Genomic DNA, 81,108 nt, shown 5'->3' with positions numbered 1-81,108 from the left:
ATAGCTTTGACTAAAGTCTTTACATATCTAAATTGGTTTCCCCGACTTAAAAGTCGGGGCTAGTGAAAACTTTGGCTCCACAACTTTTCGGGGTGATCCAAAGCAAGACTTATGAGAGAAATACTCTTTGCTGTAAGCAAAGGAAGATTTCTCGGAAGAACTGTTAGGCTATGGTCTTGATGGTTTATTCTTGATTATATCCTTGTATGGAAGATGAAAAGGATCTCAGTCATCTACCTTTTTTGGCTTTGTTTTAGTGCTTGGAGTTACCGAAGTTTTTGTTCTCAAGCTATCATTTTCAATCTGTAGATTTTGAGTAGTTATGATTTCTCTATAATACTTATTCTGGTAAATAAGAGAATCACTATATAGTTTCATAGAGAATACTGTAAGAATAAAAATTAGTATTCCGAATATAGTTATAATGAATGATGTTTTCCTGAATTTAATAATACCAAAACGAAATATATCTTTCTTACCCAACAAAGCCTTTATCTCATTCATGTTTATATTTTCAGGTGCGGATAGATTATTTACTGCTTTCTTTATAGATAATACATTATTATTCAGCGTTGTAATATTCTTTAGATTTGCTTCAAAATGAGAATCATTCGATTTCCCCAATATAAAAGCATATTCTTTGATGGATGCCAATACCTCATCATTAGATAAGGGTTGAATATTTACTGGAACATTATCTTGCTGTTGTTTATCGAGTACATTATTTAATTTTTCGTCTATTTCGGATAACTTTTCCCAAATAGCATCATTGGATATCGTTTTAGCCATAATGAGTTTTATTTTAATTTGTTATAAGCCAAAGCCTCTGCGTTTCTTCTTTCTCTTCCGCTTATCCTCTTCATTTTCCATACGATTTTTGAAAGCCTCTTCTTCGTAATCATCGTCATGTGGTTGGATATTGGTTAATCCACCAACAGCATCCAACACAGAGCCGACAATAGAAGTAGAGTCAGAAGAGTTAGCTTGTTGAGTAATTTTGTTTGACTGTATATTAGTATACTGTAATTGTTCTGTATTGTTTAACAGACTGTTGAGTTTGGAATAACTGAAAGCTCTATCTACATCCGAGCCTTTGAATGAGCAATCCCCTTTCTTAAAAGATATACCTTGTATTTCATTGGTCTGTCCTTTGTATTTATAAGCTATGGTTATCCCCTGTTGTTTGAGTTGCGATTGGAATTGTTGCCAGTCTTTGTATTGTTTTAAGGTAGCTTTGATAGTATGATAGATTTCATACTTCGTTTTCTCTGCACCTTTCAGCTTTTGAACATTGGTATGGTCTTTTCCTTTGCCGTATGTCAGATTATATTTATCCTTTAGTTGTTTGCAGACTTTCTTATTACGGTATCGGTCGTTTTTGTCTGATATGGTTTTTCCTTCATTATCTACTCGGTTAAATACGATATGACAATGAGGGTTATCCGTATTGTTATGACGTACTATGATAAATTGTGTATTCACTATTTTCATAGCCTGCATATATTCTCTTGCCAGCTTTAGCATAAAAGCATCGGTTAGTCTATGCTCGTCTTCTTTGGAATAGCTAAGAGGAATATGTCCCACACTTTTTGCTAGATTCGGATTCATCAGGCTTTGCATATAAAAGCTGTTGATGATGGCTTTTACATCCGTGCTCAATACTCCTTCACTATCTAAAAGCTTAGCATCTTCTTTGCCTAATACATAAGAAACACAGCCTTTAAAGCTTTTTCCTTTTACTATTTTTCCAATCATCGGACAGGTTATTTATAATTACCATTATATTTTCAAATAGATTTTGAGCCTGATTTTCGAGGTTTTTTGTTCCCATAAAGCGTGCATTTTTGACAAGTTGATTGAGATTATTACCCATATTGGATAGTTTTTTTAAGATTTCCATATTTTCTTTTTTGATGGGTTCTTTTATCTCTCCGTTCATAATTGCATCATGACAATAGATACTAATAGGAAGATTTGCCCGTTTTGCTTTGTGCCTTATTTCATAGAGTTCAGGCTCGGAAAAACAAACTCCGATAGTCTTGCTTTTCCGAGTGATAGAACTCTTTTTAGGGCGTCCTCCTTTCTTTTTATTATCTGAATTGTCAGGATTCAATTGAAATAATCTAATACTTTATTATTCATCCAACTCCACAAAATTGCCGACCAACGGGAGCAATTTTTCCTTTGGCGGTCAGCCAAAGCGAGGGTTTTCATGTAATGAAAACATAACCTCGCTCCGCTAACATCGCATGGGGTTGCTATTATCACGAAAGGTCTACTTACTCGGCTAAGTTTGCTTACAACTTTTTCCAGCTTTCGATATCTTCTTTGTATTCCTCCAGATGGTGAATAACCAAATTTTCGATAAAGCCCGAAACACTTGATTTTTCTGTGCCGAGTCGGAGATATATACTCACTATCTTCTTCCGAAGTTCGTTGCTGATGAAAACGGTTTTCCTGTCGGTTATCTTGGGGACGGACAGAAAGGTTTGCCGATATTCCTGTAAACTGGCTTTGCGTTGTTTACTAGATGAAGTTTTCATCATTGGCTGACTCGGCTCTGTTCCGTGTATGGATGCTAATATAGCTTTTTCATCAATCTCATCTGGAGCGAGAATAGTCTTCTTACTTATCTTAGGCTCTTCAACTGATTGTGTAGAGTTGGCAGACTGTTCGTCCATTGCTGAATATGTTTCACTTCCGATAAATTTATTTATATCGAAATCATCAGGTAGTTGATTTTTCTTGGACATATGTTTTAAATGATTAATAATTTATTTATGGGACTTTCTTCTGGCACTTTTAGCAATAGCCAAAAGTGTTTCATTATTGCCTGAAGAGGGAATGGTTTGTTTTTCAACCCATTTCAAGAGTTCATCGCGAGAAAAGATTATCCTGCGCCCGAAAAAACGAAACGGCAGGATTTTATTCGCAGTCATTTTGTAGAGTTTGGACTTACTTAATTTATATCCATTCTCTAATAAAAAGGAAAGGGCTTGTTCTACTGAACATGTGTCCGGTATCTTCTGCGGTTTTTCATCCCTGTTGTCGGGAAGCACTTTTTTGATAGCCTTTTGAACAATCTCCTCCAATTGTTCAGGAGTAGTAAGAATAATTTCATTCATATAAATAACCAATTAAGATATTTGTACCTGCGGGCGTCCCCACTTAACTCACCCGAGTGTGATGACAAATTTAAATCGGCTTTATATGATAAGTTTTATGAACTTTTTGAGTTTACAGAGTTTTTTCAGATAACTGAGTTCACAAAACAAGCGTTTATTTATCAGCAATGTACAAGAAGAATAATAGCCGAAAAATAACTTTCGGCTATATGAATTTATGTGAACTGTTTACTGTTCTTATTAATCAATTTCGTCTTTAAGAAGTATTTTATCTACGGATTTCATAAAATTCCGATGCTTCATTCCCCCTTCATTTCTGATAAATTGGTTAGTATAGGCAGAATAAGATAGCCGATAGTTCTGAAGAAATGGAATTATCCACTCCTTTTCGGTATTAAATAAGGCTTTGTTATTTGAATTTATCCATATCTTTTTTAGCAGATAGTAAAAACGTACTGTTTGTTTGGGTTTGAGTTTGAATTTTTCCTGCTTATGAATATTTGTTGTAAACATATCTAAGAATTCCACCAGTGTAATATCGTTCCACAATTCATCGTTAAACTCTTTATAGATAAGGTCGAGGATAGGAATTGATAATATGTATTCAGCAGAAATATTTACTGGTTTATCTTGGGAGTGTGTAATAACTTCTTTCGATATTGGGGATTTCTCATTTCCTGCTTTAATATGATATTTCAGCAAAGTATTGTAGGCGACTAAATGGCTTAATGTTTGTAAATATGTCCTCATTACTCTTAATCATAAATTAATCACAATAAAATTAATACAATAATTTAACTTTCAATATAAAAAATATTAATAACTTTGCACCCAGATTTTGGTGTCATGATTCTGCATCTTCGGAAAAGTGATGAAAAGGGAATCAGGTGTAAATCCTGAACAGACCCGCTGCTGTAAGCTCCACCAAAGTCTTTGAACAATACTCGGAACCACTGTTCAGTAATGAATGGGAAGGGCGTTCAAAGATGGAGTAAGTCAGAAGACCTGCCAAGATTGATAAGTTTAAAGCTTTCGGGAAATAAAGCTGAAGAACACTGAAAAGAAATCAATCTTTATTATTTTGTCAGGTTTTCTGATTTCTTATTCACTCAATCTTCATTCATTTTTTTCTGTAAGCTAATTTGATAATATTCAAATGGCTAAGATATGTATTATTCCAACTTTACTTTCAAGGGCTTATTATTGTTCCTTGTAGTAATTATTGCACAAATTGTAAATGCCCAGAACAAACTCGACAGCATACAAACACTTAAGGAAGTTGTCATTACAAAACGACCTATATCGAAAGATATTATTCCGGCTCAAACATTAGGAGGTCAAGAACTTAAACGGCTGAGTGTTGTCTCTGTTGCTGATGCGATAAGATATTTCGCAGGGGTACAAATTAAAGATTATGGAGGTATTGGAGGGTTAAAGACTGTCAACATCAGAGGAATGGGCACTCAGCATGTAGGCGTATTCTATGATGGCATCCAATTGGGAAATGCCCAAAACGGACAAATAGATCTGGGACGATTCTCGATGGATAATATGGAGATGCTATCGGTCTATAATGGACAAAAAAGTAATATTTTTCAACCAGCAAAAGATTTTGCATCTGCCGGATCGGTGTACATGACTACACGCCGTCCGCAATTTGAAGAAGGGAAAAAGAATAACTTAAAACTTTCTCTGAAAGGAGGTTCGTTCGAAACAATCAATCCATCAGCTTTATGGGAACACAGCTTCACTAACGATATTGCCATTTCTCTCAATGCCGAATATATGTACACTTCCGGAAAATACAAGTTTTCATATGAGAAGAAAAACGGTTACGATACTACCGAAGTAAGACAAAACGGAGATGTGCGCGCGCTACGCATAGAAGGAGGACTGTACGGAAAAATCAAGAATGGAAAGTGGCAAGGCAAATTATATTATTATGATTCTGAAAGAGGTTATCCGGGAGCATCGGTCAGAGAAGAACCCGGTAAGTTCAAACACGAAGACCGGCAATGGGACAGAAACTTTTTTGCACAAACTTCTTTTCAAAAGTCTTTCGGGAGGCATTACGAATTACTATTAAATGGAAAATATGCTTACGATTATCTTCATTATTTATCCGACCCAAGACTGGATGTTACCACAATGTATGTTGACAACCATTATCGCCAGCAAGAAGCATATTTTTCCGTTGCCAATAAAATAAATATATCTGACTGGTGGAGGTTCAACATAGTAACTGACATTCAATACAACACGCTCAATGCAGACTTGACTAATTTTGTTTATCCGTCTCGTTATACATCCCTGACAGCATTTGCAACAGACTTCGATTTCGACAAACTGAAAATTCAGGGAAGCCTGCTTTATACTTATGTCCATGATGAAACAAAAGAAGCCGGATCTTCTGCCGGCGATAAGAATGAATGGACGCCAACTATTGTTGCCATGTATAAGCCATTCGACAAGACCGATTTAAGCATAAGAGGCTTTTACAAGAAAATTTTCCGAATGCCTACATTCAATGACCTTTACTACACATTTATCGGGAATAAACAGTTGAAGCCCGAATATACAACACAATACAATCTGGGCATAATCTATTCAAGAAATTTTACAGGAAAAATATTCAATCGATTCGAAGTACAAGTCGATGGTTACTTCAATAAGGTGGATGACAAGATTATTGCCATGCCTACATCCAACCAGTTTCAATGGACAATGATCAATCTCGGACATGTTGAGATAAAAGGCATCGATATAGCACTGCAAAGTGGTTGGCAATTCGGTAAAGTGGCAATTAATTCCCGTTTAACATATACTTATCAGAAAGCACAGGATTTTACCGATCCGTCTGACAACTACTACGGAGGGCAAATACCCTATATACCATGGCATAGCGGATCGGCAATTATAGGGACTATATACAAAGATTGGGATTTGAATTATAGTTTTATCTACACCGGAAAGCGTTATGAGTCCAGTGCAAATATTCCTGAAAATTATGCTCAACCTTGGTATACTCACGACTTATCTCTATCGAAAGTAATTCCCTTAAGAAATTCTGATTTGCGCATTACTGCGGAAGTAAATAATATTTTCAATCAGCAATACGAGGTAGTGCAATGCTACCCCATGCCCGGAACAAATTTTAAACTTAAAATAAATTGGACTCTATGAGACGCTTATTATCAACTATTTTATTCATACTGTTCGTAATGGTATGTATAACTGCTTGTCGGGATGACGACGATATTATCCCCTCGACCTCTACTCAAGTAATATATCCGGATGCAGATCCGGGAGAGATTATGGGTTTTTTTCTACTAAATGAAGGAAACATGGGAAGCAATAAAGCAACCCTCGACTACTTTGATTATGAAACGGGAGTTTATACTAAAAACATATTTGCCGAACGTAATCCGGGAGTTGTAAAAGAATTGGGAGACGTAGGGAATGACATTCAGATATATGGGAACAAGTTATATGCTGTAATCAATTGCTCCCATTTTGTAGAAGTAATGGATATAAATACAGCGAAGCATATAGATGTTGTATCAATCCCCAATTGCCGATATATAGTCTTTAAAGATAAATACGCTTATGTCAGTTCCTACGCCGGACCTGTAGAAATTAATCCTAATGCCCGATTAGGATATGTAGCAAAGGTAGATACAGCATCGTTGAAAGTAGTAAGTGAGTGTGTTGTAGGTTATCAACCCGACGAAATGGTAATTGCAGGTAACAAACTATATGTGGCTAATTCCGGAGGTTATCGTGTACCCAATTATGACAAAACAGTTTCTGTTATTGATCTGAATACATTCGAGGAAATAAAAAAAATAAATGTGGCGATAAATCTTCACAGGCTCGAACTAGACCGCTATGGCAACATATGGGTATCGTCTCGGGGCGATTACTATAATATTCCATCTAAGACATATGTTATAAACAGTCTGACAGATGAAGTAACAGACGAGTTTGATTTGCCTTGTAGTAATATGACCCGATCCGGAGACTCTATCTATGTATACAGTACAGAATGGAGTTATATCAGCAATAAAAATACAATTAGCTATGCCATTATCAATACTGAGACAAAAAAGATTGTAGACCGAAACTTCATCAAAGATGGAACTAAGGAAAACATAACCATCCCATATGGTGTAGCAGTAAATCCCGAATCAAAAGAAATATTCGTAACAGATGCAAAGAATTATGTTACTCCCGGAAGGCTACACTGCTATGCCCCTAACGGAATACTCAAGTGGTCTGTTACGACAGGCGATATACCGGCTCATATAGTGTTCACAAATAAAAAACTACAATCAATTAACTAATTGTTATGAAGAAAAATTCATTCAAATCAACATTGTTCATTATCATCTCATTTTTGATGTTTAGTAGTGTCTTTACATCCTGTAAAGATGACGATGAAATATATATCCTAAAGAGGGAGGATATAAAAGTAAATGAACCCGAAGGAGGTTTTATAACTAAAGTCAATCAACTACTTAAAATAGAAGCCGAAAGCTCTTCAGATGAAGGAGTAACGTATGAGTGGTTTTTAGATGATGAAAGTATAGCAACGACTAAGAACATGGAGTATATGTTTGAGATTGTCGGAGAATACGATTTAAGGCTAGTCGTAACGCAGTCGGAAATTAAATATGAATATCCTTTTTCGGTTACAGTAACCTTTTCTGAAATAAAGTCCCCGACAGATGGTGCTACAGCTTATATAACCAAAATACTCGACTTTATGCCCGCAATCGGACAATTCACAAACGTATTGCCAAAATATGAAGAGGGTGACACCCAAGCAACAATGAATACGAAAGTGTTGGAAGCAATAGGTAACAATAAAAAAGGTATGATATCGCTCGGCGGATTTGGAGGATATGTAGTTGTAGGCTTTGACCATACAATACAAAATGTGAAGGGGAAACGTGACTTTCGGGTATTAGCCAATGCTTTTTATGCCAACACTAACCCCGACCCAAGTGCTCCTGAAGGTGGCAGTTGCGAACCAGGAGTTATAATGGTTGCGTACGATAGCAACGGCAATGGCGTTCCGGACGATAACGAATGGTATGAGATAGCAGGAAGTGCACACGAAGACCATACCCAAGAACTTTGGTACGAAAAGGCAAAAGATAATGGCAATGATGTTAATCTTTATCGCAATTACGAAATCACTTATTATAAACCGGAAAACGAACCGACAACTGCCGAAGGTAAAAAACAATATATACGTTGGGAAGATAACAAGGGTAATTCGGGCTATAAGGTAAAAAACGCTTTTCACAATCAGCCCTATTATCCGCAATGGGCTAGCGGAGACAAGATTACGTTCAAAGGCACATGTCTCCCTCAAAATGGAGTAGATGAAAGCGGGCAGGGAAACTACTTTGTTTTATATAAATTCCGCTATGGGTATGCGGACAATGAAACGAATACAAAAGACGAATCTGCTATCGATATCGACTGGGCTGTAAACTCAAAAGGCCAAAAAGTACACTTGCCGGGAGTAGACTTTATTAAAATTTATACCGGAGTCAATCAGGAAAATGGATGGCTCGGAGAATGTTCGACAGAAATTACAAGTGTAGAGGATTTACATATACTTGGAGTTTCGATAGATACAAGGGAAGAATAATCTAATTATTAGATATTTAACAATCATACAGAATGAAAAAATTATTTTATCTATTTACGTTCGCAGTTTTATTAGTATCTACTTCATGTTCGGATGACGACGATATTTATACTCCGACCCTGCCTGGAGTTACAATAATAAATCTTTCGGAGAATGCATCTGTCGCACAAGAAGATACAATCTATTTGAAAGCGAATATACAAAGTGAACAAAGGAGTAAGTTTATCTGGACTGTAAATAATACTAAGTCTGCGAATATAACATATACTGATTCAGTTTTCAAATTTGTTCAACGAGAAATAGGAAATTACAGAGTAACTCTAACTTGCATAAATCCGGATGGAGAGACTAGTGTAAATATAAACTTAAGCGTTTATGGAAAATTCAAATATGGAACTTTCGTCTTGAACGAAGGTAATATGACTACCGAAAACGGCTCTCTAACCTTTATTAGTCCTAAAGGAGTGATAACGGATAGTGCTTATTTCAAGGTGAATGGCACAGAGTTGGGAAGTGTATGTCAAGACCTGTTTATTGCCGACAATAAAATATATATTGTTGCGCAAAACAGCCAAAAACTTGTTGTCGCAAATGCTGAGACATTGGTAAAAGAAGCCGTCTATAATGATGAACTCTCTACTTTATCGTGGCCTACACATGTAGCTGTTTTAGACGATGAGGCTTTTATCCGCGACAATAGAGGCGTGTACTCGTTCAATACATCGACCAAAGAGTTGAAACTGTTGAAAGGTACAAGCGGAGCATTAAAAAACAGAATGGCTAAAGTGGGAAATAAAGTATTTGTTCCTGCAAATAAGTCAGTATTAGTACTAGAAGCCGGAAAAGACTCTATCTCTCATAAAATAGAATTTGACGCAAATGTTTCGGGTGTAATTAAAACCTCCGACAATAATATTTATGTATCTACAACAGGGACTCCTCATAAAATAACAAAAATAAATGCCCAAAATTATTCAGTTATCAAAGAAAATGAAATAACCGAAGGGAAGGTCGGTGCAGGATGGGGCGCTACTCCGGGCATCAGTGCCAAAGGCGATACTATCTATTACAGCAATGCTTCGACAACAATCTATCGTCACATTTTCTCAAGCGGAACATCCGAATCTGTTGTAAATGTGAAAGACTATGTAGAAAATGCGAATATCGTCTATAATAATCTGGGCGTTCATCCTATTACAGGTGAGGTATATTTTAATACTATAAAAGCTTATGGCTGGGATTTCTTGATTAATAATATAAGCGTTTTCAATTTGGGACAATCCGATCCTAAACTAACAATTAATTATAAAGATCATACTCATTTCCCGGCAGGAATATTTTTCACATACAATTTTGAATAAATCAACAAAAACTCTAATTATCATATCACTACAGATAATTAGCTAACCGTGGGAAGTTAGCTAATCTTTGAAGCTAATTGAAATGAAACGGGAGAGTCGGGATGACTCTCCTATTTTTGTTTTTAGGGGAAAATATAAATAAATTCTCTTTTATAGATAAACGGAAGAATAACGATTAGAAGCATATAATATATAAGAGAGGGATATATGCCACTTCATAAATAATAAATCGGAAATATATTAACAGAAGACAAAAGATAATTATTTTGTTTTTCTTCGTTTCCCCCACCATATATAGAATCCTGTAACAGGTAAACTTAAATAAAACATTTATATTTGTATCCGGAATTGAATAAATCTCCATATAAGTATGCCAAAGGATAAAATAAAAATAATACTAAGGATAGCATTACTAGCTATCTTTATGACTTATGCATGCTGTATAACTCTTTTTACCCATACACACATTGTAAATGGAGTTACAATTGTCCATTCACATCCATATTCGACAGATGCTGAAGGAAATCGCACACACGAACATTCCGGTGTAGAAATACAATTAATACAGGCTTTATCTACATTTTATATCACAGGTTCTATTGTATTAACGATATTATTAGGCTTATTTCAGAGAAAGCGAATAATATTGTATGTGAAGTCTTTCCTGGATATTCCTTCTTTGAGGTTAGAAGGACTTTCGAGATTGCGCCCTCCTCCGGTTTTATAGTTTTTAGGCTTTATTAATTCTCCATGTTTAGTTTCGTCTTTGAATGAAACTAAACTATCTGTCTATATAAAACTATAAAGTAAATTACCCAAATGAAGCATTATATAATAATATTTCTTTGCCATTTAATCATATTAAATATGATGGCGAACTCAACCATGTCAGCAAAAACAGACGCTAATATCATTGGACATGTTATAGATAAAAAAACAAAAGAACATCTTCCTTTTATAACAATCTCATTGAAAGGAACAACGATTGGAACAGTAACAGACGCAACCGGTCATTATTTCCTGAAAAACCTGCCAGAAGGAGCATTTACAATAGAAGCAAAATTTGTAGGCTATCAGACACAATCTTTTGAAGTGGAATTAAAAAGTGGTAAAACACTAGAGATAGACTTCGAACTTGAAGAAAGCAATATCTCACTGAATGAAGTTGTAGTTTCTGCCAACAGAAATGAGACATCACGTCGTTTAGCTCCTACACTAGTCAGCATACTCGATGTGAAAACTTTTGATAGGACCAACTCTTGTACTATTGCAGATGGGTTGGGTTTTCAACCCGGCCTCAGGGTTGAGAATAATTGTCAAAATTGTGGTTTCACTCAGGTACGAATGAATGGATTGGAAGGTGCTTATTCACAGATACTAATAGATTCCCGTCCTGTCTTTAGCGCTTTAGCAGGAGTTTACGGATTGGAACAAATTCCGGCAACAATGGTCGAGCGCGTAGAAGTTGTTAGAGGTGGAGGTTCAGCGTTATTTGGTTCATCAGCTATTGCGGGTACTATTAATATCATTACAAAGGAACCTACCCGAAACACAGCACAATTATCTCATACAATAACTTCTATAGGAGGTAAAAGCGATTTTGACAACAATACAAGTTTTAATGCATCTCTTATATCTGACGATCATCGGATGGGAGTAATGGCATTCGGACAAAAGCGCAACCGTTCGGCATACGACGACAACGATGACGGTTTCTCGGAAGTACCCCATATTGATAGCCGGACATTAGGATTCCGTTCATTTATCAAGACCGGCACATATTCGAAATTTACCTTCGAATATCACAATATGAACGAATTCAGAAGAGGTGGAGACAGACTTCATGATGAACCTCACAATGCATACATAGCAGAACAGGTCGAGTCGAATATAGATGGAGGCAATCTGAAATATGATATGTTTTCTCCTGATAGTAAACATAGATTTAGTATCTATACAGCAGCCCAATCGACAAAACGTAAAAGCTATTATGGTGGAGGGATACCTGTGTTTGAAATTACTTCTGATGAAAATCTGACAGAAACGGAAAAGTTAGACCAAATAGAAAAACGCATGAATTCGTATGGTCAAACTAAAGATATTACTTATTCGATAGGAGGACAGTACTCGTACGATTTCGACAATTTATTATTCATGCCTTCATCTTTAACCGCGGGAATCGAATACACATCGGACGACCTGACCGATAAAAGCGGCTATAGAGATACCCCGATAGAACAGAAAGTAAATACTAAAAGTCTGTTTGCCCAAAATGAGTGGAAAAGCAACCAATGGAGTTTTCTTATTGGAGGACGTATTGATAAGCATAAACTGCTGAAAAATGCCATACTTAGTCCTCGGGCTAATGTACGCTACAATCCTACAAAGGATATAAATATACGGCTCAGCTACGGACAGGGTTTTCGGGCTCCACAATTATTCGATGAAGACTTGCATGTAGATCTGGCAGGCGGAGATGTTATTGTGAGACAACTAGATTCTAATTTAAAAGAAGAAAAATCACACAGCATCAGTGGCTCTATTGATTGGTACCACCAGATAGGAAGTGCAGAACTAAACTTATTAATTGAAGGTTTCTTTACCAAATTGAATAATCCTTTTACATCCGTTTCTCAAGAACAGGCGGATGGTTCGACAATCAAAACCATAGTGAATGCATCAGGCGCTAAAGTGTACGGAATCAATCTGGAAGTCCGAGCGGCATATAGCACATTACTACAACTTCAACTTGGTGGCACAGTACAAAAAAGTCGTTACGATGAGGCACGTAAATGGTCCGGAGAAGAGGATGATAACATAAAGCCTGAAAAAAGGATGATGCGTACGCCTGATGTTTATGGTTACTTCGTGGCTACAGTAACACCTTTCAACAGGTTTAGTTCAAATCTATCGGGGAAATATACGGGTAATATGTTAGTGCCTTATGAAGGAGGCGGTAATAACAACAGAACGGTCAAGACATCTACGTTTTTCGAATTGGGATGGAAGGTTGTTTACGAAATACCATTCTATAAAGGAACTATATTTGAAATAAATGCAGGAATTCAAAACATTTTCAACTCCTATCAGGATGATTTGGATACAGGTCCCGATAGAGTTTCAAGCTACATATACGGACCGGCTATACCCCGAAGTTATTTTGCGGGAGTAAAACTAAGTTTTTAATGAAATAATAAGCATAGGCAAAGGATTGTGTAGAAGAGCAATCCTTTTGTTTTTGGCATAAAATTGAAAATTATTTTACAGAAATATAAACATTCATATAAAAGAGAGTAAGCCTATATAGGCTATCTATCACAAAAAGACATTATCTATCACAACAAGTAGGTATCATTGACATTTCTTTTCATTATTTTTTGTGATTGTACATTCTTTGCCATCACTATACTTTTGTACCCATAAAATAGCATATCACTCTGATTACAGAGTAATATGTCAAAAAAAATAAAACTCATATACAATCTGAATAATATAGCAATAGCATGAAAGCTATAGCATGCGGAGCTTTGCCTATATTTTTCAACAATATTAATAATTTAATACAATAACACTAATATGAAATTAAAACTTAGCATGATTATGATGGCTGTCATCTTATTTATGGCAGCATGTAGCAGTGATGATGATGATCTGGCAACTAATATTGCACAAGATGTTGCAGGCACATATAAAGGTTATACTGTCGCCGACTTTCAATATACTTCAATACCGATGACTACACCTGATCAAAGTATTTCTATAACAGCAAACGAAGATGGTACAAGCAACATTTTTTATGAATCAGACACATGGGGTAAATTCACAATATTGAATGCAACCGTGTCACTTAAAAACAATGTTTATACAATATCGGGTAGTGGAAAAACCGTAATGGCTATGGGTTCTGCTGACCCAAAAGAATATGATTGTAGCATAGAAGGGACTATCAGCAAAGATAAACAAACCGTGTCTTTCTTCTTTGATATTCCTGTGCCAATGGGAGGTATTGAAATAACCTTTACTCAGGGTGATGCTCCAGCAAATATGGTTATAGCCAAAGTTTATACCGGAAGCCTGAATATGACAGTGATGGGATCCGATCAGGGAACCACAGACGATGTTAAAGTTACAATTAAGGCTCAGGATAATGGGAAATCAGAAGTTACGTTAGGCAAATTTGGCGAAGGAGCGATGGGCTTCACCGAGGACATTGTAATAACAGATGTGGAAATTTCTCTCGAAAATGGGGTATATACCATCAAGAAAGAAGGAATAAGCGCACCTAGTAGTACAGCCAACGGGCCAATAACCGTTACCGGAAGCATGGAGGGCACAATAGAAGATAATAATGCAAATATTGTATTCACTCTGAGACCGGGTTCTATGCCTATGGATCTTGTTTGTACTTTCATCGGAAGCAGTAACTAAGAAGAATGAAATATACTCTTTTTTTCAGATTAATAATATTGGGAATGACCTTTACGTCATTCCCTGCCTGCAATGGTATATTAAGCGATATCTATGATGATGCTCCGGAAGACGAAGTTAAAGAATTCGGATTTATAGAAATAGATGAAGCTAATAATTCAGGGACAATCTATATTGATGCCCAAAGTTATACCAAATGGACTTATATAAATTTTCGGGCTCTTTCTGCAGATAGTTTGCATATTGAGAATGGTATGGTTGAACCCGAAGCATGGGACATTGCTATTCATCGGTACGATGCAAAAACAAATGGAGCATCTGTAATAGAAACCGGATTTACAGAATTATCAGCCCTCAAAACCAGCGAAAAAATCCCTGAAGGTACTTATGTCGAAGACATATGGGCAACAAATAAAATAGCTGTTGATATGTCGGGTATGTTGGAAGGAAATATAAAATATGCAGAATCTTTCTACAATACAGAACTCTCAAAATGGTTATTTGTAGACACAAGCACGATGCCTCCGGCATACAATCCGTCAAACAAAGTTTATGTTATAAAACTGAAAGATAATACCATTGTAGCCTTACGTCTCAAGAACTTTATGAATGCGTCTGCTGTAAAGGGGTATATGACCATAGAATACATTTATCCACTCAAATTTTAAATAACCTGAATATGCAAAAAATGCCAGCAGTAATATATCTAATATTTTGCTGTTTCTTAACCTTTCCGGTTTTTGCGCAACGGACTGTTACAGGGACTGTTTTTGATAGTAATAATGAGGTATTACCCGGAGTTTCTGTCGTGTTGAAAGGAAATAATAATATAGCAACTTCATCTGATGTTGATGGGCATTACACATTGTCTTTACCAAATGAAAGCAAAGAATATATTATACAAGTTTCTTTTATAGGATACATACCTCAAGAACAAAAATTAGACTTAAACAGGTCGGATAAAGTAGACTTCTTTCTGAAAGAGCAAAACGTTGATCTGGATATGGTTGTTATTACCGGTACACGCACCCCAAAACTGTTAAAGAACACTCCGATCATAACCAAAGTAATTACCAAAAGTGATATAAAGAAAGTAGATGCCACACATATTGGCGAGCTTCTGCAATCGGAACTTCCCGGAATAGAATTTTCTTATTCGATGAACCAGCAAGTATCGCTCAATATGCAAGGGTTTGGTGGAAATTCAGTTCTTTTTCTTGTTGATGGGGAACGTATTGCCGGCGAAACATTGGATAATATAGATTACAGCCGTCTCAACCTTGATAATGTAGAGCGTGTGGAAATAATAAAAGGAGCTGCCTCAACTCTTTACGGTTCAAGTGCTGTAGGTGGTGTTGTAAATATTATAAGTAAGCCCCTCACTGAAGCGTGGACAGCCAATATCAACAGTCGTTTTTCCGCACATAATGGGCAAAGACATGGTGGGAGTGTAGGTTTCAAGGCAGGACAATTGAGTAGTACTACTAATATACAGCATACAACCGAAGACGGTTATAAAATGAAAAATGATGGTGCTTACAAAGAAGTATTAGGAGGTCGTACATGGAGTTTCAAAGAAAACCTTCAATATACTGTAAACGACCGGATAAAACTGACCGGACGTGCAGGATACTTCTTCAGGGAGAGAGACCCGTATCTGGATAATATGAAGGATAAAGATTCTCCTAATAATAAGAGGGATAGATACCGGGATTTTAGCGGAGGACTAAAAGGAGACTATACTATCAATAAGAAAAATAGTTTGGAACTGGCCTACTCTTTTGACCAATATGATAAGAGTGTATATCTTGTGCCAACAAGTAAAGATACACTGAACTATAGAAATGTGCAGCATACTGTCAGAGGATTGTACAGTCATTCGTTCGATAATAAAAACAACCTGATAATCGGAGGAGATTATATGCGCGATTATCTGATGACTTACCAATTCGAGAATAACGGAAGCCATCGGCAATATGTAGCAGATATCTTTGCTCAGCTCGACCTGAATCCATTGGATAAGCTCAGCCTGATAACCGGATTACGTTATGATTATTTCTCCGAGAATAGCCTTAAGAATTTCTCGACATCAATAGCAGTAATGTACAGAATCGGAAATTGTTCATTACGGGGCTCATATGCCGGAGGGTTTCGTGCACCCAGCCTCAAGGAGATGTATATGAACTTCTTTATGGGGAATCTTTTCAATATCTATGGTAATCCCGAGCTGAAACCCGAACGGAGCCAGAACCTTTCTCTTTCAACCGAATACACCAACAGTTATTATAATTTATCCGTGACCGGGTATTACAATCAGTTCGAAAATCGGATAACAACTGTAACCGATCAGGGTTTGAAAGGAATGGTATATACCAATATTGAGAATGTAGATATTTCAGGATTGGATATTAATGCTTCGGTGAAGTATCCTTGTGGTATCGGTGCCCGTCTGTCTTACAATTACACCCACGAAGATTTCAAAAAAGGACAACCCCGGATAACAGTGACACGCCCTCATACGGCTACAGCACGTATAGAATATGGCAAATCGTGGAAAAATTACGGGTTCAACATTATGCTAAACGGACGTTTTCTCTCGAAAGTCACTTCCGATGAATATGATAGTGGCGACTTGTCGTCGGAAACAGCAAGTGTTTCTTATCCTGCATATACCGTTTGGAAACTCAGCCTCTTACAGAATATCTGGAAAGGAATAGACCTGACACTGGCTGTAGATAACCTGTTCAATTATGTGCCTTCATACTATTACAGCAATTCGCTTTATACAAACGGAACAACATTTTCAGCAGGTGTTTCGATTGATATCGACAAGCTGTTTAAATAACATTTTAATCAAAAAAATATAAATCATATAATAAAAAAGTAACAATGAAAAAAAGTAAATTATTTCTGGCCGTATTATTAGGTATTTTGTGCTTGTCGTCTTGTAGTGATGACGATGACAATGAACAACTTCCGGGAAATGTAAATAAATACGAATTTTTAAATGCGACATCGTATACTGACTGGGTATATTTTTCTTTCGAAAAAGGAAAAATAGTTGACATTACAGATCCTGAAAATGATCTTTCTTGGGACATAGCCTTTCATCGTGGAGATATGCGACTGAATGGAGGTGAGTCCGGAAAAGGTAAAGGTGCTGCTGTCAACACCAACAAAACCGATTGGAATACAGTAACTGAAGCTCCAGCATCAGGTTATATCACAGATAAAATAGGTACAATAACTACTGCATTTACCGGAGACGGAATAGAAGAAGCCGAACAATCGTTCTCACAAACACTTGCAACATGGTTGACAATTGATACTAGCAATCCTCCTCCCGTATATACATATCACAACTGGGTATATGTTATAAAAACAGCTGATGGAAAATATGTAAAACTACAAGTCTATGATTATAAAGATGAGAAAAATAGTCTAGGAGCTTATATTAGTTTTAAATATCAATATAACGAAAGCGGTTCTACTAAATTCGAATAAATCAGATAAGATAAAATTTCATTAAAAGATTACTTCTAAGACTGATTTTTAGGAGTAATCTTTTGCTCGTGATAAAAATTGTATAATGAGAACTATATTTTTATTAACCTTTTTACTTACTTGTTTATGTATCAAGGCGCAAAACTATACTATTTCCGGGAAAATTGTAAATAATAAAAACAAACAGGAATTATCAAATGTAAATATCGGATTGCAAGGTACATTTTACGGTTCCATAACTGATCAGAATGGGAACTTCCGGATACCGGAAATACCGAAAGGAGATTATATCCTTTGTATTTCCGCCGTAGGATACGAATCGCAACGTCAAACACTTTCTATACAGGATAATATTAATGAACTGTTAATAGAAATAACTGAAAAACCGATAGAATTGGATCAGGTTGTAGTTACGGCTAGCCGTACAGAGCGGGATTTGAAAAACATACCCATTGCCGTTCAGGTTATCAGTAGAAAGGCTATCGAGAAAATGCAGGTTTCGAATATGAGGGACTTACTCGAATATGAGTTGCCGGGAATAGACTTTACAAATAACGGAGGATATACCAAAATAAATATGTTGGGCTTTGGTAGCAAATATGTCTTATTCTTAGTCGATGGAGAGCGTATGGCCGGGGAGTCTTTTGATAATATAGATTACAATCGTATAAATACAGAAAATATTGAACGGATAGAAATAGTAAAGGGAGCTTCATCGTCTCTCTACGGTTCGAATGCTGTGGGAGGAGTTATCAATATCATAACAAAGAAGCCATCCTACCTTTTCAATACTCAGGCATCAATACGTTATGGAAGCAATAAAGAACAGAATTACAACCTTTCGGTAAGTTCAAAGCAAAAATGGGGATGGGCAAGCCTTACCGGAGCCTATAAAACACGTGATGTATACCAGTTGGCTGGTTCGAATGTTGCAGGCTATGAAGACTATAGCATAAACCCAAAAGTCTCTTTCAATCTGGGACAAAAACTTGATATAGAAGCCAATGGAGGATATTTCTTCAAGGAAAGAAATCCAGGAGGGATTGATGGTACAAAACTACGTGATCGTTTCTATGATTATACCGGAGGATTGAAAGGTACTTATTCCATATCCAATAAACAGCATATATCCGTTTCCGGAAATTATGATAAATACGATAAATATGACTACTACAAGCGTCTGAAAGAGGAAGAGAAAAAATATGAAAACGAGCAGATGCGTTTTAGTGCATTGTATGATATAATGATAGCCGATAAGCATTCTCTGGTTGCCGGTGTCGAATATTTTACGGAAGACCTGATGACATATATGTTTGAAAGTGAAGGGACAAATGAAAACAGGGATGCACAGACTTATTCCGCATTTGCACAACAAGACTGGGTTTTGAATGATAAAGTAACATTGGTCGGAGGGCTTCGCTACGATTACCATTCACAATTTAAGGGACATCTTACACCCCGTCTTTCTACAATGTATAAACCAAGCGATAAAATTACTTTGCGAGGAGGCTATTCCGGAGGTTTCCGCTCACCTACACTCAAAGAGTTATATACAGACTGGTATCATCCTTATGGAGGAGGTTTTCAGATAAAGGGTAATAAAGACTTAAAAGCTGAGATTAGCAATAATTTCAACTTATCAGCAGAAGGTATTTTCGGAAGGACGTCGGTTACGGCAATGGGACAATATTCGATTATAGACGACCAGATAGACAATGTGTGGTTACATGAGGATACTATTCAGTATTTCAATATGGGGAAAACAAAGATTTTCAGTACCGAGTTATCCGTCTCTCATCGCTTCACTGATAATATACTAGTGAAAGGGTCTTATACCTATGTACATAACGATTTGAAGAAACGCTCGACTACCCGCCCTCATACAGCTACATTACGACTCGATTATACTTCTTCCTTCCTTAAGAAGTATAATCCGACCATATCTTTTAGTGGTAAATATCTCAGTGGCGTAGATATATACCAACTTGGAAATACAGATGAGATTGATGACGAAGCCGGGATCATTACTGAAGAGGAAGATATTAAAACTCATTATGAAGGTTATTCAATATGGAGGCTGACACTTGCACAACCATTACCATTTAATTTCTCATTAAGTGCCGGGATAAATAATTTATTTGACTATAAAGCCAAATCTTACAGCTTTTACTCAAGCGTATCTCCGGGAAGGACTTTTTATATCGGATTGAAATGGAGCCTCAAATAAAAAAGAAGAAATCGAAACGTATGAAGAAATGGCATAAATGGCTCGGACTATTTTTTGCCATATTCATGTTTATGTTTGCATTGTCGGGGATATTCCTCAATCATCGAAGAGCTATTTCATCAGTTGATGTACCACGGTCTGCGCTGGGAAGTACATATAGTTATGATAATTGGAACAAGGGATCGGTAAAAGGAAGTTTTAAATTGTCTGGAGATTCTATACTGCTTTATGGAGGAAACGGTATCTGGTTGACAGACTCTTTACATTCATCTTTTATACCCTTTACTAAAGGTATAAAAAGCGGTGCGGATAACAATATCATCAATAACATAGTAAAAACATCTTCCGGAGAGATATTCAGCGTATCCACTTTTGATATTTACAGGCTTAACCCGGCTTCCGGGGAATGGATAAGCCTTTCCGGCCTGATCGATAGCAGAGAGCGTTTTTCCGATATATGCGTACAGGGAGACTCTCTTGTACTGATGACCCGTTCACACTTCTATGTTTCCACATCTCCATACACTGCTTTCAGCATGATAGAACTTCCGACACCCGAAGGCTATAAAAAAGAAGCTTCGTGGTTTCGCACTTTGTGGACACTGCACAGTGGAGAACTGTTTGGTATGCCTGGTAAAATAATCGTCGACATAATGGGCGTTTTCACTATTATTCTGTGTGTAACAGGTGTTATCCTTACTTTCTGTCCGAAACTGATTAGAAGGATGAAGAAAAAAGGAAAAGAGGCTAAGAAGAACAAAGCTCTATTTAAAACCTCGTTAAAATGGCATAATAAATTAGGCTCATGGTTCTTTGCTATTTTCCTGATTGTTGTAATCTCAGGTATGTTCCTTCGTCCACCACTTCTGATATCTATTATCAGGGGAAAGTCGAAGCCTATACCCGGTACAATGCTGGATAGTGATAATCCTTGGCATGACAAGCTACGCTGCATAAGATACGATACTTTTGAAAATGAATGGATATTCTATTCATCCGATGGTTTTTTCCAAACAAAATCTCTTGATATCGAACCTCGTAAAATGAAAAAATCGCCTCCTGTAAGCATTATGGGAGTAAATGTGCTTAACCAACAGGATAGTATCAATTGGGTTGTAGGTTCTTTTAGCGGAATCTATAGATGGAATAAGCAAACAGGCGAAAGTTTCGATTACTATACGGACAAACCATATCAATCTAAACGGGGAGGGATGCCGACTTTTACAAATTCCGTAGGAGGATATAGTGACGATTTTGCAGATAAAACTATCGTATTCGAATACGGAACAGGAGCAAAAGTTATAGAATCCGGAAAGCAATTTACATCGATGCCTGATTCTTTCCGCAATGCCCGTATGTCTCTCTGGCATTTGTCTCTCGAAGTACATGTAGGACGTATCTACACTTTCCTTCCGGGTATCATAGCTGATCTGTTCGTATTTATATCCGGTATCTTATCATTAATTATATTGATTACAGGATACATAATTTACCGGAAGTATCATAAGAGGAAAAAGAAGAAGAAGAAAAATAAAATATATCATAATGAATAAAAAGAAATTTATATTAATCGCTGTTATTGCCCTTCTTGTAATCGGAGGACTAATAGCATGGAATAAACTAGCCTCCGCAACTAAAATCGCATTGGTTAATTTTCAACAATTCCAGGTTACAAGTATCATCAAAGCAAATAATGACAACTTTGTAAAATATGACATTATATCGTTAGAAGACTTGGACAAACTGAAAAACTATGATTGTGTACTTGCTTTTGGTATGGGACTGGGAATATCGACCGAACAGCGAGAGATTATACAATCTACCTCGGATAAAGGTACTCCGGTGCTAATATATGCAGCAACAAATCCAGATAACAATATCTGTAATATGGATAGTGTGCAGAGAGAAGATATTTCAGCTTACCTTAAGAATGGGAATAAAAAGAATTACCGGAACCTTGCACGATATATCCGTCAGCATATTGACAAGAAATCTTTCTTTGTTACCCCTGCCGATTCCGTATCGGAAAGTGCATCCGACGTGTTTTATCATTTAGATGAAGAGCTTTCTTTCAATACCGTCACTGAATACGAAGAATATCTGAAAAAGAATAATTTTTATAGAGAAGGTGCAGCTAAAATAGCAATTGTCGGAGGAATGAATGATCCGTTCAGCGGGAACAGGGATAATATAGACAGTATGATCGTTTCTTTCCAAAATGCCGGACTAAATGTTTACCCGGTTTCTTCGATGATGAAACGCTTGGATTTCCTGAAGCAAATACAGCCTGATGCCGTTGTTTATTATGCTCATGGTCGTATGGCAATGGGACAAGCCGATGCTGCTGTGGAATGGCTTAAGGAAAGAAATATTCCAATATTCTCTCCCCTGACAATCCTGCAGACAAAAGAAGAATGGATGAAAGATCCTATGGGAATGTTCGGAGGATTCATGTCGCAAAGTATCATTATGCCTGAACTTGACGGAGCAATTTATCCGTATGTGGTAAATGCACAGGAAGTAGATAAAGATGGATTGTATCTCTTTAAGGCAATTCCCGACAGATTAAAAAGTTTTACACAGATCGTTAATAATTTCATTTCCCTGCAAAAGAAAAGTAATGTGGAGAAGAAAATTTCTATTTACTATTTCAAAGGAGCAGGACAAGAAACATTAACAGCACAAGGACTTGAAACAGTACCATCTTTATACAATCTTTTAAAACGACTAAAAGCAGAGGGTTATAAAGTAGAAAATCTGCCTGCAACTGAACAAGAATTTGAAAAACTGTTGATGACGCAAGGTGCCGTATTAAGTACTTATGCAGAAGGGGCTTTCGATGATTACCTGAAAAACGGCAAACCTGCTTTGATTGAGAAGTCGGAATACGAATCGTGGATAAGTCAGTCTATACCTAAAGATCTTTATGCAGACGTTACCAATACTTATGGCGAAGCACCCGGAGCATATATGAGTGTGCACAAAGAGGGAAAAGATTATCTTGCTGTTGCCCGTATCGAACTGGGAAATATCGTCTTGTTACCTCAACCGATGGCTGCACTTGGCGGCGATGCTTTTGCCATTGTTCACGGAGCCAAGTCAGCTCCTCCACATACATATATAGGAGCTTACCTTTGGTCGCAATACGCTTTCAAAGCAGATGCTATGCTACATTTCGGAACACATGGCAGTCTTGAGTTTACTCCACAGAAACAAGTGGCTCTGAACAGTAACGACTGGCCCGACCGATTGGTGGGAACGGTTCCGCATTTCTATTACTATACCATTGGTAATATTGGAGAGAGTATGATGGCTAAACGCCGTTCGTATGCCACCACTATATCCTACCTCACCCCTCCATTTATGGAAAGTGAGACCAGAACGCAATTCAGGGCATTGCAGAATAAAATACAGGATTACTATAAAACGGATGAGGCTGCACAACCTAAAGCATCGCTAGCTGTAAAGAAACTGGCTATCGAAATAGGATTACACCGAGAATTACGACTCGATAGCGTCCTTACTAATCCATATACAACTGCGGATATAGAGCGCATCGAGAACTTTGCCGAAGAAATTGCCAACGAGAAAATGACAGGACAAATGTATACCACAGGAGTCCCTTACGAAATGGCAAAAATACAATCCTCCGTACAAGCAATGAGTGTTGATCCTATAGCTTATAGTTTGGCTGCATTGGATAAACAGCGCGGAAAGATAACAGAGCAACAATTAAAGAGTAAAACATTCTTCACCCAACGTTATCTGGAGCCTGCAAAAGCATTGGTTAATCAGGTATTGAATGGTAAAACTGTTGATAGTCTATTGATCTGTAATGTAGCTGGGATAACTATTAAGGACTTGTCGGAAGCGAAAAAGATACTCACACCTCCTCGCAGAGGGATGGCTGCAATGATGCAATCGTCCGGTTCAGCGAAAGGTGGTAAATCATCAGGTAGTTCGGGTGGAGGTCATCCGTCATGGATTCCTAAGATAGGTAAAAAACCGGACAATGTAGATACCCAAAAGTCGGAAGTTCCTAAACAAATGGAAAAGCCTAAGCAACCGGAATATACTAAGGAACAGAAAGAACGAGCAAGAGCTATTGTGGAGGTAGAACGTACTATTAATAATATAGTAAATTATAAGAATGCTTTGCAACAAAGTCCCGAAATGGAAATAAAATCTATATTAAATGCCTTGTCGGGGGGCTATATAGCTCCATCCTCGGGTGGTGATGCCGTTGCAAATCCGAATGCAGTTCCTACAGGACGCAATCTATATGCTGTTAATGCCGAAGCAACTCCATCGGAAGTAGCATGGGATAAAGGTATGTCACTTGTGAATGCGACGTTGGAGCAATACAAAAAACAACATGGCGATTATCCGAAGAAAGTAAGTTATACCTTCTGGAGTAGTGAGTTTATCGAAAGCGAAGGAGCTACTATCGCACAAGTGCTTTATATGCTCGGTGTAGAACCAGTGCGCGATGCTTTCGGACGTGTATCTGATATCCAATTGATTCCATCCGAAACATTGGGACGTCCTCGCATTGATGTCGTAGTGCAAACGTCGGGACAATTCCGAGACCTTGCGGCATCCCGCCTATCATTAATTACCCGAGCGGTAGAAATGGCTGCATCATCCAAAGATGATAAGTACGAAAATTATGTATCTGCAAGCACAACAGAAGTAGAACGCCAGCTTGTAGAAAAAGGTATTCCTCCTAAGGATGCACGGGAGATGTCGACCCAACGTGTTTTTGGCGGTGTAAACGGCATGTATGGAACGGGCATTCAGGAGATGGTAAAAAGCGGCGACAAGTGGGAAGACGAAAAGGAAATCGCTGAGACCTATATCAATAACATGGGTGCGGTTTATGGAAGTGATAAAGGTTGGGGTGAATATAAAGCCGGATTACTTCGTGCCGTGCTTCACAATACCGATGTAGTGGTACAGCCACGGCAAAGTAATACGTGGGGAGCATTGAGCCTTGACCACGTATTCGAATTTATGGGAGGTATCAATCTTGCTGTACGCGATGTTACAGACAAAGACCCGGACGCATATTTTGCCGATTACCGAAACCGAAACAATGTGAAGATGCAGGATTTGAAAGAAGCGATTGGAGTAGAATCCCGCTCAACAGTATTTAACCCTGCATATATCAAAGAGGTAATGAAGGGTAAAGCATCGAGCGCCGCGCAGGTAACGGAAGTTGTTACAAATACATATGCGTGGAACGTGATGAAACCCGATGTAATTGATAAGGAAATGTGGGATCAGATATACGATGTGTATGTGAAAGACTCCCATAACTTAGGAGTGCAAAAATTCTTTAAAGAACAAAATCCTCAGGCAATGCAGGAAATCACTGCCGTGATGATGGAAACTGCCCGCAAGGGTATGTGGAAAGCTTCGGATCAGCAATTGGCGGATATTGCAAAACTTCATACTGATCTTGTAAAGGAATTTGGTGCCAGCGGTTCCGGATTTGCAGGTTCGAACGCTAAGTTGCAGGATTTCATTGCACAAAAATCGACACCGGAAAATGCAACCGAGTACAAGCAACAAATCCAAAATATGAAAACTGCGGATGCTTCTTCCGAAATTGGCAAAAACGGAACAGTACTAAAGAAAGAAGGTGTTTCACAAGCCGAAAACGGAGAAGAGAGCTCTCTTAATGGGATCATTGTAGTTTCGGTTGTGCTTGTTGCATTCGTTATTCTGCTCGTTATATTGCGTAAGAAAAGAAAGAAATAACTCGAATGTGCCAATATGTCAATCCATTATTCAATTGGCATATTATCAAATTAGCTAAATATATTGATGGAACTTATTATACAAATACTGATGTTGTTTATCTTGATTAACTGTATCCTGAAACTTAGTTTTTGGAAACTGTGGCAGGCGGCAATATTCAGTCTGATATGTGCTGTTTTTATAATTTGGGCATGCCAGTTTGCAATCCTACAATCGAAGACGCAAATTGTAGATTATCTGAAAAACACTAAGATAATGCAGGATGCGGCGGTACTCATTACTATAGAGTCGGCTATCTGCTTTGCATTCTGTTTTGCGGCCCTGCGCGAGATGTTTGGCAAAAAGACAAAAAGATGGATTCAGCCACTGTATTGGTATCCAAGCTTGCTAATCTTTCCCGTCATGTTTTATCTGCTTACACAGATAATATTCGCAATGCCGGGAACTGATTTCACTACTATATCATACCTTCTGGCAGGAGGTGTGCTCGTAGGATTACCGGCATTAAGTTATCTGGTTAGATATCTGTACCCCGAAAAGGAATTGCGGCTGGAAGTTTATTTTCTGGTCAGCCTATTTGTCTGTATTATAGGACTTATCACCACCGTAAATGGCAATGTGACATATGCGGCGGTTGAAGAACCAGTAAATATTAAAGCTCTTGTCTTGTCCTTTATTCTTTTCGCAGGTGCTTTTCTAATAGGCTTTTTATGGAATAAAGTAAAATGGATATTCAGACAGAAAAAAGAACTAAAAAATAAAAATCAACTAAAATAAAATTATAAAATGGAAGTTATTTCGAAAGTATTATTCTGGGTGGCCAATAGCCTGCTTATCCCCGATATTATTATCCTGCTGTTTCTCTTTGCACGTTCGCTTTTACTGATCGGCAGTTTCTATAATCAGTTTATGGTAAAAAGAAAGAATGATAAGGAGTTGAATGATAAGATTAAAGACTTAAGTTCATCATCTATCGAATCATTAAAGGCCGCTTTACCCGAAAAAGATAATTCACTCTTTATAAGATATCTTCGTGATTTGTTAGCTACATCTCCAAGTGAAGCATATTCTGATTTTCTAATTTCCAATTTTGAAAATGAAGCAGAGAAGGATACATCTTTGTCTAAGCTATTAGCCAAGATGGGACCTGTACTCGGGCTGATAGGAACTCTAATTGCTATGAGCCCAGCATTGGTAGGTCTATCCACTGGGGATATTTCGGGGATGGCGTATAATATGCAGGTTGTATTTGCAACTACTGTTGTGGGGCTTGTGGTTAGTGCTGTCGGATTGGTTACGCTTCAGTTTAAACAACGTTGGTACGCACGCGACGTGAACAATCTAGACTATATATCAAGAATATTAATCGAAAAACAGGAGAAACAATGAGACGCAGACAAAGAAGAATAAGCAAATTCTCGAAAGAGGAGGATACCGATCCGCTAAGCGTTATTGTCAACTTGTTCGATGTAGCAATGGTATTTGCCGTAGCGTTAATGGTGGCTATGGTAATACACATGAATATGACTGAAGTTTTTACTCAGGAAGACTACACCATTGTGAAGAACCCGGGAAAAGATAATATGGAGATTATAACAAAAGAAGGAAATAAGATAAATAAATATACTCCCTCGCAGGATCAGTCTTCAACCCAAACGAAAGGGAAGAAAGTTGGTATTGCCTACGAACTGGAGAATGGGGAGATTATATATGTGCCGGAATAGATAAAAAATAATTTCAATAAACTTAAAACCTATAGAAAACTTTGATATCCATTTCGATAATGTATTTTTCCAATATCCATCTACTACACAAAATGCAGTAGATGGTGTGAGTTTTTCAATTCCACAAAGGAAAACTGTCGCATTGGTTGGAGCTTCGGGAAGCGGAAAAACAACTATTGCACGGCTTGTACCTCGATTTTGGGAAGCAAGCCAAGGGCAAGTACTTATCGCGGGAATAAACATGAAGGATATAGACCAAAAGGAGTTGATGAAACATATTTCTTTTGTATTCCAGAATACCAAACTATTTAAGACTACTTTGCTTGAGAATATTAAATATGGCAATCCTGATGCAACTATGGAAGAAGTTGAAAAGGCAATAGATATGGCACAGTGCCGTGAAATAATAGATAAGCAGCCACTTGGATTGAATACAAAAATAGGTACGGAAGGAACCTATCTTTCGGGCGGAGAGCAGCAACGTATCGTACTGGCGCGTGCTATCTTGAAAAATGCGCCCATTGTGGTACTGGATGAAGCAACCGCTTTTGCCGATCCAGAAAATGAACATCTGATACATAAAGCTCTGAGTGAGCTAACAAAGGGAAAAACGGTATTGATGATTGCCCATCGCCTGACAAGCATAACAGATGCCGACAATATTCTGGTGATAGATAAAGTGTAATTTGACATTTGTGATATTGGAGGATGATTGGAAATAACAATAAAGAAAATCTATCTGTCAATCTCCTGTTTTTTTTACTTAGTTGATTATCAAAAAAATATAAACATCTCTGCAAATTGAGAGAATTAGAAAAATTTAAAAAAATACTATAAGTAGCAACTCGAATTAATTGCTAAGAGAAATTCTTTTCTCGGAAATTATGCTGATTAAAAAACTATTTTTATCTTCGTAAAATAGTAATTTGAATCAATGGTAAAATAAAGCAGAGCAAAGAGTTTCGCTCATTTCTAAATCGTTACCCATTGTTTACTTTCTTCTCTTTAATTGCCTGTTATTCAGCGGATAAATTTCAAATCTTCTACTGCTATACCGGACTCAGCTATATCGATGTTTCCAATTTAACTGAAGATAATATACAGGAAGCTTTTGATGGAAACCTATGGGTAATGACAAAACGGAGTAAGACCAATGTAAATGCTAATATCCGTTTACTTGATATACCTAAAGAGATACTAGCTAAATATAAAGGAAGTCAAAAGGATGGAAAATGTCTGCCTACAATTTCTAGCCAAAAGACAAATGAATACCTAAGATATATCCGACTATAAATTATCAGTAATCATCTGAATATCAACTACCCATACATACCAAAGATTGTTGTTCAGGCTCGGGTATGCCGACCCAAATAGCTTATAGAAGTGGCATGTCTAGCCGTAAAACACACAATGAATGTTTAGGTCTATGCCCAGTATCATACTATCCGGCATTATAACTGTATTATGCGGCAAACCTAATGTGACAATCAGATGATGGTTGAGTATATCACAGTTATTATCTATTTCGATTAAGGAAAGCTCGTAGTTTTGCAAAGTCAGTTCATGGCGGGTAATATCATTATTTAATGCCATCCCTTCTTTGTGTTTTGCCTTTATTTGTTTGATTAGCAGATTAGTTTGTTCTATATTTTTCACATATACTTCTCTCTGGTTCATTAGTTTATACAAATCCAGATAATAGCCGGTAAGTAAAAAACGGATATCCATCAAGTCTTTTTCATAACTAAGTTGAGCTACTTGCTCTTGTAATTCTGCCTTTGCTATAGAATTAGATATGGCTCCTCCTGAGAATACAACTTGTGAGGCTTCCAACGCAAAATTATTTCCAAAATGGGGCATTGGCGCACGGGTTATATTGGTTAACTCACGATCCATTATCGTGCCATCGCCCAGATAAGAAAAGGATAAAGAGGCATCGATAGATGGCAACCGCGATGTTTTAGCTACATCGGTAGCCTTTTTCGCAATGTCTATTCCTTTTTGCGAAAGTTTAAGTTGTTTACTGTTTTCCGTAACCAGATGAAATATCTCATCGAGAGTTAGTACCCTATTCATTTTCTCTTGGGCTGATAGGTTGGTAATTGGCAGTAACAGGAATAACGCCAAAACAATCTTTTTGATAGAACTTCTTATTAAAATCATATTATTTATAAATTTTCCTGCTGCAAAGGTCTTTAATTTTTCATGCCAATTTGAGCTCCATTTTTCGCCAAAAGTTGCCATTATTTCCAATAATTGTAGAAATATTGAAAATTATAGGTAGTTTTATGGTTAAAATCAGAACAATAGAAATATGGGATTGGATGATATAATTGAAAGTGCGGTTTTGAGTGATGATGAATTTTTGATAAAACCATTTTTCCTCGAAGCTGATAAGTTAGATTCTCCGTTAAGACTCAGGCACGGTTATGTTTGTATTTGTCGTGAAGGTCGGGCTGAGTTCGTTTTAAATATGAACCATCAATCTGTAATAAAGAATAAACTCTTCATTTTATTCCCTAATGAGATTGTTACTCTTCATAATATCAGTAGTGATTTTTCTTTTCTATTCATAAGGTTGTCTTCTGAATTTATGAGCGAAATACTTTTTCGTTTTCCGCCTTCTTTTGTCGGATTTATAAAAGAAAATTTTTACTTCCAAATGCCAGAGGAAGAGTTTGATTTATTTTATAATGAATTTTTCAGGGTATTAGAATATCGTTATAACGATACATCAAACTTATGTAGAAGGGAGATTATTGCAAACCTGCTAAGGAACTTCTTTCTTGATATTTACAATAAAATTAAAAGGAATGAGCAACTGTCACATTTGGCCCGAAGCCGGAAAAACCTGATTATGGAACAGTTTTGTGAACTTGTGATGAAAAATTTCAAAACGAGCAGGGAAGTGGCATTTTATGCCGACAAATTGTTTATTACGCCCAAATACTTGTCTATGATTTTAAAGGAATTGGATGTTCATAGCCGTACAGCAAAAGAGTGGATAGATAATTATACCATTACCGAAATAAAATTAATGCTTAAATCTTCATCCCTTTCTATTCTGGAAATTTCTAATGAATTAAACTTCCCTAATCTTTCTTTTCTATGTAAGTATTTTAAGAGCCGTACAGGTTTAACCCCTAAAGAATATAGAAGACAAATGAAATGATGGATTTTCCTTGTATAGTTGTTTGTCGCAGGCATTTTAATAACCTAAGACTAAAGATACTCGAAAAACAGCATCAACAGATTACACTATTTAACCTTAAATGGCGACATCTTAACATATACTCTAAAATCTTTAATCATACCCGATTTATTTGCTTCTGCCCGTGGAAGGTATGAAAAGCCTGTGATTTTCCTGTCTTCGCCCAAATCGATTACCAATTGATGAGGATGTTTAGGTTTATCTTTAGAATAATTGGTATGCCAGAAAGTAGATTCCTGTAAGTCGAATACATTGGTCGCTACATTATTGGCATCATCTAGTTCTTCACTATCGGCATAAACTACTTTCCAGTGCTGACGCGATACAGGTTTACCATCTTCTCCTAACAGTTCCAGTTCAGCCATCGATGCGTAATCATCTCCTCCGTGCGAGTTCAATGCTTCGATACAGAAGAAACGGGTATCTATTGTCTTACCAAACTTGATATGCTGCCAACCATTACCCGGTTTGAAAGCCCCTTTGTACACAGGAGTTTCTTCTGTCAGATTCAAATTTTCACCCAGCTTACGGTGTGCGTATGCACCATTGTCTCTCAAAACATCCAATATTGGCATTCTGAGTCCTTCTGTTTCCGGTTTTTCCGGAGAAGCCATATCAAGTACGATAATCTCATTCTCTCCTTTCTTAAGCCAGCATCCCGGCATATATAGTGTTTGCTGGGGGCCTATCTCCCAGAAACGTCCGATGGCATAACCATTTACCCAAACCAGACCTTTACTCCAGTTCATCATGTTGAAAAATGTATCTCCAACCATGTCTAGCGTAAACGTACCCCTGTAATATGCCGGAGACTTCGCGATATTTGGTTCTCGCTTGTATTGCTTATTCTTGGCAAATTCATAATCCACAGGGATATTATATACCTGCCAGTTCTTTAATTCTTTTGTCTCGTTTCTTGTTTGTATCTCCACTTTTTCTGTAATCCCTTTCCAGTCATAGATGCCTTTACCGAAATTCATACGCCCCATAGCTTCTACAAGAATGTCGAGTTGTGCTCCTTCTTTTACAGGAGGAAGTTTTACAGTACTTTCACCTTTCATTCGACTAAGGGTAGCTATTCTTTCTCCATTCAGGAATACCTGTGTCCAGTCGTGGGCTTCGGTTATTATCAAGGTTTGTTCCTCATCAGAAGCTTCGAGCTTTGTCCGGTAAAGGATGCTTCCCCAGCCCTGATCGAAAAACTCCATCGATTGGATTGTTTCACTTTCTTTGGCATCAGGTAAATTGTCAAACAATGGAGCTATTTCGGTCAGTTCAAATGCTGGTATTGCTATTGTCGGTATTGAATCCGGAATTTCAGGCAATGTCTGTCCTTCTGGCAGGTAATTCTTTAACAGATTGCGTACTTCATAATATTTGGGCGTAATGTTCCCCGATTCGCCGATTGGAGCATCATAATCGTAAGATGTACAGGTGGGAGAAAAGTTGGGGAAATTAGCTCCTCCCCAATGCCCGAAGCTGGTTCCACCGTGTGTCATATACAGGCTGAAAGAGATATTGCGGTCGAGCATTTCTTTCATGCCGTTTACCAACGCTTCGGCGCTGCGCGTTTCGTGTTTTGCTCCCCAATGGTCGAACCATCCCGACCAAAATTCGCTACACATGAGCGGAGTATTGGGGCGGAGTTCTTGCAACCGACTGAACTGGTCGTCGATATTGGCTCCTGTGCCGAAATTGATAGTCCACACAAGGTCTTCCAGCGCATTATTTTCAAAGTTGGAGTTCCAGTCGCATTGGAATAAAGGTACATCGGTAAAACCTGCCTCTTTTACTATATCGCGAATGGCTGCAACATATGGCTTGTCTGTACCAAAAGCCCCATATTCGTTTTCGACCTGTACCATGATGATATTGCCACCTTTGGTTATCTGCAAATCGGACAACTGCTTACCGACTTCATTCATAAACAACTTGGTGCGTTCCATATAATACGGGTCTTGCTCACGAAGTTTTATATCTTTCTTTTTCAACAGCCACCAAGGCAACCCTCCCATTTCCCATTCGGCGCAAACATACGGACCCGGGCGGACAATCACATACATATCGTGTTTTTGTGCCAGTTTACAGAAAGCGGAAATGTCTTTTTGTCCCGAGAAGTCATACTTGCCTTCTTCGGGTTCGTGGTAGTTCCAGAAGACATATAGACAGATGGTATTCATACCTAATGCCTTAGCTGCCTGAATACGGTGCTCCCAGTATTCTTTAGGGATACGGGGGTAATGGAGTTCGGCGGCTTTAACGACAAAGGATTCACCGTTCAACAAGAAGGTCTTGTCTCCTACCTCGAAAGTACCTTTAGTTGTGCAACTGTTAAATAAAATAGCAAGAATACCTGCCAGCAAGATAAATTTCTTCATACAACAATCTCATTATTTCACATCTATTTCAATTACTCCAGCTTTAAGTCCTTTGGCCTTTGCCTCAAAAATAATTTTGCCTCCATTCTCTCCCGCTTGTACTATCGATGTCAGCTGTCCGTAAAAAGCCGGCATTTGCGGTAAATGGAATAAATCGAGGCTTGTAGGATCTCCATTTGCTGAAGCTCTGTATCTACCGTTACCTTTTACCGTAAAGGTAATCATTCTTTGATATTCGGGGCAAAGATTTCCATCTTTATCTACAACACGTACATTAATATATGCCAAACCCTTTCCATCAGCCGACAACTGCGTACGATCCGGCACTAATTCTATATGATGAGGTTTGCCAGCTGTACGAACTGTTTTTTCCATTACAGCCACTCCCTGCTCATTATATGCGACTACCTTTACCTCACCCGGCTCATATATTGCATCCATCCACATCAAGCGATAGCGATTGAGCAATGTAGAACTATTCTTAACTTGCTTTCCATAGCTTTTTCCATTGATAAATAATTCTGCCGAAGGATAATTGGTATAAACAAAGACAGGCGTTGTTTGCCCTTCACGACCTTTCCAGTTCCAGTGAGGAAGGATATGTAATGTATTTTCTTTTTTATTCCAAACGCTTCTATACAAGTAATAACGATCTTTAGGAATACTGGCCAGATCGATAATACCAAACATAGAGCTATGGTTTGGCCATGAATCGGTATCGTAAGGAGACGGTTCTCCCAGATAATCAAATCCCGTCCATACAAATTGCCCCATCGTCCAGTCGTGATCGTCAGCTAGGGCAAAATCTTCATCAGGTATATTAGACCATGAGCAATACTCTAGGTCGTACGACGACGATTGATGGTCATCATATACAGCATCGGCTTTCTTCTCTACCGGAAATTTATATACACCGCGGGAACTAACGGTAGATGAAGTTTCAGACCCTAATACAAGATTCTGTGGTAATTTCTCATAAGTTTCCTGATAACGGTGTGCCCGGTAATTTAAGCCCGGCACATCAATCATTGCAGCAAAGCCGTTATTCAACACACATGTAACCTGATCCATACCACAGGTCACAGGACGGGTAGGATCTTCTCGATGACAAATATCTTGTAGAAATGAAGCTACCTTATACCCCTCATCGCTACATTGAGTAGGAACTTCGTTACCGATGCTCCACATCACTACACAGGCATTGTTACGGTAATTGCGAAGCATATTTACCATATCCTTCTCTGCCCATTCGTTAAAAAAGCGATGGTAACCGTTCTTACATTTAGCTATATCCCACTCGTCGAAAGGTTCTATCATCATCATAAAGCCCATTTCGTCACATAGCTCCACCAGTTCGGGAGCAGGCATATTATGTGCCGTACGGATAGCATCACATCCCATATCTTTAAGCATGGTAAGCTGACGGCGTAATGCTGCAACATTGATTGCCGCACCCAAAGGACCTAAATCGTGATGATTACACACTCCCTGAAACTTCCGACGTTCTCCGTTCAGAAAAAATCCTTTGTCAGCAATCAGTTTTATATCCCTGATACCGAAACGGGTAGTATATTCATCTACCAGCTGATTTTTAATATATATTTTTGAGACAGCATTATACAAATAAGGAGCTTCCGGCGACCATAATTGAGGATTGTCCACAAGGAAGTTTTGCTCAAAAGGTTTCCCATGATTGATTTTCTGGGTATTATCCTTCATCGCAACCACCTTATTATTTGTGTCGCGAATTTCGGTTACTATCCTTACATCTTGTCCATTACTGTTTTCAATCTCTGTTTTCAGACTAACCGAAGCATACTCTTTAGAAACAAAGGGTGTTGTAATATATGTTCCCCAAACCGGAACATGGACAGCTTTGGTTATAATAATATGTACATTTCTGTACAATCCTGCACCGGGATACCAACGAGAAGATTCAGGTTTATTCTCGAGACGTACAGCAATTATATTGTTTTTACCGTCAGTATTAAGTAAATCTGTAACATCACAATGAAATGAATTGTAACCGAAAGGCCAGAAGATAGCTTCCTTTCCATTCACATATACCCGTGCTTCGCTCATTGCCCCATCAAATAGAAGTGCCACCCGATTATTTGTCTTCGAGAAGTTATTTATATCAAACTTATTCCTGTACCAGCCTGTACCTATATACGGAAGCCCCCCGGTGCGACCGGTTTTAACGGTTGCGACTGTCTCTCCATTCTGAGTAACGGCAACTTCCTGCAAATCATATTTCCTATCGAAAGGTCCATATATAGCCCAATCGTGAGGAACTGTGACTGTTTCCCAGTTTGCGTCATTATAATTATTATTCTTTGCATCCGAAAAATCGCCTTTACTGAATTTCCAGTTCTTCTCTATCAGAAACTCATTCCGTACAGATTGGGAATAACTCAATCCCGTATACAGAGAAAGTATTATGAAGCAGATCGAATATTTTATATATTTCATATTTAAGCGTTTAAATATATATTTTTATAAAAAAGTAACAAAGGTAACACATCTTTGCTGTTTTCTTCTTATTACTTTTTTCGCCACCGATATTATAATCGATGGCGAAATAGTAATACCTCTTTATAGATAAAGATTATTTAAAAGCATCTAAGGCTACTGTAGGTTTTCCCGATTCATCAAAAGCACCTTTGGTATAACCATTCCAACTACCATACGATTGCGGTTCCCAGTAGAAAACACCCAGACCTTTTCCGTTAGGTACAGCCTTGGTTTTCTCTATCAATGCCGTAAGCATAGATTTTGCTGCTTCAGCCTGGTCCCAGTCCATACCTATTTCGCATATCATTACATCCGAACCGTAACGTTCTATCATGTCCAACATATTGTTGTAGCAGTCGTTAACAAGCGTTTCCCAATTATCTTTAGTAGGATAAAGCGACATACCTATCACATCCCATTTGGCATTATTATTTTTTAAGGCATCGAAACGAGGACGATACATATCATTCCTGTGTCCACGGTCGAAGTGAATAATCACTTTAGCATCAGGAAAAATAGCTTTAGTAGCATCATACCCCGCATTGTTAAGCTCTGCATAATTCTTCACATTTGCAAGCAGGCTACCGTCTTCCCAGAGCATACCATTCATGGTTTCATTGCCTATTTGTACCCATTCGGGAGTAACGCCTATCCCTTTTAATGCAGTAAGGACTTCTGTTGTATGATCAGCCAACGCTGTTTTCAGATTGTCAAAACTAAGGTCTGTCCATGCTGCCGGTTTGGTTTGCTGTCCCGGATCTGCCCAGCTATCACTATAGTGGAAGTCAACCATGATGCGCATACCCAGATTCTTCGCCCTCCATGCTTTTATAAGCATGTCACTGGTGTTGCACCAGCCATCTGCAGGATCAACCCATACCCGTAAACGCACAGAGTTAAAACCGAGATCGCGTAACAGAGCCAGACATTCCATTTCTTCACCATTAGAATTATAGAATTTCTTTCCTACTTTTTCCATTTCGGTGAGCCAACTTACATCTGCTCCCTTTGCAAAACCTGTCATATCGTATTCAATCACAGGTGGATCGGGAAATACGGGCTTATCGTCATCGCTACATGATGTAAATGCAAATAAGGCTATGGCTATTGATAATATAATATATTTCAGTTTCATGGTCATTCTGTTATTGAGTGATACTATATGTTTCATTGATTAAATCTACTGTCATCCGATAAGTTCCCGGAGCTAGCGAAGCATCGTCCTTTATATTATCTCCACGATAATACAACTTACCATCCGAACCTCCGAATTTATGATCCCAGTCTCCACTTACCAGATGAATGGCAAATCCCCATGGTGAAGCGCTGTTTATTGTAATCTGTCCTTCATACACTCCCGGTGTAGCTGTTGCAGGCAATGGAGTATTGAAATCCCACACATCATGCAACCCTGCCACATAGATTTGATTTCCTATTGCTGCCAGGTTATAGGTAAACTGAACCAAAGACGCTTCTACCAAATATAGTCCCGCTGTAGGAGGGGCAATATTATTCTGTCCCTTAAGTTCTAATGAGCCCGCATATGCAGTTCCTCCCTCTACCATTGTATATTTATCATCCCAATTATCTTTTTCTATATTGATACTATATCCCCATAGCGAGTTGACATTAAATACACCTGCATAATTCAGTTCACTTTCATTATAAAGTTTCATATAATTATCGAAAGTCCAACTTCCGCTTATGCCATCGTCTATTCCCGGTAGATACAGGTATTCTATCACAGGTTCGGGTTCTTCCGATCCGCTTACAACTGTACATGTCCATGCTCCCGGCTGCTTCAGGTCTACTACCAGTGTATAAGTCCCTGCTTCGGGCACTATCACTGTTATATCTCCGGCCTGTGAGGCAAGTACTATATTCTGTCCCTCCTGGGCAAAGGCAACCTGACTATCTTTTGCGGCATCATCATTAGTACTTGTAGAATAATCATATTGTTTACCAACAGTACTCAAATTCACTTTCAATGTTGAAGCTGCAGTTACATCAAAAGTTGCAGTCCATTTTACATTAGGACGGTCGAAAGTCATTTCGGCATTTATATCACCACTTACAGTTAATGAAGGGAGCAATAGAGCCGACCATTGTTTCGTATTTGTATTTACTACAGTATAATAGCATCCTGTAACACCCGGGAACCAGAAATTCCAACGTTTGTCATTATCATTTTCGGATGACATAACGAAAGCCGTTCCGCTCACACCATCATTCCCCCAGATTGTACCATCTCCTTCGAGCAAAAAGTAGTTATACCACCCTGAAGCTCCCATAAAGCCTTCGTATATACCATTTATTTCCGGAGAATGAAGCATTATTCCTGTTTCTACTTTATCAGCATCGAGTACATATCCCACAGACATATCAATCAGATAAGAGGTTATATTTACAGTCTCTACCTTGCTGTACGGGCCATCCATATTTACCCCAGTGACAGACTTAATGCGGAAATAAACAGGAGTTTCATTATCCGGTTCTATTCCCAGATTTTTTGCTATTTTATTAAGTTCTGCTCCGGTGTATGCTTTCGAAAAATTATTATCCTTAATTTCGATAACATTTGAACTGAAATCGTTAGTCGTTGACATCTGGATATAATAAGAGACTGTTGCCGTAGTCGACATAGAAGGATTACTTACAGCTAAAAATGAATTTTTAGTCCAGGCCAGAGAAAGAACAATAGCAGTAGAGTTCTCCTTCGATAACTTTACATTACTTTCGGTAACTACAAAATCACTACTTTCAATGCTTGAAAGATATATGTCATCTCCATCATTCTCACAGGCAGTCATCATCACCAGCAACACTAACAGCCACGAGAAAGTTTTATATATATTGTTTATTGTTTTCATATGTAAACAGTTATTCGTCAATTAGTATTTTTCATTATATAGATTCGGATTTGCAGTAAGGTCTGTTGCAGGAATAGGATAGATATTATATTTCTCATCCACAGCTTTACCCTCTTTCACGCCACCTTTCCATTCCCAACGGTATGTTGAAGTCGTGAATTTATCGAAACGTATAAGGTCGGTACGACGGGTGCACTCCCAATATAACTCCATTGCCCGTTCATTGAGGAAGAAGTCCGGAGAAGCTATTTCACTTTCACTCACTTTGCCGATTGTTTCGTATGTATCTCCAAAGGCGCGTTCGCGTAGCTCGTTTACATATCCCAAAGCTTCGCTTGTTGAACTACCCGAGCCTCCACGACTAACCGATTCTCCTAGCATCAGATATATATCTGCCAGACGAAAGACAGGGAAATCCGTATTTACACCTCCTTCAGCAGTATTAGAAGCTTGTTCTCCCGCATCAGTCAGATTAGTCCATTTGGTTACAAAATAACCGTTACTTTGATTATCCACAACTTCTACCTCAAGCGTCTGCCCTTCTGTAAAAAACAAAGCACGTTTATCTCCTGCTTTGAAGAGTTTAGGTATATCGCCACGTACGCGGAACGATCCCCATCCACTGGTTACACCATAATCTTCGGGTTTCAAATAATCGGAACTGTTGCCAATGGCGCCGCATATAATGTAGGTAGTAGTGCCCCACGTAACAGCCTTTTCTGCATCTACAGCATAGGCAAAAATTATTTCATTAGTGCGCTTATGGTTATCAGCATTGAATAGTTTCTGATATTCGTCTTCGAGCGTATAACCTTCAGCAATAACTTTTTTACAGTAAGTAATACAGTCGGTATAACGCTCTTCATTGATATATACTTTTGCATTCAGGAACATTTTTGCTAATAAAGTATAAGCAGCAGCTTTAGGCGCACGTCCGTACTCGCATTCGCTTCTGGAAAGCAGATCGTCATCTATCTGTTTCAATTCTGTTTCTATAAATTCAAATACCTGTTTTGCTTCATAGCGTGGTGGGATAAATGTCCCAACCGGATCATTTTCGGTAACGAAAGGTATATTACGGAACAAATCCATTGCATGATAATAGGCTAATGCTCGCAGAAAGCGGGCTTCGGCGCGGTAATGACGAATATCTGCCCGTTCGCTTTCTGTAAATTTAGATATTTGTTCATCTCCGGCATTGCGAAGAAATTCGTTGCATAATGAGATATTATAGAATATGCGGTAATACATATCCGACACCCACGGATCGTTTGCATCCCACGATAAATAAGTAAGATCCGAAACTTTATCACCTTCGAGCCATGTAGAAGCTATCTCATCTGTTCCGCATTCCTGCAGGTTGAAGTAGCAGCGCATATAGTCTTGTCCGCTATTACTGTCCAGATCAGAATTATTCCCGCCTTTCTCCTGTCCGGCAGTATAAAAGCCTGCATAGAGTTTAGCCAATACGGCTTTGTAATTGGCTGCCGTTGCATATACATCTTCAGAAGTATTCTCTATATGAGGTGTCTGATCAAGATCATCCAGACAGGAATTCATTGTTATAAGACCTGCGAATAATATGATATATAGTATTTTTTTCATTATGATCATTATTTAAAGAATTTAAAAATCAAGACCTAAACTGATGGAGAAAATACGAGGACGCGGATAGAATGACATATCCATTCCATTTGGTACTTCCGGATCAACTCCGCTGTATTTGGTTATACAAAATACATTTTGCACCATAGCACTTACATTGAGGCCAAACCAATTGTTGATACGTCCGAAATTATATCCAAGAGAAATATTATCCATCTTGATGAATGAAGCATTCTCTACATAATAATCGGACAAATACTGGCGGTTTTGGAACCCTGTTTTAAGATAGCTCCGGTTTAGATTATTAATCTGAGCATCATTATAACTCACAGTGCTCCATGCTCCTGTATTCATAGCCATGCCATTGTATACATAGTTGCCCAAGTTGGCACGGAAACTCATCCCCAGACTCCATTGCTTGTAGCGAAGCGAAGTGCTGAGCCCAAAAATAAGATCGGGCGCGGGAGAATGGTAGCGGTATAGGTCGGCAGAATTGATTTCGCCATCATTATTCATATCTGCATACGCTCCTTCCACAGGCATTCCTGTCTTTTCATCGTAAAGCTGATGGTACACATAAAACATATATGGCGCATAACCTTCTGATAGCACCTGAAACTGATAGCTATCGATAGTAGGACCTACCAGTGTGTTGGTTGCTGCTCCACCATCTATCAATGAGAGGTTTTTTACTTTCATCTTTTGCCACGTCATATTATAGCTCAGATTCCATGTAAGATCCTTTGTATCGATAGGTGTTGCATTTAACGAAAACTCGATACCGTGACTATCTACATTTCCTACATTGGTAAGAATATTCTTATTAAAGTTAGAGCCGGCTGGTGACGGAACAGTTGCTAACAAATCTTTGGTCTGACGAGTATAGAAGTCGACCGAACCACTGATTCTGTCTTTCAGAAATCCAAAATCGAGTCCGAAGTTCCATGATGTAGTAGTTTCCCATTTCAGGTCTTCTACATATGCTTCGGGGCGATACGAATAATACCATTGGTCACCGAATTGCACCTGTGCTCCATTCTGGCTTAAGGTATAAACCGGCATATAGTTGTAGTTTCCTATACCATCCTGTTGTCCGGTTACCCCATAACTTGCCCGTAGCTTAAGGTTGCTTATGGCGCGGCTCTCTTTTAAGAAAGACTCTTCGTTTATTCTCCAGGCAAGAGCAACAGAAGGGAATGTTCCCCAGCGATTGTCTTTGTGGAAACGAGAAGTTCCGTCTCCCCTGACTGTTGCAGTCAGCATATAGCGCGAATCGAATGTATAATTCAGACGTGCATAATACGAGATTAAAGCATGTCGCTGATCGGTGGCAGCTATCGACGATTGTATTTCGCCTTTGGTATTTGTTTCTACATAAGCAGGACTTGTACTTTTCCAGAATTGATGATCGTAACCCACCGTTGCATCCACGACACTCTTTATATTGTCTAAATTTTTATTATAATTAAAATATGTTGTCAACAGGCGGTTTGTATTTTTTTGTGGACCATAATCATAATCTTTTCCGGCTGTAGTATAATATTCTGCAGCTTCTGCAGGTACATATACAGAACCTTTACCTTTCGCATAGTCATAACCTAAAGTCAGATGATACCTCAGTTCGGGTAAAAAGTGCATTTTATAATCGACATCAACATTCCCTATAAAACGTTGTACTTTACTGGTCGATTTGTTTTGATCTATCAGCCCCCGAGGATTTATAACTGCACCATTTGCCGGTTTTCCATTACTGTCGATAGCTTCCCAATAGCCGCCATATTCGTTATTGTCCGAATAAACCGGCAGAGTCGGATTAAATGTTGATGCCGCCCATATGGCACTTGTATTGGCAAACCGATTGTTGTTATGTGAGCCTTTTGCATTAACACTGACTTTCAGATGATCGTTAAAGAATGATGGAGCTAATGATAGGCTGCCGGTAAAGCGTTCGGCGTTATCGGTACGAACCAAGCCATTCTGGTTATAATATCCAAAGGAAACACGAATAGGCCAGTTTTCAGCCATACGGCCTGCAACACTGAGATTGTTGTCGGTTCCTAAAGCTGTGTGGAATACCTGATCATTCCAATCTGTAGATGCGGTTCCCAATAGTGCCTTCTGTGCATTTGTACCATTCGAGTTTATTACATCTATAAATTCGTTTTGGTCTAGCATATCAACCATTTTTGTGCGTGTCTGTACAGAGTTGGTTGTATTGAACGTAACTTTTATACCGCTTCCTGTTCCTTTTTTTGTAGTAATTATTATTACACCATTCGAAGCACGAGAACCGTAAATAGCTGTAGATGAAGCATCTTTAAGTATAGTCATGCTTTCTATATCCGCCGGATTGATAAGGCTTAAGAAATTACCAGTATTACCACTGATACCGCCACTTTCTAATGGCACACCATCCAATACAATAAGCGGGTCGTTACTGGCATTCAAAGATGCTCCTCCACGTATACGTATTGTACTTCCACCTGTAGGCGAACCGCTGTTAGACATAATCTGCACTCCCGATACTTTACCATTTATAAGCTGTTCGGGAGAACTGATAAGCCCCTCGTTAAAATCCTTGCTGCTTACACTGCTTATAGAGCCTGTAAGGTCGCTTTTGCGTTGAGTACCATAACCGATAACAACTACATCGGTAAGTTCCATCGATTTTGGCAACAATTTCACATTGATTACATTACCGGAGATGGCAATAAGTTGAGATTCGTAGCCCAGAAAAGAAAATTCAAGCTCATTCTTCCCTGCCGGCACTTCTATAGTGTACCTTCCATCATAATCGGTGGTTATACCTATAGTCGTATCGGGAACTTTAACTACTGCACCGATTATCGGTTCGTTGGTTTCGTCCGTTACTACCCCTGTTACATTTCTGGTTTGTGCGTTCACGAATAGCGGCACCGCCAGAAATAGTAAAAGTAGCAATGGGAATCTAACAATCTTCTTGTATTTTTCCATGTCTTAAAATTATTTAATTAAGGTAATTATTTTATATAATGTTGATATTATTTCAACCACATATTTCCAAATTCCGCCGATGATTTTTCATCTATACTATCAATAGTGAAAAGTATAATAGATTCTATCTTTTCTACATTAAATGGAATTTTAGTATCCGGCACAAAATAGCGTTCCAGAAATACCGGGTATGGTGCAGGAAGCAATACGGTTTTGTCTTGCTGCAAACTTTCTAATGAAATTTTATAAAGATTTGTTCTATTATCAAGATTCAAAACAGAAGTGTAGGTAAAGCCATCGGAAGTTACAAACCCTACCTTAAGTTTGTCTATACCCTTAGCATTGCTGATATTTAAATATAGAGCTTTGGAGTTTTGTAGAGCCGTTTTCCGTGCGACAGCTTCATCTTTTATATATTTGCGCCAGTAGAAACGCGAATCTGTATCTTTAATAGAGAAAGTGTATTTTATCCTGTTAGTTTCTGTCAAATCATTCCCGGTTAGTTTTCCGGTTATATAAGAGCTTTCGGGTATGCCATAGGTTTCAATATTGCTATATCCGTCAGTAATTTTCACCAGTTCAACAGGAGTTTCGGGATTAACTATTCTAGTTTCATAATATTTATTTCGGTAAAAATCCCAATCCAACGGATTACCTTCTATTGCCTCAGGATACGTAATGTTTTTATTATCTTTACAAACAATAATGTTGTACTTCAGATTATCGTCTTTTATCATATCTGCAGGAATACAGGCTCTGTATGTGTAGCCATGCACTCTCTCCATCTTTACATAAGGATTGCTTTGCGACCAAAAAGATATTTTATCCGTATAAACTATTACGGAGTCGGGAAAAGACGGGCCCACAATCTGTGCCTCGATTTGCAGAGGTTGCTTATCTTCAGCTATTTTCGCAGGACTATGAACCACCGAAAATGTTTTGGCATGAGCTTTAGGAGCAACATATTCGCCTAAGGTTATATTGCCCCATTTTGTAGATGCATTCCAGTCCTTGATCGGTTGATAATCTTTATTACAAAGAAGATAGGCTCCCGGTTTTATAGAAAAGCCAATACCTTTTGATAACCCATTATGACTGTTTCCTTCATTGATAGTTCTAATTATAAAATCTTCACCTAAACCGGGAAGGCTAACCTTCATATTCCACTCATTCCAAGCGATAGTTACTACTTCTTTATTTAAGGATGGTTTTGCAAACGGGTCATTTATCTGTACTGCATCCGGCATTACTTCTAGTCGCCATAATCCCGATTCCAACCTGTCGATAAAATAGGCGCCTGTGCCTTCGTAAGAGACAATAGGTGAACTGCCGCAACCGGCAATCGATTGCAGATTCTCAACATTTACAGGAATGGTTGATGTATTATTCGAATAATAAAATTTCTCAGGGATATTCAGTTCACTCAAATCCTGAGTGTAACTTACTCGGAAGTTATCGAATATAGTATCATTCGGGTACGGAGAATATTCCTTGTTCATTGAAACAGAACAAGTTACTTCTGCTGCTATTTTCATACTGATGGCCTTATTCGGTGTATAAGCCAGATTCAGAAAGTGCGTTTGGTATTCCGTATTTGCCCATGCCATATCTATCGGATCATAAGCAAATTGTGTAATCCACTGAAAACCATTCGAACGAAAAGTACGCGCCATAGCCGGATACATATACGAATAGGTGATATCGGCAGGATCGAATTCGTAGACAGCTTTCGCTTTTTTGTCAAAACCTTTCACGTTCGAAAACGATATCTTATAATTATCCACATAAGGCAGGAAATTACCTTTGCGTGTGTGCCCGGCAACTAATCCGATAGGGTACCATTGATATGTTGTACCTTGTATAGAAGTGTTGTAATACGCTTGTACATGGTCCATATTGTGGCTCACATTGTAGAATACCGGCTTTTTATTCCCGGTTTTCTTTAAAGCAGTGAGCATTCTATTAATGTAATCTTCTGTTTGTTGAGGAGTATCGGCATGGCATGGTTCGTTGTTTATTTCGAAGCCGACAATAAAAGGATCATTAATGTATGAGAGTTGTGTATAAGGATTTGTGTGTGTTACAAATTGAGAGATATAATTTTCCTGTGCTATAATTGCATTCTCATCGCTATGGACTTTACATTTATCGTACAGATATGAAAATGCTCCTGTATCCTGATTCCTTTCAGGATAACCATTTCCAAAGTTTGTCATAGTTGTTATCAGTATCCTTATATTGCGTTCTTGAAGCTTCGCTATGAGGTAATCCAACAAATCGAGGTGGTTGTTCTCAATTAGGTTTCCCTTACCATCCGATATTTCCACATCCCACACATGAATACGGTAAGCGTTGAAACCTAAACGAGCAAAATGATATACATCTCTGTCGATGGCTTCCTTATGATCTTTTTCCAGATAGTTCATTGCGCGGTAAGCATGTGCAAACGGCAATGTATAGTTTACACCATAAAAGGATGCTTCTCGATGGGTATCAGACCAACGCATCACTCCTGATTTATCAATGTAAATAGTAGGAATATTTTGTGACTCCTGTGCCCATAAGGATAAAGTGAGCAATAAACAACATAGTGTTGTAATAAAAATTCTCATGGTAAATCTCGGTTAAATTTTGTGTTTCCTATCTTTAAGGATAAGGCAAAATTAGCCGATTAATGGGGTAGATATATGGCACAAATTAGACAGATATAGATAGAAAATGGACATCCAAAATGTTTAACAAATTGGACTTCGAGCACACAAATCGTTGATATACAATTACATTAAAGTGTCGTCCATAAATTGTCGTGGAGTCTTACCAAACTCTGACTGGAAACATTTGGAGAAATAAGAATGATTGGAGAAACCTACCATATACATAACCTCTGCCACCGTAAATTTATTTTGTGATAGTAACATGGCGGCTTTTTTCAGCCGTATAGACCTTATATATTCTACAGGAGACAGACCGGTAAGTTGCTTTATTTTACGATAAATCTGTTTAGAACCAATCCCTGAAATCGTACTAAGTGAATTTACATTCAGATCAGGGTCGGCAATTTTATTTTCAATTATCTGAATAATCTCTGAAAGGAGTCTCTCATCCGGAGAAACGGCTTCTATTTCTTTAGGAGTATCTATCGATTCTATTCTTAATTTAGTTTCTATCTGCTGTTTACTTTTCAGTAGCTGGTCTGCACGCGAGAGCAACAGTTCCGGATCGAATGGTTTGGAAATAAATGCATCTACGTTCAGATTTATACTTTCCAATTCGGTGCTTTTATCATCCTTTGCTGTGAGCAAAATGATTGGAATAGTTGAAGTCGGTATATTTTTCCTGATTCTGCGACTCATTTCGAGGCCATCCATCACTGGCATCATTATATCGGCAACTATCAAATCGGGAATATTATTTATTGCCATTTCCAGTCCCATTTTGCCATTATGGGCAATCATGCACCTGTATCTACGGGATAATGTCTGACCGATAAAATCAGCAATCTCAGGGTTATCATCCACAATCAATACCAGAGGGCTGTTTTTATCTGCAAAAATCTCCACTTGTTCATTGCAAATATCATTTTCTTCTACAGAAACGGGCAAAGAGATGGTGATAGTAGTTCCTTTATCGTCCTCCGACTCTATATGTATTTTACCTCCATGCTGTTCAGTATAAGTTTTTGCTAAATAAAGACCAATACCTGTACCTTCTTTGTTTCCTGCAGTTTTGGTGGTCTGGTAATAACGTTCGAAGATATACGGAATTTCGTTGGAAGGTATACCAATTCCCTGATCGGAAAGGATAATATCCAGTACTTTTTCATCATATTTATAATTCAAAGCGAAGTCTATACGACCACCCTCTTTCGTGTATTTGCACGCATTGGACAAGAGGTTATTCAATACAGACTCAATTTTCAGTACATCTATGTTGATAAATATCTTTTCTTGATTGGTATGAAAAGAGAAATTCAGATTTTTATCTTTATATCCTTCCTGATAAATAGAATAAAGACTTTTGGCAAATTCGACAAACTCTACTTTAGACAACATCAGGCTGATGTTGGATATACTATCGGTTCGGTTAAATTCCAGCACCTGCCGTATAAGGGAATTTAACTTCAGTGCATTATGCTGTACATTCTCTAACAGCCGCTTCTTCGAAGCGTCTTTTGTCTCCAACAATAATTTGCTGACTGGCGCTATAATAAGGCTCAGAGGTGTCTTAAATTCATGGGAAACATTAGTAAAGAAATCTATCTTGAGGTTTGTCAATTCAACAGTCTTTTCTTTTTCTATCCGCTCAATTCTCAAATTGTTCCGTACTCGGAAGAAATTGAGAATCCACACGATAAGGGCTAACAGCAAGATTGCATAGATACATTTTGCCCATAACGTATAATACCACGGCGGATTTATGCGTATGGAAAAGGTACGTGAAATATCCGATGGTTTCCCCGAAGAATCCAGACGGCTTATTAGCAGCTTGTAGTTCCCATATTCCAGATTTGTATAGTTTATACGATTAATATTTTGTCTGATTGTATTCCAATCTGTGTCAGCACCCTCCAGTTTATAAACAAATTTCCCCGCCTCCTCTTCCGAATAGATTAAATCCGAGAATTCGAAAGCCAAGTTATTTTGATTGTAATCCAATTCTATCTCATCCAAATAACGGATACTATTACCCTCTTGGGCGGTCGTTGGCTGGAATAAGTTATCGTTAATATAAAGAGCGGTGAGTATGAGTTGTGAACCTGTGAAATTCTCATATTGTATATCCGGCGACAAAACAGTGAATTCATCGACTCCTCCCATGTATATTTTGTTTACATCTTTATCAAAGAAAAAGCATGTAAAAGATTTATTGGTGATATTCAGTCTTTTTACGCCATTTGTTTTCTTGTCCAATACCCAAAGGCCTTCCGTCGTTGAAATCCATATATTATTACCGACCTCAATCAGAGAAAGTATTTCACTATTGCTGAAATTATCAAATTTAATATAATTCGTGCTGTTATCTCTCGTATCTATTCGCGCCAACCCACCACGATAACCTCCCCAAAGGAAGCCTTCGTCATCACATATTACATAATTGGGATTCTCATTATTTGTTCCTTGTTCTATCGAAAACTTTTCAACAGAGTGGGTATTCGTATTTATTTTATTGATTCCGTTATTGTAAAGTAATACCCATACATTGCCGGAGTAATCAGGTATAATTTGGTTGATAAAATTACCCGACAACCCATTTCTGGTAGAATAATTCATTTCGGCAACATAATTACCAGACGAATTTAATAAACGGTTTTTATTTACAACAAATATCCCCCCAAGACAGGTAGCGATCCATAATTGGCCTTTATCATCTTCAAAGAGATGGTATGCCCAGTTTGAGTTCAGGGTATTTGTACTATCAACTATCGTGTAGTGCACAAATTGCTTTCTCTGATAATCATACCTGTTAATGCTTCCATCGGTAGCTACCCACAGGTTGTTATCTTTATCTTCATATATATGCCTGATACGGTTGTGAGATATAGGATATTTCGAGTCTCCCATTCTATACCATATTGCATTATCAGTACGCTCGGTTAACGAAGGAGAAAGTATCAAGCCGTTTGTTCCTCCAAACCAATAGTTACCTCGCGAATCTTTAAAGATGGAATGAAATCGGTTGCCATCGCCAATACCGGTGATTTGTGAAATAGGTATTGATTGTAAAGACTTATTGTTGCGCGCTAAAGAAATGCCATAATCGGTACCCAGCCAGATATTTTTTTCTTTATCAGCAAATATCCCCCATATAATATTATTGCTAAGCGATCTATTGTTTCTGGAGTCATGTACAAAATGACTAGTACTCTTATCTATATGATTATATGTGTACAAACCATTGTCTGTAGCTAACATCAGGTTATTATCCCCGTCGATAGCCAATGATTTTATAGAGTTGTTGTGGAAGAAACTGATTTCTTCTATTTCGTTTTTATCTGGTGAATACTTGTATAATGCACCTTCTGTGCCTATCCATATATTCCGGGTATTTGTGTCCTCCAGCAATGAGTTTATAAACTGGTTACTCCTTTTGTTGTCTACAGGCAAGGATATTATTTCAAAGTTGTCAGATTCGGGGATATACTTACAAAACCCGTTGTATGTTCCGATGTATAATGTATTGTCCTGTGTTGTTATGATGGAATAAATAGTATTATGCGGAAGTCCTGAATGAATTTGTTTGTTTATATTTTCTAGTTTTTTTGTATCTAAATTGTATCTGAATAGTCCGTTGAGTGTTCCCATCCAAAGGATATTGTCACGTATAGTAATTGCTCTTATATCTGAGGGGAAATCTGTATTATCTTCTTCATACTGATCAGTCTTATAATTATATATCAGTAAGCCGTTATCAGTTGCCAGTAGTAAATAATAGTCATCATAGACTAACATAGAATGTATGAGTGTATTACTTTTTTCTCCAAATGTAAAATGTTGCTGGGCAGAATATCCGTCATAACTAAAAAGCCCTTTGTTAGTCCCAATCCAGATAAGTCCTTGATTATCTTGCGCAAAGCTGTTGACTGTAGAGACCTCGGCACTAGGAATAATATTTATAAATACCTGATAATTTAATATTTGCCCCCACAAGCCAGGACTAAATAAGAGGAAGGTAATTATGTATATTAAGTTTTTATACATTTAGAAAATTATATCATATTGATACAAATATAATCCATTTTTGTGTAGTATTGATATCTGTATCCGGTGAATTCTCTTAGTCTTATATTAATAAATTCCAGTAATTGACTAGGCATAAATTTGAGTTAGTCTATTTTACACCTCTTAGTGAATGCTAAACCTATTCCTTTGTACTGTTCAGTACCAGAGTACAATTTTGTCATATTTATTCTATGGTTCTGACGGAATAAAAATACATTATTTTAATTATCTTTACGCCATGAATAACAGTCAACTCCAGGCCAAGAGTGGTATTTTGAGAGACAACATAAGGACAAAAATAACTACTAAACTACTGCTGACTATGTAGTAGTATTTTTGTAAAATATTAAAAAACATTGGTTTAAGATATAAAATAGTTGATCCAAGAGGATCACTATCTAAAAATTATATAATTAAGAGATTTTCAATGATTTGCGAATCTCTTTTTTTGTATATGTCGCCGAACTTTCCGAACTTTATTTGCCGTATTTCGGTGTTTTGTTTCACAAAAGTTTCACAACAACATGGCAACATTTAAAGCAACAGTTCAGGAGCATGATAAAAAGCTGATGGTTTGTATAATGTAAAGATACGTGTTACTCATTTAAGAAAAATACGATATCTCGCAACTTGACAGAGGCTTCCATACACGATATTCACTATCTAAAAAACATTAAATCGATGTATAAAGATTGTATGGTTTTAGGAGATAAAGGCTATTTAAGTGTTGACTACCAAAGAGATTTATTATCTAAATGCACCACGAGTGAATATTACTATAAATATATACTTTTTCCTAAAAGGTAAAATACAAAATACTATCTTTGTTTTAAAACTATTTTTATGCAAGCTATAGATACAATAACCCAACAAATAAGAGAATCTATTTCGGTAAAAGAACTCATATTAACCGATACAGGATTGCTGGCAGATATACAATCGGCTGCCGATATAATAACCACTGCATATAAGGACGGAAAGAAAACGCTTCTGGCCGGAAACGGAGGCAGTGCCGCCGACGCGCAACACATAGCCGGAGAATTTGTAAGCCGGTTCTATTTCGACCGCCCTGCCCTACCTTCCATATCCTTGTCTACCGACACATCTATAATGACTGCCATTGGCAACGATTACGGTTTCGACAAGCTGTTTGCCAGACAAATACAGGCACATGGCAACAATGGAGATGTATTTATAGGAATTACCACATCGGGAAACTCAGCCAATATACTCGAAGCTTTGGACGCCTGTAAAGAAAAAGGAGTTAAGACTATTGTCTTTACCGGACAAACTGGAGGCAAAACCGCCGGGAAATGCGACCTGTGTATAAAAGTCCCCTCGATGGAAACTCCAAGAATACAAGAATCGCATATATTGATAGGGCATATACTATGCTGCATTGTGGAAGAACGCCTTTTCGGTCATCTCAAACCATAAAGACAATGAGTGAATCTCTTATTGTAAACAACGACATATCGAAGGAGGAAAAGTATAAGCAACTACTTCCGCAACTGAGAGCCCTGCTGGAAGGCGAAAATGACGTTGTAGCCAACTATGCCAATACAGCAGCAGCCTTGAAACAGGCTTTCGGGTTTTTCTGGGTAGGTTTTTATATCGTAAAGCAAGATCAACTGGTGCTTGGACCCTTTCAAGGAACAATAGCCTGCACACGTATCAACCATGGTAAAGGGGTATGCGGCACAGCATGGAAAGAACAGCGTATCGTAATAGTAGAAGACGTAGAACAGTTTCCCGGACATATCGCTTGCGATGCCAATTCGCGGTCGGAAATTGTAGTCCCACTATTTGACGACAGGAAGGAGATATTTGCCATTCTTGATATAGATAGCGACCAATTATCTCATTTCGACCAGACAGACGCTTTTTACCTGCAACAAGTAACCCAAATATTGGGGAACAAAATATAATTCCACAGCCGATGAGACTAAAAAAGAGGGTGTGTCACAATGATGAGATGGCCTCTCCATATCAAATAATTACATTCTCGTTAATAACTTTTAGTGGACACTAGTGAATGATAATTCGCCCCTACAAGCCCAGAATTGAGTTCGGATAAATTTCATGAGTTTGCCTTTTTCTTTTGAGGTATAAATTAGGAAAAACCAACAGGAAATATTACCTTTGCACCGCTTTTATAAGCCCGTACGTGTGATGGGGATAAAGAAGCAAAACTTTATTTGAGTAACACATTTAATAAAAACAAAATGAAAACATTCGAACTAAAAGGTGAACTAAGAGAAGCCATTGGCAAGAAAGCAACAAAAGCATTCCGCAAAGAAGACAAAATCCCTGCGATAATATATGGCGGAGAAAGCAAAGAAGCAGTACACTTCACTGTGACAAACAGCGATGTGAGAAAACTGATCTATACTCCTGAAATATTTCTGGTAAACCTGACAGTAGGAAGCAATTCTTACAAAGCTATCTTGAAAGATATACAATTCCATCCGGTAACAGATGCAGTACTTCACTTAGACTTCCTGCAAGTGTTCGACAGCAAGCCTATCGTAATAGACGTACCTGTTGTTCTCGACGGATTGGCAGAAGGTGTGAAAGCAGGGGGTAAACTATCTCTCGACCTTCGCAAGCTGAAAGTAAAAGCTATGTACGACAAAGTGCCTGAGAAACTGCATATCGACGTAACAGGGCTTGCTCTTGGAAAATCGGTACAAGTGGGTGAACTCAGCTTCGATAATCTGGAATTGCTTAATGCAAAAAATGCAGTTGTTTGCCGCGTTCAATTAACACGTGCAGCAAGAGGTCTTGCCGCTAAAAACAACGGTTAATAAAACAGACAACCACAAATAAATGAAATACTTGATTGCCGGCCTGGGTAATATCGGCAGCGAATACCAATATACCCGCCACAATATAGGATTCAGAGTATTGGACGCTTTAGCAGAAGCGTCCAATGCTGTTTTTATGGATAAACGCTACGGTTTTGTAAGCGAGATAAAAATCAAAGGCCGTACCCTTCTCCTCTTGAAACCATCCACTTATATGAACCTGAGCGGAAATGCAGTACGCTACTGGCTTCAACAAGGAAAAATCCCTGATGAAAACCTACTCGTGGTTGTCGACGACCTCGCTCTTCCCTTCGGCACATTGCGCCTCAAAGGAAAAGGCAGCGATGCCGGGCATAATGGGTTGAAACATATACAGACTATACTGGGAACTCAAGCTTATGCCCGCCTTCGTTTTGGTATTGGCAGCGATTTTCCAAGAGGAGGGCAAGTAGATTATGTATTGGACGATTTTACCGAAGAAGAAGAAAAAGCTTTGCCCGCTAAACTCGAAACGTGTGGCGAAATAATAAAAAGCTTTTGCCTTGCCGGAATACAAAATACAATGAACCTGTACAATAACAAATAAAGTTATGGCAAAAGGTGAACCAAAGAATGAAGTACGCATCGACAAATGGCTCTGGGCAGTACGCCTGTTCAAAACCCGTTCGATAGCGATAGATGCCTGCAAAAAGGGGCGGATAACGATAAAAGGCGTAGCAATAAAACCTTCGCGGATGATAAAAATCGGCGATGTGATAGAAGTCAGACGCGCACCTATAACTTATTCTTTCGAAGTATTGGCTTTGACCGAAAATAGAATGGGGGCAAAACTTGTTCCTGAATTTATGCGGGATGTAACCCCTCCTTCGCAACTGGAAATTCTCGAAATGTCTAAAATTAGCGGGTTTGTAGACCGCGCCAGAGGAACGGGACGCCCTACCAAGAAAGACCGGCGAGAGATGGAGCAGTTTACGGAAGATTATTCCTTCTTCGACGATTGGGAGCTGGATGATGAAGATTAACATCAATATAGAGCTTGATATTAAGGTTGCCGTTTTGAGGTAACCTTTTTTCTTTTTGCGGCTCTTATTTTCACCCCGTGATTCAAAGAAACTCTATAAATAACTATTCATTCTTTTTCGTATTCATTAAACATTTATGGCATGTTACTTGTCTTATATATATATTGGTAAACAGAAGTTTAAATAAAAACAAGTCAAGATATGAAAAAGATAATACTAACAACCATCGCAGCCCTTCTGTTTGTCGCTTGCGGTACATACAAGTCGCTCGACTTGAACAAGCTGACTACAGGCATGACAAAAAAACAAGTGGAAGCAGTAATAGGTCCGCCCGAGAGGATATTGGCAGTTAACGATAAACAAGAAGGATACCAGGAAGTATTGGAATACAGGACATCGAGAGACGAAGTATATGCTCTGGAATTTTGGAACGACTATCTTACGGGATACGAATTTCTATACGACGATGTGCAATATGTACCCTCCATTACCCCTCCCGCTATTTTACCGCCATACGGAAGGCCAATATATGTTTATCCCGACTATCAACCGGACAGGCCAAGCAGACCGAATAGACCCAATAAACCCAATCGTCCAAACAGGCCTACTCCGCCAAACCGTCCCGAAACCAGCCGTCCTGATTATACCAGACCGACACCGGGAGTAGGGCCATCTACAAATACCCGGCCAGCAGAGGCTACCCGTCCGGCGACAGACCGTACGCGCCCTGCGCGATAAGAAAATCGGATATAAAGACTAAGAGTTGCTTTCGTAAGAAGTAACTCTTTCTTTTTTAGCATTAATATGCACTTCGAAAATAAGATTGATACAAAGAAACAGTAAAAACTTATTTTTAATTTACAATTTATTATAAAATTAGTCTCAGATTCATTTAAATGTATAGCTAAGATTAAGTAAATTTGGGGTTAGAAAAATAAGCCAGGGCCGATAAGGTTGAATCAACCGATAGGTTGCATAAACAACTGCAAGTCAGGTGGGATATCAAACCAAAGAAGAGAATAATAAAAAACAATAAAACATGCTACAAGAATTTACTCTAATTGAAGGTAAAGCAATAATCAACTTCACACTGAAATTTTGCGATACACGCCAAAAAATACTAAACAGCTACGGATTCCGTAGAGTTGTTGAAGTATTTGTACAAAAAATCAAAAAAGAAGAAGTAATAATCTACGAATATTATATCAAGGAATTTAAAACAGACGATGAATTTGTAAAAAACCTTATCGAAGCTTTTAAATTACTGACAGTATGCAATCCCGACGAAGTACAAAACGTGCACAACCGATATACAATATTCTTCAACGATAAAGACCTGTTTATCGAACTGATAGAACTACTGTATAGCTTCTGGCGCAGGCTCGAACGCTATACTATCGTGCACAACAGCTCGATAGGCAACGGCCTGCAAAGCGTACGGTTTATGCAAGCCAACGAGCTGTTCAACGAGTTGGTATTATCCATCTATCGCCGTATAGAAGAAACCGTGATAGGATACCAGCACAGGGTATATCGTCAACTGAATGCAGGAGCTAATGCCGCCCTCACCCTAAGTGATATAAACTGGAATTGCCCTATAGAATATAATGGGCTGACTTCCATTCCATTCATAACAGGTGTGATGTTTAAACCACCGTTCATTTCTTATACCAAACGCAACACTCGCGACGGTGTATTTCAGGAACATAGCTCGAACCCGGTAGAAAATATAGTGCTTAATGAAGACGACTGGTTCCTCTATCCTGCCAAAGTGGGCAATATGCTAACTTTCGTCTATTTCCACAAAGACTTTATGGTACACGGCTTTGCCCTGTCCAACCTGTTCGAACTGGCGAAAGAGGACGAATATATAGGCAAGAAACCGGATATAATCTATATTTTCGGATATCCTGACGGACAGAACGAAAAACGTACCTTCTACTACAAAGACAAGAAAAACGATATACTCATCGGTTATGCCAACCATTGCGACGAAATCGACTATTTTGGCTATATGAAGAAAATGTTGCTCACCTTGCACAATGTGAAGCAAATGGAATTCAACCGTCTGCCTATACACGGCGCTATGGTAAATATAGCCCTCAAGAATGGAAAAGAAGCCAATATAATCATCATGGGCGATAGCGGCGCAGGAAAATCGGAAAGCCTCGAAGCCTTCCGTACCCTTAACGAAAAATATATACGCCATATGCGTATCATATTCGACGATATGGGTTACCTGAAAAAAGAAGAAGATGGAACTATAAAAGGCTACGGAACCGAAACAGGAGCATTTGTCCGTATCGACGACCTCGATCCTGCATACGCTTTCGAGCAACTGGAAAGAGGGATATATACCAATCCTGACAAGGTAAACGCCCGTATCACCATTCCGGCAGCTACCTACGATGTGATAATGAGGGGTTATAAAGTAGACTACTTCCTGTATGCCAACAACTACGAAGAGGCAGACACAAAAATAAGTATCTACGATAACCTCGACGATGCCATCAAAGTATTCGAAGCCGGAGCACGTAAAGCTAAAGGTACCACTACCGAAAAAGGGCTTGTGACTTCATACTTTGCCAATCCGTTTGGGCCTGTGCAAGAACAGGAAACGGCAGGACGCCTGATAAGGGAGTACTTTACCGACATGAAAAACAATGGGGTGAAGATAGGCGAGATACATACTTCGCTTGCCATCGAGGGCAGAAGTAAAGAAGGGCCGCGCGAAGCTGCCGAAGAATTGTTTACGATGATAAACGAATAAATACCAAACAAGGGGCTTATATACCGTTCTTCGGGATGGTATATAAGTTTACAATATACAACCACCTGTTAATAAGATATAAGATAGCAGGCCGAAAGAAAACATTAGTCGATTTTTCTTCGTTTAGCATATACCAGAACAAAAATACCGAATAAAATATGAATAATATTAAGCAACCTCTGATGCACGACAACATCAAACTGCTTGGCGACATGCTTGGGAAAGTTATAGGAGAAGCCAAAGGACAGGAGATGGTCGATTGTATCGAAGCAATCAGGAGACTATCGAAAGCTTCGCACTCAGGAGACGCCGAAGCATTGAAACAACTGGTTGAAGCTCTCCAAAACCTGAAAGATGAAGAATTTTTGCCTGTGGCACGGTCTTTCAATCAGTTTCTTAACCTTACAAATACTGCCGAGCAGTACAATAGTGTGTCTCCGCATGCACAAGGTGCGGAAAACCCGGTAAACTTTCCGGAAATATATAATAAACTAAAGGCAGCCAACCTGAACGATGAAGAAATAATAGAGGCCGTAAAAAATATATCCATCGACCTGGTACTCACTGCCCATCCTACAGAAATAAACAGGCGTTCGCTGATCAACAATCTCAATCAGGTAGATAACAGCCTGGCCCTTCTCGACCACGACGACCTAGCCAATTATCAGAAAATACAAATATTGCGCCGCCTCAAACAACTGATCGCGCAATATTGGTACACCGACGAAATCCGCAAGAACCGTCCGACTCCGAATGAGGAAGCCAAATGGGGTTACGAAGTAATAGAAAACAGCTTGTGGGAAGCTGTTCCCGCGTTTTTGCGCGAACTGGACGAACAGATACAAAGCGTGCTGCCGTACAGCCTGCCTATAGATGCACGTCCTATACACTTTTCGTCGTGGATGGGAGGCGACCGCGATGGCAACCCGAATGTGACGGCTAAGGTGACCTATGCCGTTTTGCTCGATAGCCGGAGGCGCGCTGCAAACCTATTCCTCGGAGATATAGAAGTACTTGTAAAAGAGTTGTCGATGGCCGACTGTACCACAGAGTTTAGGGATTACATACAAGATTATGATGTGCAGGAACCTTACAGGGAACTGATGAAAAGGCTACGGGTAAAACTCAGGAAAACAGTAGCATACCTCTATGAACGTATCGAGGGTAAAAATCCTGAAATAACAGAAGATATCCTCATTGACAATGAGCAATTGTGGCAACCATTACACGAGTGCTACAAATCGCTGGTAGCCTGCAATATGTCGATCATTGCCAACGATAAACTACTCGACACCCTTCGCCGTATCCGTTGTTTCGGACTGACGCTGGCTCAACTGGATATCCGTCAGGAAAGTACCGTACACACCGAAACCATAGCCGAAATAACCCGCTATCTGGGATTGGGCGACTACGAAACATGGTCGGAAGAAGACAAACAGGCATTCCTTATCAAAGAACTTAACTCTAAACGTCCGCTTGTTCCAAACAATTGGGAACCAAGCCCGCAAACGAAAGAAGTGCTGGAAACCTGCAAAGTAATAGCCGAAACACCGGCAGGCGCCATTCCTACATATATTATATCCATGACGCGGACTCCTTCCGACATCCTTGCTGTATATCTGTTGCTCAAGGAAGCAGAATGCCCGTACATGCTGCCTGTCACCCCGCTTTTCGAAACGCTGAACGACCTGAACAATGCCAACGATATTATGAAGCAGTTGTTCAACATAAGTTGGTACAGGGGCGTAATAGAAAACAAACAAATGATAATGATCGGTTATTCCGATTCGGCAAAAGATGCAGGTTCGCTGGCTGCCGGATGGGCACAATACCGTGCACAGGAAGCCTTGATAAAAACCTGCCAGGATGCGGGAATAGCCCTTACCCTGTTTCACGGACGCGGTGGTACTGTGGGCCGTGGTGGCGGTCCTGCCAAAGTGGCTCTCTTTTCGCAACCTCCGGGTTCGCTGAAAGATGGGTTGCGCGTCACCGAGCAGGGTGAAATGATACGTTTCAAACTGGGATTGCCCGATTTGGCTATCAAAACATTATCGCTATATACCGATGCCATTCTCGAAGCCAACTTGCTCCCACCTCCCGCACCTAAACAGGAATGGAGAGATTTGATGGATGAACTGTCGGAAATATCGAGGGAAATATATCAGGGATTGGTACATCAGAATCCCGATTTCATACCATACTTTTATCAGGCAACACCCGAAGCCGAACTTGCTCGCCTGCCGTTAGGCTCGCGTCCGGCAAAGCGTCGTCCGAATGGCGGAGTGGAAAGCCTTCGTGCTATACCTTGGATATTTGGCTGGACTCAAAACCGCCTCATGCTTCCGGCATGGCTGGGAGCAGGTGCAGCTTTACAGGATGCTATAAACGAAGGCAAGATGGACATACTGAAAGCCATGCATAAAGAGTGGCCTTTCTTCGGTACGCGTATCAGTATGCTCGAAATGGTATTTGCGAAAGCCGATACCCGTATCTCGGAGTATTATGACGATCGTCTGGTAGAAGACAAACTGAAAGGGATAGGTAAAGGACTGAGGGAACAGTTGAAAAAAGATATAGATACCATACTGCAAATATCAGAAGATAAATACCTGATGGAAGGCTTGCCCGATATCGCAGGAAACATTGCTATGCGCAATATCTATACCAATCCGCTCAACCTGTTGCAAGTAGAATTGCTGCATCGCACCCGTCAGGAAGGAGAACATTCTTCCGAGCTCGAACTGGCTCTGATGATTACCATATCGGGCATCGCTGCGGGAATGCGCAATACCGGGTGATTTAGGGGTTAATATACCAACCGGCAAATTAGCATATTGGCAAATGAATGAAGAATGAGAATATTTAATTGATAACTGTTAAGTTGACAGAACTGAATATATCATGCAATATAAAGTAAAAGGGAAAAAGCAGATAAACGCAACATTGCAACTCCCTACATCGAAGAGTATAAGCAACAGGGCACTGATACTGAATGCGCTGAGCCATTCCTCTTCCGAGATAAAGAACCTTTCGGATTGCGACGATACCAATGTAATGATCGCCGCTTTCGAATCGGGAAGTAACCTGATAGACGTGAAAGCTGCGGGAACAGCCATGCGTTTCCTTACGGCCTACTTGTCTATTACTCCCGGCGAGTGGATTATTACAGGTACCGAACGTATGCAGGAACGCCCGATACATATCCTGGTAGATGCCTTGGTGTCGTTGGGCGCGCGTATCGAGTATATGGGCAAAGTTGGTTATCCTCCTTTGAAAATAAAGGGAAAAGCTTTAGACGGAGGCTCTATATTCCTGTCGGGCGATGTTAGTTCGCAGTTTATATCGGCCCTGCTGATGATAGCCCCGACTATGACAAAGGGCTTGACAATACACTTGGAGGGGGATGTGATTTCTGTACCTTACATCAAGCTCACATTGGGCATGATGGCTCAATACGGAGTGAAGGTAAACTGGGAAGGGAAGACCATCAAGATACATTCCGAAATATATAAGCCTACCCGCTACACTGTAGAGGCCGACTGGTCGGCAGCATCTTATTGGTACGAAATAGCTGCCTTGGCCGATGATGCCCAACTGGAATTGAAAGGCTTGTTCAAAAACAGCATGCAAGGCGACAGCAAGGTTGCCGAACTGTTCCTCGATCTGGGCATTGCGACAGAATATACCGAAGATGGAGTAGTATTGACCAAGACAAAGCGTAGGACGAAGAAGATGTTCCACAATTTTGTAGACGAGCCCGATCTTGCCCAAACCTTTGCTGTTACCTGCTGCATGATGGGTATTCCGTTTTTGTTTACAGGCCTGCAAAGCCTCAAAATAAAGGAAACCGATCGTATAGAAGCCCTGAAAGTCGAACTGAAAAAGTTGGGTTATGTGCTTTACGATAGCGAAGACAGCATATTGGAATGGACTGGCGAACGGTGCGAACCAACGCAAGACGCCGTAATAAAAACTTACGAAGACCATCGTATGGCTATGGCGTTTGCTCCGGCCGCCATCAAACTGGGTGATATAAACATTGCAACGCCGGGAGTGGTTACAAAATCATATCCTCGCTACTGGAACGATTTGAAATCAGTTGGTTTCGAAATAGAGATTCTTAAATAGTTGCAAGTTGCTGCACAAAAGCGATATAAAATTAATCTAACTTATATCCGAATTGGCGGAGCAGGTTATCCCTGCTTCGCCAGTCTTTTTCTACCTTGACGAAAATCTCGATGAATATCTTTTTATTGAAAAAACGCTCTATGTCGCGGCGGGCAGATGTAGCCACTTTTTTCAATGCTACGCCTTTGTGCCCTATAATGATGCCTTTCTGCGTATCGCGCTCTACGATAATCAGCGCCCTGATATTTATTATATCCTTTTCTTCCTTAAATTCTTCTACCACAACCTCTACGGCATAAGGCACTTCTTTTTTATAATACAGCAGTATCTTTTCGCGGATAGTCTCGGTAACAAAGAAACGCGCCGGACGGTCTGTAAGGGCATCTTTTTCGAAGTAAGGAGGCGATTCGGGGATAAAATCGAGGATACGTTTTTTTATGACATCTATATTAAACTTGTTCAATGCCGAAATAGGATATATCTCTGCTTTGGGGAGCAGTTCTTTCCACTGCTTTACCAGAGTTTCCAATTCCTTCTGGTTGGTCTGGTCTATTTTGTTTATAATGAGCAATACAGGCACATCCGTATTCTGTACTTTTCTCAGAAACTCTTCGTTCTTGTCTGTCTTTTCTATCACATCGGTAACGTAGAGCAGGACATCAGCGTCGCTCAAAGCCGATTGGGAAAAATTCAGCATAGATTCCTGTAATTTATAGTTGGGACGCAATACTCCCGGCGTATCGGAGTATACGATCTGGTAATCTTCGGTGTTCACTATCCCGAGTATGCGGTGGCGGGTAGTCTGCGCCTTGGAGGTGATGATAGATATCTTCTCGCCTACCAATAAATTCATCAATGTAGATTTTCCTACATTGGGATTCCCTACTATATTTACGAAACCTGATTTGTGCATTATAATTGTAACTTTATTTTTGTCAACGACAAATGTACAAAAAAGATAGACAACAGGCTTTTTATATCTTTATAAAAGAGATTCAGTATTATACAACTGTTACTTTTTTTTATCTGTAACGGCTATAGTATATAAAAGATTCACGAAGTTGCCCCGAAACATCCCTCTTTTCTCCATTTGCATTATTAGAAAAGAGCCTAACCTTTTCGGGTTAAGCTCTGCTGTATTTTAAATAAGCGGGATAAACCTTTTTATTTTGCTTTATGGTTTTCTTTGATGAAGGCTTCGAGGGCTGCTGTCATCGAAGGCAAACCCGGTTGAGGAGCTTCGCAATCGAGGTGAAGTCCTGCATCTTTTACCGCTTTGGCAGTAGCTGCGCCGAAGCATCCGATAGCTTTTTCTCCTTGTTCGAAGTTAGGAGCATTCTTCAATAAAGAAACTATACCCGAAGGGCTGAAAAACACAAGCATGTCGTACGAAAGTATTTCTTCTTCGGTAAATTCGTTGCTCACTGTGCGGTACATAACGGCTTTGGTATAGTCCACTTTCTTCTCATCGAGTACTGCGGTGAGATCTTCACTGTGTACATCAGATACGGGAACGATGAACTTTTCCTTATTGTGCTTTGTCAATGCCGCTGCCAATCCGTCCATTTTGCCGGTGGTACTGAAAAATATCTTACGTTTTCTGTATACGATATATTTCTGTAAGTATAGCGCTACAGACTCGGATATGCAGAAGTATTTCATCGTTTCGGGCATTGCAATCCGAAACTCTTCGCATAGAGCAAAGAAGTGGTCTATAGCAGTTTTGGCTGTAAAGACCACTGCTGTATAGTCCTGTATGTTGATTCTTTGTTGGCGAAATTCCTTTGCATCTAATCCAACTACTCTGATGAAAGGACGAAAATCCATTTGCAACTGATATTTCTCCGCGATGTCAAAGTAGGGCGATTTCTCAGTAGACGGTGCAGGCTGGGAAATCAAGATCTTTTTTACTTTCAAACTCATAGTATGCTAAATACGTCAAATCTATATAATTTTTCGAGACCTCCGAACAAAAATATGTACGGTAAAATTTCGAAAGTACAAAGGTAGGCAATCAAATACAAAAAGTTAAATCTTTGTTTGAAAAAAAAGATTATTATTTGATAAAAAAGCAATATTTGAACTAATAGAAATATAATAAGCATGAATACTATTATCTGATGATGATAGGCGTGAGAATAGACCAGCAACAGGATAGGTATAAAAAACAGAATGCCGAGCACTTCTACTCCCAACATGTGCATTCTGCGCCATATTATAACCGATTTGGATGCATCGAATATATATCCGATAAATTTGTATATGAGGTCTTTCAGTATATAAAATGCGCCTATAGCCATACAGAAGCCCACGATTTTGATTATAGGGCTTTCGCTTGTGATTTGTTCTATCGAGATTCCTCTGAAAACTGCATACATTGATATAGACAGGAGTATCACAGTCTGAAATACCAGATAATAATTATAGACATGTTCGGTGGTGGTTAATTGTATACGCTGGCTTTTTTTTGTGGAAAAAAGTAGCGAAAAGCTCTCTTTCAGATAAGAGTATCCTCCGTTGTATATATAGCAAAAGGATATAAAACAAAGGAACAACAATACAGATATACCATCAATTTGCTCCAAGCTGAATGGCAGGGAAATGCCATCATGCCTTGAAACTTCGTTTACTAGCTGCTCGGTTGCAAGGCTATCAGTTCTCAGCGAATCGGCAACCTGAGGCAATAATGCATCTATGCTACTCCAAGGAGTAGCAATGGCATTATTTATATAGGGCGATATTGTATCGGCTTGGTTCAAAATTGCTTAATTACACTTTTTCTTTACAGGCTAAATTCTTTTTTTATTGCATCTACGTAGTCCAGTTTTTCCCAGGTAAAAAGCTCTACCTCTATAAGTTTGCCTTCGGGATTGTAACGCGAACGAAATTCTTTTTCTACAACCTGAGGCTCACGTCCCATATGCCCATATGCGGCGGTTTCTGCATAAATAGGGTTTCTGAGTTTCAGACGTTCTTCTATTGCTTTGGGGCGCATATCGAATAATTTCTCTACTTTCTTCGCTATTTCTCCGTCCGTAAGGTTTACATTACTTTTGCCATAAGTGTTTATATATATATTCATTGGCTTAGCAACACCAATAGCATACGATACCTGTACCAGTACCTCGGGAGAAACACCTGCTGCCACAAGATTCTTGGCTATGTGGCGTGAGGCATATGCTGCCGAGCGGTCTACCTTCGAAGGGTCTTTACCCGAGAATGCGCCTCCTCCGTGTGCGCCTTTGCCTCCGTAGGTGTCTACTATGATCTTGCGTCCTGTAAGGCCTGTGTCGCCGTGAGGGCCGCCAATAACAAAGCGCCCGGTAGGGTTTACATGGAATGTAATAGCATCAGTAAACAGCTTGGCTATATCGTCTCTGAACTTATATTTTTCCTTGACTCTTGGTATCAGCACGTTTATCACATCGGCTTTTATCTTTTGTTGCATCTCTTCGTCGCTGCCAAACTCATCGTGTTGAGTTGATATTACGATTGTGTCTATACGCAGAGGCGTACCGTTGTCGTCATATTCTATTGTAACCTGCGATTTGGCATCGGGGCGAAGATATGGCATCAAGTGCAGTTCGTTTTTACGAATATTTGCCAATTCTAGCAGAAGGGCGTGTGATAGATCCAATGCGAGGGGCATATAGTTGTCGGTTTCGCTGGTTGCATAGCCAAACATCATGCCCTGGTCGCCGGCACCCTGATCCATTGGATCCGATTTGCCGTCTACACCTCTGTTTATATCGTCCGATTGTTCGTGTATAGCAGATAGTACGCCGCACGATTGAGCTTCGAACTGGTATTCGCTTTTCGTATATCCTATCCGCTCTATTACTTTCCTTGCTGTTTCGGGAATGTCGATATATGCTTTCGATTTAACTTCTCCCGCTAAAACTACTTGTCCGGTAGTAACTAAAGTCTCGCAGGCAACTTTCGAATTAGGGTCGTAAGCAAGGAACTCGTCTAAAAGGGAGTCTGATATTTGATCCGCAACTTTATCGGGATGTCCTTCCGATACGGATTCAGATGTAAATAAATAGCTCATTGGTTCTAAATATTTTTTCTGTTTGACAAACAGGAAAGATATGTATGGCAAGAAATCGAAAATGGTTTAGCATTTTTTCATGTGGTTGCAATCAAATACAAATCTGTCCACTTAATTAAATTGAGTGCAAAGATACTGATTTTTCCCGATTTAATCGTTTTCTTATAAAGAAAAATAGCCTGTATCTCGAAAGGTACAGGCTATTGTTATTTTGGGTTTATGATTCTTATCTGGCACTGGCAAACTCAAACAGTGATTTACCGTTTGCATTTTCCGGATCGATTTGAAGAATCTTTTCTGCATATACACGCACTTGCTCTTTATCGTCAGCTTTTTTGCTCTTATCGTATTGCAGGTAGTAGTAATAGCTTAGGTAGCTGTAAGATTCGATTAGCTCTCTGTTTCTATCGGCATCTCCTCCGTCAGTTATTACTTTAGCGGTTAGCTCATAGTATGGTTTTGCCAGTCCCGCTGTAGTTTCCGGGTCTAATGAGGCATTTGCACGCGCTCTCCACAGGTAGCCCATATAGCTGTCAGGAATTCTTTCGGCTACAACGGCAAATGCTGCATCTGCATTTTTGTATGCGTTATCTGCATTTTGTTTGGCAACTTCCGGAGCTACGTTTGCATCTTTAGCCAAAGCTCCTGCTCCGATATAGTAGTAGCGTCCCATTTGGAAATAGTCGGAAGCTTCTGCTTTTTCGCCGGCCAATTCTATATATTTTTTGTAAAATCCGGCAGCATCTATATACATTTCTTCGCCTGCACAGATAGAAGCGATTTCCTTGTACAAGTTTGTTTTAGAAGGGTCTAGTTCTACAGCTTTTTTGTATTGCTCTATTGCTTTAGCCTTATTACCGGTTTCGCTCAATGCTTTTCCATAAGCAAGGTAGTCTTGTACGATAAACCTTGAAGTAGTATCTACTTCGTTTTTGTCTACGCTTGTCGATGGTTTTTGAGTAAGGCTGAAGAATTTATCTCCGGCAGCCAGTGCGCTTTGGAAATCTTTTTGTTCGTTGTTATTGAACAAAGAAAGACGGTTCAATACAAAGTTGTTAGGCTCTTTACCAAGACCTTCAGTTATATATTTCTTAGCGTCATCATATTGTTGAGTGAAGTAAAGAACAGAAGCATAGCGAGTAAGGTCTTCTACGGTATAGTCGTTACCTTTGAAGTATTCTTTGTATGGTTCTATAGCTTGAGGATAGAAACCATCGCGACGGTACAATTCGGCCAATTCTTTGTAAGCAACTCTGTATTCTGGATTGATTTCGAGTGCTTTTTTCAACATACTGGCAGCAGTTTCGCGGTTTATATATTCATATACGCGTGCACCTTTGAGGTATGCAACGGCGCAAGAAGCATCGAAATTGATTGCCTGGTCGTATTGCATGGCGGCATCCCCCGGTTTGTTCTCTTTTGCCAGCATATCGCCTTCGAAAAGATAGATGAATGGAGATTTTTTGTCAGCTTTGCGTGCATCTTCCAGTTTTTCCATAGCTTTTTCTTTCATACCATTGTCTAGGTAAGCTTGTGCTATAGCCAGGATTACGATTACATTCTTCTTGTTTTCTTTCAACTTTTGAATGCTCTTCAATTTGTCTTCAGCTTCTTTCGGATTCGATTTCAGTTGAAGTTTAGCCAGTCCTATCGAGCAAAGCGAGCTAGCCGGATCAGCAGCCAATCCTTTTTCGTAAAAAGATTTAGCTTTTGCTATATCACCTTCTCTAAAAGCAACTTCGCCCAGATAGTAATTCGATTCGGCCGGAGATGTAGCCAATGCTTTCGAGAAATATTCTTTTGCCAATTTTAATTCGCCAAGGCTCAGGTAATCTGCACCTGGGTTTTGAGCGAAAGTAGAAATTGCGATAAAAAAGCCCAACAAGGTGCTTAATAGATACTTCATTTTCATTTTTCTAATAATATTTTACTGTTAATATTTTCTTCTATTTATTGTATTTTCTGTTTGTCTAGTCTTTCAAAGTCTGGTTTGCCCTTATTACCCGGGTTAGCTGATAGGCAGGGAAAAGGCCGGCTTTCAATACGATGCGTTGTCCTTTTTCGCCAGCTGCAAAACTTACGAAGCCCGATGGCAACCCTCCTCTTACGTCGGAAATCACGATATATAAATCGCGGCTAAGCGGGTATTCGCCTAATGCTATATAGGCGGCAAACGGTTTATAACTATCTTTTATGGAGGCAGTATCGGCCTTGCTTACCGACATTACTTTTATATTATCAATAAAGCTCAGGTGTTTGGGGTCGTTTGGATTGCTTATCCAGTTGACACCTATTACTCCCAGAGCATTAGGATTTGCTGCAACATAGTCTATCACCAGTTGGTTTGGTGTGCGGTCTTTTATATCTATAGTCTGCGTACTGTCTGTAGAGCGTGCCCTCAGGTTGTCGCCAAGTGGCAAATCGCGACATATAGAGTCTCTTATAAATCTTACTGTACTTGAGTTAGGGCTATCGAAAGCAACAGCTATATCTCCCAGCTTCGATTGGGGATTCAATTCTTTCCACGAGCGTATTTGCCCTGTCATTATCTTTCTTATATCCGATACTGATATAAGTGTATCTGTATTAGCCTTGTTTACGATCAAAGCAATAGCATCGGTTGCATATTTTTGCGACCGCGGCTGCCTGTTCTTTTCTTTTATTTTCAGTTTTTCGTTTTCTGTAAGGTCGCGTGCAGCTATGATTACACGCATACTATCGGCCATAAATAGCTCGAAGGCGTGTGCTTCGTTTGTGTATGTGGGTATTATGAAAGCTTCTTCATTTTGAGCCTCAAATACATCTATTTGTTCTTGAACAATAGGAGCAAAGCATTCATCTACTGCGATTTGGGCAATACCGCTGGTAGGTGTATCGGTACGTGTTATTTTCTGGTTGTTCCCACAGGAATAACCTAATATTATAAAAAATAAAATGCCCAACATAAAACTTTGCTTTTTCATAAATATCTGTTTTTTAATTATATATTGGTATTTTCCTATAAGTTTTTCCACGCACGGTATCCGCGAAACAAGCCATATGCGAAAAAAAGCACTCCCATGATAATACGGGCGAATATATTTACATCCTTAAATAGTGGTGTAAAGATCAATAAAACGGAAATACAAAGATAAAAGAATATCATGAATATTCCGAATATCATTCTGGGCGACCATTTTGGCGACTTGTTTTCTTGTTCCATAGCTCTATTGTTATTTGAAAAAGAAGAGAAGATGATTTTAGGTTCAAACTTCTCTTCTTTTATTAATATTTATTTGTTTTTAAAACAAATGTTCAATACATGGTTCCTGTTATTGTTTCAAACGGAACACGATAGGAAGTGTGAAATATACCGGAACGTTCATACCGTTTTGTTTTCCTGGTATCCATTTAGGCATCGCTTTCACTACGCGGACAGCTTCTCTGTCGCAAGAAGGGTCGATACCACGGATAACTGTTACATCGGATATTGTTCCTGTTTTTGTAACAACGAAACGTATAGTAACACGTCCTTGTATTCCAGATTCTTGTGCTACAACCGGATATTTCAGGTTTTCGGCAATGAATCTGTGCATTTCCGATTCTCCACCAGGGAAACTAGGCATCTGTTCTACTGTAACGAACGGTTTTTCTACTACAGGTTTTTCTTCCACAATTTGTTTGTGTTCTCTCAGTTCTGCAATATCAATACCATGTTTGTCGTCAGTACCTTTCACGTCAGCAATCGAAATCTGGATTTTTGTTTCCTGAATATCTGTCTGACTCACCATTTTGTCTTCGGCTACTTCTTCGTCCTTAGCGATTGTAGGAGGTACGAATTTCACTGTTGTTTTCAATGGTGGTGGTGGTGGTGCTGTTTCCTGTTTGATGATATTTTCTTCCGGTATTTCTTGTTCTACCGGCATTTTAGTCATCTCGTAGGTATCATCCATCGGACCTTGGTCGGCTTGGGCCAGATTCTTAACTACAGAAACCAAACCTGGTAATGCAGAAACGAATACTGAGAAAGCCAGGACCACAAGGAATGCCACGACATGCCTCTTCGATGAGGATTGACGTAATCTGTAGGCGCCATATTGCTTATTTTTACCTTCAAATATTACATCACACCACTCGGAAGAATTCAATTTAATATCTTTAGACATAATTTACTCCTTTCTTTTAATGTGATTACTTAGGTGCTGCTGCTTCTGCGCCATAGGCCCCTTTTGTCTTCAGGTTTTCAACCAGAAACTGATCTCCTTCCGACATATCTACAATCGCATATTTATCTATACTGCATATTTGCATTTCATCCAGAGCATCTACTAGGTTTCTGTAAGTGGCTTCCGATGTAGGTTTTATTACTACTACCTGTCCATCTTTGTCACTTTTTATATCTCTTGCCCTGTTTTTAAATTCTTCATCCGACATTTTCTTGTTGGTAACAAATTTTTCGTGTCTCAATTCTCTCATTTGGTCTACGATCTTTTGGTTACGTTCCAATAAAACGTCGCGGATTCCGCCTTCTGATGCAAATGTGGTTTCTTTCAAGGTTGTATAATCTGTATAATCAGGCATACCTGTGTAGTAATATATTTTATCATCTGCACCTAGTATGAGAGTTATCGCTTTCGATTCTTTTACCTTTACTTCATCTTCTTTATTCAGTTTTTCGTCGGTAGGCATCGCAATATCCATGATTTGCGGTTTACTCAATGTTGTACAGAACATGAAGAACGTGATCAAGAGCATGTTCATGTCTACCATCGGAGTAAAGTCTACCCTAAGGGTCTGTTTCTTGGGTTTACCTTTTTTTTCTTCTCCACCACCGGTATCTACTGAAGCCATAATTTAATCCTTTCTTTACTTCGTTAATAATTAATTTGACTATTATAGGCCTTCCGGCATTCCCCTTAGAGATGTTATAAGGCTGTAACGGTTTTCTTTCATTTTCACCAAAGCTTTCATTACTGCATCTACGTGCGGATATGCTGTACTTTGGTCAGCCTTAATTGCGATACCCATACTTTCGCCGCCAACTTCGCGTGCATGTTTCACCCAACGGGCGAATTGGTTGTTTGCGCTATCGATTGGCACTCCGATTTTCTTTATCATTTCGTCTTGGTCACTCAATGGTTTATTCAGGAAGTCAGACATTTGGTTCATAGGTACACCAATATGTGTTTGGTCTATGAATGATCTTATTTGTTTGTCTGAAAACGTAATACCATAGTCTTGCCCCATCAACTCCAGAACTGCTTTTTTATTGTCAGGCCTGTCTATATTCATAAAAATCTTGCCATTCGGATCTACTAGGATCGTCAAGACGTTGCTTTCAGGAATTTTTACTTCTGAAACCGACGATGGTGTTATCACCTGTACGGGTTCTTTGGGTAAGAAAGTTGCTGTGAGCATAAAGAATGTGAGCAAGAGCACAGTAACATCACTCATCGCGGTCATGTCGATGAATGTGCTCTGTTTTTTTACTTTTGTCTTTCCCATCTTCTTTTATTTGTTTACTTATTAGAGTAGAATTCTATAAGGATTCCACAAATTCTCTTGATTTTTTTTGATTATTTAGATAAACCTCCGTGTAGAGTAGTATAAGTTTGGCCAATAGCAAAACCTACTTCGTCTACTGCGTTTGTCATATCTTCAACTTTTCCAGAGAAATAAGAATAAGAAACGATAGCTGCAGCACCGGTACCGATACCCATAGCTGTATTCATAAGTGCCTCAGAGATACCCAATGCAAGTACTGTAGAGTCAGGAGCTCCTTCTTGAGCCATCGCACCGAACGATTTGATCATACCAAGTACCGTTCCGAATAGTCCCATCAGCGTACCCAGGGTAGAGATAGTAGCGATAACCGAAAGGTTTTGTTGCAAATATGGTAATTCAAGAGTTGTAGCTTCTTCGATTTCTTTTTGAATCATCGCTGCTTTTTCATCGTTGTGGATGTCTGTAAGTTTTTCTACGTCAGAATATCTTATAAGACCTGCTTTAAGGATGTTAGCAACCGAACCTTTTTGTTCGTCACAAAGTTTTGCTGCGCCTGCGATGTCACCAGCTTCAAGTTTAGCTTTTGCATTCATCACAAATTTAGCTGTGCTTCCTTTACCGCTAGCTCTGTTGAGTGCGAAGAATCTTTCAACAGAAAGGGTAAATACAGTAAGCAACAATGTGATTACGATAGGAATTACCCATCCACCTTGATAAAGTGTTCCCAATGTGTTTCCAGGGATTGGATGTCCTTTTTCGTCAAAGTTGCTAGCAAGTCCGAAGATGTCAAGGAAATTACCTGAACCGGCTCCGGCTACTCCATAAAAGAATATGTGAGCAACGATAAAACAAAGTATTACTACTAGGAAAGCAGAAACACCTTTCGATCTAGGTTTTTGAGTTGTTTGTCTTTTAGTTTCCATAATGATAATAAATAATTTAAGTTTAGTGAATTTAAATTTTTAGTTCTTATTTGTCTTTATACAATTATGTTTATTTTGTTTTCTTTTATTCAAAAACAAGTGTATCCCGGAGCGCTTAAGGTTTTTAGTATATCATATTTCCGGATATATTTATTTCCTAAATAGCACTCTGATAAATACACTCAACTAAATATACGTTGACGATAATTCTTTTATTTTATAATAAAGCAATTTTATTACTGTATAAATTAAATTCTGGTACAACTAGTAGTTCTTTATTGTGGATTTTATCTATAGATGGTGTCCACTTGGTATTAAATATTCTGTAAAACTTTTTTTACAGCTAACAAAAATAGGATTAAAAATGATTCTACACAATATAAAAAATACAAAAAAACCATTATTTAGTCTATTTGCCTATGCAAAGTTCATCATTAAGTGCTATAACTGCATCATTATAGTGCTCTCTCTTGATCACAAACTGCATATTTACCTGACGAAGCGACTGTCCGAAACTCTCGACATTAATCCCCCTGTCGTACAATGCTTTTGCGGCATGGTAAAGGAATCCCGGTATGGCGATATTGGTTCCCATGACGCAAACGATAGCCACTCGTTTTGTCACCACCTGATAGAATGTAGTTTCGAGTTCGGTGATCAGTTCACGCGACTTGTAATTGTCCCACACTACCATCGTGATGGAGTTTGCATTTGTCGATTTTAGAATATAGCTGACTTCGTATCGCGCAAATATTTGCATGATTTTCAGGTCGAACCCAACCTCTCCTACCATCATAGGGTCGTGTATTTCAATGGCAAGTACTTTGTTTGTTCCCGAAACTATTTCTATTTTGGGAACTTCTGATATGTAGTCTTTTGTGATAAGTGTGCCCGGATGTTCGGGTTCGAATGTATTTTTTATCCTGATAGCGATATCTGCCAGTTCGAGTGGTTTGGCTGCTTTTGGGTGTATGGCTTCCATACCTATGTCGGCTAGCTGGTCGGCTATTATATAATTGGTGCGTCCTACGGGTATCGTTTTTTCTACACCTACAATATTGGGGTCGGCGCTGGATAAGTGATATTCTTTGTGGATAATAGCTTCGTTGGCTTTTACTTCTACAGCTATCTTACTGAAGGTGACTTCAGTATATCCTCTATCGAAGGCTCGCATAATGCCTTCTGTCCCTTTTGTATATCCTGTGGCTATGCAAAGTTCTTTGGTGAAATCTGCATTCTTGAATGCCCGGTGGATGCGTTCGTCTATAGTGAGGGGTAATGAATCGTTGAATCCGCACAAGTCGATAAAACGAGCGGATATACCATTATTGTTCAATATATTTACAGAGTTCCATGCCGAATGAGCTTCTCCTACTGATGCCAGTATTTCGCGTGCGGCAAGGCATATATCGTCAGCATTGACATAGCCCGAAGCCATCACTTTGCTAAGGCTATGCAGCATGGTTTTTGCCTGTTTTATGCGAAAAGTGATAAATTCTCCGGCTTCTTCCAGATCAAGTCCTATTGCTTCAAATCCTTTGTTGATAAGCAGCAGGCGTTGACAAAGACTGTCGAGCCCTATGCTATAGTCGCCATTTTCAAGAAACTGCACATATACGCCAGGCTCCCCTGTTTTTTTATGTTCTAACAGCCAGTTTGTTACATTATTATATGCCGAAACGACGAATATGCGGTTGTATATCTCATCGGGATTTTTTTTGCCTATAATTACGTTATTCAATACATCTTTGAATTGCGACATCGAAGTCCCGCCGATTTTTTCTACTGTAAGCATTTTATATTTAAACAGTTTCTAAATTATCTTTCCTGCGCAAAAATAATAAAATAATCTTATTGTGTGCATTTTTATGAAAGAATGTAATTGTTTTGCGGCGAAATAGATTAAGAACCTATAGTTTAATACCGGTTGATAATTTAGAGGCTATCCCAAATCTGTTTTGAGATAGCCCCTTCCTACGAATCTGAATTAATTACAGATTACAAAGCAACTAATTATTATCTATTACCTTGCCCGAGCCTGATATTGACTTCTTTATCTCCGGCTTTCCTTTATAGTTTACCTTTCCGCTTCCCGATATGCTTACGTCGAGCAGGCTATCGGCATGGACGAAAAATTTTCCACTTCCCGAAACTTTACATTTCACTGTGTCGGCTAACAAGTCGTAGGCATCTGTTTTTCCGCTTCCGCTGATGGTGCTTCCGAAGCTGTTTACCCTACCTGCTACTATGATATGGCTTGAACCCGAAGCTCTGGACTCCAACGAGCGGGCAGATATACTGTCTATTTTTACATCTCCGCTACCCGATATTTTTATGGCTAGCTTTTCTGTTTCCAATGCTCCTTTTATAAATAATTTGACAGAGCCGCTTCCTTTCATTTCGCTTAAATCTTTCGAGTTGGTGTATATGTTATATTTTGTCGGGTTTATAGATTCTTTTCCGCTTCCGATGCTCAACGAGTTACCCTTTGATTCAATTTCGAGAAGAGGGAAAAGGTTTTCGTCTATTTCTATCTTCAGGTAAGGGGCTTCATCCTTTTTCTGTTCATAATATATTGTAGCCCCACCGCTAAAGCTCATCTTATCGAAATCGGATATCGCTACTTCTTTTTCTACGATTGTTCCGTTGCCTTTCACTCTTTGGATGTTGCACGATTGAGTTGCCAAAACCAAAGCCATAATACTGATTGTAAAGAAAAATGTTTTCATATTTTTTATCTATTTTGTTGTTGCTTGATAATATGACGAAATAAATGTACGGTTGGTTACAAAAAAAAGCACCTTTTTTCGGTGCTTTTTTCATACAACTAATATTCAGCGTATTATCTCGAAGAAATTGGTGTATATTCGCGTATATCCGCAGCATTTTTATACGCCGGGCGGATAATCCGTTTTTGTTTGAAGTTTAATTCTTCTATACGGTGAGCACACCATCCTACTATACGAGCCATAGCAAACAGGGGGGTGAATATTTCCTGCGGAAGCCCGATCATATCGTATATGAAGCCCGAATAGAAGTCGACATTGGCACATACCTGCTTTTTCTTTTCCTTGCCTTTCATCTCCATAAAGTTGTATATGGCACGTTCTTCGAGCAGGTTCATAAAATTATACTCGGCTTCGCGCCCTTTCTCTATCGCCAGTTCGCGCGCCATCTCTTTCAGCAGTACCGTACGCGGGTCGGAAATAGTATATATGGCATGCCCCATACCGTAAAACAATCCGGTCTTGTCGTATGCCTGTTTGTTCAGTATTTTCAATACATAGGCGTCTACTTCTTCTACACTCGTCCAATCTTTTACATTTCTCTTTATGTTTTTCAGCATATCCACCACCTTTAGGTTGGCTCCCCCGTGCAAACGTCCTTTGAGCGAGCCGATACCCGCCGCTATAGCCGAATAGGTATCTGTTCCTGTAGAACTGGTTACGCGAACTGTAAAGGTGGAATTGTTGCCTCCTCCGTGGTCGGCATGCACCATAAGCGCAAGGTCGAGTATCTTGACATCGAGCGGGGTATAGTGATGTCCCTTCATCATATAAAGGAAGTTTTCGGCGAGCGACAAGTTGGGCTGAGGATGCCTTATATGCAGCGACTTGCCCGTGTTGTGCCGCAATGCATTGTGTGCATATGCTACGATGGTGGGGAAGGTAGCCACAAGGTTGAGCGACTGCTTGATCAGGTTCTCCGGCGATGTGTCGTCGGGATTTTCGTCGAAGGTATAAAGTTCGAGTACACAGCGCGAAAGATAATTCATTATATCGTTGCCCACAAGGTCGAGTATGTGCATCACTATCTTGGGATTCAGATCCATAATGTGGCTCATCAGTTCCGAAAAATCTTTCAGCTCGGTTGAGGTCGGAAGGTTGCCCGAGAGTATGAGATACACTACTTCTTCGAAGCCAAGCCGGTTTTCCTGCTGCGCACCTCTTACAATGTCTTCGAGGCTTACACCGCGATACATCAATTTGCCGGGTATGGGATAGGTATTGCCATTCGCGTCGCGGTCGTAACCTACTACGTCGCCCACCTTGGTAAGCCCTACAACTACACCGGTGTGGTCTTCGTTGCGCAAGCCACGCTTTACGTTGAATTTTTGAAATAATTCGCTATCAATATCGCATGTGGTAGTAACTGTACCTGATATTTTGGTTACGATCTCCTGTCCTTTCAATCTTTCCATTATGTCTCTTTTTTATGCCAATAAATTGATTATTTGGAATAATAAAAAACGAAGTTAATAAAAAATGTAAAGAAAATAGCTTATTTGGGTGTGTTTATGTCATTTTAAGGCAACTAGGTGAATTTCGCTCTAGAAACTTTCCTTTAAAATATTCGAACATACGTATCAATAATGTGGCAGCAATCCCCCTTTTGCCATATCGTAATACTTTTAAAATTTATTTTTATCTTTGATACGTTGTGCATAACGAACAACTAGAGAAAAACAAACTCACAACCATGACTGATAATAAACGTAAAATGTGGCAATTTCCGTGGCGATATAGCGAAAGTATCGCTTTTATTATAGGAATTGTACTAATAGGATTCATATTGCAACTTACTGTCGGCAGCTTCGATTTCTTCCTGCTACAGTCGCCTGTCAACCTGATATTGGGCGGGGCTGTTATCATTTTTCTTATACTATTCTCGTTTGCCCGCAAAAGCCGGTTATACCAATGGTTTTCGGGAGTACCATTTTCCGTAACCATCATAGCCGCCCTGCTAATCCTCTCACTTATCATGGGGCTTACTCCACAGGTGGCAAGGGTTGACCCGCACCATGCCGACATCTTTACACTACTGGGATTCAGTCAGGTAACTTCGTCGTGGGCATTTGTTTTCATATATTTCCTTACACTTCTTTCGTTGGGATCGCTTATTGTAAGACGGTTGATAGCGTTTCGCAAACAAGATTATGCTTTCTATTTCAATCATATAGGGTTATGGCTGCTACTCTTTGCCGCAGGGCTTGGCGCAGCCGACACCAAAAGATATGTGATGCATGTGCGCGAAGGCGAAGTAGAGTGGCGTGTCTACAGCGAAAACAAGGATGTATTAGAACTGCCCATTGCTATACAACTGAACGACTTCGAGATGGAAGAATATCCGCCAAAGCTGACAATCATCGACCGGAAAAACGGAGAGCCGCAACCTGCCGAAAAACCCGATTATTTTCAGATAGACCAAAAGCGCCCTACAGGATCGCTCAACGGATGGGATATAGAGATGAAAGAATACATACATCAAGCCATCCGCAACAGCGACAGCACCTACAAAGAAGTGCCGATGCCGGGGTCGAGCCCTGCTGCCCGCATATCGGCAACAAACAGGCTTACGGGTGATGTACGGCAAGGATGGGTGTGTGGCGGCAATATGTCGCAGCTATACATGACCCTTTCGCTCGACTCTCAATACTGCATCGTTATGACCCAACCCGAACCGAAAAGGTTTTTGTCGGATATAAAGGTATTTATGGAAGACGGCAACGAGGCCGAAACGATACTGGAAGTAAACAAGCCCCTGCGGATAGGTAGTTGGACAATATATCAATACGGATACGACAACCAAGCTGGACGCATGTCTACATACAGTAGCATAGAGTTGGTTTACGACCCGTGGCTATACCCTGCATATGCAGGCATTGCGTTACTGGCTATAGGTTCGGTTTGTTTGCTGTGGTCGGGAAGCAGAAAAAGGAATAAGGCTATTGGTTGAGGAGCCAATTAGTAGTTGAAAAGTTTATCTATACTATACAATAAATAATGTGCCGATAAAAAGGGTAAAGAAAGTAACAATGAAAAAAGTAATGAAGTGAAGTTACTTTTGTTACTTTTTTCACAATTGCGCTACCTGAATGCGATTGTAGCCAGAAGCCATATAAATGACAAGAATAAATAAAACACAGAAGGTAAGACTGTCGCAAAAAATACTTATTTTTGCATGTCGAAAAAATAGCTTGTTTGTAGAAGCTATTATAATTTAAATAGATAATAGAAAATGATTAAAATTACATTTCCAGACGGTTCAGTACGCGAATATGCGAAAGGAACAACATCGTTGCAGATTGCAGAGAGTATCAGTTCCCGCCTGGCTCAGGAAGTACTTGCAGCCAGAATAGACGGTGAAATATGGGATTTGACCCGCCCTATCGAGCAAAATGTCACGATCGAACTCCTGAAATGGGAGGATGACGGCGCCAAACACGCATACTGGCACTCGTCGGCTCACCTTATGGCAGAAGCCGTCCAGATACTTTACCCGCACGCAAAATTTGGTATAGGTCCGGCAATCGAAAACGGATTTTATTATGATATAGACTTTGGCGACACTCCTGTAAAAGATGCTGATTTTCCTAAAATTGAGGCTAAAATGATGGAGCTGATTGCCAATAAAGAAGAAATCAGACGCCAAAGCATCACCAAACAAGATGCCTTGAAGATGTTCGACGACCGCAACGAGGGTTATAAAGTAGAGCTTATCAACGACCTTGAGGACGGAACAATCACCACCTACACGCAAGGAGTGTTTACCGACCTTTGCCGTGGGCCTCACTTACCAAATACATCTTATATCAAGGCTGTTAAGATACTTAGTGCAGCAGGAGCGTACTGGCGTGGCGACGAAACACGCAAGCAGCTTACCCGCCTCTATGGCATCACTTTCCCTAAAAAGAAGATGCTGGAAGAGTACCTGCAAATGCTGGAAGAGGCTAAGAAGCGCGACCACCGTAAGATAGGCAAAGAACTCGAACTGTTTACCTTCTCCGAAAACGTAGGCAAAGGACTCCCTTTGTGGTTGCCTCGCGGTACACAGTTGCGCCTGAAACTCGAAGACTTCTTGAAAAAGATACAAAAGCGGTTCGACTACGAGCAGGTGATGACCCCGCATATCGGCAGCAAAATGCTATATGTAACATCGGGGCACTATGCTAAATACGGAAAAGATTCGTTCCAACCGATCCATACACCCGAAGAAGGGGAAGAGTTCTTGTTGAAACCGATGAACTGCCCTCACCATTGCGAGATATATAAATTCATCCCGCGCTCGTACAAAGACCTGCCATTGCGTCTGGCTGAATTCGGAACGGTTTACCGTTACGAGCAGAGCGGCGAGTTGCATGGTTTGACTCGTGTACGCGGTTTTACCCAGGATGATGCACATATTTTCTGTACTCCCGACCAGTTGAAAACCGAGTTCCTGAAAGTGATGGATATTATCTTCATCATCTTCAAAGCGCTCGATTTCGAGAACTTCGAAGCACAAATATCGCTTCGCGACCCTGAAAACCGGGAGAAATACATCGGAAGCGATGAAAACTGGGAAAAAGCCGAACGCGCCATTATCGAAGCCTGCGAAGAAAAAGGCTTACCGGCTAAGGTAGAACTGGGAGAGGCTGCATTCTATGGCCCTAAACTCGACTTTATGGTAAAAGATGCACTAGGTCGCCGTTGGCAACTGGGCACGATACAGGTAGATTATAACCTGCCTGAGCGTTTCGAGCTGGAATATACAGGAGCCGATAACCAAAAGCACCGCCCGGTAATGATTCACCGCGCGCCATTTGGCTCTATGGAGCGTTTTATCGCTGTACTTATCGAGCATACTGCCGGTAAATTCCCGTTGTGGCTCACGCCCGACCAAGTAGTGATATTGCCTATCAGCGAGAAATATAACGACTATGCCTACCGCGTGGCGAGCTACTTCAAGCAACAGGATATCCGTGCGCAGGTAGACGACCGCAACGAAAAAATAGGCCGTAAGATTCGCGACAATGAATTGAAGCGTATCCCTTATTTGCTGGTTGTAGGCGAAAAAGAGGCTGAAACAGAAGAGGTTTCGGTACGTAAGCAAGGAGAAGGCGACAAAGGCTCTATGAAGTTCACCAATTTTGCCACCATGTTGAACGACGAAGTGGAAAAGATGATGAATGCTTGGGAGAATCAGCAATAAGCCCTTTTTATAATATACGAGATACAAGTAGGCATGTTATTTATGACAGGCGAGCTTGTATCTTGTTTACTTGCCAGCTATGGCAATAAGTTTCTGAAATAAAAGGCGATAAAAATGATAAAGGTTCGATGAATTTTACTAACTTTGCGCCCGGATTAATTTAGAATAAATGAATATCTGCCGGAAATTGTGCTTAAATTATTGTATAAGCTGCATTAAAGGCTATTAATTTTATCTATAGAGCAGATTAATTTTATAACGAAATATAAAAAATAAAACAAAAGGAAGGTTCTAATAATTTTTGAATGAGGAACAACAGATTTAATCAGCAAAAAAAAGAAGATTTACACAGAATCAATGGTAATATCCGTGCCAGAGAAGTGCGTCTGGTTGGCGACAATGTAGAACAAGGTGTGTACACCATACAAGAAGCCTTGCGTATGGCCGACCAATTGGAACTCGATTTGGTCGAAATTTCTCCTACAGCAGTTCCGCCCGTAGTCAAAATAATGGACTACCAGAAATTCCTTTACCAACAAAAGAAAAAACAGAAAGAGGCTAAAGCCAAATCGGTGAAAGTTGTGGTAAAAGAAATTCGTTTCGGACCTCAGACCGATGACCACGATTTCAACTTCAAGCTGAAACATGCCAAAAGCTTTTTGGAAGAAGGTTCGAAAGTAAAAGCCTATGTGTTTTTTAAGGGCCGTTCTATCCTGTTCAAAGAGCAAGGAGAAGTATTGTTGCTGCGTTTTGCTACAGAACTAGAAGAATATGCAAAAGTAGACCAACTACCGGCTTTGGAAGGAAAGAAAATGATAATGATGCTTTCACCTAAAAAAGCACCTGTAAAAGCACCTGTCGCCCCTAAGAAGGAAGTAGAGAAAAAAGAGGTGGTAAAGAAGGAAGCACCTGAACAAACTGAAGAATAAGCAGTTCCCCGGAATTGCATTCGATTATAAATAATTTAATTAATTAACTGAGATGCCAAAACAAAAGACTAACTCCGGTGCCAAAAAGAGGTTCGCCCTTACCGGATCAGGAAAAATCAAAAGAAAACATGCTTTCAAAAGTCACATCCTGACTAAGAAAACGAAAAAACAAAAGCGCAATCTTACTCAAAGCGGACTAGTACACAAAGTGGACGAAGCCGGAGTAAAGAAATTGCTGGCAATGAAATAATCGTTTTCGCAACAAAGCAAAGTTTTTAAAAGATTTATTAACCGGATGTATGCAACAAAGAGTTTCTGAAATAAGAAACCGCTAACATTCAAAACATTGTAAAATATGCCAAGATCAGTCAATCATGTTGCTTCGCGCAACCGCAGAAAAAAAGTATTAAAGCTAACAAGAGGTTACTATGGCGCACGTAAAAACGTGTGGACAGTAGCTAAAAACACATGGGAAAAAGGTCTTACCTATGCATTCCGTGACCGTCGCGCTAAAAAACGCAACTTCCGTGCATTGTGGATACAACGTATCAACGCTGCCGCACGTCTCGAAGGATTGTCTTATTCCCGCTTGATGGGTGCTCTTCACAAAAATGGTGTGGAAATCAACCGTAAAGTCCTTGCCGACCTTGCAGTAAACCACCCTGAAGCATTCAAAGCAATTGTGAATAAAGTAAAATAATCAGACTTTATTGATAAAATAAGAAAGCAGCCCCCGATGGAGGTTGCTTTCTTGCATTAGTAAATGTGTAATCATTCGGTCTCGGGCATCTTTTACAATATTTATATAGTTTTTACCTTTGCTGAGAGAGTTAACGATAAATTAACGAGTCATCAGTTTATGCAAAATAAAAAACAAACGAGACAACTTCCCGGAACCAGGCTATCTAAAGGTCAGGCCTATCCGATAATAGAGCAATATTTTAAAAGTGGATTAATGC

General features: G+C 39.3%; 59 protein-coding genes, 3 pseudogenes and 1 riboswitch. Of the genes and pseudogenes, 33 read left to right on the top strand and 29 right to left on the bottom strand.

What is annotated here, in order from left to right:
• Positions 1-225: 225 nt before the first annotated feature.
• The 6 genes from D0T57_RS08280 to D0T57_RS08255 form a co-directional block, all read right to left on the bottom strand.
• Complete coding sequence (locus tag D0T57_RS08280) at positions 226-789, bottom strand: hypothetical protein (RefSeq protein WP_163272738.1); 564 nt, start codon at positions 787-789, stop codon at positions 226-228.
• A gap of 21 nt (positions 790-810) precedes the next feature.
• Positions 811-1,755 carry a relaxase/mobilization nuclease domain-containing protein gene (locus tag D0T57_RS08275; protein ID WP_163272736.1) on the bottom strand — a complete coding sequence of 315 codons (945 nt, stop codon included), beginning with the start codon at positions 1,753-1,755 and terminating at the stop codon, positions 811-813.
• A complete protein-coding gene (locus tag D0T57_RS15850; protein ID WP_255490544.1) occupies positions 1,721-1,900 on the bottom strand; it encodes a hypothetical protein in 180 nt (59 codons plus the stop codon). Before D0T57_RS15850 ends, D0T57_RS08275 begins: the two co-directional genes overlap by 35 nt.
• A 397-nt stretch (positions 1,901-2,297) precedes the next feature.
• Entirely contained in the window at positions 2,298-2,753 is a 456-nt protein-coding gene (locus D0T57_RS08265) for a DUF3408 domain-containing protein (RefSeq protein WP_163272733.1), read from the bottom strand.
• Positions 2,754-2,774: 21 nt separating this feature from the next.
• Positions 2,775-3,125 carry a helix-turn-helix domain-containing protein gene (locus D0T57_RS08260; RefSeq protein WP_163272731.1) on the bottom strand — a complete coding sequence of 117 codons (351 nt, stop codon included), beginning with the start codon at positions 3,123-3,125 and terminating at the stop codon, positions 2,775-2,777.
• A gap of 240 nt (positions 3,126-3,365) precedes the next feature.
• Positions 3,366-3,875: a hypothetical protein gene (locus tag D0T57_RS08255; protein WP_163272729.1), complete on the bottom strand. Its 510-nt coding sequence runs from the start codon at positions 3,873-3,875 to the stop codon at positions 3,366-3,368.
• 72 nt (positions 3,876-3,947) lie between these two features.
• A riboswitch (cobalamin riboswitch) is annotated at positions 3,948-4,153 on the top strand.
• 139 nt (positions 4,154-4,292) lie between these two features.
• On the opposite strand from D0T57_RS08255, the gene D0T57_RS08250 reads away from it, so the two are divergent.
• The 17 genes and pseudogenes from D0T57_RS08250 to D0T57_RS15845 form a co-directional block, all read left to right on the top strand.
• The gene (locus D0T57_RS08250) at positions 4,293-6,308 is read left to right on the top strand and encodes a TonB-dependent receptor (protein WP_163272727.1); all 2,016 of its coding nucleotides are present in this window, start codon (positions 4,293-4,295) and stop codon (positions 6,306-6,308) included.
• On the top strand, positions 6,305-7,468 hold the full coding sequence (locus D0T57_RS08245) for a YncE family protein (protein WP_163272725.1): 1,164 nt from the start codon (positions 6,305-6,307) through the stop codon (positions 7,466-7,468). Before D0T57_RS08250 ends, D0T57_RS08245 begins: the two co-directional genes overlap by 4 nt.
• A 5-nt stretch (positions 7,469-7,473) precedes the next feature.
• Positions 7,474-8,787, top strand: coding sequence for a PKD-like domain-containing protein (locus D0T57_RS08240; protein ID WP_163272723.1), 1,314 nt, complete (start codon positions 7,474-7,476; stop codon positions 8,785-8,787).
• Positions 8,788-8,819: 32 nt separating this feature from the next.
• On the top strand, positions 8,820-10,148 hold the full coding sequence (locus tag D0T57_RS08235; RefSeq protein ID WP_163272721.1) for a DUF5074 domain-containing protein: 1,329 nt from the start codon (positions 8,820-8,822) through the stop codon (positions 10,146-10,148).
• Between the two features lie 819 nt (positions 10,149-10,967).
• A complete protein-coding gene (locus D0T57_RS08230) occupies positions 10,968-13,334 on the top strand; it encodes a TonB-dependent receptor (protein ID WP_163272719.1) in 2,367 nt (788 codons plus the stop codon).
• 390 nt (positions 13,335-13,724) lie between these two features.
• Entirely contained in the window at positions 13,725-14,576 is an 852-nt protein-coding gene (locus D0T57_RS08225; RefSeq protein ID WP_163272717.1) for a calycin-like domain-containing protein, read from the top strand.
• A gap of 5 nt (positions 14,577-14,581) precedes the next feature.
• Positions 14,582-15,244, top strand: coding sequence for an HmuY family protein (locus tag D0T57_RS08220; protein ID WP_163272715.1), 663 nt, complete (start codon positions 14,582-14,584; stop codon positions 15,242-15,244).
• Between the two features lie 11 nt (positions 15,245-15,255).
• Entirely contained in the window at positions 15,256-17,421 is a 2,166-nt protein-coding gene (locus D0T57_RS08215) for a TonB-dependent receptor (RefSeq protein ID WP_163272713.1), read from the top strand.
• Positions 17,422-17,465: 44 nt separating this feature from the next.
• Positions 17,466-18,080, top strand: coding sequence for an HmuY family protein (locus D0T57_RS08210; RefSeq protein WP_163272711.1), 615 nt, complete (start codon positions 17,466-17,468; stop codon positions 18,078-18,080).
• An 85-nt stretch (positions 18,081-18,165) separates the two neighbouring features.
• Positions 18,166-20,307, top strand: coding sequence for a TonB-dependent receptor (locus tag D0T57_RS08205; RefSeq protein WP_163272709.1), 2,142 nt, complete (start codon positions 18,166-18,168; stop codon positions 20,305-20,307).
• A 20-nt stretch (positions 20,308-20,327) separates the two neighbouring features.
• Entirely contained in the window at positions 20,328-21,860 is a 1,533-nt protein-coding gene (locus tag D0T57_RS08200) for a PepSY-associated TM helix domain-containing protein (RefSeq protein ID WP_163272746.1), read from the top strand.
• Complete coding sequence (locus tag D0T57_RS08195; protein WP_163272707.1) at positions 21,853-26,070, top strand: cobaltochelatase subunit CobN; 4,218 nt, start codon at positions 21,853-21,855, stop codon at positions 26,068-26,070. Before D0T57_RS08200 ends, D0T57_RS08195 begins: the two co-directional genes overlap by 8 nt.
• Positions 26,071-26,136: 66 nt before the next feature.
• Positions 26,137-26,847 (top strand): hypothetical protein, encoded by a 711-nt coding sequence (locus D0T57_RS08190; protein WP_163272706.1) that lies wholly within the window; start codon positions 26,137-26,139, stop codon positions 26,845-26,847.
• 9 nt (positions 26,848-26,856) lie between these two features.
• On the top strand, positions 26,857-27,459 hold the full coding sequence (locus tag D0T57_RS08185; RefSeq protein WP_163272704.1) for a MotA/TolQ/ExbB proton channel family protein: 603 nt from the start codon (positions 26,857-26,859) through the stop codon (positions 27,457-27,459).
• Positions 27,456-27,794, top strand: coding sequence for a DUF2149 domain-containing protein (locus D0T57_RS08180; RefSeq protein WP_163272702.1), 339 nt, complete (start codon positions 27,456-27,458; stop codon positions 27,792-27,794). Before D0T57_RS08185 ends, D0T57_RS08180 begins: the two co-directional genes overlap by 4 nt.
• 19 nt (positions 27,795-27,813) lie before the next feature.
• Positions 27,814-28,479, top strand: a pseudogene (locus D0T57_RS08175) (ABC transporter ATP-binding protein); the annotation flags it as partial.
• A 341-nt stretch (positions 28,480-28,820) separates the two neighbouring features.
• Positions 28,821-29,078 (top strand): annotated as a pseudogene (locus D0T57_RS15845) (site-specific integrase); the annotation flags it as partial.
• Positions 29,079-29,186: 108 nt separating this feature from the next.
• Here D0T57_RS15845 and D0T57_RS08170 read toward each other — a convergent pair.
• Positions 29,187-29,870 carry a TolC family protein gene (locus tag D0T57_RS08170; RefSeq protein WP_163272700.1) on the bottom strand — a complete coding sequence of 228 codons (684 nt, stop codon included), beginning with the start codon at positions 29,868-29,870 and terminating at the stop codon, positions 29,187-29,189.
• Between the two features lie 238 nt (positions 29,871-30,108).
• On the opposite strand from D0T57_RS08170, the gene D0T57_RS08165 reads away from it, so the two are divergent.
• Positions 30,109-30,966 (top strand): helix-turn-helix domain-containing protein, encoded by an 858-nt coding sequence (locus D0T57_RS08165; protein ID WP_163272698.1) that lies wholly within the window; start codon positions 30,109-30,111, stop codon positions 30,964-30,966.
• Between the two features lie 86 nt (positions 30,967-31,052).
• Here D0T57_RS08165 and D0T57_RS08160 read toward each other — a convergent pair whose 3' ends face one another.
• From D0T57_RS08160 to D0T57_RS08125, 8 genes are all read right to left on the bottom strand, one after another.
• Entirely contained in the window at positions 31,053-33,383 is a 2,331-nt protein-coding gene (locus D0T57_RS08160) for a beta-galactosidase (RefSeq protein ID WP_163272696.1), read from the bottom strand.
• A gap of 12 nt (positions 33,384-33,395) precedes the next feature.
• Positions 33,396-35,855 (bottom strand): DUF4982 domain-containing protein, encoded by a 2,460-nt coding sequence (locus tag D0T57_RS08155; protein ID WP_163272694.1) that lies wholly within the window; start codon positions 35,853-35,855, stop codon positions 33,396-33,398.
• Between the two features lie 136 nt (positions 35,856-35,991).
• The gene (locus D0T57_RS08150; protein ID WP_163272744.1) at positions 35,992-37,038 is read right to left on the bottom strand and encodes a glycosyl hydrolase 53 family protein; all 1,047 of its coding nucleotides are present in this window, start codon (positions 37,036-37,038) and stop codon (positions 35,992-35,994) included.
• A gap of 4 nt (positions 37,039-37,042) precedes the next feature.
• A complete protein-coding gene (locus D0T57_RS08145; RefSeq protein ID WP_163272692.1) occupies positions 37,043-38,767 on the bottom strand; it encodes a DUF5114 domain-containing protein in 1,725 nt (574 codons plus the stop codon).
• Positions 38,768-38,788: 21 nt separating this feature from the next.
• Positions 38,789-40,372, bottom strand: a complete 1,584-nt coding sequence (locus D0T57_RS08140; RefSeq protein ID WP_163272690.1) for a RagB/SusD family nutrient uptake outer membrane protein — start codon at positions 40,370-40,372, stop codon at positions 38,789-38,791.
• A 21-nt stretch (positions 40,373-40,393) separates the two neighbouring features.
• On the bottom strand, positions 40,394-43,345 hold the full coding sequence (locus D0T57_RS08135; RefSeq protein ID WP_163272688.1) for a TonB-dependent receptor: 2,952 nt from the start codon (positions 43,343-43,345) through the stop codon (positions 40,394-40,396).
• 47 nt (positions 43,346-43,392) lie between these two features.
• Positions 43,393-45,957, bottom strand: coding sequence for a hypothetical protein (locus D0T57_RS08130; RefSeq protein WP_163272686.1), 2,565 nt, complete (start codon positions 45,955-45,957; stop codon positions 43,393-43,395).
• A gap of 165 nt (positions 45,958-46,122) precedes the next feature.
• Positions 46,123-50,043 (bottom strand): hybrid sensor histidine kinase/response regulator transcription factor, encoded by a 3,921-nt coding sequence (locus D0T57_RS08125; protein WP_163272684.1) that lies wholly within the window; start codon positions 50,041-50,043, stop codon positions 46,123-46,125.
• A 642-nt stretch (positions 50,044-50,685) separates the two neighbouring features.
• On the opposite strand from D0T57_RS08125, the pseudogene D0T57_RS15840 reads away from it, so the two are divergent.
• From D0T57_RS15840 to D0T57_RS08080, 10 genes and pseudogenes are all read left to right on the top strand, one after another.
• Positions 50,686-50,790 (top strand): annotated as a pseudogene (locus D0T57_RS15840) (IS982 family transposase); the annotation flags it as partial.
• Between the two features lie 117 nt (positions 50,791-50,907).
• Complete coding sequence (locus tag D0T57_RS08120) at positions 50,908-51,501, top strand: SIS domain-containing protein (RefSeq protein ID WP_163272682.1); 594 nt, start codon at positions 50,908-50,910, stop codon at positions 51,499-51,501.
• A gap of 5 nt (positions 51,502-51,506) precedes the next feature.
• Complete coding sequence (locus D0T57_RS08115) at positions 51,507-51,992, top strand: GAF domain-containing protein (protein ID WP_163272680.1); 486 nt, start codon at positions 51,507-51,509, stop codon at positions 51,990-51,992.
• 297 nt (positions 51,993-52,289) lie between these two features.
• Positions 52,290-52,871, top strand: a complete 582-nt coding sequence (locus D0T57_RS08110; protein WP_163272678.1) for a 50S ribosomal protein L25/general stress protein Ctc — start codon at positions 52,290-52,292, stop codon at positions 52,869-52,871.
• A 22-nt stretch (positions 52,872-52,893) separates the two neighbouring features.
• The gene (gene pth, locus D0T57_RS08105; RefSeq protein WP_163272676.1) at positions 52,894-53,457 is read left to right on the top strand and encodes an aminoacyl-tRNA hydrolase; all 564 of its coding nucleotides are present in this window, start codon (positions 52,894-52,896) and stop codon (positions 53,455-53,457) included.
• A gap of 4 nt (positions 53,458-53,461) precedes the next feature.
• Positions 53,462-53,893: an RNA-binding S4 domain-containing protein gene (locus tag D0T57_RS08100; protein WP_163272674.1), complete on the top strand. Its 432-nt coding sequence runs from the start codon at positions 53,462-53,464 to the stop codon at positions 53,891-53,893.
• A gap of 201 nt (positions 53,894-54,094) precedes the next feature.
• The gene (locus tag D0T57_RS08095; RefSeq protein ID WP_163272672.1) at positions 54,095-54,631 is read left to right on the top strand and encodes a hypothetical protein; all 537 of its coding nucleotides are present in this window, start codon (positions 54,095-54,097) and stop codon (positions 54,629-54,631) included.
• Positions 54,632-54,932: 301 nt separating this feature from the next.
• Positions 54,933-56,663, top strand: a complete 1,731-nt coding sequence (locus tag D0T57_RS08090; protein ID WP_163272670.1) for a phosphoenolpyruvate carboxykinase — start codon at positions 54,933-54,935, stop codon at positions 56,661-56,663.
• A 158-nt stretch (positions 56,664-56,821) separates the two neighbouring features.
• Entirely contained in the window at positions 56,822-59,461 is a 2,640-nt protein-coding gene (gene ppc, locus D0T57_RS08085) for a phosphoenolpyruvate carboxylase (RefSeq protein ID WP_221412297.1), read from the top strand.
• A gap of 103 nt (positions 59,462-59,564) precedes the next feature.
• Entirely contained in the window at positions 59,565-60,791 is a 1,227-nt protein-coding gene (locus D0T57_RS08080; RefSeq protein WP_163272668.1) for a 3-phosphoshikimate 1-carboxyvinyltransferase, read from the top strand.
• A gap of 31 nt (positions 60,792-60,822) precedes the next feature.
• Here D0T57_RS08080 and era read toward each other — a convergent pair whose 3' ends face one another.
• The 14 genes from era to D0T57_RS08010 form a co-directional block, all read right to left on the bottom strand.
• Entirely contained in the window at positions 60,823-61,704 is an 882-nt protein-coding gene (gene era / locus D0T57_RS08075) for a GTPase Era (RefSeq protein ID WP_163272666.1), read from the bottom strand.
• 251 nt (positions 61,705-61,955) lie between these two features.
• Entirely contained in the window at positions 61,956-62,714 is a 759-nt protein-coding gene (locus tag D0T57_RS08070; RefSeq protein WP_163272664.1) for a uroporphyrinogen-III synthase, read from the bottom strand.
• Complete coding sequence (locus D0T57_RS08065) at positions 62,711-63,550, bottom strand: DUF4271 domain-containing protein (protein WP_163272662.1); 840 nt, start codon at positions 63,548-63,550, stop codon at positions 62,711-62,713. The genes D0T57_RS08070 and D0T57_RS08065 overlap by 4 nt, the downstream gene beginning before the upstream one ends.
• 23 nt (positions 63,551-63,573) lie before the next feature.
• The gene (gene metK / locus D0T57_RS08060) at positions 63,574-64,842 is read right to left on the bottom strand and encodes a methionine adenosyltransferase (RefSeq protein WP_163272660.1); all 1,269 of its coding nucleotides are present in this window, start codon (positions 64,840-64,842) and stop codon (positions 63,574-63,576) included.
• Between the two features lie 226 nt (positions 64,843-65,068).
• Entirely contained in the window at positions 65,069-66,748 is a 1,680-nt protein-coding gene (locus D0T57_RS08055; protein WP_255490542.1) for a tetratricopeptide repeat protein, read from the bottom strand.
• Positions 66,749-66,812: 64 nt separating this feature from the next.
• Positions 66,813-67,805: a PstS family phosphate ABC transporter substrate-binding protein gene (locus D0T57_RS08050; RefSeq protein WP_163272656.1), complete on the bottom strand. Its 993-nt coding sequence runs from the start codon at positions 67,803-67,805 to the stop codon at positions 66,813-66,815.
• 35 nt (positions 67,806-67,840) lie between these two features.
• Positions 67,841-68,044 (bottom strand): hypothetical protein, encoded by a 204-nt coding sequence (locus tag D0T57_RS08045; protein WP_163272655.1) that lies wholly within the window; start codon positions 68,042-68,044, stop codon positions 67,841-67,843.
• A gap of 109 nt (positions 68,045-68,153) precedes the next feature.
• Positions 68,154-68,987, bottom strand: a complete 834-nt coding sequence (locus D0T57_RS08040; protein WP_163272653.1) for an energy transducer TonB — start codon at positions 68,985-68,987, stop codon at positions 68,154-68,156.
• Positions 68,988-69,012: 25 nt separating this feature from the next.
• Complete coding sequence (locus D0T57_RS08035) at positions 69,013-69,672, bottom strand: biopolymer transporter ExbD (RefSeq protein ID WP_163272651.1); 660 nt, start codon at positions 69,670-69,672, stop codon at positions 69,013-69,015.
• 42 nt (positions 69,673-69,714) lie between these two features.
• Positions 69,715-70,326, bottom strand: coding sequence for a biopolymer transporter ExbD (locus D0T57_RS08030; protein WP_163272649.1), 612 nt, complete (start codon positions 70,324-70,326; stop codon positions 69,715-69,717).
• A 71-nt stretch (positions 70,327-70,397) separates the two neighbouring features.
• Positions 70,398-71,249, bottom strand: a complete 852-nt coding sequence (locus D0T57_RS08025; protein WP_163272647.1) for a MotA/TolQ/ExbB proton channel family protein — start codon at positions 71,247-71,249, stop codon at positions 70,398-70,400.
• 409 nt (positions 71,250-71,658) lie between these two features.
• Positions 71,659-73,044, bottom strand: coding sequence for an aspartate kinase (locus D0T57_RS08020; protein WP_163272645.1), 1,386 nt, complete (start codon positions 73,042-73,044; stop codon positions 71,659-71,661).
• Between the two features lie 214 nt (positions 73,045-73,258).
• Positions 73,259-73,978, bottom strand: coding sequence for a head GIN domain-containing protein (locus tag D0T57_RS08015; protein WP_163272643.1), 720 nt, complete (start codon positions 73,976-73,978; stop codon positions 73,259-73,261).
• A gap of 113 nt (positions 73,979-74,091) precedes the next feature.
• On the bottom strand, positions 74,092-75,450 hold the full coding sequence (locus tag D0T57_RS08010) for a citrate synthase (protein WP_163272641.1): 1,359 nt from the start codon (positions 75,448-75,450) through the stop codon (positions 74,092-74,094).
• Between the two features lie 278 nt (positions 75,451-75,728).
• Between D0T57_RS08010 and D0T57_RS08005 the strand changes: the two genes are divergently transcribed.
• The 5 genes from D0T57_RS08005 (at position 75,729) to rplT (ending at position 80,849) form a co-directional block, all read left to right on the top strand.
• The gene (locus D0T57_RS08005; RefSeq protein ID WP_255490541.1) at positions 75,729-76,985 is read left to right on the top strand and encodes a cytochrome c biogenesis protein ResB; all 1,257 of its coding nucleotides are present in this window, start codon (positions 75,729-75,731) and stop codon (positions 76,983-76,985) included.
• A gap of 282 nt (positions 76,986-77,267) precedes the next feature.
• Entirely contained in the window at positions 77,268-79,220 is a 1,953-nt protein-coding gene (gene thrS / locus D0T57_RS08000) for a threonine--tRNA ligase (protein ID WP_163272639.1), read from the top strand.
• Positions 79,221-79,525: 305 nt separating this feature from the next.
• Positions 79,526-80,149 carry a translation initiation factor IF-3 gene (gene infC / locus D0T57_RS07995; RefSeq protein ID WP_163272637.1) on the top strand — a complete coding sequence of 208 codons (624 nt, stop codon included), beginning with the start codon at positions 79,526-79,528 and terminating at the stop codon, positions 80,147-80,149.
• 52 nt (positions 80,150-80,201) lie between these two features.
• Entirely contained in the window at positions 80,202-80,399 is a 198-nt protein-coding gene (rpmI, locus tag D0T57_RS07990; RefSeq protein WP_163272636.1) for a 50S ribosomal protein L35, read from the top strand.
• Between the two features lie 105 nt (positions 80,400-80,504).
• The gene (gene rplT, locus D0T57_RS07985; protein WP_163272634.1) at positions 80,505-80,849 is read left to right on the top strand and encodes a 50S ribosomal protein L20; all 345 of its coding nucleotides are present in this window, start codon (positions 80,505-80,507) and stop codon (positions 80,847-80,849) included.
• Positions 80,850-81,108: the final 259 nt, after the last annotated feature.

Origin of the sequence: Dysgonomonas sp. 511 (assembly GCF_010501105.1) — a bacterium.
Classification (GTDB): Bacteria; Bacteroidota; Bacteroidia; order Bacteroidales; family Dysgonomonadaceae; genus Dysgonomonas.
The sequence above is the reverse complement of the archived record's forward strand: the minus strand, read 5'-3'. Positions and strand labels throughout refer to the sequence as shown.

What these genes read in the sequence shown, in the direction of transcription:
- D0T57_RS08280 (WP_163272738.1), bottom strand. Translation starts at nt 789, where the DNA reads ATGGCTAAAACGATATCCAATGATGCTATTTGGGAAAAGTTATCCGAA.
- D0T57_RS08275 (WP_163272736.1), bottom strand. Translation starts at nt 1,755, where the DNA reads ATGATTGGAAAAATAGTAAAAGGAAAAAGCTTTAAAGGCTGTGTTTCT.
- D0T57_RS15850 (WP_255490544.1), bottom strand. Translation starts at nt 1,900, where the DNA reads ATGGAAATCTTAAAAAAACTATCCAATATGGGTAATAATCTCAATCAA.
- D0T57_RS08265 (WP_163272733.1), bottom strand. Translation starts at nt 2,753, where the DNA reads ATGTCCAAGAAAAATCAACTACCTGATGATTTCGATATAAATAAATTT.
- D0T57_RS08260 (WP_163272731.1), bottom strand. Translation starts at nt 3,125, where the DNA reads ATGAATGAAATTATTCTTACTACTCCTGAACAATTGGAGGAGATTGTT.
- D0T57_RS08255 (WP_163272729.1), bottom strand. Translation starts at nt 3,875, where the DNA reads ATGAGGACATATTTACAAACATTAAGCCATTTAGTCGCCTACAATACT.
- D0T57_RS08250 (WP_163272727.1), top strand. Translation starts at nt 4,293, where the DNA reads ATGTATTATTCCAACTTTACTTTCAAGGGCTTATTATTGTTCCTTGTA.
- D0T57_RS08245 (WP_163272725.1), top strand. Translation starts at nt 6,305, where the DNA reads ATGAGACGCTTATTATCAACTATTTTATTCATACTGTTCGTAATGGTA.
- D0T57_RS08240 (WP_163272723.1), top strand. Translation starts at nt 7,474, where the DNA reads ATGAAGAAAAATTCATTCAAATCAACATTGTTCATTATCATCTCATTT.
- D0T57_RS08235 (WP_163272721.1), top strand. Translation starts at nt 8,820, where the DNA reads ATGAAAAAATTATTTTATCTATTTACGTTCGCAGTTTTATTAGTATCT.
- D0T57_RS08230 (WP_163272719.1), top strand. Translation starts at nt 10,968, where the DNA reads ATGAAGCATTATATAATAATATTTCTTTGCCATTTAATCATATTAAAT.
- D0T57_RS08225 (WP_163272717.1), top strand. Translation starts at nt 13,725, where the DNA reads ATGAAATTAAAACTTAGCATGATTATGATGGCTGTCATCTTATTTATG.
- D0T57_RS08220 (WP_163272715.1), top strand. Translation starts at nt 14,582, where the DNA reads ATGAAATATACTCTTTTTTTCAGATTAATAATATTGGGAATGACCTTT.
- D0T57_RS08215 (WP_163272713.1), top strand. Translation starts at nt 15,256, where the DNA reads ATGCAAAAAATGCCAGCAGTAATATATCTAATATTTTGCTGTTTCTTA.
- D0T57_RS08210 (WP_163272711.1), top strand. Translation starts at nt 17,466, where the DNA reads ATGAAAAAAAGTAAATTATTTCTGGCCGTATTATTAGGTATTTTGTGC.
- D0T57_RS08205 (WP_163272709.1), top strand. Translation starts at nt 18,166, where the DNA reads ATGAGAACTATATTTTTATTAACCTTTTTACTTACTTGTTTATGTATC.
- D0T57_RS08200 (WP_163272746.1), top strand. Translation starts at nt 20,328, where the DNA reads ATGAAGAAATGGCATAAATGGCTCGGACTATTTTTTGCCATATTCATG.
- D0T57_RS08195 (WP_163272707.1), top strand. Translation starts at nt 21,853, where the DNA reads ATGAATAAAAAGAAATTTATATTAATCGCTGTTATTGCCCTTCTTGTA.
- D0T57_RS08190 (WP_163272706.1), top strand. Translation starts at nt 26,137, where the DNA reads ATGGAACTTATTATACAAATACTGATGTTGTTTATCTTGATTAACTGT.
- D0T57_RS08185 (WP_163272704.1), top strand. Translation starts at nt 26,857, where the DNA reads ATGGAAGTTATTTCGAAAGTATTATTCTGGGTGGCCAATAGCCTGCTT.
- D0T57_RS08180 (WP_163272702.1), top strand. Translation starts at nt 27,456, where the DNA reads ATGAGACGCAGACAAAGAAGAATAAGCAAATTCTCGAAAGAGGAGGAT.
- D0T57_RS08170 (WP_163272700.1), bottom strand. Translation starts at nt 29,870, where the DNA reads ATGAATAGGGTACTAACTCTCGATGAGATATTTCATCTGGTTACGGAA.
- D0T57_RS08165 (WP_163272698.1), top strand. Translation starts at nt 30,109, where the DNA reads ATGGGATTGGATGATATAATTGAAAGTGCGGTTTTGAGTGATGATGAA.
- D0T57_RS08160 (WP_163272696.1), bottom strand. Translation starts at nt 33,383, where the DNA reads ATGAAGAAATTTATCTTGCTGGCAGGTATTCTTGCTATTTTATTTAAC.
- D0T57_RS08155 (WP_163272694.1), bottom strand. Translation starts at nt 35,855, where the DNA reads ATGAAATATATAAAATATTCGATCTGCTTCATAATACTTTCTCTGTAT.
- D0T57_RS08150 (WP_163272744.1), bottom strand. Translation starts at nt 37,038, where the DNA reads ATGACCATGAAACTGAAATATATTATATTATCAATAGCCATAGCCTTA.
- D0T57_RS08145 (WP_163272692.1), bottom strand. Translation starts at nt 38,767, where the DNA reads ATGAAAACAATAAACAATATATATAAAACTTTCTCGTGGCTGTTAGTG.
- D0T57_RS08140 (WP_163272690.1), bottom strand. Translation starts at nt 40,372, where the DNA reads ATGAAAAAAATACTATATATCATATTATTCGCAGGTCTTATAACAATG.
- D0T57_RS08135 (WP_163272688.1), bottom strand. Translation starts at nt 43,345, where the DNA reads ATGGAAAAATACAAGAAGATTGTTAGATTCCCATTGCTACTTTTACTA.
- D0T57_RS08130 (WP_163272686.1), bottom strand. Translation starts at nt 45,957, where the DNA reads ATGAGAATTTTTATTACAACACTATGTTGTTTATTGCTCACTTTATCC.
- D0T57_RS08125 (WP_163272684.1), bottom strand. Translation starts at nt 50,043, where the DNA reads ATGTATAAAAACTTAATATACATAATTACCTTCCTCTTATTTAGTCCT.
- D0T57_RS08120 (WP_163272682.1), top strand. Translation starts at nt 50,908, where the DNA reads ATGCAAGCTATAGATACAATAACCCAACAAATAAGAGAATCTATTTCG.
- D0T57_RS08115 (WP_163272680.1), top strand. Translation starts at nt 51,507, where the DNA reads ATGAGTGAATCTCTTATTGTAAACAACGACATATCGAAGGAGGAAAAG.
- D0T57_RS08110 (WP_163272678.1), top strand. Translation starts at nt 52,290, where the DNA reads ATGAAAACATTCGAACTAAAAGGTGAACTAAGAGAAGCCATTGGCAAG.
- pth (WP_163272676.1), top strand. Translation starts at nt 52,894, where the DNA reads ATGAAATACTTGATTGCCGGCCTGGGTAATATCGGCAGCGAATACCAA.
- D0T57_RS08100 (WP_163272674.1), top strand. Translation starts at nt 53,462, where the DNA reads ATGGCAAAAGGTGAACCAAAGAATGAAGTACGCATCGACAAATGGCTC.
- D0T57_RS08095 (WP_163272672.1), top strand. Translation starts at nt 54,095, where the DNA reads ATGAAAAAGATAATACTAACAACCATCGCAGCCCTTCTGTTTGTCGCT.
- D0T57_RS08090 (WP_163272670.1), top strand. Translation starts at nt 54,933, where the DNA reads ATGCTACAAGAATTTACTCTAATTGAAGGTAAAGCAATAATCAACTTC.
- ppc (WP_221412297.1), top strand. Translation starts at nt 56,822, where the DNA reads ATGAATAATATTAAGCAACCTCTGATGCACGACAACATCAAACTGCTT.
- D0T57_RS08080 (WP_163272668.1), top strand. Translation starts at nt 59,565, where the DNA reads ATGCAATATAAAGTAAAAGGGAAAAAGCAGATAAACGCAACATTGCAA.
- era (WP_163272666.1), bottom strand. Translation starts at nt 61,704, where the DNA reads ATGCACAAATCAGGTTTCGTAAATATAGTAGGGAATCCCAATGTAGGA.
- D0T57_RS08070 (WP_163272664.1), bottom strand. Translation starts at nt 62,714, where the DNA reads ATGAGTTTGAAAGTAAAAAAGATCTTGATTTCCCAGCCTGCACCGTCT.
- metK (WP_163272660.1), bottom strand. Translation starts at nt 64,842, where the DNA reads ATGAGCTATTTATTTACATCTGAATCCGTATCGGAAGGACATCCCGAT.
- D0T57_RS08055 (WP_255490542.1), bottom strand. Translation starts at nt 66,748, where the DNA reads ATGAAGTATCTATTAAGCACCTTGTTGGGCTTTTTTATCGCAATTTCT.
- D0T57_RS08050 (WP_163272656.1), bottom strand. Translation starts at nt 67,805, where the DNA reads ATGAAAAAGCAAAGTTTTATGTTGGGCATTTTATTTTTTATAATATTA.
- D0T57_RS08045 (WP_163272655.1), bottom strand. Translation starts at nt 68,044, where the DNA reads ATGGAACAAGAAAACAAGTCGCCAAAATGGTCGCCCAGAATGATATTC.
- D0T57_RS08040 (WP_163272653.1), bottom strand. Translation starts at nt 68,987, where the DNA reads ATGTCTAAAGATATTAAATTGAATTCTTCCGAGTGGTGTGATGTAATA.
- D0T57_RS08035 (WP_163272651.1), bottom strand. Translation starts at nt 69,672, where the DNA reads ATGGCTTCAGTAGATACCGGTGGTGGAGAAGAAAAAAAAGGTAAACCC.
- D0T57_RS08030 (WP_163272649.1), bottom strand. Translation starts at nt 70,326, where the DNA reads ATGGGAAAGACAAAAGTAAAAAAACAGAGCACATTCATCGACATGACC.
- D0T57_RS08025 (WP_163272647.1), bottom strand. Translation starts at nt 71,249, where the DNA reads ATGGAAACTAAAAGACAAACAACTCAAAAACCTAGATCGAAAGGTGTT.
- D0T57_RS08020 (WP_163272645.1), bottom strand. Translation starts at nt 73,044, where the DNA reads ATGCTTACAGTAGAAAAAATCGGCGGGACTTCGATGTCGCAATTCAAA.
- D0T57_RS08015 (WP_163272643.1), bottom strand. Translation starts at nt 73,978, where the DNA reads ATGAAAACATTTTTCTTTACAATCAGTATTATGGCTTTGGTTTTGGCA.
- D0T57_RS08010 (WP_163272641.1), bottom strand. Translation starts at nt 75,450, where the DNA reads ATGGAAAGATTGAAAGGACAGGAGATCGTAACCAAAATATCAGGTACA.
- D0T57_RS08005 (WP_255490541.1), top strand. Translation starts at nt 75,729, where the DNA reads ATGACTGATAATAAACGTAAAATGTGGCAATTTCCGTGGCGATATAGC.
- thrS (WP_163272639.1), top strand. Translation starts at nt 77,268, where the DNA reads ATGATTAAAATTACATTTCCAGACGGTTCAGTACGCGAATATGCGAAA.
- infC (WP_163272637.1), top strand. Translation starts at nt 79,526, where the DNA reads ATGAGGAACAACAGATTTAATCAGCAAAAAAAAGAAGATTTACACAGA.
- rpmI (WP_163272636.1), top strand. Translation starts at nt 80,202, where the DNA reads ATGCCAAAACAAAAGACTAACTCCGGTGCCAAAAAGAGGTTCGCCCTT.
- rplT (WP_163272634.1), top strand. Translation starts at nt 80,505, where the DNA reads ATGCCAAGATCAGTCAATCATGTTGCTTCGCGCAACCGCAGAAAAAAA.